Raw genomic sequence first — 109,863 nt, 5'->3', positions numbered from 1 at the left:
ACACGCTTCCTATCCTCCTGACGTCCAAAGCATGGATGAAAGGAATACCGTCATGCGAAGCAGACTTCTTGCGCTCGGCCTGTTTTCCGCCGCCGCCATCCACCCCGCGCTGGCGGCGCAGCCCGACCCGGGCGCGGCGCCAGGCGGGCCGCCGCCTGCCATGGCAATGCAGGATGGAACGGACCATGGCTCGATGCCGCATCCTTCGCAAGGATGGGGTCCGCAAGGTTTTGGCCCGCACAGTTTCGGCCCGCAAGGCTTCGGCCCCCGCCGCGTGGGGCCGCCGCCGGAATTCATGCTGGCCGCCCGGCTCGCCGCGCTCGAAACACGCGTCGGCATCCGCAGCGAACAGCTCGACGCCTGGCGCGACTACACCAGCGCGCTGCAGGCGGTGCTTTCGCCACCGCGGCCGGACCGTGGTCCGGGTGGCACTGGCGGGCCTGGAGGGCCGGATGGCGGGCCGCAGGCGAATGGCCCCGATGCAGGGCCGGCCGGCAAGCCCGATCCATTCGCCTTCCAGGAAAGGCTGGCAGACGACGTCACGGCGCGTGCGGCTTCGGCCGCCAAGCTGAAGGACGCGATCGCCGAGCTGCGCGCCAAGCTCACGCCTGAACAGCTCGAAATCCTCGTTTCGGCGGAACGCCCCCATGGACCACCCCCCGGTCCATGGGGCGGCCCGCCGAATGACGCAGTCGGTCCGGCAGGCCCGCCCAATGATGGCCCGATGCCGCCGCCCCAGCCCGGGAACGGCTGACAACCGACCGGCTGCGCCGGCCGGCCCCGGTACCCAACCCGTTCCCGGGCCGGCCGGGTTTCCTTCTCCGGGATGGCGGATCGCGCCTTCCCGGATTCACCCCATGCAACAAGGCACGACAATGTGGGAAGCCCTGATGCTGCTGCGGCTGATCGCATCGGCCAGCCCGAAATATTCGTTCGGCCGGCGCATCGATCATGCCGCAACGCCGCCAGCCTTGCCGGTCGACACGCTGCAAGGCGCGATCCGGCTGGAATTCGCCGCCTGGCGCCTGTCGCTGCCGATCTCGCGGCACGCCGATGGCCACGGAAATCATGACCGCAAGATCGCGTGAGACCTGGCAAGGCGCTTGGCATGTCGGTGCTGATCGGCATAATGGCGCGGAGGGCATCGCGGCCAGCCATCCGATCCTCGGGTGCGCTCCGGCCACGAAGAAGGAGCGCGACATGAGCCGCTTCGAAGCACTGCTCGACGCCGCCCGCAAGTGGGCGCGACCCCTCGTCACGACATCGTCCTCCTCAAGCCTCACCTGCGACCGCCGGCGTTCGGCCTCGCTTTGCATTGGCCAAAGCCCAGGCGGTCACCGCCTGGCCAAAGCCCAGGCGGTCACCGCACCCCCAGCGAAAGATCATTCAGCCATGTCCATGCAGTCTAGCCAGTCCTCCCCGCCAGTTCGCCGGCTCGCGTCCTGGACGGCGCTTGCCGCGGCTCTTCTCCTGGCGGCCTGCTCACAGGAGGGCGGCAAGGCTCCCGCAGGCATGGGCGGCGTCGGCAAACCGGAAGTCGGCGTCGTCACGCTGCATCCGCAATCGGTGGCGATCACAGCCGAACTGTCGGGGCGCACGGCGGCCTCGCTGATCGCCGAGGTGCGTCCACAAGTGAACGGCATCATCCAGCAACGACTGTTCAAGGAAGGCAGCGAGGTGGCGGCGGGACAGCCGCTCTACCTCATCGACCCGGCGAGCTACAAGGCGGCTTATGACAGCGCGGTCGCGGCGCAGCAGAAGGCGGCGGCGGCGGTGCCTACCGCGCAGGCCAAGTTCGACAGATACGCCGGCCTGTTGAAGCAGAACGTTGTTTCCAAACAGGATTATGATGACGCCGCCGCCACGCTTGCGCAGGCGCAGGCGGATGTGGCTTCCGCCAAGGCGAGCGCCGAAACCGCGCGCATCAGCCTCGACCGCACCTCGATCACCGCGCCGATCGCGGGCCGCATCGACAAGTCCACGCTGACACCGGGCGCGCTGGTCACCGCCAACCAGGAGACGGTGCTGACCACGATCCGTTCGCTCGACCCGATCAATGTCGACGTCACGCAGTCGAGCACCAATTTGCTCAACCTGCGCCAGGCGATCTCGGAAGGGCGGCTGAAGTTCAGCGGCCCCAATGTCAGCGTCAAGCTGAAGCTCGAGAACGGCACCATCTACGCGCAGACCGGCAAGCTGGAATTCGCCGGCGCCAATGTCGACCAGACCACCGGCACGTTCGCGCTCAGGGCCGAGTTCCCCAACCCCGACCGCCTGCTTCTGCCGGGCATGTATGTGCGGGCGCTGGTCGAGGAGGGCGTTGCCCAGAACAGTTTTCTCGTGCCGCAGCGCGCCGTCACCCGCAACACGAAGGGTGAGGCGACGGCCATGGTCATCAATGCGCAGGGCAAGGTCGAGACGCGCGTGCTCGCCGTGCGCAACACCGTCGGCAACAGCTGGCTGGTCGACAGCGGCGTGGGCGATGGTGACCGTGTCATCGTCGAGGGCCTGCAGCTCGTGCGCCCCGGCGGCGATGCGACCGGCGTCGAAGTGACGATCGACGAGGCGACCGGTGAGATCAAGGATCGCGGCCAGACCTCCGCCTTGCCGGCCCCATCCAAGGTGGCCAGCACCGGCCAGCAACCCGCCGCGTCGACCGGGAACTGAGACGATGTCAGCATTTTTCATCAACCGGCCGATCTTCGCCTGGGTGATCGCCATCGTGATCATGCTGGGCGGTTTGCTCGCACTCACCACGCTGCCGATCTCGCAATATCCGCAGATCGCGCCGACCACGGTCAATATCAGCGCCACCTATCCGGGCGCGGACGCCCAGACGGTCGAGAACTCGGTGACCAAGGTCATCGAGCAAGGCATGACCGGCATCGACAATCTCGACTACATGACGGCGACCTCGACCGCGACCGGTTCGGCCTCGATCACGCTGACCTTCACCAGTTCGGCCGACCCCGACACCGCCCAGGTGCAGACGCAGAACAAGCTGCAGCTGGTGCAGTCGCAACTGCCGCAGGTAGTGCAGAGCAACGGCATCACCGTCTCCAAATCCTCGACCGGCTTCCTGATGGTCATCGGCTTCGTCTCCAGCGACGGCAAGATGAACTCGACCGACCTCGCCGACTATGTCGACGCCACCGTCAACGACACGCTGAAGCGCGTCGAAGGCGTGGGCTCGACGCAGCTCTTCGGCTCGGGCTATGCGATGCGGATCTGGCTCGACCCCGACAAGCTGGCCAAATACGCGCTGATGCCAAGCGACGTGGCGAGTGCCATCGAGGCGCAGAACACGCAGGTTTCGGCCGGCCAGCTCGGTGGTCTGCCGGCGCGCAAGGGCCAGCAGCTCAACGCCACGGTGACCGCCAAGAGCCGGCTGCAAACCGCCGAACAGTTCCGCAATATCATCCTGAAGAGCCAGACGGACGGCTCGCTGGTCCGCCTCAACGACGTCGCCACCGTCGAACTCGGCGCCGAAAGCTATACAACGCAAGCCAACTACAACGGCAAGCCGGCGGCGGGCGTCGCCGTCAACCTGGCGACCGGTGCCAACGCGATCAGCACCGCCGAAGCGGTGCGCTCGACGATAAACCGGCTGAGCTCGACCTTCCCGCAAGGCGTCGAGGTCGTCTATCCCTACGACACCTCGCCCTTCGTGCGGCTGTCGATCGAGGAGGTGGTCAAGACGCTGGCCGAGGCGATCGTGCTGGTGTTCCTGGTGATGTTCATCTTCCTGCAGAACTTGCGGGCGACGATCATCCCGACAATCGCGGTGCCGGTGGTGCTGCTGGGCACGTTCGGCGTGCTGTCGCTGTTCGGCTATTCGGTCAACACGCTGACCATGTTCGCCATGGTGCTGGCCATCGGCCTGCTCGTCGACGACGCCATCGTCGTGGTCGAGAATGTCGAACGCGTCATGCAGGAGGAAGATCTGTCGCCGAAAGAAGCGACGCGAAAATCGATGAACGAGATCACCGGCGCGCTGGTCGGCATCGCCACCGTGCTGTCGGCGGTGTTCGTGCCGATGGCCTTCTTCGGCGGCTCGACCGGCATCATCTACCGGCAGTTCTCGGTGACCATCGTCTCGGCCATGGTGCTGTCCGTGCTGGTGGCTCTGGTGCTGACGCCGGCATTGTGCGCCACGATCCTGCGGCGGCCGAAGGACCATGCCACGCAGACCGGTCCGTTCGGCTGGTTCAACAGGATGTTCGATCGCGGCACGACGGCCTATCGCGACGGCTCGCACGGCATCATCAACCGGTCGTGGCGATTTCTTGCCATCTTCCTCGCCATTGTCGTCGCCATGGGCTGGATGTTTGCGCGGTTGCCGAGCTCGTTCCTGCCGGAAGAAGACCAGGGCATCCTGATCACCAGCGTGCAATTGCCGGTCGGCGCCACACAGGACCGCACGGAGCGCGTGCTGAAGCAAGTCACCGACCACTATCTCAACGACGAAAAGGACGCCGTCGACGGGGTCTTCACCGCGTCGGGCTTCGGCTTCGGCGGAGCCGGGCAGAATGTCGGCATCGGCTTCGTGCGGCTGAAGGATTTCGCCCAGCGCAAGTCGTCCGCAATGGCCGCGCAGGCGATCGCCGGCCGCGCCATGGGCGCGTTCTCCAAGATCAGGGATGCGCAGGTCTTCGCGCTGGCGCCCCCGGCCATCCAGGGCTTCGGCAACACCAACGGCTTCGATTTCTACCTGCAGGACGTCAACGGCGCCGGCCATGACGCGCTGATCCAGACGCGCAACCAGCTTCTGGCCTTGGCTGGGCAGAGCAAGGTGCTCGCAAACACGCGTCCCAACGGCCAGGAGGACCAGCCGCAATTCTCGGTCGACATCGACCAGGAGAAGGCGAGCGCGCTGGGCGTCAGCCTTGCCGACATCAACAACACGTTGTCCAGCGCCTGGGGCAGCGATTACGTCAACGACTTCATCGATCGCGGACGGGTGAAGCCGGTCTACATGCAATCGGACGCGAATTTCCGCATGCAGCCGGAGGATCTCGACAAATGGCAGGTCCGCAATTCAAGCGGCGCCATGGTGCCGTTCTCGGCCTTTGCCTCCAGCCACTGGACATTCGGTTCGCCCCGGCTCGAACGCTATAATGGTTCGGCCGCGGTCGAGATTCAGGGCGCGGCGGCAGCGGGCGTGAGCTCGGGTGCGGCGATGGACGAGATCGACAAACTCGTCGCGCAACTGCCGGCCGGCTATTCGCATGAATGGACCGGGCTGTCGCATCAGGAGCGGCTTTCGGGCAACCAGGCGATGTCGCTCTATGCGATCTCGGCCTTGGTCGTGTTCCTGTGCCTGGCCGCGCTCTATGAGAGTTGGTCGATCCCGTTCGCGGTGATGCTGTCGGTACCGATCGGCATCTTCGGCGCGCTGCTGGCGGCAAGCCTGTTCGGCCAGACCAACGACGTCTATTTCAAGGTCGGCCTGCTGACCACGATCGGCCTCGCCGCCAAGAACGCCATCCTGATCGTCGAGTTCGCCATTGAACGGCAGGCGGCCGGCATGGGGCTGGTGGAGGCAACGCTCGAGGCGGCGCGACAGCGGTTGCGGCCGATCCTGATGACGTCGCTGGCCTTCATCCTCGGCGTCACGCCGCTTGCGATCGCCAGCGGCGCCGGCTCGGGCGCGCAGAACTCCGTCGGCATCGGCGTGATGGGCGGCATGATCGCCGCGACCGTGATCGGTGTGTTCCTGGTGCCGCTGCTGTTCGTCACGGTGCGGCGCATCTTCAAGGGCAGGGTGGCCAAACCAGATGCCGGGCAGGATAAGGGCGAAACGCCGGTGACGGCCAACCAGCAGTAAGGGTTCTTCACATGAGAGGTTTTGAACGTGGCTCGGTGGCCGCGAGGCCCAGCGCTCGCTCTACTCGGCCGAGGATTCGCTGTTGCAGAGCCGCGTCCTTCTGGCGACCGACTACATCGCCCTCAACAAGGCGCTCGGCGGCGGCTGGGACGGCGCGGTCGACAGCGCCAGGCCCGAGATCGTCGACGGCAAGACCGGTCCGCGGCTGGCGAAGGTGGCCGGCCAGAGTTGACCGGTTCGGGTTCTTGCAGGGTTCCAGGCTGGGGAACGCTTGCAATGCGATGCCGTCATCAAGCTGAATTATCTTGGCGACGGCCTGGATTTCACCATGGCGCTGCCGTTGCGCGGGACCAGGCCGGCGCGGGCCTAGTCCTGATGCCGGTGAAAGTGGCACTTTTGGCGATAGCTCGCGCATCGCTTCGCTGATATTGGTGGCGTCCAGAAAATTCCTGGATGCAAGAGATGACATCGAATTCAGATAAGGCGGAAACGGTCGAGCAGTTGCTGGAAACGCCCGACCTTGCCAGCGCGCTGGAAAGCGAACAGTTCAAGAAGTTCCTCGACCAGGTGCCGATTGCCATCGCCGTTTCGGACCTCGGCGGGCAGGAACGTGTCGTCTATGCCAATCCGGAGTTCGAGAAACTGTCGGGCCTGAAGGCGGCCAGCCTCGCCCAGAAGCATTGGGCGGCACTTTCCGGCATTGGCCTGCACCAGCAGAAGGACAGCGCGCTCTCCCATGCGGTGGTCGACGGGACCGATTTCGTCGGCACGTTCCGGCTCGAGCGGGCCGAGGACAAGCCGGCGATCGTCGACGTCTATTCCAACGTCATCGAGGATGACAACGGCAAGGCCTGCTTCCGGCTGGTGGCACTGGTCGACGTCTCGGCCCATGGCGAGACCGAAGATGCGCGCTCGATCGAGGAGCGCGTCCGCGAGAAAGACACGCTGCTGCGGGAATTGCAGCACCGGGTGAAGAACAATCTGCAGATGATCACCGCCCTGATCCGCCTCGAGACGCGCAATGCGACCGAGCCGGACCGGAAACGCTTCGAAAGACTGGCCGGCCGCGTCGACGCCTTGGCCATCCTCTATCAAACGCTGTCGGGCGAGGAGCACAAGGAGGAGGTCGATCTCGGCGTCTATCTGAGCCAGATCGCGTCAGCCGTGATGAGTTCGCATGCTGTCGAGGGCATTCGCCTCGACATGAAGGTGGACACCTACCCGGTTTCGATCAACGTTGCCATGCCCACCGGGCTGGTGGTCAACGAACTGCTGACCAACGCGCTCAAGCATGCATTTCGCGGGCGTGACAGCGGGACGATCACGCTGCACAGCGTCGTGAACGGGGATGGCTGCCGCGTCGTCGTCGCCGACGACGGGATCGGGTTGCCGGAAGGCGAGAGCTGGCCCAAGCAAGGCAAGCTCGGCGCGCTCATCGCACAATCGCTGACAGAGAACGCCAAGGCCGAGTTCGACGTGACTTCCAGCGCCGACGAAGGCACGCGGGTCACGATCGTGTTCAAGCGCTCCGCCGCCGCGGCCTAGGCAATTCCAGGAAACCAACTGGTTAGGGCGGGTTCGGCGTTCTGCCAAATCCAGTCTGGAGCGGCGATCCTGCGCATGCTGCGCGACGACGGTCCGCAGTCGTGCCGAACTGGCGCGGCGCACGGCGCTTTCGCCCACCACGCTGACCGACTACGGCGCATCTGCTCAGGGCAGGGACCGTCGTCGAACTCAACCAGGCCGCCGCCAGCGACGCGTCCGTGGGCCGGCGGCCATCGGTGTCGCGCCGGTGCCCGATGCCCTGTCGGTGGCGGAATCGCCTTACGGCATCGACCGTTTCTGGCCGTGCCCCCATCGAGGCATCCGCGCTGTCTCACGACAGCCAGGCCGGTTCATCCTATTGCATTGCTGCCGGGCAGGTTTTCGCCTCGGGGCATGGAGGGATGAAGCACAAGTGACATCAATGCCGCTTGCCAGCCGCGAAGCCGCACCCTTGCCGGTCGCGGCGCTGATGGGGGCCATGGTGTCCATCCAGATCGGCGCCACCTTCGCCAAGACGCTGTTTCCGGTGATCGGCGCGCAAGGCACGACGACGCTCAGGCTGGTCATCGGCGCGCTGATGCTGATCGCGGTGCTGCGGCCCTGGCAGGTACGGCCCTCGCGCGCCACCATGCCGTGGCTCATCGCCTATGGGGTGACGCTGTGCGCGCTCAACCTTCTGTTCTACGCGGCACTTGCCAGGATCCCGCTTGGCGTCGCGGTGGCGCTGGAGTTTTCCGGTCCGCTGCTGGTGGCGACATTGACCTCTCGGCGGGCCAGCGACTTTGCCTGGATCGCACTTGCGGTCGCCGGCATCGTGCTGTTGTCGCCCTTCATCCACTCGCTAAAGCCGCTCGACCCCATCGGCGTGATGCTGGCGCTGGCGGCCGGCGGGTTCTGGGCGCTCTATATCGTTCTGGCGCAGAAGGCGGGCGCGGAACTCGGCACCCGCACCACCGCCTATGGCATGGCGATCGCCGCTGTGCTGGTGCTGCCCTTTGGCATTGCCGAGGCGGGAAGCGGCCTGCTCGCGCCGTCGATCCTGGTCAGCGCGCTGCTCGTCGGCCTGTTCTCGAGCGCGCTGCCGTTCTTCCTGGAGATGGTGGCGCTGACCCGCATGCCGGCGCGCATCTATGGCACGCTGACCTGCCTCGAGCCGGGGCTTGGCGCGCTGGCCGGGTTCCTGTTCCTGCGGGAAAGCCTGACCACGCCGCAATTGGCCGGCATCGCCGCCGTGATCGTGGCCGCCGCCGGCACCGCGCTGACCTCGAAGCCGCCGGTGCCGTCGCCGGAGTAGGGGGCGGACGCCAGGACCGCCCGGCGACGTCAATTTGGCGCAAGCCGGCGGCCTGTTGTCGTCAGAACTTGACGCTGAGGTTTGCCTTGGCGCCGTTGTCGACGGCGCCACCACCGAACTGCCCGGAATAGGACAGGCCGAGCGTGGCATTGGGCGACATTTTCATGTCGACGCCGGCTTCGATTACCGCCGCGTCCCTGGCGATCGGTATGCCGGCGATGGTGAAGGCGTCGCCGCCGGCGAAGGCGAAACTTGAAGTCGGCGTGACGTCGCCGAAAGCGTGGCGCCAGCCGAGCATGCCGCGCGCGGTGGCATTGACGCCGCCAAGCCCAAAATCGGTCGAGCCGCGCAAGCCGAGCGTGGCGAAGGTGACGTTGCTGCTCGCGCCAGCGCTGGTCAAGGCCGCCGCACCGCCGGTTTCGCTGAAGCCTTCAGTGTGCAGGCTGACATAAGCGAGGTTGGCGAAGGGCTCGAACTTGAAGCTCCCGCCGGTCTCGGCCTTGTAGGCGAGTTCGCCGAACATCTGCGCGGTGCCCGCATCGTAGTCGGCCGAGAGCTGATCGGCAAAACCGGTGAAGGCGACGGAGCGCTTGGTCGAGAGGCTGCTCCAGCTGTAGGCCGCACCGGTGCGGAAGGCGATGGCGCCCCAATTGGTGCCGCCATAGAGACCGAGATGGTAGCTGTCGCTCTTGCCCGAGGCGTTGCGGTCGTCGGCATCGAAGGAGGAATGGCTGTAGCCGCCGAGCAGGCCGAGACGCCAGCCGCCCACCAGCGTGTCGGCGCCGGCCAGCAGGCCGCCGGTGGAGCGGTCGAAGGCGGCGGCGTTGCCGTCGCTTTCGGTACTCCCCCAGGAACCGAACGCCTGGCCCCAGACGGCGAAGCGGTCGGTGTCGGCGGCGACCATTTCCGGGCCGCCCTCGCCATAGGCCATGACCGGAAGTGCGGCCGACGCGCCGGCATCGCCGAAGGCGGCAGCGATGCGGCTGTTGGCGGCGTCGCGAACGAAGCGGGAGTCCTCGATCAGCAGGCCCTTGGCCGAGGCATGGATTTCGCCGGAAAGCTGGTCGAAAGCGTCCTGGGCGGCTGCCTCGCTCGGCAAGGCAAAGATGGCATCGAAGAGCGGATTGCCGGCGCCAAGGCTTTCGGCGCCGCCGCCGGTGGCGATCTGGTTCGGCGTCAGGCCTACACTGGCAAAGCTTGCCTTGGCCAGGTTGAGATAGACATTGTTCGCGTCATAGGTGAGCGTCGGCGCAATGAAGATCGAGCCGCCTTCGAGACTGGCCTTGTCGAAGGTGCCGGTGACACCGCCCACCGCCGTTATGATCGTATAGGTCGTGCCGGTCGCATAATCCGGATAGGGTATGACGTCGACCGTGCCGCCGCCGATCGTCACCGTACCGGTGGCGCTGATCCGATCGGATGTGCCGCCGCTTTCGACTTCAACCGCATAAGTCGAACCGGCCGAGAAGGCTGTGTTGCTAACATTGATCGTGCCGATCGAATTGCCCGGTGCAAAGGTGCCGCCAGAAGCAATGGTCACAATGCCTACCGTGCCCGACCCGCCAAGCAGGCCGCCGGTGACATTTATCGCGCCGCCGAGCGAGCCGTTCACATAGAGGCCGCCGCCGAGAACGTTCGTCGTCCCGGTGAAGCCGGAGGAATTACTGGTCAACTTGGTGTTGCCGGCGATCTGGTTGATCGTCCCCAGTCCGCTGATCGCCGAAGCGAAGCCATTGTTCGCGCTGGTATGGTTGAAATTGAGCGTGCCGGTGCCGGAGCCGAACTGCAACGTTGCCGAATCGAGGACGCCGGCGCCCGCCGCCGCGGAGCCCGCCGCGCCGCCGATGTTAAGCGCGCCGACAGAGCCGGCCTGGCTGGCGATCACGGTAGAGCCGTCCACCAGAGCGGTGCCGCCGTTGGAGAGCGTCACCGAAGCAGTGCCGCCGAACCCGATATCCAGGTCGCCGTGCATCTCCCACAGTGAGGCCGGGCCATCAACGGTTGCCTGGCCGGTGGCACCGGCGGCGAACGCCATGTAGGTGCCGCCGCCGGATGCGACGCCGCCATTGGTGACGGCAAGAGTGCCGATTCCCAGACCGCCAAGGTACATGCCGTTCTTGTTGGTCCATTTCGAGCCCACGCCGTCGACGGTAACCGCACCGTTGGCTGTCGCCGCCTGGCCGACAAAGACGGAATCTGCATCCGCTGAACCGCCGCTGGAGATGGAAAGTGCCGCGTGACCGGCGCTTCCCAGGATAAGATTGTCATCGGTGCTCCAGGAGGATCCCGCCCCGTCCACCGTCACGGTGGCGGTTGCGGTTTCAAACACTGCGAGGAGCGCGGCCTGGTTGAGGACATGGCCGCCATCTGCCACCTGGAGCGTGCCGGCGCCCTTGAAACCGAGGAACAGGTCGCCGGAATTCGTCCAGCTCGAACCCGGTCCATCGACCGTGACGGTGCCCATGGACCCGACGTCGTAGCCCGCAGAGCCAGTCTGGTTGCTAACGGCGCCGCCATTGGTGATGTCGAGCGTGCCGGTTCCTGATTGGCCGACAATGAGTTCGCCCGTATTCGCCCAGGTTGAGCCGGTGCCGTCCACCGTCGCCGTCCCGGTCGAGCCCGCGGCATATCCGAGATAGCCAGCAAGGTTGCTCACGCCGCCACCGTTCGTGACAACTAGCGTGCCCGTGCCCGCAACCCCAACCTTGAGGTTTCCGCTGTTGGTCCAGGTCGAGCCTGCACCGTCGACCATTGCCGTGCCCGTCGAGGCCGCCTCGAAGCCAACGTAGCCCATGGCATTGCTGACTGCGCCACCGTTCAGGATTTTCAGCGTGCCAGTGCCTCCATCGCCGACATAGAAGTCGGAACTGCTTGTCCAGGTCGAGCCCGCACCGGTGATAGTGGCAAAGCCCGTCGAGCCCGCCATGGTGCCCACAGCGCCTACAGTGTCGCTGACCGCGCCGCCGTTCGAGATCGTCAGCGTGCCCGTGCTGAGACCCCCGAGGTAGAGATTCCCGCTATTTGTCCACTTTGATCCCGCGCCGTCGACGAACACTTCGCCAGCCGAGCCCGCCGAGTTGCCGACAAAGCCCCAGGCGTTGGTGACGGCGCCGCCATTGCTTATCGCCAAAGTGCCGGCGCCGAAATCGCCAATACTCAGGTTTCCGCTGTTGGTCCAGGTCGAGCCGGTGCCGTCGACGAACGCCATGCCGATGGAGCCCGTCTTCGCGCCGACAGCGGCCCAGGTGTTGCTGACCACGCCGCCGTGAGTGATCCCCAGTGCGCCGTTACCCAAATTGCCCACAATCAGGTTGGAGCTGTTTGTCCAGATCGAGCCGGCGCCATCGACGAACGCGATGCCGGTCGAGCCCGTCTGCGCGCCGATCATACCGATGGTGTTGCTGACCGCGCCGCTATTCGAGACCGTCAGCGTACCCTGGCCCTGGAAGCCGATGAAGAGGTCCGAAGTGTTGGTCCAGGCCGAGCCGACGCCGTCGACCGCCACCAGGCCCTTGGAGCCCGCGGCATAGCCGGCATAGCCCACCGAACTGGTGACCGCGCCGCCATTCGTGACCGTCAGCGCGCCGAAGCCCGCGTTCCCAACCGCAAGGGCCGCGTTCGCCCAGGTCGAGCCAGCACCGTCGACAGTTGCCGTGCCACTGGAGCCCGCCAGGTTGCCCAGGATACCGCTCAGATTGCTGACCTTGCCGCCGTTCGAGATTTTCAGCGCACCGGTGCCCTGATCGCCGACGTATAGGTGGGAGGAGTTTGTCCAGGTCGAACCCGCTCCGTCGACCGTCACCGTGCCGGTGGAGCCTACATGCCAACCGATGGTGCCCATGGCATTGCTGACCACGCCGCCATTGGTGATGTCCAGCGTGCCTGTGCCAAATTCGGCAATATAAAGATCTCCGCTGTTGGTCCATGTCGAGCCCGGGCCGTCCACCGTTACGGTGCCGGTGCCCGGGCCGTAGCCGACATGACCCACTTTGTCGCTCACAGCGCCGCCGCTGGAGATCGTCAAGGTGCCGTTGCTGTTCGTACCCAAGGCAAGGAAAAGGTCCGAACTGTTGCTCCAGACGGAGCCTGCTCCAGTGACGCTCACGGTGCCGCTCGCGTCCGAAGCGTAGCCGAGATAGCCGGCAGTGTCGGAGAGGGTGCCGCCATTGGTGATCGTCAGCGAGCCCGAGTAACTCGAAATGGTGCCGACAAACAGATAATGAGCGGCCGCATTCGCCGCATTGACCACGGTCGGGTGCGGGAACACCGGATCGAGCATGACATCGTCGCTCGATGTCGGAACAGCGGCGGGGTTCCAGTTTCCGGCGGTAAACCAATCCGTGGTGGCGGCGCCGGTCCAGATCTCGGCTGCCGATGCGGGGATCGGCAGGCCAAGGCAGACCAGTGCCGTCGACGCCAGCGCCAGGTTTTTCAATGCGTTGGCCTTACGGCCTCCAAATGCATTCCGCGGCATTCGATCCCCTGACATGACAGTCGTTTCACCCTGAGGCTGACATGTCATTGGAGCCCGGCCTTGTCTTGGGCAGGGCCGCACCGGAATTGGACTAAAGTGAAAAGCAGCGTGTTTTGCGCGCATTGTGGCAGTTCGGCGTCATCGGTGGCGCAAGCCGCTGCGGAACGGCCTCGCACGGGCGGTACCGGACTGCTGGCGAAGGCTGCAAAACTTATCTGGCGCTTGTCGGCGTATAGCCGAAACGGCGACGAAAGCAGCGGTTGAAGTACGATACGTCGCTGAATCCGCTTGTCAGGGCGATGTCACTGACCCGCATGTCGCTGTGTTTGTGCGAGAGCATCCTGTGGGCGCTCTGCAGACGCAGTTCGAGAACGCGTTCGGAGAAGCTCATTCCCGTCTCCTGAAGGAGGTCGTGGACGTAGCGCACCGACAGGCCGAGTTGTAGAGCGACACTTTGGGCGGAGATGCCGGGGTCGATAAAATCCTCGGCGATCCTTGCGAGGACGGCCTCCAGCCTGGCAGCGCGCAGGCCCCGAAGCCCGGCCAGTTCGGCAGCCCGACCTTTTGCGCCGGTCGCCAGGCCGATCAGATCCACGATCGTGTCCGTCGCGTGCGTGATCAGATCCGCGGAGGCAAGCGGGCTGCCGCTTTCAAGAAGCAGGCAATAGCGTTTGAGAAGCTCGAGGGCTTCGCTGTCGGCGCCGATCTTCAGCCCCAGCCTGTCATCGATCTGCGGGAAGGCGCGCAGGAGGATCGCGCGTGGGACCACCACATTCGTCCAGACATTGCTGTCGGCACCGTTCATTTTCAGAGCTTCCGATGCGGTGACAAGCACGGCCTCTCCCCGGCCGACGGCATATTCGCGGCCGGCATGTACCCCTGACAGCATGGTGTCGGCCTTGTTGATCATCAGCAGATAGCCGTCCTTGTCGTCATTGGCGATGTTGCTCGCTTTGCGTGTGGCATGCTTGACGGGTCCGGACATCTGGCCGAGAACCGCTGAACCGACGGCCGTGGCTTCGATGGCTTCGAAGTGCAGGTTTTCCGGACTGTCGTATTCGGCCGACCGTATTTCCGCGACAGGGATGTCTTGCCACGGGGAAAATCGTTCTCGTTCATCAAGATGCGGTGGCAACCGAGCCGATGAAAGCACCGTCTTTCGCGACAATGGGGAACCTCGACAACTGTCCACGGCTTAAAAAAATATCGAACGCGATGCTTTCCATTGCGACAATAACCGGCAACAGTGGCGGCCCGGCGTTCAAGCGACCAAGTTCAACCCATAGTCGAGAGCGGCCGCGACTTGCGTCATCCAAAAGTATGATGTCACAAATTCCTCCGAGGCGAGATCGGGGCGTGCCTGGAGGTGTGATGGAAAGGCTGAGCAGCGAAGTCCTGAGTTCGATTATCGGCGATATCTACGATTGCGTTTTGAACCCGGAAGGCTGGGCCGGAGTCATGACCCGCGTCACGAAAGCTGTCGACGCGGCCTATACCACCATCGCGCTTGCCGGCACCGCCCATAATAGCGGCCGTTTCGCGGCTCAGTCGCCCTGGGATCCCGTACGGATGCGGGCCCTCGAGGAAGACTATGACTTTGATGGAATTCCCGGGCTGAAGGCAGCGGTCGTCGGCGATGTCGACCGGCCCGTTGCGACGCTGTCGCTCATGAGCGAAAGCGAACTCCAACTGACGCCGTTTTTTCAGAACTGGGCCAAACCGCAGGGACTGCGCGAGGCTTGCATCACCAAATTCGTTCATACGCCGGACCGAATCGGGCTTCTGGGCTGCACCACGCGAGCCAGCAGGGGAGGCATCTCGATCGAAGAGCAGCATTTCCTGGCATTGCTCTCGCCGCATCTGCGCCGTGCTTCGCTGATCGGCGATCTGCTCGACCAGGGCCGCATCACCATCGATCTTTATCGTCAGGCGCTCGATCATTTGGCTGTGCCTGTCGTGCTTACCCACGCCAATGGAGCAATCCTCCATGCGAATGCGGCCGCCGAACAGATGTTTTCGGTGCAGGGGCCCATTCTCTCCAGGAACGGCCTGCTCCAGGCACAGAATCGGGTCGTGGCCCGCGCCCTGCTCGACGCGATCGCCAGCACGGCGAGCGCGGATGCCTCGCTTGGCGCGCGCGGCATAGGGCTGCCGGTTTCGGCCCAAGGCCAGCCGCCCGCCGTTGCCTATGTGTTGCCGTTGACTGAAGGAACGGCGCGCGCGGTTTTCCGGCCGGCATGCGCGGCTGTGTTCATATCGACGACGACATCGGCTTCTCCCCTCCCGGAGGCCGTTCTGACCACGCTGTTCGATCTTACGCCCTCGGAGGCGCGGGTGCTGCTGCGGATCGGCAGCGGATTGTCAGCGTCCAAGAGCGCGTTGGCGCTCGGCATTGGCGAAAACACCTTGAAGACCCACCTCAACCGAATCTTTGCCAAAACCGGCACGAGACGCCAAGCCGACCTCGTCAAACTCGTGTCGGACATCGGCATGCCGCTGGCGGCTCATGGGCCCTGAAGCGCGCAGTCTCTACCGCGAGCGGGTCAGCGGCTTTACCGCCAGGGCGGTTCCGGCGCGAAGCGCTTGCCGATCCAGTCGGTGAAGGCGCGGGTCTTGGCGGCTTTTCCCTTGGCCGAGGGCGTGACGACATAGACGGCGCCTTCATCCGCCAAGGTCCACTCCTCCAGCACAGGCACCAGCCGTCCATCGGCAAGCTCGCGCCCGACCAGCCAGTCGGTGCTCATCATCAGGCCGAGCCCCTGCACGGCGGCCTCGACCAGCACCTCGGCATCGTCGCTGACCAACGGCCCGGAAACCTCGACGCGCGCGCGCCGGCCCTCGCGGTCGGTCATCTCCCAGGCCGGAAAGGTCTGGAAGCCCGAGAAGCCCAGGCAGGAATGATCGAGCAGCGCCTGCGGCGTCTCCGGCGTGCCCCTGCGGGCGAGATAGGAGGGAGCCGCGCAGAGCAGCCTGCGTCGCGTCGCCGCCTTGCGTGCCACCAGGCGCGAATCCTCCAGGCTGCCCAGCCGCACGGCGACGTCGAAATTCTCGGCGACCAGATCGGTGAAGCGGTTGGAGAATTCGGCCTCGATGCGGACATCGGGAAATTCGGCAAGGAATTGAGGCAGCAGCGGCCCGATCCACATGCGCCCGAACGTGCCGGGCAGCGCCAGCCTGAGCACGCCGCGCGGGCGGCCTCCGGCATGCGCGGACGCGACGGCCTCGGCCTCGTCGACGGATGCAAGGATGGCGCGCACGCGCATCAGGAATTCGGCGCCCGCTTCGGTCAGCGAGACGCTGCGCGTCGTGCGCGAGAGCAATCTCACCCCCAGCCGCGTTTCCAGCGATTGCAGGCGCCGCGACAGAATGGTCGCGTCGCGCCCGACCCGCGCCGCCGCTTTGGTGAAGGAGCGCGCCTCGGCGATGGCCGCGAACGCAGCCATCTCGGCAAGGGCAGCGGGTTCGTGAGATTGCTGCATCATTCACAGTTCTCAATTTCGCGAAACGAGGATTATCCAGAGATAACGCAGCAAATAGGTTCACTCAACCACCAATCGTCCACCGGAGTGAAACCATGAAAGCCATCGAACTCAGCCAGCCCAGGCTGGACGCCTTCCGCGCCGCCACCGTTGCAACCCCCGAACCGCAGCGCGGAGAGGTGCTGATCCGCCAGCGTGCGGCGAGCCTCAATTTCGTCGATGTGGCGGTGGCAAGCGGCAATTATCCCGGACCGAGCTTTCCGCTCATCCCCGTAGCCGACGGCGCCGGCGAGATCGTCGCGCTGGGCGAGGACGTTGCGAAATTCGCCATCGGCGATCGCGTCATCGCCCATGCCAAGCCGCGCTGGATCGGTGGGCCGCCGCGGCCTTACGAAATGACGCAGATGCGCGGCATTTCGCTGCCGGGGTCACTGGCCGAATATGTCGCGTTGCCGGCCAATTCGCTGGTGCCGGTGCCGGCTCATCTTTCCTTCGAGGCGGCGTCGACGCTGCCCATCGCCGGCACCACCGCCTGGAACGCCATCCGCGCCGCCGATGTCGGGCCGGGCTCGGTCGTCGTGCTGCTTGGCACTGGCGGCGTCTCCATCTTCACCCTGCAGCTCGCCAAAGCCGCCGGCGCGACCGTCATCATCACCTCGTCGTCGGACGAAAAGCTGGAGCGGGCGAAGGCGCTCGGCGCCGATCATCTCATCAACTACCGCGCGACGCCCGAGTGGGATGGCAAGGTGCTGGAGCTGACCGGCGGCCTCGGCGCCGACCTTGTCGTCGAGACCGGGGGCAGCGCCACCTTCGCCCGCGCCGTCAACGCCACCGCGCCCGGCGGTACGCTGTTCACCATCGGCTTCGTCACCGGTGCCGAAGCCACGATCAATCTGCTGCCGATCATCATCAAGGCGCTGAAAGTGGTCGGCAACAACACCGGATCGGTGTCCGATCTCAGCGACGCCGCCCGCGCCGTCGGCGCGGCCCGGATCGAGCCGGTGGTCGACAAGGTGTTTTCGCCCGACGAAGCGGCCGAAGCCTACGCCCACATGGCCGCCGGCGGCCTGCACTTCGGCAAGCTGGTGTTCGGGCTGGAGTGGTGATCGGCGCAGGCGCTTTTTTTTCAATGTTGAAAATTGGCGGAACCGCCGCGACATCCAATCTCCCCCACGAGGGGGAAGATTGGCAGCCTCTCCGTCAGATCAGCTTCTCCAGCGTGATCGGCAGATCCCGCACGCGCTTGCCTGTGGCATGGAACACCGCGTTGGCAATGGCCGGCGCCATGCCGACGATCGCCAGCTCGCCGACGCCCTTGCCGCCGAGCACCGAGGAGTGCGGGTCGGGAATCCCCACCGAGATCACCTCGATGTCGGGGATGTCGGCATTGGTGGGGATGAGATAGTCGGCGAGGTTGTTGTTGACGATGCGGCCGTGGCGGCGATCGACGATGCCTTCTTCGAGCAGCGCCTGGCCGATGCCCATGATGATGCCGCCCTTCCACTGGCTCTCGGCGAGTTTCGGATTGTAGAGGCGGCCCGAATCCAGCGCCGACACGACGCGCGACACACGCACCGTGCCGAAATCCTCGTCGACGCGCACCTCGACGAAATGCGCGCACCAGGAATGGCGCGAATAGTCACCCTCCGTGTGTGGCAGCGCCATGGCGATGGTGGTGTAGTTCTTGTAGCGATCCTCGACGCTCGAATTGGCCGGCATGGTGTCGCCCGTCGCCTCGATGCGGTCGCGGCCGACGCTTTTGAGCAGTTCGGCGATCGAGACGTCGGGGCCGTCGCCCCGCGGTGCGGTGATGCGGCCATTGACGACGACCAGCGTGTTGGCCTGCAGCGCATGGAAGGGCGAGCGCGGATCGCTGATCGCCAGGCCGACCAGTTGGTCGAGTGCCGAGGTCGCGGCCTTGTGGACGGCGCCCGTCATCACGCCGGCCAGCCGCGAGCCGCCGGCGACGCCGGCGCGGGGGAAGCGCGAATCGCCGAGCTTCACCACCACGTCGTCGGCCGCAACGCCGACCGTTTCGGCGGCCGTCTGCGCCAGGATGGTGTAGGTGCCCTGGCCCATGTCGATGGAGGAGCTTTCGACCTCGACCGAGCCGTCGGCCAGGATGCGCACGATCGCCTCGCCATAGGCGCGCCGCACCGGATAGGTGCCGGCGGCCACGCCCCAGCCGACCAGATGGTTGCCGTCGCGCATCGAGCGTGGCTCAGGCGTGCGCCTGGCCCAGCCGAAGCGTTCGGCACCCGCTGCGAAAGCCTCGCGCAACTGCCTGGTCGACCAGGCTTTTTTCGCGTGCGGATCCTGTTCGGCGTAGTTGCGCAGCCGGATTTCCAGCGGATCGATGCCGACCTCGTAGGCGAGCTCGTCGATGGCGCTTTCGATGCCGAAGGCCGACGGGTTTTCACCCGGTGCGCGCATAGCGCCCGGCACAACCGAATTCACCCGCACGACATTCAGTTTCGAGGAGAAGTTCGGCGTCGCGTACATGATCGAGGTGACCGAGCCCAGCGGCTCGACCCACATGCCGTCGATGGAGGTTTCGTTGACGCCGCGATGCACGATCGACTGGATTCTTCCGTCATGGTCGGCGCCGATCGTCACCGTCTGCCGCGTCGCGGCGCGGCCGCCATAGCCGGTGAAGGTCTGCGGCCGCGTCATGACCAGCCGCACCGGCCGGCCGAGCATTTTCGCGGCACTTGCGGCGATCGCGCCATGGCTGAGCGCCAGCGCCTTGGAGCCGAAGCCGCCGCCGACATAGGGCGACACCAGCCGCACATTCTCGAACGGCACGCCGAACCATTCGGCATAGGTGCGCGCCATGCCGTCCAGCCATTGGCTCGGCTCCCACACGGTGAGATGGTCACCCTCCCAGCGAGCGATCAGGCCATGCGGTTCCATCGGCGCCTGGTATTCGCGCGGTGTGTTGTAAGCGGCGCAGATGCGCACCGGGGCGGAGGCGAAGGCGGCGGCCGCGTCGCCCCATTCCTTGGTCATGGCGTCGACCGGGATGCCGTCGCCGGCCTTGCCGTCGCTGAGGTCGAGGATGGCCGAAGCCTCATCATAGCTGACCTTGACCATCGTCGCGGCGGCCACGGCCTGCTCGAAGGTCTCGGCGATGACGGCGGCGACGTGCTGGCCCGAGAAGGTGACGTCGTGCGCCAGCGGACAATAGGGTTTGTCCGGCGGTGGCGTGCCGAACCAGTCCGAGGCGGTTTTCAGGCTGATGATCGTGTCTGGTGTCAACACCTTGAGGACGCCCGGCGCAGTCTCGGCCTCCGCCGTCTGGATGGCGCGCACCTTGCCGGATGCGATGGTGCTTTCGACCAGCACGGCATAGGCGAGCCCTTCGAGCTGCTGCTCGACGGCGTATTTCGCCGCACCCGTGATCTTGGCCGGGCCGTCGACGCGCGACAGCCGGCCGCCGACGGCCTCCACCTGCGCGCCGTCGGACGCGTCGCCATGTCTTCCGACGTAAACAGTGCTTGCGATGTGAACAGTCATGCCGCTTCTCCCAATTTGAGGATGGCGCGTGCGACGACGCGCGGCGCGAGTTCGATCTTGTAGCGGTTGGCGCCGTGGTCGACGGCGCCTTCGACGGCGAGCAGGCTGGCCGTGCGAACAGCGTCCGGCTCCAGCACCTTGCCTTTCAGCGCGGCTTCCACGGCTCGCGCCCGCCAGGGTTTGGTCGCGACGCCACCGAGCGCCACGCGCAGGTCGCGGATGGTGCGCCCGTCGGCCTCCAGTTCGAGCCCGACAGCGGCACTGGCCGCGGCGAACTCATAGGACTGCCGGTCGCGGATCTTCAGATAGGTCGAACGGCTGGCGACGGCGGAAGAAGGGATTTCGATGGCGGTGATCATCTCGCCCGGTCCGATCGCGTGTTCCCTGTCGGGCGTCGTGCCTGGCAGCAGGAAAAAGTCCTCCACCGGCACGCGCCGTTCGCCGAGATGGACCGTTGCGTCGAAGGCGACGAGCGCGGTGGCGAGGTCGCCGGGATACATGGCGATGCAAGCCTCGCTGGTGCCAAGCACGGCATGGCCCCTGGTAACGCCGCCGATCGCCGAACAGCCGCTGCCTGGTTCGCGCTTGTTGCAGGCGGCAAAGTTCGAGGGATCGCGGAAATAGGGGCAGCGCGTGCGCTGCATCAGATTGCCGCCGATCGTCGCCATGTTGCGGATCTGCGCCAAGGCTGCCTGCCAGAGCGCTTCGGAGATGGCGGGGAAGCGGCTCTTGATGTCGTCATGGTCGGCGACATGGCCCATCCTGGCGAGCGCGCCGATGACGGCGCCGCGCTCGTCGATCTCGATCTGGTCGAACCCCTCGAGATGGGTGATATCGACCAGCGTGTCGGGCTCGGCGACACCGCATTTGGCGAGGTCGATCAGCGTGGTGCCGCCTGCCAGAAGCATGGCGCCGGGGAGCGTGGCCGCCTGGCGGGCGGCGTCAGCCGAGGTGGCGCGAAAATAGGAAAAGTCCCTCATGACGCGGCCTCCAGCGCTGCCTGGCGCACGGCGGCGACAATGTGCGGATAGGCGCCGCAGCGGCAGAGATTGCCGGCCATGTATTCGCGGATTTCCTCGTCCGATCCGGCGTGGCCCTCGCGGATGCAGGCCACCGCCGACATGATCTGGCCTGGCGTGCAATAGCCGCACTGGAAGGCGTCCTGTTCGAGGAAGGCAGCCTGCACGGGATGCAGTTCGCCCTCCCGTGCAAGTCCCTCTATGGTGGTGATGGCGCGGCCCTCGGCTTGCACGGCCAGCGTCAGGCAGGCCAGCACGCGCTCGCCGTCGACATGCACGGTGCAGGCGCCGCACTGGCCGTGGTCGCAGCCCTTCTTGGTGCCGGTCAGGCCGAGCCTGTCACGTAAGGCGTCGAGCAGCGTGACACGCGGCTCGAGTTCCAGCGTGTGATGCTGGCCGTTGATATCGAGATGGACGGGAATTGTGGTCTTGCTCGTCATGGGCGTCTGGCTCCAGTTGCTTGACGCTGGGGGAATGAATTGGAATGGGGCAGGGCGGTCCAACCGACTGCTTGCCTGCCCTAGAGCCGGATGATTTCAGGTCGAATCGACCTGAAATCTGAATCCGCCTCTAAATCAAAATAGATAGAGCATGATGTCGTCCGAAAACCGGTTCCCACTTTTCGGCATCATGCTCTGGCGCAGGCCTGTCGTTTCAGGCGGACCGCTCGTCATCCCATCAGGTCCTCGATCCGGATCGGAAAGCGCCGCGGGCGCACGCCGGTCGCGTGCCAGACCGCATTGGCGACGGCGCCGGCAGTCCCGGTGATGCCGATTTCGCCAACGCCCTTGATACCGAGGGCGTTCACGTAAGGGTCGTCCTCGTGAACCAGCAGCGCCTCGACCGAGGGCACGTCGGCATTCACCGGGACATGATAGTCCGCCAGGTTGGCATTCTGGATGCGGCCGGAACGCCGGTCGGTGACGGCTTCCTCATGCAGCGCGAAGGAAACGCCCCAGATCATCCCGCCATAATACTGGCTGCGCACCAGCCGCGGATTGATGACCCGTCCGGCGGCGAATGCGCCGACCAGCCGGGTGACGCGGATCTGGCCGAGATCCGGGTCGACCTTCACCTCGGCGAAGACGGCCCCATGCGCGTGCTTGGCGTAAGTCTCCTGGGAGGCCGGGTCCGGAGCGCCTTTGCCCCGGCCCTCGATTTCGGTCAGGCCCGCGCGGACGAGGATCTCGACATAGCTTTCGCCGCGGCTTTCGTCATCGCGCCGGTAAAGGCGTCCGCCGCGTGCAACAACGCCTTCATTGCCGGCGCCGAACAGCGGCGAGGCTTCGTCGCCGGTGGCGAGATCGGCAAGGTTGGCGATGACGGCCGCACCCGCATTGTGGATGGCCATGCCGGCCGTCGCCGTGTGACCCGAACCGCCGGCGATACCCGCATTGGGCAGGTCGGAACTGCCGGCCCTGAAATCGACCTGGTCGATGTCGAGCCCCAGCCCGTCTGCTGCAATCTGGGCAAAAGCCGTCCAGGCGCCTTGGCCCATGTCCTGGGCGCCGGTCTCCATCAAGCCGGTGCCGTCGGCCCTCAGCACCGCGCGTGCCTCCGCCTGGAACATGAGTGCCGGGAACGTCGCCGTGCCCATGCCCCAGCCGGTGAGGAAACCGTCGGCGTCGCGCATCCGCCGCGGCTGCAGCGGGCGACTCGCCCAGCCGAACGCCTCGGCGGCCTGTTCGTAACATTCGCGCAGCGCCTTGGAGGAGAACGGCTTGCCGGTCATCGGTTCGACCTCGGCGTAATTCCTGAGCCGGAATTCCAGCGGGTCCATGCCGCAGGCATGGGCCGCCTCGTCGATGGCGCTCTCAAGCGCGATCGATCCGGTGGCCTCGCCTGGCGCCCGCATGAACAGCGGCGTGCCGGTGTCGAGCCGCACGGCATCGTGCGAGGTGGCGATGGCCGGACTGGCATAGAGCGTGTGCGAGGCGTCCGCCGCCGGTTCGAAGAAATCGTCGAACGTGCTCGACGTGGTCCTGGCGTGATGGGAGATCGCGGTCAGCAGCCCTTCGCCATCCATGCCCATGCGCAATGTCTGGCGGGTCGGGGCGCGGTGACCGACCGGGCCGTACATCTGCTCGCGCCGGAGCACCAGCTTGACCGGGCGGCCGACGAGACGCGCCGCCAGGATGCCGAGCACTTGCGGTCCGGAAATCATGCCCTTGGAGCCGAAGCCGCCGCCCAGGAAAGGGCTGCGGATATGGACGTTTTGCGGCGCGATGCCGAACAGGCCGGCGATGCGGCCCTGCGCCATGGCCAGGCCCTGGCTCGGCGTGTCGATCGACAGCCGGTCGCCATCCCAGGCAGCGACGATCGCGTGGGGCTCCATGGCGTTGTGGTACTGGGCCGGCGTCTCGTAGGTCGCCTCGATCCGCGTCCTTGCCGATTTGAGGCCGGCCTCGACATCGCCCTTCTCCTGCACAGCCGGATTGCCGACGCCAACGCCGCGCGGCACGAAGCTTTTGGCGCCGTCCAGACCAACGCGCGCCGGCAACTCCTCATAGCGAGGCGACAACAGTGCCGCCCCTTCGGTCGCCGCTTCCAGCGTCTGCGCGATCACCACGGCAATGCTCTGGTTGGGGTAGCGAACCCCATCGTTCTGCAGCAGGTCGAGCCGGAACATGAAGGGATGGTCCTTGGCATCCGGATCGACGGCGAGCGCCGGCCGGTTCAGTGGCGTCATCACCTCGACCACGCCCGCATGCGCCTTGGCCGCCTCGACATCCAGCGAGACAACCCGGCCGCGTGCGATGCTGGAGACGGCAAGCACGGCATAGAGCATGCCGGGCGGATTGTTATCGGCGGCAAAGCGCGCGGCCCCGGTGACTTTCAAAAATCCGTCGCGACGCGTCAGCGGCTGGCCGATGCTGGAGCCCTGGCGCGTATGGGCAGGCTGTTGGTTGAGGCCGAGTTCAAGCGTCATGACGCACTCCGGGAAGGGAGGAAAAAGGGGAAGCAGGCAAAGCGGGCATCAGAGCGGGCGTTCCCGCCTGTGCGGACATCAGCGCCCTGACGACAATGCGGCGGGCAAGCTCGATCTTGAACGCATTGTCGCCGGAGGGGCTGGCGTCGACCAGAGCCGCATCCGCGGCCCGAACGAAGCTCGCTTCATTGGCATCGGCGCCGAGCAGCACCGCTTCCGCCGAGCGCGCCCGCCATGGCTTGGCCGCGACACCGCCGAGCGCCAGCCGCGCGGCGCGGATCTTGCCGTCGGCAACGGTCAGGGCCGCGGCAGCCGAAACGACGGCGAAGGCATAGGAGGTGCGTTCGCGTAGCTTCAGGTAGCGGGCGTGGGCGGCGAAGGACGCTGCTTCCGCCGGCAGGCGCACCGCAACGATCAGGTCGCCTGGCTGCAGCACGGTTTCGCGCTGCGGCGTGTCGCCTGGAAGCCGGTGGAATTCCTCCAAGGTCACGTGGCGCCGGCCTCCCTTGCCCTCGATCTCGACGACGGCGTCCAGCGCCACCAGCGGCACACAGAAATCGGAGGGATGGGTGGCGATGCAGGCATCGCTCCAGCCAAGCACCGCATGCAGGCGGTTCTCGCCGCCAAGCGCCGAGCAGCCGGAACCGGGTTCGCGCCTGTTGCAGGCGCTGGCGGTGTCGTAGAAGTAACTGCACCGCGTGCGCTGCAACAGATTGCCGCCGACAGTGGCGGCGTTGCGAAGCTGCGCAGAGGCGCCCGAAAGCAGCGCTTCGGCCACCGCCGGATAGGCTCTGGCGAAGGCCGGATCATGTGCGAGATCGGCATTGCGGACCAGCGCGCCGATGCGCAGGCCGCCATCATCGAGCGTTTCGATGCGATTGAGTTCCGGCAGGCGGGTAATGTCGACGATCCGTTCGGGGCTGGTGATGCCGCCCTTCATCAGATCGAGCAGATTGGTGCCGCCGGCGAGATAGGCCGAACCCGGTTCGGCCGCCGCCGCTATGGCGTCGGAGACGGTGGCCGGCCTGATGAAATCGAAGTCTCTCACGCCGCGGTCCTCCTGCGTGCCTCGGTGGTGGCGGTGTCGGCCATGTTTTTCTGGGCTTCCATGTTTTTTTGGGCTTCCAGGACGGCCTCGACGATGCCGCCATAGGCCGCGCAGCGGCAGATGTTGCCGCTCAGCCCCTCGCGGATGCGCTCGGGATCGTCGCCAGCCTGTCCTTCGGCGATCAGGCCGAGCGTGCTCATGATCTGGCCGGGCGTGCAGAAACCGCACTGGAAACCGTCATGGGCGATGAAGGCGGCCTGCACAGGGTGCAGTTCTTCACCGTGAGCGATACCTTCGATGGTCAGCACTTCGGCGCCGTCATGGCTGACCGCCAGCGCCAGGCAGGAGTTTATGCGCTTGCCGTCGACCAGCACCGTGCAGGCGCCACACTGGCCGCGGTCGCAGCCCTTCTTCGTGCCGGTGAGCTCAAGCCGCTCGCGCAGCAGGTCAAGCAAGGTGACGCGTGGGTCGACCTTCAGTTCGTGTCGATGTCCGTTGACGGTAAGCGAGATGGGAAGGCTGGTCATGGGCGTCTGGCTCCAGTTGCTTGACGCTGAGGGGAATGAATTGGGGTAGGGGCGGGGAAGGGCAAGGTCAGGCAACGGCCAATCTCCCGCGGGTTGGGAAAGTGGCGGGTTGCGGCTTGGAAAGACGTGACATACCGGTTCCCCTGATTATATGATGAGGGTTCTCCACTAAAAGCGGAGGTGCCTCCGTTTATTTACGTGGGGGCTGGCCAGGCGTGGTTCAAGCCCCCATATCCCTGGTGGAGAAAAAAATTGGCTTTTGCGCCCGTCACAACCGCTGACCAAAAAACCGCCGCCGCCGACAAGCCGTTGCGTGCCGATGCACGGCGCAATCGCGACCGGCTGGTCGAGGTGGCGGCTGCGGTCTTTGCCGAGCGCGGCATCGACGGCTCGCTGGAGGAGATCGCTCGGCGCGCCGGCGTCGGCATCGGCACGCTCTACCGGCATTTTCCGACACGCGAGCACTTGGTCGAGGTGGTCTACCGCCGCGAAGCGGAGGGGTTGTGCGCGGCGGCCGGCGAGCTCGCTGCAAGATATCCCTCCGATGTGGCGCTGGAAGAATGGATGCGCCGCTTCGTCGACTACATCGCCACCAAGCGCGGCCTGGCGACCAGCCTGCGCATCCTGTTCACCACCAATTCGACGCTGTTTTCCGACACGTCGGGACGGGTGTCGCAGGCGCTGCGGCAACTGGTCGAGGCGGCGGTGGCCGACGGCACCATCCGCGGCGATGTCGATGCCTCCGACGTGCTGCATGCGCTCGGCGGCATCTACTCGGCGCCCGACACGCCCGAATGGCGCGACCGCTCGCGCCGCCTGGTCAAGCTCCTGATGGACGGGTTGCGGTTCGGGGCGAGGAAGGCTGGATGAGAGGGCGAACGCCGCTTGCCCCGGCATGAGGGCGAGCGATGACAAACGCTGATCGTGCGATCGTGTTTGGGGGCGGCTGAATTTGGCTCCGGCATGGCAGCTCGGCGACTGCTCCGGTCCGGAAACAGGATCAGTCGGTCCGCCGTCGATCCGCCACCAGACTCCCTGCCGTCGCCGGCTGCTCGAGCCGGCGAACCGCGCCCGGAAACTCCTTGAAGATCAACGATCGCAGCCAGCGATGCACGGGATCGGCATCCATGCGGGGGTGCCATGCCTGGGTGATGGTGAAGCCTGGGCTTGCCACCGGCAGATCAAACATCTGGGTACGGCCTGTCGCACCCAGATGGTACGAGCGCGGCACCAGTCCAACGAGATCGGATGCGGCCGCGACCGCGACGACCGCCGGATAGCTCGGCACCACCAGATCGACCTTTCGCGAAAGGTTAAGTTCGGCGAGTGCTTCATCGATCGGTTCGATGAAATGGCCTCGCCGGGATGAGACCACGTGCCGGCACGCGGCGTAACGCTCAGCAGTTATTTCGGTCTCCAGAAGCGGATGCCCGGTTCTCGCCACGCCGACAAAACGGTCCTCGAACAACGCCTGACCGCGCAATTCGGCACCATCACCCGAAAGCACGCCAATATCGAGGTCGATCGTGGCTTCTCTCAGCAGTTCGATGCGCTTGTCCGGTCGGGGCGCGAAGCGCAGCCTTATGCCGGGCGCGGCACTGGTGACAAGGGCATGGAGACGCGCGGCGTAGAGCAGCACGAAGGCTTCATTGGCCCGGATGGTGAAATCGCGCCGCACCTGGCTGATGTCGATCTCCGGCGAGGGGCTGAGCACGGACCGGACCGCCGACGTCAGCGTGTGCACCTGTTCGGCAATCGCTTCGGCATGAGGCGTCGCCACCATGGCGCGTCCCGCCGAAACCAGGATGGGATCGCTCAGCGCCAACCGCAATCTCGACAGTGTGCGGCTCATCGCGGACGTGCTGAGGCCAAGTTTCTTGGCGGCGCCCGAGACGCTGCGCTCCCGCAGCAAGGCGTCAAGCGCCACCAGAAGGTTCAGGTCGAGATCGAGCATGAGAGAGCCTAACGAGATGAGGCGTTTGACGCAACGGTCAATTTACTCCGTTGCGCCTGGTGCAATCATGGGGTGAGCGGTATCGATGCGGCGACACCAACGAAGCGGAGCCTCCGATGTCCATAGCCGCAACGATCAATCCCGCCCATGACGGCCTGCCGTCGCCACGCCGCTACCTGGCCATCGCCGTCCTGCTGATGACGCTGGTGCTCGTCGTGCTGGACGGCGCCATCGCCAATGTCGCGCTGCCATCCATCGCGGCCTCGCTCAATGCCAGTGCCAGCAGCACCGTGTGGGTGGTGTCGAGCTACCAGCTTGCGGTCCTTGTGGCTCTTTTGCCTTGCGGCGCGCTGGGCGAGATCCACGGCCCCCGGCGTGTCTTTCTTCTAGGTGTCGCGCTGTTCACGGTGGCTTCGGCGGCCTGTGCCTTCGCCGGCAGCCTGCCTGTTCTTGTGGCTGCCCGGTCCATCCAGGGGCTGGGGGCGGGCGCCATCATGGCGACCGGGCCGATGAACCTGCGCGTTTCGGTGCCGCAGCGGCTGCTCGGAACAGTGATCGGCTTCAACGCGATGACGATTGCGATTTCCGCGGCCGCCGGCCCTGGTGTCGCCGGCGCGATCCTCTCCGTTTCCAGCTGGCCGTGGCTGTTCGCCGTCAACATCCCGATCGGCATCATCGTCCTGTTGTCTGGCGGGTTGCTTGCGCATCTGGATGGCGTGAAGCGTCACCTCAACCTCGTGGCATTGCTGGCCAACACACTGATGTTCATCCTGTTCTTCACGGGCGCCGACCGCATCGCCGGTGCGCCGGTCAGCGGGTCGATCCTGATCGGTTGTTCCGTCCTGTGCCTCGTCATCTTGTTGTCTCTCGAACGCAGGAGTGCCGCCCCGATCGTGCCGACCGACCTCTTGGCCGATCCAGCCTTCCGGGTAGCCGTCATCGCTTCGATCTCGTGCTTCACCGGGCAAATGCTCAGCTACGTCGCGCTGCCATTCTACCTGCAGCACACCTTGCACATGAGCCCGGTCCAGGCGGGCCTCTACATGATGCCATGGCCCATCGCGACGATCATCATCGCTCCGATTTCGGGGCGGCTGGCCGATCGTTTCAAGACAGCGTGGCTGTGCGCCGCCGGCGGCGGGTTGCTGGCGATCGGCCTTTTGATCGCGGGCCTGACACCGCCCGGTCCAAGGGCGATTGCCTTCCTGGTCGGAACCGTCGTCGCGGGCACGGGTTTTGGTCTTTTCCAGACGCCGAACAATCGCATCCTGCTTCTCTCCGCACCCAAGGCGCGCAGCGGTGCGGCGGGAGCCATGCAGGGCACGGCACGGCTGTTGGGACAAACGCTTGGCGCCATTTCGATGTCGATCATTTTCGCGACCGTGCCGCTGACAGGCGCACCCAGCCTCGCGCTGGTCCTGGCCGGCATCTGCGCGGCCATCGCCTGCCTGGTCAGCATGAGCCGCGCCCGCTACGAGACGATGGGATGAGACCAGCTGGCGCTCGACACGCTGTCCTCGATGCGCGCGCAAGGCATCGACATTCCGATCACCACGGTCGATCTCGGCCTGCGCTCGGCAATCGAGATCGCCAAAGGCTACCGGCTCGTGGCGTCCCGATGACAAGGGCGTCGCCGAGGCGCTTGCCATGATGAAGGCGCTTATTGGTGAACCCACGCCGGCGTCGATCGGAGTCCAGGCCTTGCCGACGGTGCAGTCCGGTGCTGCTGGAATCCTTCAAGACGGTCTTCCACAACCACTCGCCGGGCGGAACTGGCGGACGCCTGCAACTCGCCAAGCCGAAGTGCAATTGAGATAGGGGGAACGATCACGGGCGCGGGCGAGATCCCGTGCCCATGGCGGCGTCCTGCGCACATCGCGGTCGACGGCTCTTCGCCCTGTGCAAACGATATGATAGGCGTCAGGCTACCGGTGGTCCGATTGCCGCCCGTTCGTGATTGAGGGGCATTTCAATGTATGTAGGCCGTTCCTACAAGGTGATCGATTTCGCACTGTGGTCACGGCGCAGCGTCCTCTACATGGTGGTGGTGAGTGGGCTGGCCGTGGCTGCCTACCGCTTTCCGGGCATTGCCGGGTTCTCCGTGCCATGGTCGGTGGTGCTGGTGCTCGGCACCACGGTGTCGCTGGTCGCCGGCTTCAAGAACTCGCAGGTGTTCACCCGCAGCAGTGAGGCGCTGCAGGCCTTCACGCAGATCACGGCCAGCAGCCGCGTATGGTCGAATTTCTGTCGGGATTTCCTCGATGCGCCGACGGCCAGGCAGCTCATCTACCGCCATATCGCCTGGATGACGGCGCTGCGATACGCGCTGCGGCGGCCGATGCCGTGGGAATCCATGGGGAAGGCCGCCAATATCGAATACCGACGGCGTTACCACATTCAGGAGGACAAGGGTTCGATCGCCGACGAATTACGCCCGCTGCTGGGCGACCAGACCGCGGATGTCCTGAAATCGCCTCGTCCGGCGATAGCCCTGCTCGAATTGCAGTCCGTCCAGGTCAATGCACTGTTCAAGGACGCCAAGGTCCCGCCGCAGATCCATGGCGAACTGACGAAGCTGATCCGCGACTTCCACGACCAGCAGGCGCGCTGCGACCGCATCAAGAACAATCCCTATCCCCGGCAATACGCCATCGTCAGTTCCATGTTCGTCATGATCTTCTGCACGCTGCTGCCGTTCGGCGTGGTTCCGGTGTTCGCCGACATGGGCAAGCTGGGGGGCATGCTCGGCTCGATCGGCATCTGGCTGACGATCCCGTTCAGCACGCTGCTGGGCTGGGCCTACATGTCCCTCGACCAGGTCGGCGAGAGCAGCGCCAACCCTTTCGAGGGCAACGCCAACGACGTGCCGATCTCGCAAATCTGCCGCGACATCGAGATCGAGATGCGCGCCGGGCTCGGCGAGAGCGATCTTCCCAAGCCATTGCTGCCGGTCAATGACATCGCGACGTGAGGTCGGGCGCCGGAGTCGGGCAGAGCCATGCCTTCTCAGCGCCTAGCGGCGGGACATCACCCTCAGCCACGGCGCCAGATGGAAAGCGCTCATCAGCAGATACATGGCCGGCATGCCGGTCAGGATCGAGCCGGCCAGCGGCGAGGCGCCCATGCACAGCATGGTCCCGCCGCCGCCGTGAAGACGGGAAAGCAGCGCCATCACCGCAAAGGTCGGCGCCGCGGCGAGGCATAGCCAGTCGGCTATGCCATGGGGGACGACATTTTCGGGGGTCACGCTGCCGATGCCGGAAGGGATATCGCTCATGATCTTATTCCCTTGATGGTTGCGGCCCGTCATGACCTGGGGTCCTCGGCCCTGCCGGAGGCGGGAAGAGGAACCCAGGCTGGACGGACTTGCGCCAGCTTACTGGTTGCCCTTGTCGCGGAACGCGGCCTCGCCGGCAGCTGACACTTCGGCCCATTTCTTGTCGGCTCCGGCATCGTAATTGTCGTGCCAGTTCCACCAGCTGTAGAGTGGCGTCTGCGGGTAGCCTTCGGGCGAGTCTTCCCACACCTCCTGGCGGCCGAGCGGCGTGATGTCGAGATAGCTCCAGACGGTGCCCAAAGCCTCGTCGCCGCGGTTGTTGATGAAATAGGTGCGGAAGATGCGGTTCCCGTCATGGATGAACACGTTGTGGCCGTGCCATTCGTCGACGCCGAAGTCCTTGTCGAAGCTATCGGTGATCGTATACCAGGGCATCTCCCAACCCATCCGTGTCTTCAGCCGCTCGATGTCTTCCTGCGGGGCGCGAGAGGCGTAGGCGAGGGTGGTGTCGCGGGCGTTGAGATGGGCGAGGTGGCCGACCTGGTCGGCGCCGAGCGAGCAGCCGCGGCAGGCATGATCGGGCCAGCCATAGACGCCGGGCTCGAAGAAGGCGCGGTAGACGATGAGCTGGCGGCGGCCTTCGAACAGGTCGAGCAGGCTCACCTTGCCGTCAGGGCCCTCGAAGACATAGGCCTTGTCCACTTCCGTCCACGGCATGCGCCGGCGTTCGGCCGACAGCGCGTCCCTGGCGCGCATCGTCGCCTTCTCCTTCACCAGCATCTTTTCGTGCGCGGCGTTCCAATCCTGCTGTGAGACGATCGGTGGGGTGTTCATGGTCATGGTCATTGGTCTTCTCCTTTGCCAGTCGTGGCGTCGTTGCGATGTGGTGTTGCCTGGGCGTGTGGGGGAGCCGCAGGCGCGGCGAAATCCGAAAGATCCGGCCCGGCGCAGCAGGGGTGGCGTGCGGCGTGCTTGGCCGTATCATTGGCCGCGTCGAGGTCGAGGTCGGTGGAGGCAGGCATTTCTGGTTCTCCCTTGCTGCCGTCATTGCCGGCACGTCTTGCTGGTTGACGGTACTGACGTAAGTTAGGCGGCGCTGCGCCGAGGTGGGAGTTACAAGTGTGACGGGATTTGAATGGACTCGCTGATCACCGCGGCAGCGCTGGCGCTGGCGGCCGGCGATCCGCTCGGCGCGCTCGACCGCGTTGCCCTGCGCGAGGATGCGCCGGCGCTGGCGCTTCGCGGCATTGCCATGGCGCAGCTCGGCGACTTCGATCGCGCCAAGCTCTTGTTGCGGCGGGCCGCGCGTGCCTTCAGTCCGAAAGAGGCGGTGGCGCGCGCCAGATGCGTCGTCGCCGAGGCCGAGATCGCGCTGGTTTCGCGCGATTTGGGCTGGCCGGCCAAGGCGCTCGACGCGGCCCGCACGGCGCTGGAAAAGCATGGCGACCGGTTGAACGCAGCGCATGCCGGTCACCTCAAGGTACGGCGCCTGCTCTTGATCGGCCGCCTCGACGAGGCCGAGCAGGTGCTCGCCGGGCTCGACCCGGCGCCGCTGCCGCCGGCGGCAAGAGCCGCGCACGAACTCGCCGTCGCCGGCATCGCCATGCGGCGCCTGCGGACCAGGCCGGCGCGTGCGGCGCTGGAGTGGGCGCGCCATGCCGCTCGCAAGGCCGGCATTCCCGGCCTCATCGCGGAGGTCGACAGCGCGTGGCTGGCACTGGAGACACCCGCGGCGCGGCTGATCGCGCAGGGCAGGGAGCAGCCGCTGCTGCTCGAAGAGGTCGAGGCATTGCAGGGAACGCCGGCGCTGGTCGTCGATGCTTTCCGCTACGCCGTGCGCATTGGGCGGACCACGGTTTCGCTGGCGAGCCGGCCTGTGCTGTTCGCCTTGGCGCGGACGCTCGCCGAAGCATGGCCCGGTGATGTTTCGCGGGGGGAACTCGTGGCGCGGGCCTTCGGCGGCAAGCATGCCGATGAATCGCATCGCGCGCGCCTGCGCGTCGAGATCGGGCGGCTGCGTGCCGAGCTTCGCGCATTGGCCGGCATCAGCGCCACCAGGCATGGCTTCACGCTGGTGCCGCGCCAGGCCCATGCAGTGGTGGTGCTGGCGCGGCCGATCGAGGAACGGCACGCGGCCGTGCTTGCCTTGCTGGCCGACGGCGAGGCCTGGTCGAGCTCGGCCCTGGCGCTGGCACTTGGAACCGGCCAGCGCAGCGTGCAGCGGGCGCTTGAGCCGCTTGCCGAGGCCGGCAAGGTACAATCCTTCGGCCATGGCCGGGCGCGCCGCTGGATGACGCCGCCAGTGGCGGGTTTCACGACCACCTTGTTACTCCCCGCGCCGCTTCCCAATGGCTAGAAAGTGACGACGACCACCATCGAGGGACAAGGACATGAAACATTCGGCAGCCGAAATCTTGAGGGAATACGGGCCCTTTCCCGGGGCCAATACAGTGGCCGGGGTAAGCTTTGACGGCAAGAATGTCTGGTTCGCCTCGGGCGACAGGCTGAACGCCTTCGATCCGGAGAGCGGGCAGGCCTTGCGCTCGATTGATGTCGCGGCACATGCCGGCACCGCCTATGACGGCCGGCATTTCTTCCAGCTTGCCAAGGACCGCATCCAGAAGATCGATCCCGACACGGGCGAGGTGCTTTCCACCATTCCAGCCCCCGGCAATGGCGGCGATTCCGGGCTGACCTGGGCCGAAGGCACGCTATGGGTCGGCCAGCACCGGGAGCGCAAGATCCACCAGATCGACCCCGAGACCGGCGCGATCCTGCGCACCATCGAATCCAACCGGTTCGTCACCGGGGTGACCTGGGTCGACGGCGAATTGTGGCACGCCACCTGGGAGGGCGACGAAAGCGATCTGCGCCGCGTCGACCCGCGGACGGGCAAGGTTCTGGAGAAGCTCGACATGCCTGCCGGCATGGGCATCTCGGGGCTGGAATCCGATGGCGCCGACCGACTGTTCTGCGGCAGCGGAAACGCCGGCGTGGTGAGGGCGGTGCGCCGGCCGAAATAAGGGTCCGCGAATTTTCCCCAATCGACTGGCCGTTGTGCGATGCCAAACCTAGATAGGCTGGACCATCCCCCACAAAAGGATTCTCCCATGCCCGAACAGATCACGTTGAACGACGGCACCGCCATTCCCCAGCTTGGCCTTGGCGTCTGGCAGGTCGATCACGACATCACGGCGCAGGTGGTGGGCTGGGCGATCCAGGCCGGTTACCGGCTGATCGACACCGCCGAGGGCTACCGGAACGAGGAAGGGGTCGGCGAGGCGATCCGCGCCGCCGGCGTGCCGGCGGCAGAGCTGTTCATCACCTCGAAGCTGCGCAACGGCGCGCACCAGCGCGATGCGGCGCTTCGGGCCTTCGACGACACGATGAAGAAGCTCGGCGTCGAGCAGCTCGACCTGTTCCTGATCCATTGGCCGGTGCCCAGCCAGGACAAATATGTCGAGGCGTGGAAGACGCTCGTCGAGCTGCAGCAGGCCGGCCGCATCAAGTCGATCGGCGTTTCGAATTTCAACAGGGATCATCTGGAGCGCATCATCGGCGAGACGGGCGTGACGCCCGTCGTCAACCAGATCGAGCTGCACCCGCGCTTCCAGCAGCGCGATCTGAGGGAATTTCACGCCCGGCACGACATCCATACGGAAAGCTGGAGTCCGCTGGGCAGCGGCCGGTTGCTGAGCGACCCGACCATATCAGGCATTGCCCGCAAACACGGCAAGTCCACCGCGCAGACAATGATCCGCTGGCATCTCCAGCAAGGGCTGATCGTCATCCCGAAGTCGGTGCGCCAGGACCGCATCGCGGCCAATTTCGACGTCTTCGATTTCGAACTGGACGCGCAGGACCTGGAGACGATCGCCGGCATGGATTCGGCTGACGGCCGTAACGGTCCGAATCCGGTGACCGCGGCGTTTCTGTTCTGAGAGGACGAAGCGGTCGGCGCGCTAAATCCCCGAGCCGTCCAGTTGTTGCGCGTCGTCGCCTTCCCACGGCGCCGGCATCGAGGCGCCGCGGCTGAGATTGGCCGAGGGCATCGGCATCCAGCACTTCAGCTCCGGCTCGGCATATTCGACGACGCGGCCGGGCGAGGAATCGGAGGCGCGCCAGCCCTCGTCACCGAACTGATCGGCGCGTGACCAGTAGGCGAGGTCGACTTCGGCCGGCCCCTGCTCGGATGGGCGGACCGTTACGAGGATCCGGCTGCCGTCTTTTGGCGCGCTCGACATGTGGCGCCAGCGGTCGGGCTCGTCCATCGTATTTCCTCCTGCCTTGCTGTGGGATGAAGTGTCGCCTCGTCGTCGGAGACGGTCAACCCAAACTTTGCGCAACCCATCCTGTTTCGATAGGCTGCTCGTTCCGCCCGGCGCGCGGGGAGTGGATGATTTGTCGGATTGCACCAGTCGCATCCGTCCTTGATCTGGCGACGGTCGCCGAGACAAGGAGAGGCATTCATGAGTGACGAAGTCGAGCCCATGCCGGCTGGGGTGGAAACAAAACTGTACTTCAGCCGCAACCCCAATCCGCGCCTGGGGGTCGCGGTGGCGCGTCATCTCGGGGCGAGGGTGACCTTCGAATTCGCGTCGCCGTTCGCGCCGGGGCAAGCGGAGCGATTCCGGCCGCTCAATCCCAACCTTTCCCTGCCCATACTGGCCTGGCCCGGCGGAAGCCTGTGGGAGGCCGACGCCATAGCCTGCCGGTTGTCGCGCGACATGGGTTCCGATTTCTGGCGCAGCGGCGACGATGAGCCCGAGATGATCCGCTGGCTGAGTTGGGGCAAGGAGAATTTCATGCGGGCCTGCGACATGGTGCATTTCGAGCGCGGCACCAAGCAGCGCTATCACATCGGGCCGATCGATCACCAACTGGTCGAGGATGGGCTGAAACTGTTCCACACGACGGCGGCGATCCTGGAGACCGCGCTTGCGGGCCGGCGATGGCTGGTGGGGGACGAAGTCTCTTATGCCGACTTCCGCATGGCGACCTTCCTGCCTTTCAACGATGTCGCGGGCCTGCCGCTCGGCGACTATCGACTGGTCGATCGCTGGTATCGGCGGCTTGAAGCGATCGACGCCTGGCGTGATCCCTTCGAGGGTCTGGATGCGCCGCGATTGCCGCCAGTCCCAGGACAGGTCGAGCCGCATGAGGCGGCGCCGAGGCTGTAGTCGAAAGGGGTGGCGACCGGCGTATACGTTTGGAGAGAAACTTGAAAACGCCGGCCGCCATTTGGGGGCGTTGGGGTGCATCGCTTTGGGGGGGCGATGCAGAGGCCAGGCTAAGCGGATGGCCGGCCGCCGCAATCGAAACGCCGGCCCATGGTGAACAGGCGGTTACTATCCACAGGTCAGGGCCGTAAACGGCAGGCGGCCCGCCGGATCGCGGCCGCCCATCGCGGCCAGGTCGTCATTGTCTCGGCTGTGCGCAACGCGAATCGCCGGCCATGCCACGCTCGACGGGCCGCGATCGGATTGCTAAGCCCGTCCGCGAAGGAGCTGATGAGTCTGGCATGACCGTTGCGATCGAGATGGGACACACGACAGCGGGCGCCCCGGCGAAACTCGATCTCGAGGAGTTGCTGGCGACCCGCCTTCTGGTGCAGGGCAATTCGGGCTCTGGCAAGTCGCACCTCTTGCGGCGTCTCTTGGAACAGAGCGCGCCTTGGGTGCAGCAGACCATCATTGATCCGGAAGGCGACTTCGTATCGCTGGGCGAACGCTACGGCCATCTGGTGATCGATGCCGAGGAGCATACCGAGCGCGGCCTGCAGGCGGCCGGCGAGCGGGCGCGCATCCACCGTGTCTCGACCGTGCTCAACCTCGAAGGCCTCGATGCCGAGAACCAGATGCGGCGCGCCGCCGCTTTTCTCGGCGGGCTGTTCGAGGTCGCCCGCGACCACTGGTACCCGATGCTGGTGGTGGTCGACGAAGCTCAGCTTTTCGCGCCGGCGGTGGCCGGCGAGGTGTCGGACGAGGCGCGCAAGCTTTCGCTCGGCGCCATGACCAACCTGATGTGCCGGGGCCGCAAGCGCGGGCTTGCCGGCATCATCGCCACGCAGCGGCTGGCCAAGCTCGCCAAGAACGTCGCGGCGGAAGCCTCCAATTTCCTGATGGGCCGCACCTTCCTCGATATCGACATGGCGCGCGCGGCCGATCTCCTGGGCATGGAACGGCGGCAGGCGGAGGCGTTCCGCGATCTGGAGCGCGGCCAGTTCATGGCGCTGGGGCCGGCACTGTCGCGCCGGCCACTCGGCCTGCGCATTGGCCCGACCGACACCAGCCCGCGCAACGGCACGCCCAGGCTGATGCCGCTGCCGGAGGCGGCGCTCGAGGATGCCCGCGCCATCATCCTGGCCGCCCCGCCGCCCGAGACGATGCGCGCGCCGCGCCGGGTGGCGTCGCCGGACCTGCTCGACCAGTTGATGGCGGCGAAGTCGGCTGCGCTGGAAATCCGCCCCGAACCGGCGGAGCCGCAAGTCAGCGCCGAGGATCTGGCGGAGCGGCGCGAGCGGGTGGACCGCGTGCTGCGCGCCATTCTTGCACAACCTGACGCGGGCTTCCGCGTGATCGGGGTGCTCTACCAGGAGTTTGTCGTGCGCTGCCGCATCGAGGGCCTCGCCTCGGTCGTGCCTGACCTGCCCACCTTCCGGCGCATGTTGACGCGCGCCCGTGCCGGGCTGGGGGCCGAAGCCAGCGAGGACGATGTGTGGCGCGACGTCTCGGTGCGCGCTTCGCTGCTGCCGGAGGACATGCAAGGCGTGTTCATGATGATCGCGCGCGCGGCGAAGGAGGGCTGGCCGTGCCCGAGCGATGGCGCGATTGCCCGCGCCTACGGCTCGCACTCCATGCGCCGCGCCCGGCGGCTGCTCACCTATATCGAGGAGCAGGGCCTCATCGTCTGCCAGCTCGACGGCACGGGGAAGCGCACCGTGACGCTGGTCGAACTCGCCTGGGCAACGGCGCCCGGCGATCCCAATGCCGAGGGGGCGGAACAGGGAAGCCTGGCTTTGTGAGGGCATCCAACGCGGCTGTGGCGGCATTGCGATCTCATCGACAAACGCTGATCCGCTGGTTCTCGATGGCGGACCTGGCGGCGGCCGGCATCGCCTCGCTGGCGCTTGCGCGGTCCCCGGCAAGCGGCGCCGGGTGGCTGGTGCCGGGAACCTGCGGCTCGATCCTTGCCGGGCTCGGCGTGGCGCTGGTCAATCATCGTATCTGAAGCTTGCTTGCAGACGGCGGGTGCGAAGGCGATGCTGAGGTCGCTGGTCGGCTTCTGGTAAGGTCAGCACCGCGCGATGACGCCGCCCTTACTGGACCGTGATGACACCGTCGACCGCCCGCCATTCCGATGGGGTGATGAGCCGGTGGTGGGCGATGTGGACGGAGTGAAGCGGCCCGTCCAATTCGCGCTCCCAATAGGAGAGAAAGCCCTTGAGTTCGGGGAACTCCGGCGCCAGGTCGTAGTCCTGCCAGACATAAAGCTGCAGCAGGCTCCGATGGTCAGGCAGACGGTAATGGATTTGTGCGGTGGTCAGGCCATAGCCTTCCATCTGGAGGCGGAACTCCTTGCTGACGCTTGCGATCATTCGTGTCTCCTTGCGGTGGCCGCAATGGCGAAAAAGTCTCTCGGCCCATCGATGTGCGCCGCCGGGAAACAACTCCTGGAGAGGGTGAGCGGTTCCGGCGCCGGCGATGGTACCGGCTCGAATAATTTTGCCGGATCTAGGCGTAAATTCAAGCGGCGGCTCCCGACGCAGAGCGAATGAGACCGCTATAACAGTGAGTTGGCACTCCGACGGCGTGAGTGCTAAAATTTTCTGACCGGCCTCTTGAAACCGAAAAAAGGGAAAACTAGCTCGATATGCGCGCGCGATGCCTGACAAAGGGTCGCCGCATTTCCGCATCGGCCCGAATTGCCGGTCCGGTGTGGAGGAAGCTGAAAACCTGTTTGTCCCAAGAGGAGAACGACATGGCGTTCCGTCCATTGCATGACCGTATCCTGGTCCGCCGCATCGAGGCCGAGGAAAAGACCTCCGGCGGCATCATCATTCCCGATACCGCCAAGGAAAAACCGCAGGAAGGCGAAGTCATCGCCGTCGGTCCCGGCGCGCGCGACGACAGCGGCAAACTGACCGAGCTGGATGTCAGGGTGGGTGACCGTATCCTTTTCGGCAAATGGTCCGGCACCGAGATCAAGCTCAATGGCGAGGACCTGCTCATCATGAAGGAAAGTGACGTGATGGGCGTGATCGAACAGACCGCGCAAGTGAAGAAGGCCGCCTGACGGCTTCTTAGAAAATCCACCAGTCAACGAATGCTGCCTAGAGATAGAGGAGTGATCCAATGGCTGCCAAAGAGGTAAAATTCCATACCGAAGCGCGCGAGAAGATGCTGCGCGGCGTCGATATCCTGGCCAATGCGGTGAAGGTGACGCTCGGTCCCAAGGGCCGCAACGTCGTCATCGACAAGTCGTTCGGTGCGCCGCGCATTACCAAGGATGGCGTCACCGTCGCCAAGGAAATCGAGCTTGAGGACAAGTTCGAGAACATGGGCGCGCAGATGGTTCGCGAAGTCGCCTCCAAGACCAATGACCTTGCCGGCGACGGCACCACCACCGCGACCGTGCTGGCCCAGGCCATCGTCAAGGAGGGCGCCAAGGCTGTTGCCTCGGGCATGAACCCGATGGACCTGAAGCGCGGCATCGACAAGGCGGTGGACGCCGTGGTCGCCGAGCTGAAGGCCAACGCCCGCAAGGTGACCCGCAACGACGAGATCGCGCAGGTCGGCACCATCTCCGCCAATGGCGACGCCGAGATCGGCCGCTTCCTCGCCGAAGCGATGGAGAAGGTCGGCAATGAAGGCGTCATTACGGTGGAAGAAGCCAAGACCGCCGAGACCGAGTTGGAAGTCGTCGAAGGCATGCAGTTCGACCGCGGCTATCTCTCGCCCTATTTCGTCACCAACCAGGACAAGATGCGCGTCGAACTCGACGAGCCCTACGTGCTGATCCATGAAAAGAAGCTCGCCAACCTGCAGGCGCTGCTTCCGGTGCTGGAAGCGGTGGTCCAGTCGGGCAAGCCGCTGCTGATCATCGCCGAGGATGTCGAGGGCGAGGCGCTGGCGACGCTGGTCGTCAACAAGCTGCGCGGCGGCCTCAAGGTCGCGGCCGTCAAGGCGCCGGGCTTCGGCGACCGCCGCAAGGCCATGCTGGAAGACATCGCGATCCTCACCGGCGGCACCGCGATCTCCGAGGATCTCGGCATCAAGCTCGAGAATGTGACGCTGGAGATGCTGGGCCGCGCCAAGAAGGTGGTGATCGAAAAGGAAAACACCACCATCGTCGACGGCGTCGGGCGCAAGGAAGAAATCCAGGGCCGCGTCGCGCAGATCAAGGCCCAGATCGAGGAGACCACCTCCGACTATGACCGCGAGAAGCTGCAGGAGCGGCTGGCCAAGCTTGCCGGTGGTGTCGCGGTGATCCGCGTCGGCGGCTCGACCGAGGTTGAGGTCAAGGAGCGCAAGGACCGCGTCGACGATGCCTTGCACGCGACCCGCGCGGCTGTCGAGGAAGGCGTGCTGCCCGGCGGCGGCGTCGCGTTGCTTCGGGCCGCCAAGGCGCTCGATGCTGTCCAGACGGACAATGCCGACCAGAAGACCGGTGTAGAGATCGTGCGCCGCGCCATCGAGACGCCGGTCCGCCAGATCGCGGAAAATGCCGGTGCTGAAGGCTCGATCATCGTCGGCAAGCTGCGCGAGAAGAGCGAATTCGGCTGGGGCTGGAACGCTCAGACCAACGAGTTCGGCGATCTCTATGGCCAGGGCGTGATCGACCCGGCCAAGGTGGTGCGCACCGCGCTGCAGGATGCGGCGTCGGTCGCCGGCCTGCTGGTGACCACCGAGGCAATGGTGGCCGAGAAGCCGAAGAAGGAAGCCGCCAGCCCGGCAATGCCGGCCGGCGCCGGCATGGACTTCTGAGGTCCGACCAGTCCGCCCGCTCCCTCGACAGGGAGCGGGCGTCGGTTGAAGGGAGAGAGATATGGATGCGCTTGCTGACCTTGGGCCCGTGCCCGCGCCGACACATCAGGCAAAGGAGTTCCTGGCCTATGAAAGCGAATGCCGCGGTGCGTTGAAGCCGCTGCTGGCGGAACTGCTCGACAGGGCCGAAGCCGCCGGCTGGAAGCGGCGGACCGTTGCCGCGACGCTGATGTTCCTGGCCGCGCAACAGGTGTCGGAGGCGTCCGAGGCCTCGGCCGGCGGCTGAGCGCTGACATTCAGTCCCATAAACTTACGGGCAGTCCCATGAACCTTACGGGCAGTCCCATGAACCTTACGCGGCGGGCCGCGCCTTCCGGTGTTCGGCCCGCCGCGGGTCCGCACAATCGAGAGGAGGCACAAGCCATGAATCGCTGGCAGTTTGAAGAACCGGTGACCATTCTGGTCGGAATGGGCTTTCCGAGGAAGATCGAAAGCGTGATGGAAGCCTACGCGCTGTTGCAGGACTGGCCGGCCGCCAGCCGCAACGGCGCTCATGCCGTCGCCCTCAATGCCTGCAAGGCGGGCATCGCCGGTGAGATCGACCCGGAGACGGTGCGCGCGACGCTGGTCACCTTCGCACGTCGCAACGACATATTGCTGCCGGATATGGTTTCGCCGGCCGCTGCGATGGACAATGCGCTGCAGGCGGGGCGAGGCGGCAGGTCCGTCTGATCTTCAGCGGTCCGCCTCGCGGCGGTGGCGGGCGCGAGCCCGCGGGGAACCAAGCGATGGCCATCGGGTTGAATCAGTGTTGGTTCCCCGAGGCGAGGCGACGTCATGAGCATCCTGCAAAGCATCAAGAAAGTGGCCGAACAGGTGACCGGTGCCGCAAGACCGGACAGCCGTCAGGCGGCCGACCTTGTCAGGCCGCGCAAAGCGAACGAGTTCAGGTTTGGCGATGATGGCCTGGTGCCCAGTCATCCGTCCTGGCCGCTGGTCGTCTATCACGGCGCAGTGAGATTGCCGGAAGACTTCGATCCCGCGGCCGTGTTAGAGGCGCTTTTCTCGGCCAATGGCTGGGAAGACAGCTGGCGCAACGGCATCTACGATTATGTTCACTACCATTCGCGCATCCACGAAGTGCTCGGCGTGGCGCGTGGCACGGCGAAGGTCCGGTTTGGCGGCAAGAAGGGCCGAACGCTGGCGCTGAAGGCCGGCGATGTCGCGGTTCTTCCGGCCGGCACGGGGCACCAGCGCATCTCCGCTTCGGACGACTTTCTCGTCGTTGGCGCCTATCCGCCGTCCGGCACCTATGACGAATGCACGACCACCGCCGATCACGCCAAGGCGGTGGTGACGATCCCCAAGGTCGGCCGTCCGCGCAAGGACCCCGTCTATGGAAGCAAGGGCCCGCTGCTGGCGGCGTGGAAGAAAGATTGAGTTCGCCGAAGGCGAAAGAGAGCAAAGTTTGCCGGCGCAAGCCCTGCCTCGGAACGATCGACGGGCAGATCGAAGCATAGTTCATCACTCCGGTGGAACGCTCTCGGGCATTGGAGGTTGATAGCCGTCGAATGCTTTATCAACGGACTGGAAAACGGAGAGAGCCCGCCTTCGGTTGACGCCGGGGCGGGTTCTTTTTTGTCTGAGATTCTCGGGATTGATGGCGCGCGGGAACATGTCCGGCATGCCAGGCGCAATGTTGGGAGCAAAGCCTGGGGAGAGCAGGTGGTGAAGAGATTGCGCCTGCCTCGGAGCGGACAGACGGCTGACGTACCGTCTACATTCCGTAGGTGAGGGCAACATAGATCGCCGGGATAAGCGTCAGGCAGATCGCCATTCCCACGACAACGGCGATAGCCAAGCGCTCGGTTCGCCTGACAAGATCGACCATGTTGGCGTCCTCACTCAGACAGACGGGCGGGCCCGACGGGATTTCCGGGGCCCGAACATCATTGTCATTTGCGGGGCGATTGTCGTCGTGGATGCTCGGTCTCTGGGCTGATGTCACTGCTTGCCTCGCTCTCAGAATATCCGGCGGTCGAGCTGGATTCCGCGATGATGGAGGATTGGCTGCGTTGCTCCGGCGCGAAACCCAACGTATCGGCAAGAAATGGGTTGCCGCATACGACTTCAGTCTTGCCAATTCTTAGACCTAAGCCTTGCCCGGGAACGCAATGCAGCGGGAGCCGTTGGTGACCGGTGACAACTCAAAGAATAGGAGAGGAGAAAGTCATGGCTGACGGTCCAACTGTTGTTAATTCTGGAGGTGGTGGCGGCACTGCGGTTGCTATTGTTCTTGCGATAATCGCCATCGTTGTCCTGCTGATATTTACCGGTGTCATCAACATCGGTGGCGGCGGCGGGAAGGACATCAACGTGAAGGTTGAGGCGCCAAAGGTGGAAGCTCCGGCCACTTCAGCGCCCGCGAAGCCCGCGGCACCTGCCAATGGTGGCTGATTGGCTGCGGCAGAGGCCAGAATAATTCTGGCCTCTGAAAATGTTTCTTAGTTCACAAAAGGACTTGTCATGAAAAGATATCTTGTCGGCGCTGTCGCGGCTCTCGCGCTTATGGCTGGAATTGGTGCTTCCTTCGCGGGAGACGTCGTAATTCTCAAGCCCGAGCAGCAGACGGTCGTCCGCGAATACATCCACAAGCAAAAACTCGCGTCAGTCAGCCTGCTCGGCGTCGAACTCAACGTCGGCTCCGCTCTCCCTGACACTGTCGAGCTTCATACAATCGACGTCCCCGACGTCAGATACAAATACACTGTTGTCGGCGATCATGCGGTTCTTGTTGACCCCGATACACGCAGGGTCGTGCAGATCATCGAGTGATGCTGGTAGCTCGCCCCTGGCCAACGGGGGCGGCCCGCCGTGCCGCAAATGGCGCGGCGGGCTTTCTAAACGAAGCCACTTAATCCCTGTGAGCGCCGCCGAAACCTTCACCCGTCAGGCCTTGGCGTCGGTTAACCGCTCCAGCGCATCGACGATCAGGCCGCAGAATTTCGGATGGTCAAGTTTCATCGCCACGGTATGGCGGAAGTCGACCTGCTCGCTCGCAGTGCCGCCAAAATGGTGCATCCCGCCCATCTTCTCGAAATTGCACACCGTCATGCCCTTGGTCCACCGCCCGGCGATTTCGACGCGGATATCGGCCTTCTCGGTGGTGAAGACGGTCGGGTCGATCATGGCCGCGACGCAGCACGCGTCGTGGACGGCTGGATACTCGATCTGCAGGAGGCCGCCATGCGTGGTCGCTATGAACTCCCAGATATCGAGGATGAACTTGGCGATCGGGCCGCCGACGGCGCGCACCCTGTTTTGCAGGTCCGGAGTGGCCAGCGCCTGGTGCGTGAGGTCGAGGCCCACCATGGTGACATCCCAATCGGCGCGGAATACGACGTCGGCGGCCTCCGGGTCGCCATAGACATTGAACTCCGCCGCTGGCGTGATGTTGCCGCGCGTGTAGGCTCCGCCCATCGCGACGACGCCCTTCACCCGCCCGATGATGCGTGGGTCCTTGCGAATGGCGAGCGCGATGTTGGTGTAGGGACCGACCGGCACCAGCGTGATGGTTTTCGGCTCGTGTGCCATGACCGTGTCGATGATGAAGTCGACGGCATGCCGCTTGTCGAGTTCGAACGAGGCGGGCGGCAGGACGGGGCCGTCGAGCCCGGTATCGCCATGGATTTCGACGGCCAGCACCTGCTCGCCGATGAGCGGGCCGGGTGAGCCCTTCGCCACCGGCACCTTGATGCCGTAGGCCGTGCATACGGCCAGAGCATTGCGCGTGGTGTTCTCGACATTGTGGTTTCCCGAAACCGTCGTGATGCCGAGAAGGTCGATATTCGGGTTTCCCGCCGCAAGCAGGATGGCGATGGCGTCGTCGTGCCCAGGATCGCAGTCCAGGATGATCTTTTCCATGATTTCGTCTCCCTTGTCGGCGGAGCCTGTGGCTGCCAATAGTCCCGGGCCCGCGCCTACTTGTCCTCGACAATGCGTAGATATGCCGCCGTCACGAACAGGACGATCAACCCGAACAGGATCCGCCTCGCACCCTCCGGCATCTGCAAAATCGTCAGCAGCGTCGTCAGCACCGTGAGGATCAGCGCGCCGATGATGGTGCCGGTGTAGCCGCCGCGGCCGCCGAAGATGGAGGTGCCGCCGATGACGGCGGCGGCGACCGAGGGCAGCACCAGCGGTTCGGCGAGCGACAGCGACGGCGCCTTGATCAGGCCGATATAGAGCAGGCCGGTGACGCCGGCGAGCACGCTGGAGGTGACGTAGAGCGCCGTGATGACCTGCCAGTATTGCACGCCCGACAAGCGCGTCGCGCGCTCATTGTCGCCGACGGCGTAGAGCAGGCGGCCGAAGCCGGTGCGGGCAAGCGTGAAGACGATGAGGGCCGCCAGCGGCACGAACAGCAGCAGGGCGTTGGGGAAGGCAAAGCCGAGTACGGGGGTGACACCGGTACCCAGCCAGGCGAGAAAGTCGGGGATCTTGGCGCCGGACGCGATCACCGTGCGCTGGTAGACCTGCAGGCAGCCGGTGCCGATCAGGCTGGTGCCCAGCGTCATGATCAGCGGATGGACGCGGAAGACACCGACGCCGATGCCGTTGACGAGGCCGATCAGCACCGCCGGCATCATCGCCAGGAGGAAAGCCACAGCCGGGTCTTGGCTGACGATCTGCGTTGCCATGATGAAGGCGCTCATCGTCGCCACCGTGCCGACCGAAAGGTCGATGCCGCCGGTCAGCATGGTCATGGTCTGGCAGCCGGCGAGGATCGCCAGCGGAATGGCGAATTTGATGGTGTTGGCGATCCAGCGCTCGTTGACGATGCCGGGGCGCAGGATCTGCAGGATCACCACCAGGATGACCAGCAGGATGATCAGCGGGATGAGAGGCCGGTCGGCCATGAAGCGTTTTATGCGGCGGCCGAGGGGGACCGGCGCGGGCGTGATCGCGGTGGTGCTCATGGGGTGGCTCCTGCTCGCGAGGAGGTGGGCTTGGTGGTGGTGTTCTGGAAGGATGGTGCTCTACGGCGCCGTACAGCGCTGCGGGTGAATTTCATGATTGCCGCCCTCGCATCGTGATGAAGGCGCCGAACATCACCACGGCGACCATGATCAGGCCTTCGATGATGGCGGTGACGTTGGGGTCGATGGCGAGCAAGGTGAGATCCGTGCGCACCAGCCGCAGCACGAAGACGGCGACGATGGGGCCGAGCAGGCCGCCCTTGCCGCCGCCGAGCGCCACGCCGCCCAGCACGACCGCGGCGACGCTGGCCAGGAGATAGGGGCCGGGGATCGGCGCGCCGATGCCTGTGCTCATGGTCAGCGCCAACCCGCCCATGGCCGCGAACAGGCCTGACAGCGCGTAGGCGATGACCCTGGTGCGGGCGACAGGCACGCCGCTGCGGAACGCCGCCAGTTCGCTGGAGCCGATGGCGTAGATGGAAAGGCCGAGGCGCGACCGCCGAAGCGGTATCCAGATGATGCAGAGGCAGACGATCAGCACCAGCAGCGCCTTGGGCAGCCACGCGTCGACGGCGTCGGGCAGGCCCGGTATCGGCACAGTGCCCGAGATCAGCGCCTTCAGCCATTCGGCCGCCGCGCCGCCCGGGGCGCCGAGCACCAGAAGGGCCGCGCCTTGCAGCACGAACAGCATGGCGAGCGTGACGACGATGTCCGGCACGCGGGTAACGACGATGAGCAGGCCGTTGAGCGCGCCGAGCACGAACCCCATGGCGAGCACGAAAGGCACCACGAACAGCGCGTATTCCTCGCTCGCGCCCGCCATCATCGAGGCGGCGGTGACGCTGGTCAACGCCATCATGGCGGCGACCGAGAGATCGATGCCGCCGGCGATGACGACGACCGTCTGCGCGGCGACGGCAAAGGCGTAGGGCAGTACGGCCCGCGCCAGCGAGCCGAAATCGCCGCTGCCATAGCCGGGCTGGATGATCTTGGTGGCGATGAACAGGATGACGAGGAGGGCGAACAGGCCTGTTACCCAGCCTTGCCGGCGCAGGAAATGGCTCATGGCGTTGCCTCCGGCGCATCGGAGGCATTCGCGGTGGGTGCGGCCAAAATACCGACATCCGCCTTGACGCCGCGCGGCAGGCCGTAGGCGGCGCGCATCAGCGTCGGCTCGTCGGCCTCCTCGACAGGGAAAATATCGACCAGGCGGCCGCCGAAGATGACGATGACGCGGTCGCAGACGCGCTGCACTTCTTCCAGTTCGGAGGTGTAGAACAGAACCGACTTGCCGTTGCCGGCGAGCTCGCGCAGCAGACGATAGATCTCCTGCTTGGTGCCAACATCGATGCCGCGCGTCGGGTCGAAACACAGGATGGTGCGCGCGTCGGCCGCGATCCAGCGGGCGATGGTGACCTTTTGCTGGTTGCCGCCGGACAGGCGCTGCACCTCGCCTTGAGCGCGGGTGTCGATCTGCAGGCGCTGGATGGCGCTCGCCACGGTGGCGCGCTCCTTGCGCATACGAATAGGCCCCCAGTTGCGCAAGGCGGCACTGAAGGGGAGCGCAATGTTCTCGCGCACCGAGCGCTGCATGGCGAGCGCCTCGGAACGGTCGCCCGGCACATAGGCGATCCCCGATCGGATGGCGTCGATCGGGTGGGCGAATTTCACCGGGCTGCCGTCGACCTCGATCGTGCCGCCCGATGGTTTGATCGAGCCGGCAAGGGCGGCGAACAGTTCGTCCTGGCCCTGGCCTTCCAGCGCCACGACGCCGGCCACCTCGCCATCGCGGAGATCGAAGGAGACATCGCTGAGCTTGGTCCCGACGCGCAGGTTTCGCACGGCGATGCGCGGGCGAGCAGGGGGGCGGGCCTCTTCGCTGGCGCCGCGGGCGGCGACATGGGTCTTGACAATGCGAGTGCCGAGCATCAGCTCGACGATCTTTTCCTCGACGCCCGGCACGATGTCGACGACGCCGACGGTCGCGCCGTCGCGCAGCACCGTGGCGCGGTCGCAAAGGGCCGAGATTTCGACGAAGCGGTGGGAGATGAAGATCACGGCGCGGCCGGCGTCGCCCTGCCGGCGCACCACTTCCAGCACCTTTTCGGCAAGGTTGGCGGGGAGTGCGGCCGTCATCTCGTCGAGCAGCAGCACGTCGGGCTCGACGGCCAGCGCGCGGGCCAGGTCGAGCACGCGCAGGATGGCGAGCGGGATGTCGCGCGCGGTGTCGCGCAGGTCGAGGTCAGGTATGCCGAGTTCGCGTACCCAGGCGCGGAACGGCTCGACTGGCGTGCCGGTCAGCCGCAGATTGGACAGCACATCGAGATCGGGGATCAGCGACGGCTCCTGGTAGACAGGCAGCAGCCCGGCCCGGCGCGCGGCGGCCGGCGAGCGTATGTCGCGCGCCTCGCCACGGATCAGGATGCGTCCGGCATTGGCTGATATCGCGCCGGTCAGGATCTTCACCAGCGTCGACTTGCCGGCGCCATTGGCACCCATCAGCGCATGCACCTCGCCCGGCAGCACGGAGAGCGACGCATCGCGGAGAGCCGCGACCGCGCCGTAGTTCTTGGCGACGCCTGACGCGTCGAGGAGGGGACTGGTGGTCAAATGATTTGGGTCTCGATTTATGTGCCTAATAACCGCGAATGTCAGCGCCGCCCCTCACCTGCCTGCCGGCATCCTCTCCCCGTATAGAGACGGGGAGAGGGGCTTGCCTCCGGCGTTGCGGCCAGCTTCTCTCGCCCCGTTTTACCGGGAGAGATGTCCGGCAGGACAGTGAGGGGCGGCGCCGACCATGGTCAGCAAAGCCGCTGCTTACTCGCCCGGGCCCTTGCAGGCCACGATCTGGTCCTTGGTATACGTCGTCCAGTCGGGGATCATGATCGAGACCGGCCATTCAGGGCTCAGCGACGGGTCGGCGGCGGCTTTCAGCTTGGCCTTGCCTTCCTCGGTGGCATTCTCCCACAGCTGCGGGTCGACCAGCACGGTCTGCTGGGCCGGCTTCTTGCCGTCGAGGATCTGCAGCGCCAGCGTCACGCCGGCACCACCGATCGAGCCGGGGTTGGTGACGGCGGCACCCACGAGGCCCTTGACCGAGCTCAGCTGGCCGACGAAGCCGGCATTGTCGGCGCCGACCACGGGCACCAGCGGCGCCTGCGATTCGACCAGCGCGTCGACGATGACGTTATCGATGCCCGACGTCCACACGCCGTTGAACGGCGTGCCGGTGGCCAGGAAAGACAGCATCTGCTGCTTGGCCTGGTCCTGCTGCCAGCCGGTGAAGACCTCCTGCGCCACCTTCACGTCGGGGAATTCGGCCAGTGCCTTCTTGAAGCCTTTGTCGCGATCGCTATCGGCCGAAGCGCCCGCCGCGCCGCGCATGTAAAACACCTCGCCCTTGCCGCCCATCTGCTGGAACAGCCATTTGGCGCCGAGATACGCATACTGCTCCTGATTGTTGGAAATGATGTAGGCCGACGGCTCGGTGACCGCCTGGTCGACGGCGACGACGACGATGCCGGCCTTGGTGGCTTCTTCCAGGCCGGCCTTGATGCCGGCCGGGTCGGCGGGGTTGACGACGATGGCGTCGACCTTGGCACTGATCAGGTTGCGGATGTCTTCCAGCTGGCCGGCGGCATCGGTGTTGCGGTGGGCGATGTTGAGCTTGGTCACTTCGCCGGAGGCGAGCGCCTGCGCCTTCATGGCGCAAACCATTTCCTCGCGCCAGCCATTGCCCTGCACGGTGTTGGAAATGCCGATCGTGTATTTGCCGGCAGCGGACGACACGCCCACCGAGGCCAGCAGCGCCGCGCTGGCAAGCAGCGGGACCATGGTCAGATAGTTCTTCATTTCAGTCTTCCTCCACATTGTTTTTCAGTTCAGTTTTAACCTGTTGGGCCGCGCCACTCACAATCAGAGTCAAGTGGCTCGCTTTGCCGTTACTTGACGAAGGGACGCAGCACGTCGCGGGCGAGCAGAAAACCCCGCTTCACCTGCTCGTCGCTGCCTTCAAATCGCCTGTCCTCGTGCTCGATGATGACCGATCCGTCATAACCGGCGCGGTAGAGGCCCGAGAAGAAGCCGCTCCAGTCGACATCGCCCAGCCCCGGCATGCGCGGCACCTGCCAGCCTATGCCCGCCGACAGAATTCCGCGCTCGTACAAACCATCACGATCAATCATCAGGTCCTTGGCGTGGACATGCAGCATATATGGGCCGAATTCCCGGATGAAGCGGGCCTGGTCGATCATCTGCCAGACCAGATGCGAGGGGTCGAAATTCATGCCGACGTCGCCGCCCCAGGCTTCGAGAATGCGACGCCAGACCTGCGGCGAATAGGCGATGTTGTGCCCGCCCGGCCATTCGTCATGGCTGAAGATCATTGGGCAGTTTTCGAAGGCGAGTTTTACCCCGTGGCCGCTCGCATGGGCAACGATTTCCGGCCAGACTTTCAGCGCGTCCTGCCAGTTGACGTCGACTGTCTTGGAGGCATCGCCGCCGCAGAAGGTGTTGACCAGGGGAACGCCCATGTTGGCGGCCAGGACGATGACCTTCTTCAGGTGGCCGATGACCGCCTCGCGATGGGCGGCATCCGGGTGCAGCGGGTTGGGGTAATAACCGAGACCGGAGACCGTGAGGTTCTTTTCCGCCAGGGATGCAACGATTTCTTTCGCCCGCGAGGCCGAAGTGCCGTCAGCATCGATATGGCTGGTGCCGGCATAGCGGCGGGTCTCGCCGGAGGTTTTCGGCCAGCAGGCGATTTCCAGTGCCTCGAAGCCGACAGAGCTTGCCCAGCCGGCGACCTCGCCAAGCGGCGTGTCCGCGAACGGTGCGGTGAGCAGTCCAAGTTTCATCATGCCTCCCCTGACCGCGAACCCGCGATCGATGCCTATAATGCCGATTGTTTGGATCGCTTCAACCTCGCGACCTCATCTTGTTCGAGACTGTGACGGACTGCCGCCATCGGATCGCCCGAAAGCAGTTCGCCAAGCGCTGACGTGACGGCCTGCCGGAACGTCTCGTCCGCGGCAAGGCCCGGGTCGAATATCGTGTCGATGGCCAGGATGGCGGAAGCCAGCGCCCGCGCATCGTGGCCGGTTTCGTCCGCAATCGCGGCGACCTTGCCGGCATAGGGATCCGACACCGGCCAGCGCTTGCCGAAGCGCGCCGAGGCCAGGATCAGATAAGCCATCCAGCCGGCGACCGGCACCGACAGCAGGCCGATGCTGGCCCCCAGGTTCAGGCGGTCGCGGATCGGGTTGAGCAGGCGCTGCACGATTTTTTGCGAGCCGTCGGTGGCGATCTGGTGGTTGCGATGGCGGATCGCGGTGTTCTTCAACCGGCCAAGGCTCTGCTCGACATAAGCAGATGGATTCATGCCAGCCACCGGCATCAGTGTCGGCAGGGTTTGCTCGACCAGCATGCGCCTGACGAAGACCGAAAGCAGCGGGTCGGCGATGGCATCCGACGTGTGTTCGAGGCCGGCCAGTACGCCGAGCGTGGCGAGTGTCGTCTGGGCGCCGTTGAGCACCCGCATCTTGAGATGCTCGAACGGGGTGACGTCGTCGACAAAAGTGGCGCCGGCCAGGTCCCAGCGCGGCATGCGGCCGGCGAACTTTTTCTCGATCACCCATTGCCGGAAGGGTTCGCCGACGGCGACGGCGGCGTCGCGATAGCCGAACCGTCGCTCGACGCTGTCGAGATCGTCCTGTGTCACCGCCGGAGCGATGCGGTCGACCATGGCCGACGGGAAGGCGGCATTGGCCGCGATCCAGTCGGCCAGGCCATTGCCGCGCCGTTCGGCAAAGCTCCGCACGACATTTTCCAGGATGACGCCGTTGGTCGGAATGTTGTCGCAGGAGAGCAGCGTCAGCTTCGGGCCATGCGTGGCCCTACGTTGCTCCAGCGCCCGCGTGAGGATGCCGGGCACGCTGCGGGGCGCTTCTGGGTTGGCGAGGTCGTGGACGATGTCGGGATGATCGAGGTCGAGCGCGCCAGTCGAGGGGACATGGCAATAGCCTTTTTCGGTCACCGTCATCGTCACCAGCTCGATGTCGGCGGAGACGAGCACCTCGAGCGCCGGTGCGGCGCTGTCCTGGCTGTCGACCACCTTCACGATGCTGCCGATGACGCGTGCCTCGACATGATCGTTCTCGCGGATCAGCCTCGTGTAGAGGCCGTCTTGCCGGCCAAGCGTCTTGGTCAGGGCGGGCGGGCGAATGTTGATGCCGACGATGCCCCAGCGGTCGAACCGGCGCGAAAGCAGGTCGTCGGTGTATTCGGCCTGGTGACAGCGATGGAAGGCGCCGACGCCCAGATGCGCCATGCCTGGTGAGAGCGCCGCGCGGTCGTATGACGGCTTTTGCACGGCTGCGGGCAGCCGCTCCAGCAGTCTGGGCCCGAGCCTTTCGATGGAGTTCACCGGTTCGCCCCGATCACCGCCTGCTCCTGGTCGATCACCGCGCCGGTCATCGGCCCGGCTGCGTCGGAAAGCAGGAACACGGCGAGATTGGCGATATCGTCCGGCTTGAGCAGCCGACCGAAGGGCTGCGCGGCATTGGCGGCGTCGAGCCATCCCGGGCCATTGCCCAGCGTCTGCGCCTGCATGATGCGTTCGGCCGGCGTGTCGGTCCAGCCGACATTGATGCCGTTGACGCGGATGCGGTCGAAGCGGTGGGCGTTGGCGGCATTCTTGGTCAGCGTCGCCAGCGCGCCCTTGGTGGCGGAATAGACGGCGAGTTCCGGCGAGCCGCAATGGGCGTTTATCGAGAGGATGTTGACGATGGCGCCGCCGTGGCCACGCTTCTTCATGTCGGCGATCGCGGCCTGCATCAGGAAGAAGGGCGCACGCGCGTTGACGGCAAACAGCGCCGACCAGTCGTCCGGTGTCGCGTCGAGGAAGGAGGCGCGGTCGGTCAGGCCGGCGGCGTTGACCAGGCCGTCGATGCGGCCGAAGCGCTCGATGCAGGCCTGCGCCAAAAGGGCGGGAGTTTCCGTGTCTCCAAGGTCGGCGGCGACGAAGAGCGTCGGCGTACCCAGGGCCGACAGTTCCGCTGCCACGGCCTCGCCGCGCTTGCTGTCGCGCCCGGTGATCAGCAGGCCGGCAGCGCCGGAGCGCGCCAGCGTCTCGGCAATGGCACGGCCGATGCCTTGCGTCGACCCGGTGACCAGCGCCACCTTGCCTTCGAGCCTGATCTCCATTCCTCCTCCCGGAACAAAGTTTCTATTTATTGAAATATGGAATGTTGATTCCCGATAGTCAATTGTACCAGCGGCGCCTCATGTGCCGCGGCGCGCCGCGACGCCTTGGACCAGCGCCATGCCCACCGCCAGCGACGCCGCCAGCGAGCGGAAGCCGGCGAAGTCGGATTCCACCACTTCCAGCCAGCTGTCCGACAGCCGGATGAGCGGCGAGAAGGTGCTGTCGGTAATAGTGACGATGCGGGCCTTGCGTTCATGCGCCACGGCCACCAGGTCCGGCGTGATCGAATTGTAGGGGCTGAAGGACACCGCCAGCACGGCGTCGCGTGCGCCAATGCAGCCGACCTGATCGAGCGCGGTCGAGCCGACATTGTCGACCAGCACATTGCGCACGCCTTGCTGCGAAAGCGTCAGCGACAGATAGGTGGTGACGGGGAAGGCGCGCTTGGAGCCGATGACGTAGATCAGGTCCGCCTTGGCCAGCGTCGCCACCATCTTCTCGAAGCTTTCGATATCGAAGCCGCTTTCGATGCGGCCGAGCGAGGCTTGCGAGGCGCCGACCATGCCGCGCAGGAAATGCGTGGCGGCACTGGGCTCGGCCTCGGCGCGCTGCTCGACGCGGCCTTCCGGCCACGATCCCTTGACGTGGTCCTTGAACAGGCCCTGGAAATCGGAAAAGCCGGAATAGCCGAAGATCTGGGCGAAGCGCACCAGCGTCGAGGGCTGCACGCCGGCCTGTGCCGCCACCTGGGCAATGGTGCCGAGCGCCACCTCGCTCGGGTGCTGCCACAGGAAGATCGCCACCTGGCGCAGGCGCTTGGGAAAATGCACGGTGCCGGAAGACAGCACCGCGCGCAGCTCCTCATAGGTTCGCGGCTGTATATAGCCAAGTGCCGCCAGCGAACGGCCGCGTTTGCGCGTCGCTGCCTCGTCGGCACTGGATCGTCCGGATGGTTTTCTCGCCCCGCTCATGAATTCAGGCTAGCGCGATACGATCGTTTTACAATATGGATTTTGGAAATGGTGTTCGATGGGGATAGGGCGAGGCTCGGCGATTTCGTCATCCCAGGGCGAAGCAGCCGCGCAGATCCTGGTGTCTGCGCCGCGTCGCTTCGCTCCTTGCTATGCCCTGGGATGACGACCCCGCTAGTGATCAGCCCCGAGGAGAAAACATGGTCTATGCAACATCGGATGGATCGACGCGCCAGCGTCTGCTCGTCGGCATGGTCGGCGGCGGCCGCAATGCCTTCATCGGCGCCGTGCATCGGCTGGCCATGCGCCTCGACGACCAGATCGCGCTGGTTGCCGGCGCGCTGTCGTCTGACCCGGACAATGCCGCCGCCTCGGCCGCCGAGATCGGCATCGCGCCGGAGCGCAGCTATGCCGATTACCGCGCCATGGCCAAAGCGGAGGCCGCGCGGCCGGATGGCATAGAGGCGGTCGTCATCGTCACGCCCAACCATCTGCACGCGCCGATCGCCACCGCCTTCCTAGAGGGCGGCATCGACGTGATCTGCGACAAGCCGCTGTCGACGACGCTGGCGGACGCCGAGGCACTGGTTGCACTCGCGAAGGCGAAAAACCGCCGCTTCGTCGTCACGCTCAACAACACCGGCTACGCGATGGTGCGCCAGGCGCGCGAGATGGTGATGGCGGGCGAGCTTGGCCGGGTCGTGTCTGTGCATGGCGCCTACATCCAGGACTGGCTGACCAAGCCGATCGATGCCGACGGCCAGAAGCAGGCGGAATGGCGCACCGATCCGGCGAGGGCGGGGCAGTCGGCGGTGCTGGCCGATATCGGCGTGCATGCCTTCAACCTGGCAGGCTTCATTTCGGGCCGCGAGGCCGAGACGGTGTCGGCCGACCTGTTCACCGCGGTGCCCGGACGCCGGCTCGACGACAATGCCCATGTGCTGGTGCGCTGGACCGATGGCGCACGCGGCACGATCCTGGCCAGCCAGACGTCGCCCGGCCACTACAACGACCTCTCCGTGCGCATTTATGGCGACAGGGCCGGGCTCGAATGGTCGGGCGGCCGGCCGGAGGAACTGCGCTTTTCCAGATATGGCGAGGAAACCCGCACGCTGGTGCGCGGCGGCCATGGCTCGACGGAGGAATCCCGCCGCGTGTCGCGCATGCCGGCGGCGCATCCCGAAGGCTATATCGAGGCCTTCGCCAATTTCTACCGCGACGCCGCCGACATCATCCGAGCCCACCGCTCGGGCGGCGCGGTGGATCCCGCCCGCGCGGCGAGGGTGCCAGACGTGATCGACGGCGCGCGCGGCGTGAAGTTCGTCGCCGCCGCGGTGGAGTCGAACGCGGCTGGCGGGGCTTGGACCGCGGCCAGGTTTGCGGGATGAACAGCCGACCTCCGAGGGGAGATCGGCGGCTTTTGCCGTCGGCAACTATTCGATACCCAACTGTTCTGCCAAATCCGACAGCATAGGGCGCTGACCCTGCAGAATCTTCACCCCGGCCTCGGCCAAGGTGAACCAGCCGGCCCTGTCGACCTCCGGGAATTCCTTCATCGATCCCGACCGCGGCGGCCATTCCATGGTGAAGGTGTTGCTCTTGATGGCGGTCACATCGATGTCGGCCTCGACGGACCAAGCCATGACGATCTTGCCGCCCGGTTGCCGATAGTCGCCAAGGCGAGCGAAGGGGCCTTCGACCTTCATGCCGAGCTCTTCCTCGGTCTCGCGTCGTGCCGCCGCCAATTCGTCCTCGTCCTCGTCGATGAGGCCCTTCGGGATCGACCAGGCGCCATCGTCCTTCTTTGCCCAGAAGGGGCCGCCGGGATGAACCAGCAGCACCCCGATACCGTCATCGCTCCGGCGATAGATCAGCAGACCCGCGCTGCGTTTTGCCATGTTTGCATGTCCGTTTGCGGCACCGGTGCGAAGCCGGCCGATTCTGAGATCATGGCTGCCGATCTTGCACCTGGAAATTGCGACGCTATGTCAGATGCATCCGCATTGCACCTCATACGCGAGTCCGGCAAACTGATAGCATCGTTTCTGGGGCGGCGTCGAAAATCAGGTGAGGCGTCCGAATGCAGCTGGGTCTGATCGGCTACTACAGCGACTTCGTGGTCTATCCCCTGGTGATCGCGATATTGGGGGTGGCCGGACTGATCGAGGCCGGAGAAGAAAGCGCGCCGGACTGGGTCGGCACGATGCTGATCTGCCTTGGCCTGTGGACGCTGATCGAATATGTGCTGCACCGTTTCGTGCTGCACCACGTCCCCTGGATCCGAGACCTGCACGACCGTCACCACGTCGAGGAGCGCAGTCCGGTGGGCACGCCGACCTGGCTCAGCCTGGGCGTGCATGCGCTGGTGGCGTTCCTGCCCGTCTGGATGGTCTCCGACTTCGCGACCGCCAGCGCGGTGAGTTGCGGGTTGATGCTGGGCTATCTCTGGTACATCAGCGTCCACCACATGATCCACCACTGGCATCCGGCCCATCCGAGCTATCTCTACACGCTCAAGCGCCGCCACGCGGTGCACCACCATATCGACGACAACGCCAATTTCGGCGTGACGTCGATATTCTGGGACCGGATTTTCGGCACCGCTAGGCTTTGACGTGGGGAACCTTTCGACCAGGCGACCAACTTCATTCGTGGTCTGCCGGGCGACGGGAAACGCCCAGCCTGAAATCCATATCAGGCCGAGCGATCTGGCCAGAATAACCAGATGAGCGCGGCGGCCATCAGAACCCAAATTCCGACGATGAATGCGAGGCCGCCGCGGCTGGTCGGCCTCGATCGGCGAATGGCCTCCGCGCGAAACTCCGCCATCAGATCGGCGGGGATCAACTTCACCGCGAGCAGGATGCCAAGCGGTACGATGATCAGATCGTCCAGATATCCGAGTACGGGAATGAAATCGGGTATCAGATCGATAGGACTGAGCGCGTAGGCGGCGACCATGCCGGCGGCAAGTTTGGCGTACCAGGGAACGCGAGGATCGCGGGCGGCCAGCCACAGGGCCATCACATCGCGCTTGATGGCTTTCGCCCATTGCTTTGCCTTGTCGAGGACAGTCACCCGGCAACTCTCTTTAGAAGGCCCCGAACATCGGCGTCTCCGCTCCTTCCCTCGATCATTGCAGCGATGTCGACGATCTGCAAACTGACCCCGCCGCGCAACGGGCGTGCCGTGAAGAAGGCCTATTGAAAGCCGGCGCTGGTGACGACCACCGCGCCGCCTGGTTCGGGACGTCGATCCGCAAAGCGTGAGCGACGGGGAGGGCTCCTCCGCTCACAATTCCTTCTCCGCTAGTTCCTGAATGCGTCGGGCAGCGAGCGGGCCGCTTCCAGGGCCACCGTACCTTAGCCGACCGCCTGTTTGCCGAAACGCTGACGGATCTTGTCGATAAGGCGGCCGAGGAGGCCTGGCCGGCGATTCATCGCCTCCCGGTTGGCCGCCTGTTTCTCCAGGTACCCCGCCAGCGCCAGGTCGTGGCGCTGCGGCGCGACCCGGTCCGGAGACCGCGACGTAAGCCAGGGATCGCCGTAGAACAGGAGCGGCCAGTCTGTTGGGTGCGGGAGCAACATGGTATTCTCCATGACAGTTGTCAGCAGCACCGTGCGTCACACCCGTCGGACTCGCGTTCGCGCCAGCGTGACGAAATCGTGAAAAGCGTCGCGCGACGCAGAAAGCCGGTTGAATTGGTATCGGCACCGGTAAAGGATTGCCGCTGAAGCTGTGGTGGATCCGATGGCGCGCCTCTCACTGTTGGGTGGGTTCGATTTCGCTGGCGGTGCCGTGGCCCCGTCCTTCACCCGCAAGGCGCGCGCCATGGTCGCCTATCTTGCGATCCATTCGGGGCATTCGCTCTCGCGCGAAAAGCTTGCCGCCCTGCTGTGGGGCGACACCGGCGAGCCGCAGGCACGCATGAACCTTCGGCAGGCTCTTTCTGTCGTGAGGAAGGCTATGCCCTCGGCCCATGGCATTCGCTTCCTGACCGATGGCGACAGCATCATGCTGGCGCTGGATGATCTCGATTTCGACGTCGCCCGGTTCGAGGTGCTGGCCGCCGAGGCGGCACCCGAGCAGCTTGAGCAGGCCATCAGCCTCTATCGAGGCGATCTCCTCGATGGCTTCAGCCTGAAGGAGGAACCCTTCGAGGACTGGCTGCGGATCGAACGCGCACGGCTGCGGGCCACGGCCGTCTTGGTGCTGGAAAAGCTCGTCGCGCATTACTTCGCGCAGAACGATCTGGCGTCCTGCGTGCAGGCGGCGACACGCTTGCTAGCCTGGGAGCCGCTGCGTGAAGACATCCACCGGGCCTTGATGCGGGCCTGTGCGGCCCAGGGCCGCGTCAATTTGGCGCTGAAACAATATGAGCTCTGCCGCGACGCCTTGCAGCGCCAGCTACGTGTTCAGCCGGAACCGGAAACGAGGCAGCTCTATGAACAGCTTCGCGCCCGACGCACGGCGTCGGCGGCCCCAGCAGCAGCCGGGCCGGTTGCGCCCGGTGCTCAGGCTGCATCGCCGCCGACCCACTATGTCAAATCGGCTGGCAGCAACATCGCGTATCAGGTAACGGGCAACGGCCCCGTAGACCTCATTTATGTGCCAGGCTGGGTTTCCAATCTCGACCTTGCCTGGGCATCGCCCAGGCTGGCGCATGTCCTGCACCGTCTCGGCTCTTTTTGCCGGCTGATCCGGATGGACAAGCGCGGCACCGGACTGTCGGATCGCAATGTCGGCCTGCCGACGCTCGAAGAGCGTATGGAAGACGTGCGCGCGGTCCTGGACGCGGTCGGTTCGAAGCGTACCGTCCTGTTCGGCAGCTCCGAGGGCGGCAGCATGTGCATGCTGTTTGCCGCGACCTATCCCGAACGCACGGCCGCCCTCATCTTGAACGGGACCTATGCCCGAGGCGTATGGGCGCCGGACTACCCCTGGGCCAAAACCAAGGCGCAGGTGGAAAGAGAACTCGTCGCCATCGAGCGCGAATGGGGAGAGCCGGCCGACCTCAGCAATGCCGCGCCCAGCCTGATGAACGATGCATTCGAGCGCGAATGGTTCGCGGCCTTCCTGCGCAATTCAGCTTCGCCCGCCGATGCGATCTCGCTGTGGTACTGGAGCACCGAAATCGACGTTCGGGAGATCCTGGGAGCCATCCACGTTCCAACGCTGATCCTTCAGAGAACGGGCGATCGCTGGGTCAAGGCCGAGGAGGGGCGCTACCTGGCGAGACACATACCGGGAGCGAGCTACATCGAGCTCGCGGGCAACGACCATGTCATCTGGGGGGAAGGCTCCGATCGCCTGATTGATGAGATCCAGTCCTTTGTCAGCGGCACCTTGCCGGCGGCACCCGACGAGCGTGTGCTGGTTACCATTCTCTGCGTGGACATCACCTCGCCATCTGCGTTCCCCGATGGCCGGGATTTGAGGCGGGGATATGTGGACGCGGTCTGCGATCAAGTGCAACTGGCCCAGGGCAGGGAGATCCGGCGCGACGCGAATGGCCTCCTCGCTGCCTTCCAGCGTCCGACGCGGGCGATCCAATGCGCCATGGCGATCCGCGACGGTTTGAAGCCATCCGGCCTCGGCGTCCGTGCCGCGGTGCATATTGGCGAGTGCGAAAAGCAAGACGGTGATTTAACCGGTACCGCCATCGACCAAGCAGTGCTGATGCTCGGCCAAGCCTTGCCGGGCGAGATCATTACGTCGCGCACAATCCGCGACCTCGTGCCGGGCTCCGGCCTTGTGTTTACAGAGCGCGGCGGGACGGAAACAGGCGCCGTGCCGGGAGGCGGGCAACTCTATGGGGTCGGTGCAGCGTCGGCCCGACAGTAGCGAAGCGCGGCATGGTGTCGATTGGCGCGCCGTCGGGGACAGTCCCTTTTCCGCTCAAAGCTCCTTTTCCGCCAGTTCCCTGAACTCGTCGGGCACCGAGCGGGCCGCTTCCAGTGCCACCGTACCGTAGCCGACCGCCTGTTTGCCGAAACGCTGGCGGATTTTGTCGATGGCGCGGTCGGCGCCGAAGCGCGCGAGGCCTTTTTGGCTGCCCGGGCGGCGCTTCTCGTCGGCGAGGCCGAGCGGCAGGTCGAGCTGCAGTTCGGCGCTCTCCTCCAGGTGCGAGACCGAGATCGCCAGCAGCGAGATCGTTTTCTCCTGGGGATGCCCGGCGAGCACGCCGCGCACCAAATCCCCTGCGATCTCGGCCAGCATGGCGGTCGCCGAGATCGGCTGTTCCAGCGTGATCGAGCGCGTGACGGCGCTGAGATCGGCAAAGCGCACGCGCACGGTCACCGTGCGGCCGGGGCGGTTCTTGGCGCGCAGCCGGCTGGCGACGCGGTCGGCCAGATGCAGCAGTGTGGGCACGATCACTCGCGCCACGGCCGGCTTTTGCCCGAGCGCCGATTGCGCGCCGGCCGAGTGCGCCCGGCGCTTCGTCTCCAGCTTGCGCGGATCGCGGTTCCACGACAGCGCCGCGAGCTTTTCGCCGGCCGCGGGGCCTAGCAGCCGGGTCAGGGCGCCGCTGTGGGTCCGGGCCAGCTCGCCGATGGTCTCGACGCCGATCTCGGCCAAGCGCGCCCTGGTTGCCGGGCCGACGCCCCACATCAGCGAGACCGGCAAATCGTGCAGAAAGGCAAGCTCGGTGCCGGGCTCGACCACCACCAGCCCGTCTGGCTTGGCGACTTGCGAGGCGATCTTGGCCAGATGCTTGGTGCGCGCCACGCCGATCGAGATCGGCAGGCCGAGTTCGGCCCGCACACGGCCGCGGATCGCCGTCGCGATTTCCCGCGGGGAGCCGAACAGATGCGTGCAGCCGGCGACATCGGCGAAGGCCTCGTCGATGGAGATGCGTTCGACCACCGGCGTGAAATCGTCGAGCACCTTGATCGCCGCGTCGCCCAGCCGCTGGTAGTGGCTGAAATTGCCGCCGACGAAGATCAATTGCGGGCAAAGCTCGCGCGCCTTGCGTCCCGGCATGCCGCCGCGCACGCCAAAGGCGCGCGCTTCGTAAGAGGCGGCGAGCACCACGCCGCCGCCAACCGCGATCGGCTTGCCGCGCAGCGACGGGTCGAGCAGTTGCTCGACCGAGGCATAGAAGGCGTCGAGATCGGCATGCAGGATGGTGGCCGTCGTTTCCATCCTGTTCCGCTCATCCGCGATTGCTGATAGACAGAAACATATAGTGAACAAACAGAGATCGTTGTCAATCGGGTCTTTGCTGCATCGGTGTCCTTTGGGCGTAACCGAGGCGCGTAAAGTGCCTCCTTTTCCACAGGGCGGAAGGAGGCAGCGCCACTTCCTAGACAACATGCTCCGCCCGCAGTGCCGCCTTCATCCGTTCCAGCGCCGGCTCGCCGCCGGCCGCCAGTTCGTCGGCGATACGGGCGAGCTTGTCGTCGGACTTGCGGTGCTTGCTGCCCCAGGCGCCGAGCGTGGCCAGCACCGGCAGGAGATCGATGCCGGCTTCGGTCAGCCGGTAGATCGCCTTCAGCCCGTGGCTAGGGTCGTCGCTGCGGGTGAGAATGCCTTCGTCCTGCAGCGTCTGCAGCCGCTCGGCCAATGTGCGCGAGGAGATGCCTTCATCGGATTGCAGGAACTCGCGAAAATGCTTTTTGCCGGCGAAGACCAGGTCGCGGATGATGAGCAGCGTCCAGCGGTCGCCGAGCAATTCCAGCGACAGGCTGATCGGGCAGCCGGATCTTTCACGCGTCGACATCTCTACGGTTCCATTTTTAAATCACTTTACTATTGACATCGTTCTTTCCATCAGTCAAATGCTTCCAAAAGTAAATCGTTGGGCCGCAACTTGGCCAGCAGGAGGACGCGGCGCTGATCGCGGCCGGGTTGGTCGACGAGTTCCAGCTGTTCGTCAATCCGGCCGTGCTGGGCGCCGGCCACCGCATTTTCGACCAAGGCGGGTTCCGAAACCTGCTTCTGCTTGGTTCGAAGGCTTATGCCTGCGGCATGGTGGTCAGCCGCTACGCGCCGGCAGGCTGATCGCCGGCGTGTAGGCCGCACGCCGGTAAAAAGACGTTTGGCCGGAATCCTTTGCCCGCTTCTCTTCGTCTTCAAGGTGGGTCGCCGGAAGGGCGGTCGCATCAACGCTGAATGGAGAGACAGATGATCCTGGTGACAGGCGCCACCGGCCTGAGCGGCAAGGCAATCGTGCGCGAGTCCGCGCGGCAGAAGCATCAAGTGAGGGCGCTGGTTCGCGGTCTTAACCGGGCATCCGCGGCAGGGCTCGGCGGACTTGCCGGCGTCGAGCTGGTCGACGGCGACATGCGCCGGGCGGAGACGCTTGGCGCGGCCCTCGATGGTGTCGATCGCGTGCTGATGATTTCGACCGCCGCGCAAGACATGGTCGAGACGCAGTGCCGTTTTATCGACGCCTGCAAGCAGGCCGGCGTCGCGCATGTGGTGAAGTTTTCCGGTGCCGAATCCAACATCGGCTATGACGCGACGAAGTTCCGCTTCACACGCATGCATGAGGAGGTCGAGCGCTATCTCGAAGGAGCCGGCATGGCGTGGACGCATCTGCGCCCCAGCCAGTTCATGCAGGCCTATCTGCGCGACGCGCCGACCATCGCCGCCGAGGGCGCCTTCTATCTGGCGCTTGGCGGCACCGAACTGTCGCCGGTCGATGTCGAGGACATCGCCAAGGTCGCCGTCCGGCTGCTGCGCGATGGCGGCCATGAAGGCGAGAGCCTCGACATGACCGGACCCGAGGCGCTGACGATGAGCGACATCGCGGCGCGGATTTCGCAGGCGATCGGCAAGCCGGTCCGCTACGTCGACATCAGCCCGCAGGACCGCCGGCGCAACCTGCTGGCCGCCGGCGTCCCCGCCGACTTCGCCGATGCGCTGGACGAGCAGTTGACCGAGCGCCTGCGGCGGCCGAAATCGCGGGTGCATCTGGCCACCCACGATATGTTCGGCGTGCGCGCGACGCCGTTCGTCGAATTCGCCCAACGCCACGCGGCGATGTTGCGGGGCGAGGCGTAGGCCGCCGAAAAAAAACGCAGGTCGGCACGTATCCTTTTTGCCTGCCCGTCCGTCTCTTGCCTGAAGGTCGCGCCGGACCGCGATCGGCAACCACGGAGAAACGGTCATGGCGAGCATGCAAAGTCAGGCAAACAGGAACCACTACGCCGCGCTCGCGGCCAATGCGGGCAAGTTGACCACCCCTCAGGCGGTCATCGACTACAACGACGTCAATTGGACGGCACTGACCGGCGAACCGGGCGGCGTCGATTATATCGAGGTCGATGCCGGCGGCGTGCCGGCGATGTGGGTGGTGCCGAAGGGCGCCGACGAGCAGCGGGTGCTGTTTTACGCGCATGGCGGCGGCTTCATCGGCGGCTCGATCTACACGCACCGCAAGCTGGTCGGTCATCTCGCCAAGGCCGTCGGCTGCCGGGCGCTGCTCTACGACTATCCGCTGGCGCACCAAGCCAAGCATCCGGCCCAGCTCGAGGCCGCGACATCGGCCTGGGACTGGCTCGTCGACCAAGGCTTCGACCCCAAGCGGATCGTGATCGCAGGCGACTCCTGCGGCGCGGTGCCGACCTATGGCGTCCTGCAGCGGCTGCGCGCGCAAAGGCGGCCACTGCCGGTCGCCACGCTGATCATCTCCGGCTGGTTCGACATGGCGTTGACCGGCGCCAGCTACGAGACCAACCGCGACAAGGACCCGGCCTTCGCTAGGGAAGCCGTCGACTGGCTGGCGGCCAATTTCATCGGCGATGCCGATCGGCGCGATCCCGAAGTCAGCGCGCTCTACGCCGACCTCTCCGGCTTTCCACCCGTCTTCCTGCAGGCCGGCGCCGACGAGACGCTGGTCGACGAAAGCCGCATGTTCGCCGAGCGGGCGAGGCAGGCGGGCGTCGAGACGCGGCTCGACGTCTTTGACGGCATGCTCCACTCCTTCCAGATGATGGCAGGGCGGGCGCCGGAGGCCGATGACGCCATTGCCCGCTTCGCCGCCTGGGTGCGGCCGAGACTGGGGCTGCCGGCTCCCGGTGAGAAGACCAGCGAAAAGGCGGCGTGAGCATGCGGCGGCTGATCGTGTCGAGTTTCGTCTCGCTGGATGGCGTCATCGAGGCGCCGATGACGTGGGCGTCGCCATTCTTCGTCGGAGAGAATGTGGACCATGCCTTGCGGGCGCTTTCGAACGTCGAGTTCTTCCTGCTTGGCCGCGCCACCTACGAGATGTTCTTCGCGCGCTGGCCCTGGGCCAAGGGTCCGTACATGGACCGCATCAACGGCCTGAAGAAGCTGGTCGCCTCGACGACGCTGAAGACGGTGTCGTGGAATGCCGCGCTGATCGAGGGCGACATCGCCGAGGCGCTCGCGGCGCTGAAACGCCAGCCGGGGGGCGACATCCTGAAATATGGCGTGTCGCAGCTCGACCGCACCTTGCTTTCCACTGGGCTGGTGGACGAGTATCATCTGTCGATCGTGCCGACATGGGTCGGGCAGGGCAAGCGCGCCTTCGACGACGTCGGGCCGATCGATCTCGAACTGGTCGACATCAACCGTTTTGCCAATGGCGTGGTGACCCTGACCTATGTGCCGCGATGAACCAGCAGATCCGCAAATCCCCCGACACGGCACGAGGCATGCGGGTCTGGCCTGAGCCCGACCGCGTGTTCGACCTGCGCTATGCCGCGTTCCTGGAGACGGTTTCGCATCTGCGCGCCAGGCTGCATCGCTATTGCGCCCGCATGACCGGCTCGGCGCTGGATGGCGAGGACATCATGCAGGAGGCGCTGTTCGAGGCCTATCGCAAGATCGAGCTGCTCGACGATGCGCAGGCGCTGCGGCCGTGGCTTTTCCGCATCGCGCATAACAGGTGCATCGATTTCATCCGCAATCGCCGCACGCGGCACGCGGCAGAGGCCTTCTATGCCGACGACGACGTGGTGCAGCCGGTCGAGCCGGCCGGTCCGGGCGCCGGCCGCGCCATCGAGCGGTTGGTGGTGCATCTGCCACCGAAGGAGCGCGCCTGCGTGCTGCTCAAGGATGTCTTCGACCATTCGCTGGAGGAGATCGCCGAGATGGTCGGCTCGACACCGGGCGGCGTCAAATCGGCGCTCAATCGCGGCCGCGCCAAGCTCGCCGCTCTACCCGCGCAACCGGCCGCGGCGCCGCCACACGATCCCGAACTGGAGCGGCTGCTTGATCGCTATGTCGCGCTCTTCAACGCCAGGGACTGGGACGGCGTGCGGGCACTGACCAGCGCCGATGCACGCCTCCAGGTGTCGGACTGCTACAGCGGCTTGCTGTCGGGTTCGCCCTACTTCGTCGAATATGAGCGCAGCGAACTGCCCTGGCGCGTGCGGCCAGGCGCGTTCGAAGGGGAGATGGTGCTGGTCGTCGACAGGCAATATGGCGAGGTCTGGCGGCAGGCATATCTGGTCCGGATCGGCGCCACGGGCGGGGTGATCGACAGCATCAGCGACTATTATGCCTGCCCGTGGATCCTGGAGATGGCAAACGTGGAGGGGATCTATCCTGGCCTCCTCGCCGGTATCGTTTCCCTGCCTACTTCACCGAGTCCACCGCCGCCAGGATAACATCGGCGACTTCGCGGGGCTTGGCGAGCATGGCGACGTGGCTGGTCGGCAACTCGGTGACCTTGGCGCCGATCGCCTTCGCCATCGCGGCCTCGGCCGCCGGCGGGATCATTCCGTCGTGCCTGGCGACGATGTACCAGCTCGGCTTTGTCTCATACGCGGCCGCGGTGAGCTTTTCGTCGAAGATACCGGAGAAGGCTGGTCCCTGGGTGGCGGCGATCACCCCGATTTCCGCCGGCGGCAGGTCTTGCGCGAAATATTTGGCGACACCCTCGGCGCTCAACCTGAGATAGCCGCCGCTGTCGGGTTGCAGCGCGCTTGCCCAGGGCGGCGGCGGCTGACCCTTGCCAAGCTCGTTGATCGACACGCCCTTTGGCGGCGCGAATGCGGCGACGTAGACCAGCGCCTTGACCTTGTCGTTCACGCCGGCCTGGCTGATGACGACGCCGGCCCAGGAGTGACCGACGAGAATGACCGGACCCGGCTGGGCATCAATGACGCGCATGGTTGCGTCGACATCGGCGGCAAGCGAGCTCAAAGGATTTTGCACGGCCACCACATTGAGCCCCTTGGCCTCCAGCAAGGGAATGACCTTGCTCCAGCTCGATCCGTCGGCGAACGCGCCGTGCACCAGGACGACCGTTTTCTTCGGGACATCGGCGGCTGACGCCGGTGCTGTCGCCGTCAGGAGAACGGCGGTTCCCAGAGTCAGGAAATGCGTTAACGGCATAGAATGTCTCCCATTGTCGCGACGGGCCGCACCATTGCTGGGCGCGATCCCGTTCGGCTTCATCGTTACAAAGGTCGGCCCTGGCAGAGCCCACGGTGGTCGCTGAAGCCGTGCTGTTACTTGGCGAGGAAATCTGTAATCAGCGTGACGGTGACGTCCGGGTTTTCCTCCATGATCCAATGGCCCGATGCAGGCACGATGGCTCCGGTCACGTCACTGGCGACCAACCGCAAGATGTCGGCCTGCGTCGTGCCGGCCGATTTTTCCGCACCCGCCGCGAGCACTGGCATGGTCAGCTTGCCGCCCGTGGTGAGCATCGCCTGATTGTCGATCGCATCCTGGTCGAATGCCTTGAACTGCTCGAAGGCGTCGTGCATGGCATGTGGCCGGGCGTAAAGCTTGGCGTAGTGGACGCGCGTCGCCTCGTCGATCTTCTTGGGGTCGGCCGACAATTCGTTGTAGAAGCGATCGAGGTAGATGCGCTCGCGGCCCGCCACCAGCCGTTCCATGTCGGGGCCGCGGAAGTTGAAATGCCACAGCAGCGGGCTCTGCTTGATCTTGTCCCAGTCGCCTATGCCCGGCAGCGGCGCGTCGATGACAACCCATTTGGTGATGCGCTTCGGATACTGCGCGGCCAGCGCATAGCCGACCATGTTGCCGATGTCATGGGTGACCAGGTCGGCCTTGTCGATCTTCAGCGCGTCCATCACGCCGGCGATGTCGACGGCTTGGTTCTTCTTCGTGTAGCCGCCGTCGGGATGCGCCGAAAGGCCCATGCCGCGCAGGTCCGGCACGATCACGGTGTGGTCCTTCATCAACGCTATCGCAGCCGGCGCCCACATGTCGCCGGTGTCGGCGAAACCATGCAGCAGCACGACCGCCGGCCCTTGTCCGCCGACACGGACGTTCAGGCTGGTGCCGTTGGTCTCGATCGTCTGCGTCTTGAAGCCGGCCGGAAACGCGACAACGCGCGCGGAGGCCGGAACACTCATGGCCAGCAGACCAAGGACGACAACCAACGGACGAAACATGCTGCACTCTCCGAGCTTTTGTTCTGTGATCGCGGTATCGCGACCTGCACAATTATGGCACCATGTCCTTGATTTCGTTAGGTGGCTGTCGCCTGATGGTGAATTTGGGAAAGCCGAACAATGCTGAAGCTCGAATCGGCCGCCGCGTTTGTCGCCGTAGCGGAATCCGGTTCGATCAGCGAAGCGGCCAGGCGCATGAGCCTGTCGAAATCCGTCATCAGCGAGCGACTGTCGGAACTGGAGCGCGGCCTCGGCACAAAGCTGCTGGACCGCACCACCCGCAAACTCTCCATCACCGAGGCGGGACGAGGTTTTTACGAGCGCGCCAAGCGCATCATGCAGGAGGTGGCCGATGCCCGCGCCGAAATCGCCGAGCGCCGCGGCGAACTCGCCGGGCCGCTCAGGATATCGGCGCCGACCAGTTTCGGCATCCTCCATCTCGGCCCGGCGCTATATGGCTTCCTGGCCAAGCACCCGGGAATCGAACTGACGCTCGATCTCGAGGATCGTTTCGTCAGCATGGTGGCCGATGGCTACGATGCCATTGTGCGTCATGGGCCGGTCGTCGAAGATGGACCTGTCATCGTCAAGAAGCTGGCTTCCAGCCGTCGCTTCCTGGTGGCCTCGCCGGATTATACCGAGCAATTCGGGTTGCCCGTGACCATCGATGACTTGAAGCGCCACAAGGGTATCATCTATTCCATCCGAGGTGCCGCCGACTGGCGGTTCAAGATTTCGCGGCGGCTGGTGACGATCCGCCCGGAAACCGCGCTGCGCGTCAACAATGGGATTTTGATGCGCGACGCCGCGCTTGCCGGCCTGGGCCTGGCGCTGCTCCCCGCCTACTTCATCCGCACCGAGATCGCCGACAAGCGATTGACGGTCGTCGATGTGGGTGCGGAGCCTGAAGGAGCCACCATCTATATCGCCTGTCCCGAGGATCGGCGCGGATCCGCCAAACTGCGCGCACTTACCGCATGGCTGCGCAACGCTTTCGGCGATCCGCCCTATTGGGAGCATGAGCCGGCGCTCACTTCCCATCGTGAAAAATGATGCCGACCGTGTGGCGCATGCCGGAGCGCAGGCGGCTGACGCCGTGGCGCAGGTTGACGCGGTAATTGCCTTTCGTGCCCTGCACCGGCCGGTTGTGGACCGCGAAAGCCACCGCATCGCCCTGGCGCAGGGGCACCACTTCGACCCGGCTCTGCATGCGCGGCCGCTGTTCGGTCAGGGCGAATTCGCCGCCGGTGAAATCCTCGCCCGGTTCGGAAAGCAGGATTGCCACCTGCAGCGGGAAGGCAAGGTCGCCATAGAGGTCCTGGTGCAGGCAGTTGAAGTCGCCGGGCACATATTGCAGCAAAAGCGGTGTCGGCCTGACCTGGCCCGCGGCATGGCACTGGTCGAGAAACGCGCCATGCGTGGCGGGGTAGCGCATGGCGATCCCCATGCGCTCGTTCCACCGGTTGGCGACGTCGGCCAGCCTGGGGTAGAGCGCGCCGCACAGGCCGCCGACCAGATCGGGCAAGGGATAGCGGAAATAACGGTATTCGCCCTTGCCGAAACCGTGCCTGGCCATGTGGATGTGGCTGCGGAAATGTTGCTCCTGGGGATAGAGGCCGGCGAGTTGCCGGCACTCATCGGCCGAGAGCAGCTTTTCCATCACCGCGCAGCCGAAGCTGTCGAGCTCGGTGGCGAGCGCCGGCCAGTCATAGGCGGCGATGCGTGTCTCGGCGGCTGCGACCAGCGATGGCGCGACCCTGGCGTCGGCGTTCATATCGCGGCCTCCCTTTCCAGCAAGGCGCGCTTGCGCTCGATGCCCCAGCGGTAGCCGGACAGCGAGCCGTCGGCGCGCAACACCCGGTGGCAAGGAATGCCGAGCGCGATGACGTTGGCGGCACAGGCCGTCGCCACGGCGCGGGCGCCATCCGGCATGCCGAGGCGCCGGGCAAGGGCGGTGTAAGTGACGGTGGCACCGCATGGGATGGCGCGCAGCGCCTCCCACACGCGCTGCTGGAAGGGCGTGCCGTGGCGCATGTCGAGCGGCAGGTCGAGACCGGCGCCGGGCGTTTCGATGAAGCGCGCTATCGCCGCGAGATCATCGCGCAGGCCGGCCGCGTCTTCGAGCAGCACCCTGCCGGGGAAGCGGTAGGCGAGGTCCTGCCGCAACGTGCCGGCGTCGGAGCCGATGAGGATGGCGCAGACGCCGATGGGGCTGCGCGCCGCCAGGTTGTTTCCAAGCGCGGACTGGCCGATGGCATAGGTGATGGTGTCAAGGACGCTGGCGGTTGTCGCCTGCATATCGGTTCGCATGTGGTTCATTGCCTTCACTCCTGTCTATGCCTTGACCCTAACGAACTGGCCGGTGCCGCTCACTCCGATGCTTGCTTTCAAATTCAATCCAGGAGGCTGAACGGCGAAAGCAAGTGCGGTTTGGACCGCCTCAAGCGACACGGGTGACGCCGACCTCGTCCAGCAAAAAAACTTCGCCTGATATCAGCCGCAGCTCGAACTCGCCGGTCGTCGTGCGGCTCCACTCGGCCTTGCCATCCTCGACAAGCGTGCCGATGACGGCCAACACCAGCGCCTTCGCGTCCTCCAGGCTGACGGCAGCGCCGTTGGCGACCTGACCGTTCGCACCGGTGGTGGAAGAACTGGCCATCGCGCGCATTGCCGTCAGGCCCGCGAGGACCGCGAGGCATTGTCCGCAGCATCGCCGGCCTCGCGGTCGAGCAGCGCGCGTTTGCGCTCGGCGCCCCAGGCATAGCCCGACAGGGCGCCATCTTTCCTGATCACACGGTGGCAAGGGATGGCGACCGCAAGGGCGTTGGCGGCACAGGCGGCGGCGACGGCGCGGGTTGCGTTCGGCGCGCCGATACGCCCCGCGATATCGGCGTAGGAGACGGTGCGGCCGGCCGGGATGTCCCGCAAGGCCTGCCAGACGCGCTGCTGAAACGCGGTGCCGCGCACGTCGAGCGGCAGGTCGAGACCGAGCGCCGGCGCCTCGACGAGGCCAACGACGCGGGCCACCAGCGCCTCGTAGTCGCTGTCGCCACCGACCAGCCGCGCCTTGGGGAAACGGTCCTGCAGGTCGCGCACCAGCGCGTCGGGGTCCTGGCCGAGCAGGATCGAGGCGACGCCTTTCCGGCTCGATGCGACCAGGATGGTGCCGAGCGAGGTTTCGCCGACGGCGAAGCGGATCTCTTCGTTGGCGCCGCCGGCGCGATAGCGCGTCGGCGTCATGCCGAGCATGCCGGTCGATTTCTCGTAGAAGCGCCCGCTCGAATTGAAGCCCGCATCGTAGATCGCCGATGTCACGCTGACGCCGTTTTCCAGGCCCTGGCGGACCCGGGCGGCACGCCGGGCCGCTGCATAATCCTTCGGCGTCAGCCCGGTGACCGCCTTGAAAATGCGGTGGAAATAGCCGGGGCTGCGGCCGGCGGCATCGGCCAGTTCGATCAGCGACGGTTCAACCTCGCTCTGCCCGATCCTGCGGCAGGCATCGACGATCATCGCGGCGTTGGCGACCTCGAGCGAAGGGCCGTCCGGATTGCAGCGCCGGCATGGGCGAAAGCCTGTCGCCCTCGCCGCCTGTAAAGTGTCGTGCAACTGGACATTGGCTGGATTGGCGCGCCGCGACGGACAGGACGGCCGGCAATAGACGCCAGTCGTCGCCACCGAATACCAGAATGCGCCGTCGGCCGACTTGTCACGCGCGACAATGCGCCCCCAGCGTGGATCGTCGGCCACCGGCAGCGGCGCGGGTTGCGGATGTTTGGCCAGGGTGATGAACATGGCCGGCATTGAAGCCGCCAAAAGCCGGCCTCGCCACCCGTTTCCTGACAACTGTCAGGAGGCGCACGCGTGATTGGAACCGGGATGTTGCATGTGAGCGCAGCCGAGAATGCCTGCACAGACAGGACCGGCTCCTACGCCGCGCGTTTGGGCTCCACCGCGAACGGGCTCAGCCCCAGCCAGGCCTGCATCTTCCTGCCGATGGCCTGGTCGCCGGTCAGGACGACCATCGCGCCGGCCTTTTCGACAGTGAGCACTCCCATCCAGATCGCCGTCATCGTGTGCAGGTCGGTCGAGACATAGAGGTCGACGTCGAAGCCCGGATCATACCAGCACAGATCGACTTCGCCGTGCTTTTCGACGATCAGCCACCAGGAGCGTTTGGAGGCGGGGAGTTCCTGATACAGAAATTGTATCACCGTTCGTCCTTCCGGCAGCGGCGAGGGGTTCAAATTGCGCCGCATGTCCCACATCAGCAGCGACGGATCGAGGTTCTTGAGGGACAGGCGGGACTCGACCCATTTCTGCCCCCAGAAGCCCATCGCCTCGACGACCGGGCGCAAATCGCGGCCGGCTTCCGTCAGCCGATAGTCAAAAATTCCTCTTTCTCCCGGGACCTCCTTGCGCTCGACGATCCCCGCCAGCTCGAGCTCCTTAAGCCGTTGCGACAGAAGGGTCGGCGACATTTTGGGCACGCCGCGGCGCAAGTCGTTGAAACGGGTCGAACCGGCCACAAGCTCACGCATCAGCACCATCGTCCAGCGGGTGCACAGCACCTCGGCGGCCATCGATAGCGGGCAGAACTGTTTGTATCCGTGCTGGGTCATGACCGTGCCTCTCCCTAGAACCTGCGGGCAACATTAGTCCTTCGTGATTGAAGCGGCGAGTACAGAAACTGTACCGGCCTAGTACAGATCGCGGACTGGTCGGCTCGGGTCCCGCCATGCGAGCCCTCTGGACGGTTGCACGGATATCCCTGTGCGCCGCAACCAGGAGACGACAATGACTGCTTACGTTATCGCCGACATCAAGATGAAGGACCCGAAATGGGTGCCGGCCTATGCCGCCTCGGTGCACGACCTCGTCCACAAGCATGGCGGCAAATATCTGTCGCGCAGCGGCAATGTGAAGACGCTCGAAGGCAAGCCGCTCGACACCACGCTGATCGCCCTGATGGCGTTCCCGTCGGAAGCAGCGGCGCGCGCCTTCACCACCGATCCGGCCTACGCGCCTTTCGTTTCGACCCGCCAGGGCGGCAGCGACAGCCGTTTCCAGCTGATCGACGACACCGATCTGGCCGGAACGATCCCGTATCTGCCGAAGGGATGATCCCTCCCGGCATTCCTTGCACCGTATCCGGGATCACCAAGCAACAACAGCCACGGCGCTTGCCTGCCGGGCCTCCGTATTTTCGGCGGCCGGCCCGCTGTGCTTTTTCAAGAAGAATGGAACAAACATGATACGCGATTTTCGCAACGGGCTTTTCGTGGCAGGGGCCATTCTGGCCGCCTGCACCACCTTTGCCCAGGCGCATCAGGAGGCGGCTGAAACCACGTCCGGTGCCAATCCGCTGGCCGAAAAGGTGCGGGCCGCCAACAGCCGGTTTCTCGATGTCAACGCCGCGACGGCGGAAGGCTATGCGCCCATTCCCTGCGCCAGCGGCATCACCGGCGGCGCCATGGGCATCCACTATGTCAATGGCGGGTACCTGAAGGACGACAAGATCGACATCGCCCGTCCCGAAGCGGTGATGTACGAGCCGATGGCCGACGGCACGCTGAAGCTGGTGGCGGTCGAATACATCACCTCGAAGGGGCCGGCGTCGCTCGAGGGACAGCTGTTCAACTTCAACAGCGCGCCCAACCGCTATGGCCTGGGTGAGTTCTACGAACTGCATGTCTGGGCCTGGAAAGGCAACCCGACCGGCACGTTCGCCGACATGAACCCGAAAGTGTCGTGCGAACACGCGATGGCGCCGAGCCAGTAAGCGGCATAGCCAGGCGGCGGCAATGCCGCCTGGCCCCCACCTCGGTTCTGCGTGAGATTTCTCAGGCGGGCTTGATGAGGCCGAGCTGGGTAAGGGCGGTGACGCCGTCGTCGAGACCGATTTCCTCGACGATCCTGCCGTCGATCACCTTGAGCACCGTGGTGCCGGTGAAGCGCATCATGCGGCCGGTGGCGGCGGGCAGCGAACCGATGAGAAAATCGCCGAAGGCCGGGCCGGTATGCGTGCCGCCGCCCTCCCATTGGCCGACGACATAGTCGCCCTCGGCGATGAGATCGGCGGTGGCCCAGAAGTTGAGATCCGGGAAGGCTGCGCGAAAATCGGTCATGAAGGCCTTGATGTCGTCGCGCCCGCGGCGCGGCTCGTGCAGCGAGTATTTGAGCAGCATATCGGGGGCCGCGACGGCGTCGACGACGGAGAGGTCGCAGGTTTCACCCCAGAAGTCGGTGAACCATCTGATGACGACGGCCTTGTTGTCTTCCTGCTTGGTCATTGGGAGGTCCTTTTCCTGTCTTGCTTCGTGATCACCGGACTGGCTGGTGAACACGGCCATTCCTATGACCAATCGAGCCGGGCCAAACTCCGGTTCTTGCCGGCTAATCGAAAGGCTGATGCCAAGATTGTCGCTAGGAGCGTGGACATCCCCCCTCCGCGGCCCGGTAACGGTTTCTTTTCTGGTTTTGCCGCAGATTGCCGCGGGTGGAGCGGGCAAAACGGACGAATGGCGGGTCAGGATAAGAAAAGTCGCAGCGGAGCGTTCTGGGCCAAGGCCTTGGAGCGCGCCCATCTTGGCGTCTGGGACTGGGATCTCAGCACGGGGGACTGCTTCTATTCGGCGACCTGGGCCCGGATGCTGGGTTACGAGGACGGCGAACTCGCCAATACCAGTGACCTGTGGCTGCAGCTTACCCATCCCGACGACCGGGAACGGGCGCAGGCCAGCGGCGACCGCCACATTGCCGGGCTGACCGACGCCATCGAGACCGAACTCAGGCTCAAGCACAAGCAGGGCCACTGGGTTTGGGTGCTCGACCGAGGCGGCATCGTCGAGAGCGACGCCGACGGGAAGCCGCTCAGGCTGATGGGCGTGCAGACCGACATCTCCAAGCAGAAGGCGGCCGAAGCCGCGCTCGAACAGGTCAATATCCGCTTTCGCCTGGCGCTTGCCGCCAGCGGCACCGGCATCTGGCACTACGACATCGCTACCAACAAGAGCTATTGGGACGCGCGCACAAGAGAGATATTCGGCCTCGTCGCAGTGACCGACGAGGTGACGGCCGATCTCTGGCACAGCTACCTGCATCCCGACGATAAGGACGCCGCCGAACGCGCCCACAGGGTGCCATTGGGAACCGACGGCGTCATCGCCGCGCAGTACCGCATTATCAAGCGCGACGGCCAGATCCGCCATGTCGAATCGCTGCTGCGCTTCATCGCCGCCGCCGGTGCCACCGGCCAGGTGCTGGGCACCGTGCGCGACATCACCGAGGACAAGCTGCGCGAACAGGAGCTTGCCTTCGCCGCCCGCCACGACGCGCTGACCGGCCTTTGGAACCGCGCCGCCTTCGACCGTCTGCTCGCCCACCATATCGCCACGGCCGTGCCGCTGGCGGTGTTCTATGTCGACCTCGACTACTTCAAGGCCCTCAACGATTTCGCCGGCCATGCCGCGGGCGATCTGGCGCTGAAGAGCGTCGCGGCGGGTATCGGCCGCTGCCTGCCGCCATCGGCGCATGCCGCGCGGCTCGGCGGCGACGAGTTCGCCCTGATGGTGCCCGATTGCGACGCCGTGCAAGCCGAAGGTCTGGCCGGCGCCATCCTGGCGGCCGTGCGCGACGCCGATCTCGGCCTTGCCGCGACGTCGCGCCGGCTGGCGGCCAGCATCGGCATCACCGTCGTCCGCGACCGTGCCACCACGGTTGCCGACGCGCTGGCCTGCGCAGACGATGCCTGCTACGCGGCCAAGGCCGCCGGGCGCGATCGCTTCGCGCTGTTTTCGACCGATGCCGTCTCCGGTTCGGCCGGCCTCAATGCGGCGCGGCTCGCCGCCGACACGGTCGACGCCATGGATGACGGCAGGCTGAAATTGTTCGGCCAGCAGATCCACCGGCTGGGCAGGCCCTGGGAAGAGAGCCGCCATGTCGAGGTGCTGGCGCGGCTTGCCGGACAGGGCGGCCGGCTGATCCCGCCCGGCGAGTTCATTCCGGCGGCGGAGCGCTTCGGCGTTGCCGCGCGGCTCGACCGCTGGATCATCCGCACCGCCCTGTCTCGGCACGGCGCGGCGATGAAATCCGGCGCGATCACGCTCGGCTTCAACCTGTCGGCGCAGACGCTGAGCGACCCAGGACTGTGGGACTTTGTCGACCGGGTCATCGAGGAGACCGGGGCGCCGCATTCCGGCATCGGCTTCGAGATCACCGAAACCGCCGCCGTCACCAATTTCGACGCCGCCGAGGCATTCGTGCGCAAGGCGCGCGAGCGGCGCTGCCGGGTCAGCCTCGACGATTTCGGCGCCGGCATGAGTTCGTTCGAATATCTCAGGCGCTTTCCGGTCGACGCCATCAAGATCGACGGCTCCTTCATCGAGCACGTCACCGAAAGCCGCTTCGACCGCGAGATCGTGCTGGCCATCACCAGCATTGCCCGCAGCCTCGGCTGCGCCGTGGTGGGCGAGAAGATCGAGCGGCAGGACACGGTAGCCATGCTGGCCGATATGGGCGTCGAGTTCGGTCAGGGTTTTCTGCTGCACCGGCCCGAACCGCTGGAGCGGGTTGTGGCGCAATCGGCGCGAATGGCCGGTGCCGCGTCGAGACGCAAGGCGTCCTGAGAGATCAAATGCATGTCGCTCCAAAAGCGGCCCGGAGCGACATGCGTGAAGACGAAGATTTGATCCGCGCGGGCTGAACAACGCCACGCGTGCTGTTCAGCCGAGTCGGCGCACCGATGCTCGCGGAAATTCCAGCACCCCGGGTTCCGGCTTCCTGTGTTGTGCTTCCGCTACCATCTCGATCAACAGGTCGAGGGCCTCGCATGTGGCGCGGCTCGTCTCGTCATTGCCGCGCAGATAGTGGTAGGCGCGTTCGAGATGGAGACGGGCGGCTGAAAAATCGCTGGTCAATGGTTCCCTCCATGATCCCGCCCTGATGGATATTGGCCTGCCTGGCGCAAGGTGGGGTAAATATCCACAGGCGCCTTTTATTCAAATGCCGGCGAACGTCGTGCTGCTGGCGGCGCCATCGTGTCAGGAGTGACGGCCCTGCCGGCTTTGCGCGGTTTGGCGGCTTGTCTAGACTGCGCTCTTTTGCCCGAGGTGAAATCGATGATCGTCCAAGCCTGCATCAACGGCGCGCGTTCGCGCGATTTCCATCCCAGGCTGCCGCTGACGGCAAAGGCAATGGCCGGCGATGCGGCTTCCTGCGTCGCCGCCGGTGCCGCCGAACTACACATCCATCCGCGCGGCGCCGACGGGCGCGAAAGCCTGGCGGCGGTGGATGCGACGGTCCTTGCCGTGCGCCAGGCCTGTCCGGGCACATTGATCGGCGTGTCGACCGGCGCCTGGATCGAAAACGATGTGGCGCGCACCCGCGCGGCGATCGCCGCCTGGCGGGAACTGCCCGACTATGCCTCGGTCAATCTTTCAGAAACCGACGCGCCCGCCGTGATGGAGTTGTTGCGCAAGCAGGGCGTCGGCATCGAGGCGGGCCTGGCCACGACGGAAGATGCCGAGCGCTTCGTGGCGCTCGCCGATCACGGCCGCGTACTGCGCATCCTGATCGAGATCGACATACCGGACCTGCCTGCAGCCCTCGACGAGGCGCACGGCATCGCCGCCATTCTCGAACGCGCAGGCGTGCGGCGGCAGATCCTGCTGCACGGCGTGGACGGCACGGTCTGGCCGCTCGTGGACCTTGCGCGGCAAAAGCGCTGGTCGACACGGGTCGGGCTGGAGGACGGCAAGACACTCGCCGATGGAACGGTGGCGAGGGACAATGCCGATATCGTGGCCGCGGCCGCCGCGAATTTCCGCTCCACGAGTATGAGCTGAACCTTGTCGGGCCGCGCGCCGGCGAACTCGGCGATGCCATTCGCTCGGGCAAGGCGATTGAGGAACAGCTGAAATAAGGCCACATTCGCGGGCGAGGGGAGATATCCAACCGTTTCGGAGCTCCCGCATGTCGCTGTCCGGCACGACAACCCGCTATGGGCGTCTCGCCCAGGCATTTCATTGGCTGACGGCACTGCTGGTGCTCATTGCCTTCCTGGTCTCGGCGGGCGGTCCGCCGGAGCGGGTCTATTCAGCGGCCAGGGCGTCGACGCTGCTGCTGCACGAGTCGCTCGGCTTCACTGTTTTCTGCTTGCTGGTCGTTCGCCTGATCTGGCGCCGGTTCGATCGCATTCCCGATGCCCCGGCCATGCCGTCCTGGATGGAGGTCGCCTCGAAGGCAACGTATTGGGCGCTCTACGCGCTGCTGTTCGCGGTTCCGGCGACAGCCATGGTCGGCGCCTTGTTCGGCGGCCACCCGGTCACTGTCTATGGGCTGGGAGCTATCGGTCCGTTTTCGGGCAGCTGGGGCGCGCCGCTGGCGGAGATCCACGGCACGCTCGGCGACGTCATGATGTGGATCGCCGGCCTGCACGCGGCCGCCGCCATCTTCCACCATTTCTTCCTTCGCGACCGGGTGCTGAGCCAGATGCTGCCGGGCCTGCCCGATCCATCGTCGCGGCAGGGCGGCTGAACGCGGTCAGTCGAGAATGATGCGGATCGCCCGATCGACGACCGGGTGCAGGCCGCTGGGCCGTCGAAGCCGCAATACGGAAGTTTCTGAAATAGCCGAATCCTTATTTCAGAAACCTGGTGAGAAATTGAAATAGCTTTTGGAAGTTGGTCGAATCTGACATAACGATTTTCTTATTGTAGAAATCGTGGACGTTTCTGAAATATGGATTTGTCGTCTTACAAGGCGGGGCAGTACGAAAAGCGGTTGGAACATCGCAGCTTCGTGCCGACCTCGATCAATCATCCCTGGATCGTCTCCGACCCGAACATCATAGAGGTGCTTGGCCGCGCCGATCGAGCATTGGGTGAATTGAATGCGTTCGCACAACTCGTTCCCGACATCGATTTTTTCATCAGCATGTACGTTGCGAAGGAAGCAACCCAGTCCAGCCGGATCGAAGGCACCCACACCAATATCGAGGACGCTTTCAAGCAGATCGAAGATTTGTCTCCTGAGGCACGCGACGACTGGGAGGAGGTGCAGAACTATATCCAAGCGATCAATAGCGCCATTACCAGCCTGGAGCGCCTGCCTTTCTCCAACAGGCTACTGAAGGAAACTCACGCCATCCTCATGCAGGGGGTGCGCGGCGACACCAAGCAACCCGGCGAATTTCGAACCAGTCAGAACTGGATTGGCGTGAGTCTAAGAAACGCGGTCTTCGTGCCCCCGCATCACGAGCATGTTCCCGAGCTCATGAGCGATATGGAAAAATTCATCCATGCCGACAGCCTGCGCGTACCGCCACTCATCCGCATTGCGATCGCCCACTATCAATTCGAAACCATCCATCCGTTCCTGGATGGCAACGGGCGGCTGGGCCGCCTGATGATTTCGCTTTACCTCGCCTCGCAGGGGCTTCTTGTCAAACCCGCGCTCTATCTGTCCGACTATTTCGAGCGCAACAAGACAGCGTATATCGATCACCTCATGGCCGTACGCGAGGGCAACCATATGCGCGACTGGCTGATTTTCTTTCTCCACGGAGTTGAAGAGACAGCGCGTGCGTCTGCTGACGTGTTCCGCAAAATTCTGGTGCTTAAAGAGCGGATAGAACGGGAAACGCTGCCGCGCTTCAGCCATCGCCGTCAAGGAAACGCGCAACAACTTGTAAGACATCTCTACAGGCAACCATTGGTCGACGTGAAGGGTGTCACCATTCTGTTGGACACGACGACAAACACGGCTACGTCATTGATTGCCGATCTCATAAGCCACGGCGTTCTAATCGAAGTCACCGGCCAAAGACGCAATCGGTTTTTCGTGTTCGAACGATACCTCCAGCTCTTCGAGAGGCGCAGAGATGGCTGACGTCCGCGCATAGATCGCGTGAGGCCCTCTGACGGCAGCAGTTCGATTTCCTACCCCTCCCTAAGATCACAGCCGCAAGATTGTCGCGATCGCTTGATCCACCACCGGATGCATGCCGCTCGCCTGGAAGGAGAGGCGATTGCCGGAGCCGACATTGCTGGTCATGGCGATGGTGAGGTCCGTCTCGGGATCGTGCAGCATGACGGCGACATAGCCCGGAATGCTGCCCTGGTGCCCGTAGAAGGCGCGGTCCGCATAGGTGCTCTGGAACATGCCCGCGCCCGTCTCGCGCATGCGGGTGCCGGGGAAACTCGCCGGCACGCGGTCTTCGAACATCTCGGCGAAGAACGGCGGCGACAACAGTCCGCCGGAGAACAGGCCGCGCATGAAGCCCACCATGTCTGACGGCGTCGACACCATGTCGCCGCAGCCATAGGCGGCGCCGAAGGGGAAGGAGTCGGAGGAATCCTGCAGTTCATTGGAGTAGGGCAGCACGCCGTCCATGCGCCACATCTCGCCGCCCGAGGCGATGTCGGTGGGCGCGTTCGGCGCCTGCGGCGGCCGGTGGTAATAGCCGCGCACCATCGATTTGTCGGGGAAGGCCTCGGTCGCCGGCGACCAGGTGTTGTTCAGGCCGAGTGGCTCAAGGACCGCGCTTCTGACATAGGCGCCCAGCTTCTGGCCGGTGACGGCCTCGATCACCATGCCGGCCAGGACATAGCCGGTGTTGTTGTAGACGGCCGGTCCGCCCGGTGGCTTCTGTTTGTCGGAGGCGAAGGCGATGTCGACCAGCTGTTGCGGCGTCCATTGCCGGCTCGGGTCCATCGGAATGTAATATTCGAATTCCGGCAGGCCGCTGCGATGGTTGACCAGCTGGCGTACCGAAATGGTTTTGGCGCCAGGTAGGTCCGGGAGCCAGGAGGCGATCGGCGCGCCGAGGTCGAGCTTGCCGGTCTCGGCGAGCTTGACCAGGGCCGCGGCGACGAAGGTCTTGGTGCAGCTGCCGATCTTGAACAGCTGGTCCGACGTGACAGGCGTGCCCAGCGCGCGATCGGCGAGGCCTGATGTGAGGGCGGTTGGTGTGGTGTCACCCCTGGCATAGGCGAGCGACGCACCCACCGCGCCATCGGCGATGTAGGTGGCGAGAAGAGCGTTCAGGTCTTTTGGCATGGTGGTCTCGCTTTTTGTGGATCGCGGGATCTTCGCAAAATCGGCCGCGTAGCGGCCGGATGAGGGGGGTACCCAGCGCGACAAGCCTCACTCCGCGATATCGACGGCGGCGAAATTCTGCCGGCCGAAGGGGTCGAGCACGTAATTCAGCACGCTCTTGCGGATCGGGATCGCCACCATCGAATGGGCGATCGGCGCCACCGGCACCTCGGCCTTCAGGATGGCCTGCGCCTTTCCATAGATCGCGGCGCGCTCTTTCGGGTCGGCGGCAACGCGGCCCTCGTCGAGCAGCTTCTCGAAATCCTTGTCGCACCAGCGCGAGCGGTTGGAGCCACCCTTCACGCCGTCGCAGGAGAGCAGATAGCTCAGCATGTTGTCGGGATCGCCATTGTCGCTGCTGCCGCCGAGCAGGAAGGCGTCCTGTTCGCCCGCCGCGGTGCGCTTGAGGTATTCGCCCCATTCGAAGCTGACGATCTCCGATTGCACGCCGACCTTCGCCCAGTCGGCCTGGATCATCTCGGCCATGCGCTTGGCGTTGGGATTGTAGGGGCGCGACACCGGCATCGCCCACAGGCTGATCTTGAGGCCGCTTTCATGGCCCGCTTCCTTGAGCAGTTTCTTGGCGCCATCGGGATCGTACTCGATGCCGGCATCGGTGACGGCGCCGAGCTGCGCCGGCGGCACGACGCTGCCGGCCACCGTGCCGGCGCCGGCATAGACCGCATCGACGATCGCCTTGCGGTCGACGGCCTTGGCCAGTGCCGTGCGCACGCGCACGTCGCCCAGCGGCTGGTGCTCGACATTGAAGCCGAGAATGCCGATGTTCTGGCCCTTGAGATCGAGAACCGTGATGTCGGGATCGCTGCGCAGGTCGGCGACGGCACTTGGCGGCGGCGGGGCGGCGACCTGGCATTCATTGGCCTTGATGCGCTCGACGCGGGTGGTCGGCTCGGGCGTGACGGCGAAGACCAGCGTGTCGATCTTCGGCGCGCCGCGCCAGTAATCCTTGTTGGCGGCGTAGCGGACCTGGCTGTCGGGCACATAGGCCTCAAGCACGAACGGTCCGGTGCCGACCGGCATGCTGTCGATCAGCTCCGGCGTGCCGGCCGCGACCATCTTTTCGGTCTGCTCCAGCGACAGGATGGAGAGATAGTCGAGTGCCAGCCCGGCCAGGAATGTGACGTTGGGAGCCGTCAGCGTGAAGCGCACGGTGTAGTCGTCGACCTTGTCTATTCTGTCGATCAGCGTGCCCATGCCCAGCGCGTTGAAGTACTCGTAAGAGCCGCCGCCAAGCTTGTGATAGGGATTGTTGGCGTCGCGCTGGCGGTTGAAGGTGTAGAGCACGTCGTCCGCGTCGAAGTCGCGCGTGGGCGAAAAATGCTCGTTCGACTGAAACTTCACGCCGTGCCTGAGATGGAAAGTGTAGGCCTTGCCATCCGACGAGACATCCCAGCTTTCGGCGAGCGCCGGGCCGACCTCGGTGGTGCCCGGCTTGAACTCGACCAGCCGGTTGAAGATCGTCTTGGCGGCGGCGTCCATGGTGGAATCGGCGATGCCGATCGCCGGGTTGAAGGTCTCGGGATTGGCTTCCGAGCAATAGACCAGCGTCTTGGCGTAGGCCTGTCCGCCGAGAAGGACGGATGAGGCCAGAACGGACGTGGCCAGGAGGGACGTGGCCAGAAGGGACGGGGCAAGCACCGCGCGCAGAGATTTCATCGCAAACGCTCCTGATGACACTTCGGGGTTGAGGGAAGGAACTTCATGGCGTCGTCGCCGGGGTAAGGAAGCGATCGGGCGCCAGCGCCCCAGCGGTGACGCCGAGTGCGGTGACGTCGTCGGGCAGGGGCTCGCCGCGCATCAGCGCCGCGCTCAGCCTGGCCAGCGTCAGCGACACCTGAAAACCGTAGCCACCTTGGCCGCCGAGCCAGAAGAAGCCGGGCAGGCGCGGGTCGAAGCCGGCGACCGGCGTGCGGTCGGGAGCGAAGGTACGCAGGCCCGCCCACGGCGTCGACGGGCGGCCGATGCGCATAGACGTCGCCTGTTCGATGCGGTCGACGGCGATGGCGACGTCGATATCCTCGGGATACGCATCGCAAGGCTCGGAATCCGTCTCGTCGGCGAGCGAACCGATCAATCTGCCGGCATCGGGCTTGAAGTAGAACTGCTCGTGCAGGTCGACCACCAGCGGCCAGCCGGCGATGTCCAACCCGGCGGGCGGATCGAACAGGAAGGCGGTGCGCCGTTTCGGCTGGAAGCCGAGGCCCGGGAGTCCCACCATGCCGGCGACGACATCGACCCAGGCGCCGGCGGCGTTGACGATGATGTCAGCCGAGTAGACGCCGGCGCTTGTTTCAACCCGAAAAGCGCCGCCGTCGCGTGAGATGGAGCGGACCTCCTCGCCGGTGCGGATGGTGCCGCCGCTGGCTTTGAGCTTGGACGCGCAGGTCGCCAGCATCTTGTCCGTGTCGACATCCACCGCATCCGGCTCATAGACGCCGCCGCAGGTGGCTTGCTGGGCAATGACTGGAACCAGCGCGTGGAGCTCGGCCGCCGAGAGGCGGCGCACTGATGGCACCAGCGCCTGCAAATCACGAGCCAGCTTGTCGATGGCGGCATCGTCACCGGTCCATCCGACATGCAGCGCGCCACGCCGGTGGGCGACGAAACCGCCCTCGACGATTGCCTGCCGGCTGGCCAGCGTCAGCCCGCGCACGAGGCGGTTGCCATAGGTCTCGGTGAACAGAGCGGCGGAGCGTCCGCTGGCGTGGTAGCCGAGATGCGGTTCGCGCTCGATGACGGTGACTTCGGCCGAGGCCGCCACCTCGGCGGCAAGTGAGAGGCCGGCAATGCCGCCGCCGATGACGACAATCTTTTGGAAGGACTTTGACTGCATTCATCAGTCGTAAAAATATTTTCGTATCCAGTCAACATTTAGCGTATAAGAAAATTTCGGTGTTGTTGATGGCTGCGGGGAGTTCGACTACCTAGGGTGGAGCGGCGCGATCCCGCGCCTTGGAGCTGGCAATGTCGGAGCAACCCAATCTCGGTGATTGTCTGCGGGCTTTGAGAAAAACCCATGGCTGGACCTTGCAGGAGGTCAGCGCGCTGACCGGCGTCGCGGTGTCGACGCTGTCCAAGGTCGAAAACGACCAGATGTCGCTGACCTACGACAAGCTGCTGCAGATCTGCGAGGGGCTCGGCATCCATGTGACGGAACTGCTCAGCGGCGACCGCAAGCAGCCGGCAGCGCGCACCCGCCGCTCGGTCACCTCGCAGTCCAACACGCTGCGCCAGCTGACCCGAAATTATGACTACCGGTATCTCGCCACCGACCTGGTGCGCAAGCGCATGGTGCCGATTCACGCCTATGCGCGCGCCCGCACGCCGCAAGAATTCGGCCCGCTGACCAGGCATGCCGGCGAGGAATTCCTGATCGTGCTCAAGGGCGAGATCGAACTGCATACCGACCAGTACGCGCCGGTGCGGCTGAAAGCGGGCGAGAGCGTCTACATCGATTCCACCATGGGCCACGCCTATCTATCGGTGGGCGAGGGCGACGCCGAGATGCTGTGCGTCTGCTCCGGCGACGAGCCCGACATGGAAGGCACGCTGCTGAGCGAGCTGGAGACGGTTGAAGGATAGGGCGCAGCTCACCGCGCAAGTTTTCTGCAGCTCGATTCAGGCTTTCTCGTTCGAACTGCGCGGCGAAACCGGCTATAGGACCGCTGAAACCGTAGCTCCCGCCAATCTGAAAAGGAAATCCGATGAGTGTAGAAAAGACAGCCGTCATCGTGGCCGGCGGCAGCGGCATGGGGGCGGCGGCGGCCAAGCGGCTGGCGGCGGATGGTTTCAAGGTCGCCATCCTGTCCTCGTCCGGCAAGGGCGAGGCGCTGGCCAAGGAGCTTGGCGGGCTCGGCGTCACCGGCTCCAACCAGTCGAATGACGATCTGCAGCGGCTCGCCGACCTGACCCTGGAGCGCTATGGCCGCATCGACGTGCTTGTCAACAGCGGCGGCCATGGACCGCGCGCGCCGATCCTGGAGATCACGGACGAGCAGTGGCACACCGGCATGGACGTCTACCTGATGAACGTCATCCGGCCGGTGCGCATCGTGGCGCCGCAGATGGTCAAGCAGAAGGGCGGGGCCATCATCAACATCTCGACGGCCTGGGTGGCGGAACCGAACGCGATGTTCCCGACCTCGGCCGTGTTCCGCGCCGGCCTTGCCGCCTACGCCAAGATTTTCGCCAACACCTACGCGGCCGACAATGTGCGCATGAACAACGTGCTGCCCGGCTGGATCGACAGCCTGCCCGCCACCGAAGAGCGCCGCGACAACGTGCCGATGCAGCGCTATGGCACATCAGAGGAGATCGCCGCGACGATCGCGTTTTTGGCGTCGGACGGGGCAGGGTATATTACCGGGCAGAATATCCGCGTGGATGGGGGTGTGATCCGGGCGCTGTGAGAGGCGGCTGGCGGCGATCTCATACCTCTCAGATTAGCCGAAGCCCTCCCTCCCTTCGTCATCCTAGGCGTAGCAAGGAGCGAAGCGACGCCGCGCAGACCCTAGGATCCATGCCGCGACGTGGGCCGAAAAAATACGGCGAACGAGGATAGTCCCCGGACGGGTTGGCGGTTACCGTCAACGCATGACCGGCTATGTTTACATGACCGCGAGCCAGAAGGGCGGCACCATCTACATCGGTGTCACCAACGATCTCGGTCGCCGCATGCCGGAGCACAAATCCGGCGAAGGTTCGCGCTTCACCAGGCGCTACGGTGTGCAGCGGTTGGTCTGGTACGAGGAACATTTCGACATTCGTGACGCCATTCAACGCGAGAAATCGCTGAAGCGCTGGTCGCGACAATGGAAGATCGAACTGATCGAGAAGACCAATCCGGAATGGTTCGAGCTGTTTCGCGGAACAGGTTGGTCGCGGTTTGATGGCGTTTCGTCGGAGGTTGGAGCCAGGTTCGGCACCGTTTTGTCCGTCGCAAGCGTCGCGGCATGGATCCTAGGGTCTGCGCCGCGTCGCTTCGCTCCTTGCTCCGCCCTAGGATGACGAAGCGAGGGAGGGCTTCGGCTAATCCCCACGTCAACTAGCGACCCTTACGACGTGGCTTCCCAGTTCACTGCGACCGCTTCGCCGCCTGATCGGCATCCGTCAGCGTCTGCAGAAACGCCACGATGTCGTCGATCTCGGCATCGTTGAGCGCCGGCTTGTCGCCGGGTTTCTTGCCGTCGAAGGGCGGGTCTTGATTCAGGTTCGACCAGTAAGCCTTTGGTAAATCGTCATATTTGTCGACGGTACCGTAAGCGTTTTTCGGGTACCAGCGGCCGGGGTCGGTGTCGCGGCTGGCGTAGAAGGCCACCGCTTCGCGCAGCGTGTGGAAATATCCGTTGTGGAAGAAGCTCTTGCGCAGCGCCACGTTGCGCAGGCTCGGTGTCTTGAACAGGCCGCAATAGTCGGTGCGGCCACGGAAATCGGTGCGCAGGGGACCGCACAGGCCGAGATCGACATAGGCCGGGTCGGCGTTGGCCGGGATGGCCGGATTGCGCGGCACGGCGATGGCGATGAGGCCGAAATCGGTGAATTGCGGCGGCTCACCGTCATTGGCCGGTTCGCTGAGGTGGCAGGAGGCGCAATTGCCTTTCGCCTCGTCCTCGAACAGGGCGCGGCCATGCAGTTCCCGCGCCGATAGCGTCGCCTTGCCGGCGAGGAAGGCGTCGTAGCGGCTGGAATAGGGGTAGAAGTCGACCGCGCTCTGCTCGAACGTGCCAAGCGCCTCGGCGGCGGCGTCGAAGGCATCGTCCGGGCGGTCGAAGACATCGTTGCCGAAGGTTGCCTTGAAGTCATCGGCATAGGCTGACTTGCGCAAGGCGGCGGTGACCGCCACGGCATCCTTGTTTGCCATCTCGAACGGCGAGAGCAGGGGGATTTTCGCCTGGTCCACACCGTGATCGGCGCGGCCGTCCCAGGTCAGACCGCCGGTCGGGCCATTGTCGACGCTCTCGTCGCCCTCGTCCTCGGAATCGTGGAAATGCTCGGTGAAGGCGGGCGCGGCCTGGATGTAGCGCAGCGACGGCACCGCGCGCACGCCGGACTGGTCGAGGTTCGGGCCGCCCATTTCGACCGGTGTGGCCGAGGCCGGACCGAAGGCATGGCGTGGATCGTGGCAGGAGGAACAGGCCTGTTTTCCCGACGCCGAGAGCGCCGGGTCGAAGAACATCTTTCGCCCCAAGGCAGTCAGCGCCTCGGCGCGTGCGAAGGCTTGCCCACGCGACAGCGGACCGGGATGGACGCCGTCCGGCCCCGCCGTATTCGGGGGTGCGGCAAAGCCAAAGGTCGAGATCGCTGCACTCGCGATCACCAGGCTTTTCCATCGTCTCATCATCATGGGGCACGGTCCGCTTTGGCCCGGAAATAAGAACGCAGTGCAACGGATTGATGACCGCTCCCAGTGCTCACGAAACCGTGTTCGCCGCGGCGGCGGATGTCACAAAGGTGACAAGGCATCCACGTTAGCTGCCCATGGTTCCCGCGCCATAGCCGCATAAGCCCCATAGCCACAGTCAAGCCACGAGGTCTTTCCATGACGAGGCCCAAGTTCCTCACTTCCTTCTGTCTGGCCGGTTCGGCCTTGTTTCCCCTTGCGGCCGCCAATGCCGCACCTCCCGGCTTCGACAAGATCGACACCGTCGTCGTCATTTATGCAGAGAACCGCAGCTTCGATAATCTTTATGGTGGCTTCCCCGGCGCCAATGGACTGGCCAATGTCTCGGCCGACCAGGCGCGCCAGCTCGACCGCGACGGCAAGCCGCTGACCGAACTGCCGCCGGCCTGGGGCGGGCTGACCGGAAAGGGCGTCACGCCCGTGGTGACGGAGGCGCAGACCGCGCATCTTGCCAACGCGGCCTTCGCCATCGACGATCCCAAGGGCTTCAACGAAGGCACCAATGTCATCACCCACGATTTGTGGCACCGTTTCTACCAGGAGCAGATGCAGATCGACGGCGGCAAGAACGATAAATTCGTCGCCTGGGCCGATTCCGGCGGGCTGGTCATGGGCCATTATGACGGCTCGAGCCTGCCGATGTGGCAGGTGGCGAAGAAATATGTGCTGGCCGACAATTTCTTCCAGGGCGCCTTTGGCGGCTCCTTCCTCAACCATTTCCAGCTCGCCTGCGCCTGCGCGCCGTTCTATCCGCATGCCGACACCAGTCCGATCAAGGGCCAGATCGCGGTGGTCGAGGCCGACGGCACGACCTTGAAGGTGGCCGACAATTCGCCGCCGTCGGCGCTGGGCGGTGTGCCGAAATTCGTCAATGACGGCGCCATCACGCCCGATTTTTACGCCGTCAACACCATGCAGCCGCCTTACGAGCCGAGCGCCAACAAGCCTGCAGAGGGCGGTGACAAGGCGCTGGCCGATCCGGCCGCGCCCACCACGCTGCCGCCGCAGCACGACATCACCATCGGCGATCTCCTGTCGCTGAAGGGGGTCGACTGGGCCTGGTACGCCGGCGCCTGGCAGGCGACCCTCGACGGCAAGAACGCCACGCCGGTGCCGAACTTCCAGTTCCACCACCAGCCGTTCAACTATTTCGCCGCCTACGCGCCCGGCACCGCCGCGCGCACCGAGCATCTCAGGGATGGCGGCCTGGATGGCGCCGAGTTCATCAAGGCGATCGACGACGGCAAGCTGCCGCAGGTCGCCTTCTACAAGCCGCAGGGCAATCTCAACGAGCACTCAGGCTATGCCGACGTGACATCGGGCGACCGGCATCTGGCCGACCTCGTCGCGCATCTGGAGAAGAGCCCGCAATGGAGCCACATGCTGGTCGTCATCACCTATGACGAGAATGGCGGCTTCTGGGATCACGTCGCGCCGCCCAAGGCCGACCGCTGGGGCCCGGGCAACCGCATCCCGGCCTTCATCGTCTCGCCCTATGCCAGGATGGGCACGGTCGACCACACGCAATACGATACGACGTCGATCCTGCGCTTCATCACCGCGCGCTACGATCTGCCGGTGCTGACGGGCATCGTCGCCCGCGACAAGGCGCTGGCCGCCAATGGCGAGCCGCCGATGGGGGATTTGTCAGCCGCGCTTAATCTCAGCCGCTAGGGCGGAGCGAACCGCGAATATGCCACCGCGCCGCGAGGCGCGGTGGCTCAGCCGCCATTGACCAGGGCAAGAATGAGCTTTTGCAGATTGCCGCCCTGGCCGAGTTCGATGCGGTCGAAATCGCGGCTTGCCTGCCGCTGCGCCTGCGAAAGGGCGGACAGGCGTTTGGTCATCTCGACCCGGATCTTGCTGCATTTGGGATCGTCGGGAACGGTGAGGCCGACCGTCGCCGCCTCGATCTTGCGCGCCATGTCGACAATGGTCGCGCCATGCACCTTTTCGTGGGCGCTGACGCCTGCGAGGAAAACCTCCCAGTTCTTCTGGATGGCGGACGGCAGCGGCGAGGAGGGGCTGGGCAAGGTGTAGGTGATGATGAGCTTTGGCTTGGCCGAGACCAGCACGCAGGCTCCGGCACGCGGCTGATAATCCCTGGTCCAGGTCAGCTTGAAATTGGTGTGAGCAATGGCGCGGGTAATGCCGACATTCGGCCCGTTCTCGCCAATCGACCGGTAGAGCTCGAGCCCGGACTGGCCTGAAATGGCGTAGGTCTCGACCTTCTCGACAGGCTTCCACTCGGCATGCGCCGCAAGCGGCAAGGCCACCAGGGCGGCGGTCGGAAGATACAGGCGAACACAGGCTCTCAACACTGCTCTCTCCGAGGCGCGCGGCCCTGCCATTCAGGCAACGCTATTCAACGGCTTTTCCTATATGCTGCCGGCGGGCGCTGCAAATGGCCCGGAGGGGGAAGTCATGAGAAGAAATCTCGTTGCCGCCGGTGCCTTGGCGGCGGTGCTTGGCTCGCAATCGGCCTTCGCGGCATCCTGCGGCGGCTGGAGCGCCAAGATGGAGGAAGACGAGGGTGGCAGCGTGCTGACCGCTTCGGTCTGCGGCGGGCCGAAGGGCGACGCCTATCTGATGCTCAATTGCTACGACAAACCGGTGCTGAGCTACGATCTGGGCGCCAGCGGCCAACAACTGGAACCGGGCATCAGCGGCGCGTTCGACTTCAAGGCCGACGGCAAGACGGTGACCAAGACCCTGCAGCTGGAGGCGATGTACAATTATTTCGTGGTCGATCTGGAGAAGGGGGACCCGCTGCTCGACCTGTTGCGGTCCAAGGGGGACGTGTCGGTCAGCGCTGCCAAATATGGTTCGATCAGTTTTGCGCTGAAGGGTTCCAGTGGGGCAATCGGCAAGGTGCTGGCGCAGTGCGGCAAGGCGAAGCCCGCGGGCGACGGGGATTGAACCTCGAGAGGTTGCGCCGCCCCTCATTGTCCTGCCGCCCATTGATCCATTCCATCAGCGGCTTGCCGCCAGCGCCGGGCGGCCGTATCTCACGTCCATGACCGACATCCAATTCCGCAAGGCGCAAGCCTCCGACCTGCCAGCCATCGTCGCCATGCTCGCCGACGATCCGCTGGGTGCCGCCCGCGAAGACGCCTCGTTGCCGTTGGCGCAGGGTTATATCGATGCCTTCAACGCCATCGATGCCGATCCCAATCAGCTGCTTGCCGTGGCCGTGGATGGCGCGGAGGTAATCGGCACCTTGCAGATCAGCTTCCTTGCCGGTATTTCGCGCAAGGGCGGCTGGCGCGGGCAGATCGAGGCGGTTCGCGTTGTCAGCGGCAGGCGCTCCGACAGCGTCGGCAAGAAGATGTTCGAATGGGCGATCGACGAGTGCCGGGCGCGGGGCTGCGGCCTTGTGCAGCTCACCACCGACAAGGGGCGAGCGGATGCGCACCGCTTCTATGAAGGGCTCGGCTTCAGTGCCAGCCATATTGGTTACAAGAAGAGCCTTTAGCGGAAACCCGTGCCGGTTCGGGCCTGGCGGTGACTGGCGTATAGCGGAAGCCCTTCAGGCACTATTCAAATCGCCTGGCAAAGCGGATATAGGTCAGTCAGGTTGACCTATTGTAAAAACGTCCGGGGAGGCGTGTCGTGACCCTTTTGAATCTTCTGGCCTCGCGCTCATCGCGCATGAAGGCCTCCGAAATCCGCGAGCTGTTGAAGCTGCTCGACCAGCCCGACATCATCTCTTTCGCCGGCGGCATTCCCGATCCGTCGCTGTTTCCGGCAGACGCCATCCGCGATGCCTATGCCGACGTGCTCGGCGGGCCGGAAGCGGGGGCAGCACTCCAATACCAGGTTTCGGAAGGCTATCTGCCGCTGCGGCGCTGGCTCGCCGGGCAAATGGGCAAGCTCGGCGTGGCCTGCGACGAGGCCAACATCTTCATCACCTCCGGCTCGCAGCAGGCGCTGGATTATCTCGGCAAGCTGTTCCTGTCGCCAGGCGATACCGCGCTGGTGACATGGCCGACCTATCTCGGCGCGCTGCAGGCCTTCAACGCCTACGAGCCCCGCTATGACCGGCTGCGGCCCGAGGGCGGCAACATGACGCCCGAAGCCTACCACACTGCCGCCGCCGCCAATGGCGGCAAGGTGAAATTCGCCTATCTGGTGCCCGATTTCGCCAACCCGACCGGCAACACGCTGGACCGAAAGCAGCGCGAAGCGGTGCTCGACCTTGCCGGCGAGCTCGACATCGCCGTCATCGAGGATGCCGCCTACCGGGCGCTGCGCTATGACGGCGAGGGTGTGCCGCCGATCCTGGCGCTCGACTGCATCAGGTCCGGCGGCATCGACAAGGCGCGCACGCTCTATTGCGGCTCGTTCTCGAAAATTCTGTCGCCGGGCATGCGTGTCGGCTGGGTTTGCGCGCCGCGCCATGTGGTGGAAAAACTGGTGCTGATGAAGCAGGCTTCGGACCTGCACAGCCCGTCAGTCAACCAGATGGTGATGCACCGCGTCGCCGAAGCCGTGTTCGACGGCCAGGTGGAAAAACTCATCGGCGCCTACCGCGAGCGCCGAGACGGCCTGCTTGGCGCGCTTGACGCCAACATGCCGGAGGGGGTGACCTGGAGCCGTCCGGAAGGCGGCATGTTCGTCTGGGTGACGCTGCCGGAGGGCACCGACGCCACGGACCTCCTGGCACGGTCGGTGAAGGAGGCGCGGGTCGCCTTCGTGCCGGGCAACGCCTTTTACGCCGACGGCACCGGGCGCAACACGCTGCGGCTGTCGTTCACGCTGGCCACCCGCAGCGCGGTGAGCGAGGGCATTCCCCGGCTGGCGGCGCTGCTCAAGGGTTAGAGCAAATTCCAGGAAAAGTGTGAAACGGTTTTCCCGGGAAAGCGCGCAGCGCTTTCCCTAGGAATTGCGTAATAGCAACGAGCGGCATGCCCCTAAGCCGGCACGTTCGCCAGCTGCTTGAGCTTCGCAAGCCGGGCGCGGGCGAGCTTGCGGATCGGCTTTTCGAAACCCTCTTCGCCGGCTTCGACGACGAAGACCAATGTCTTGAAGTCCAGCATGAACTCGTCGATGGCCCGCGTCGTCTGTTCGGACCTGTCCTTGAACCGGCGCAGCAATGCGTTCGCTTCCTCGATGGCATCGGCATTGGCGCCGTCGACCAGCGCTTCAAGCTTCTGAAAACAATCCAACCGAAAATTCTCCCGCCGCGCCTCCAAACTTGCCATCGGTGCAAAAGTTCCATCGGACTCGAAAAATTGTCGCTGGCTGTCAGCAGAGGCTCGCGCCCCGCGTTGACGCCCTGCCGACCGCGCCTAAATTCGAGGCCTTGCGAGGAGGCGCTTTCATGGACACCCAGGAATTGCATCGCGGCCGGCTCATCGACCACCTCCAGCTCGTGGTCCGGGATCTCCCCGCCAGCCGGCGTTTCTACGAGGCGGTTTTCCAAGTCCTTGGTGTCCCGATCGGCGGCACCGGCGAGGATTATTTCTGGGCCGACGAATTGTTCATTTCCAGCGCCGACAGCCGGGCCGCGCTGGGAAAGCTGACCGGACGTCATCATCTGGCCTTCCAGGCCAGGGATCACGCCATGGTCGATGCCTTCTACAAGGCCGGGCTCGAAGCCGGCGGCACGGACAATGGCGCGCCTGGCGAGCGGTCCTATCATCCCGGCTATTATGCCGCCTTCCTGCTCGACCCGGACGGCAACAACATCGAGGCCGTCCACCACGGCCCGGCCAACCGCAGCGCCGCGTCGGTGAAGATCACGTTCTAGGAGCAATCGATCGACCGCGTCGAGGCGAGGTGATTCCGATGCCGCATTTCCGGGGTATTTCGGAGACTCGGACGCCACACCGGCCAATCCGATCGGATTCTTGACCTGGGCGGCACTGAAATTGTCCTGCGGAGCATGGATGGCGCCGTCTCTGGACAAGAGGCAAATCGGTCCCATACGGTGCGGCTTCAGGGAAGACGCGTGCGCGGGAAAGGCCGGTTGCTCGTTGAAAAAGAACGTCTTCTCTTCGCTCGATCTGCCGTCGCATCTCGACGACCGCGCGCGCTTCGCGCTCTGGCAGGACATTCATGTCGCCGAGATCTGGTCGGTCGAATATGCCATCTCCGGCAATGTGCCGTTCCAGGCGGATATCGAAGCCACCGCCATCGGGCCGCTGGTGCTCGGGCGGATGGCCGGGACGATCAAGCATGCGAGCCGCAAGACGCGCAACATCGCCGACGACGGCCGCGACGGCTATCTGCTGCTGGTCAACGATGGCGACACCAGGCTGAGCGGTGTGCAGACCGGCCGCGACTACAGCATCGGCAGGGGCGAAGGCGCGCTGGTCTCGGCTTCGGAAGCGCTGGAAATGACCGGCGGCGACCGCAATGTCTGGACCAATGTCGTGGTGCCCCGCGAAATCATGGAAAATGCCTTCGCCCATGTCGAGGACCGCCTGGCGCTGACCATCGGCGTCGACAATGAAGCGCTCGACATGCTCAAGCGCTATTGCGGCTTCCTGGAAGCGGGGCCGGCATTGCTCTTGCCCGATCTTGTCGCCCATGCCACCGAAACGATCGTCGACCTGATCGGATTGGCGACGGGCGCCAAGGGCGAGATCGCCGAGCTGGCGGGCGTGCGAGGCCTGCGCGCGGCAAGGCTGCAAGCCATCCTGCAGACGATGCGGGACAATTTCGCCGATCCCGGCATCTCGGCCCAGCATATCGCCCAGCGTTTGCGGCTTTCCGCGCGCTACGTCCATGATCTCCTGCAGGAAACGGGCTCGAGTTTCGCCGAGCATATTCTCGAACTGCGTCTGCAGAGAGCCCACCGCATGCTGCGCGACCGGCGCAACGACCGCATGCGGGTCAGCGAGATCGCGCTGTTGAGCGGCTTTTCCGACGTCTCCTATTTCAATCGCTGTTTCCGCCGCCGCTTCGGCTCAGCGCCGAACGCCGCCCGTTAGAACGAATCGTCGCTTCACGGAATCGATGGCCGCTCTAACTCCTTGTTTTCCGCAATTCCGGGCGGAAGCGCGATATCAAAGACAAGGACTCGAAGCGAGTCGGATCAGTCGTCTTCGAACCGATCGACTGATGCCGAACGGCCACACTGATCGGCCCGAGTGCCGCAGCGCTCTCCACGACAATTCCAATGCGGCTCAGCCCAAGACGCCGCCCGCGAACAATGCAAAACCTCGACGATACCCGGGTCGCCGCGGAGTATTTTCCACGGCCGGGGAAAGCAACATCATTGGGGTAGCAAACAGTGAAAACGATTCTTCTCGCCACCATCCTCGTGCTTGCGCCAGCCGGCATGGCGTCCGCGGCGGACGTCAACGAAACCTTGCCGGTTGCTGCCGGCTATGACTGGTCCGGCCTCTATGCCGGCGTTCACTTCGGTTACGTAGCCGGGAAATCCAATCTCTTCATCGGCGGCGCCGGCATTGGGGGCACCGACGTCAATGCTGCCTTCGATCCGGACGGTTTTATTGGTGGCATCCATATCGGCGTCAATCAGGAATTGGCGAACCGTTTCGTGCTCGGCGCCGAAGCTGACCTTGCCTACAGCAATGTCGATGCGGTGGGGACCTTCGCCGGTGCCGGCGCGTTGTTGTCGAGCGAACTCAAGTGGTCGGGTTCGGCCCGGCTGCGGGCCGGCTATGCGTTCGATCGGACGTTGCCTTATATCAGTGCCGGCGTGGCAGCGGCCAAGTATGAAATGAGTGTGGTCAGCAGTGGTCCCCTCGGTACAGTAACAATCCACGACGAAACCCATCTTGGCTGGACGGTTGGGGCCGGCGTCGAGCACGCTTTCACCGACAAATGGATCGCCCGCGTCGAATATCGCTATTCCGACTTTGGCAAAGAGGATCTCTCGGTGCCGATTTTTGGTCTTGGCACGGTTTCGAACATCGATCTCAAGACGCACGATTTACGCGTCGGCCTCAGCTATAAGTTCTGACAGGCCGGTTCGAACAAAACCCTGGCGTCCGCGCCGGGGTTTTGCCTGCGCCGCGGCTGATGCTGAACGGCCACACCGGCCGGCCGGGGTGCGGCGGCGCGCTCCAAGACAATTCCGATGCTGTCCAGCCCAAGACGCCGCCGGCGATCAATGCAACACCGTAGCTTCGACTGACCGCCACTGACAAAGTCGGTCGTGGTGCAGCATCCCGGGGACAGCAGACAAGCAATGAAAACGATTCTTCTCGCCACTGCCTTTCTTTTCGTTCCCGCCGGCATGGCGTTGGCCGCCGACCCCACCGAGACCTTGCCGGTCGCGGCCAGCTACAACTGGTCCGGCGGCTATCTCGGAGCACAGGCCGGATATGCCCGGAGCGACGCCAGGGTCGGACAGACTTTCGCGCCGGGCAGCTTCGACAATTACGGCTGGGGTTACAGCCCGTCCGGCGGTTTCGGCGGTGTGTTTGCCGGCTACAACAAGCAGTTCGACAGCGGATTGGTTGTTGGCGTCGAGGGAGACTACAGCTTTGCAAGCGTGAACGACACGACGCTCTACCGGGCGCTCGGCGTCGACGATCCCGCCTTTGGTGGCGAGCTCGAGCTTGAGGCGGTAGGCACCGTGCGCCTCAGAGCCGGTTATGCGATCGATCGCTGGCTTCCTTTCGTCACCGGCGGCCTGGCGGTGGCAAGCTACAAACACACGACCACCAACATTCCGGGCGGTCCCTATGCCGACGTCCGAGATACCGTCGCGGGTTATACGCTGGGTGCGGGCGGCGAATACGCCGTCACCGACAATTGGGTGGTTCGGGGCGAATACAGGTTCGCCGATTTCGGCCGCCACACCTCCGTGCGCCACGCCTTCTCCAATGGCGCTCCCCTCAATCGGGATGCCATCGAACTGACGACACAGGATCTGCGGATCGGCGTGGCCTACAAATTCTGATCTCCACGGCCGGACGCTGGTCCGGAAATTCGCATTCGAGGGCTCTAATGCATCGCTTTTCAATCTTCGCCGCGTCGTCGCTGGTCGCCGCGACCTCCGCTTACGCCGCCGATACGCAGCAGCCGCTGGCAGCGGAGACGGTGGTGACGCCGCATGTTTCGGGCTACGGCGAACTCTATCTCGGCGGGCTTCGCTTCGTCGGCGACGACTACACGACCCGGGCCGGCGGCGGCGCCGTGCGCGTCAACATTCCGTTTGCCGAGCGCTGGAATTTGCAGGGCGACCTGACCTACGACCGCATCTGGGGCCATTACGATCCCCTGGATGACACGCGCGGTGCGGTCCATGGCTTCTACCGCGATTCCGACCGTTTCGCCGCCGGCATTTTCGCCGCCTACACATCTGTCGGCGAAAGCGGGGTGACCGTAAACAACTATGCGGTCGGCCCGGAAGCACAACTCTATTTCGGCAATCTGACCCTCTATGGCCAGGCCAGTGTCGGCCAGCTCACCATCAGCGACTTTCATGGCGACCAATGGGGCGTACGCGCGGTGGCGCGCTACTTCGTCCGGAAGAATCTTCGCCTCGATGCGGAGCTCGACTTCAACCGAACCGACTACAACGGCACCAACGAAGACGTGGTCGGTGCCGCCGTGCAGGCCATGTACCGGTTCGACGAAACGCCATGGGCGGTGTTCGGACGCTATGATTTCGAGCGGAGGAAGTTCGAAACGTCCACGCAGGACACCAGAGCCAACAAGGTCGTCATCGGCCTGCGCGCCAGCTTCGGCAGCGATACGCTGTTCGACGAGGACCGCAACGGCGCGACCATGGACACCTATCGGGCCGCTTCGGTGATCAATACGAAGTGAGCCGGCGGCACGACTGGAAAGGCGGACTGGCTTTCGCTTTCGACCTGCATGCCGAGCGGGTTATCGGACTGGTGCGCACGGCCGATGCCGCCTTCGCGGCGCGTCCTGGAAAAACACGTTTTTTCGCTTCGAAGGCGAGGTGACGCCGCACGGTGCGCCGACCGACCTCTTCGCTCTCGAAAGAAGGCGGGAAACAACCGGCACATCCGGTCAATGACAGGGCTGCCATCCGCAAGCGGGCTTTCTCGCGCCGGCACCTTCGCAAGCGGCACGAGACGGTGGAGACTGGCGCCGATCAGCCTTGTTGAGCCGTGCCTTGCGTTGCCAGATTGGTGGCCGCGGTGCTAACCGGGAAATGGCGGACGGGAATCGACCTCAAAGCAATTCGCGAGGTCTTTCCCAATAACATCCCGAACAGACCATCTCTTGCCCACCGTGGAGAAACAATTTTTATGCAAAAATCAGCCAGGGCGATCCGTGTCGCCGCGCCGTTGCTTACGATTTTGGGCATGGCCACACCATTCATATTAACAATTTCTCATATATGTTCGGCGCAGGCTCAGGAGGAATATCTTCCGACCCAGAAGGACTTTGTCGGCAAATGGCAACTCAGCGGCGCGACCACCCGGCCGCCGCGCGACATGAAGGATGCGGCAACGCCGGAACAAGAAGCGGCCGCCAATGACTTCCAGCAGACGGTGACCGCGTTCTACGGCGCGTTCGACTATCTGGAGATCACGGCGGACGGCCGCTACAATTTCCATCAGCCCGGTGACCCGGCATCGGGTTCCTGCGCCTGGTGCGGAACCTGGTCCTTCAACAAGAGTTCGCTATGGCTGGAGCTGGACACGGCACCCCGGCTTGATATCTACGCCAAGGGCGGCGACATCCAGATGACTTATACCGCCGAACCCGACGAAAAATCGAAATACGCCTGGCTGGTTTTTGGCTGGACGAAGGTCGAGTAGACGCCGCGCGCCTCGACAGGTCCGAGCGGCTTTTCTCCAATCTTGTATGCTCGTATACGAGTTGAAGACCCGGGGAGTTCGCATGAGTCCATTGCCTGAAACCGTGCCGTTTTTCAGTCAGTGGGAGACGCCTGACATGACGCTGGCGGTGCTCGCCGACGGCGCCGAAGCCGCGTTGCGGCGGGATCCGCTATGGCAGGGATCAGGCGCTGCCACGCTCGATGAATACACGGCCTGGGCCGCCAATGTCTGCGGCATGGCGTGTCTCAAGATGATCCTGGCGACGCGCGGCGAGATCGTGCCGACGATCGAACTGGCCAGGCGATGCACTCCGTATGGCGGCTATGTCGTCAATGAAGGCTCGATCAAGGGGCTGATCTATGCGCCCTTCGTCACCTTCGTGAAGGCGGAATTCGGCCTCGATGCCGAGGTGATGACCGGTGTCGCGACGGCGGACATTCCGTCGATCCTCGGCCGGTCGCGGTTCTTCATCGCTTCGGTCAGCAGTTCGATCCGCTGGCCCGAGCGCGAGCCGCCATCGAAGGGCGGACATTTGGTTCTGGTCACCGCCGCCTCGGATGAAGGGTTCCGCTTTCACAACCCATCCGGCCATACCAGTGCCACACAGGTCAACGCAGTGTTGGCGCCAGCCGCTTTCGACCGCTTCTTTGCCAATCGCGGCATTGCCGTCGCCATTTGATTTTGACAGTTGAGGGATTTCGATGACCGGAAAGATCAGGGTTGCGATCCTCTATGGGGGGCGCTCGGCCGAGCATGACGTGTCGCGGCTTTCGGCCGCCAATGTGCTGAAGGCGATCGACCGGACGCGCTACGAGGTGGTGCCGATCGCCATTTCCAGGGAGGGCAGATGGCTGCTGCAGCCGGCGTCCGAGGCCATCGGCGAAGGGGCGGGAGCTCCAGTGTCGCAGGATGGCGTGGAGATAGCCCTGCTGCCCGGCGGCAAGGGCCGGCTGATCTCAGCGTCGCCTATGGGACCGCGGGCTGACCTGGCGCCGGTCGATGTCGTCTTCCCCGTGCTGCACGGTCCTTTCGGGGAGGACGGCTCGGTGCAGGGCTATGCAGAGGTTGCCGACGTCGCCTATGTCGGCTGCGGCATTCTCGCCTCGGCCGCGGCGATGGACAAGGATGTCGCCAAGCGGCTCATGCACGGGGCCGGGCTTGCCGTCGCCCGCTCGGTCACTGTCCATCGTAACGACGTCGGTTCCTTCCAGGAGATCGCCGGGGCGCTGGGGCTGCCATTCTTCGCCAAGCCGGCGCGCCAGGGCTCGTCGTTCGGAGTGAGCAAGGTGAACGACAGGGATGGTTTCGATCAAGCCCTCGAAACGGCTTTCCGCTATGACGGCAAGGCGTTGATCGAGGAGTTCGTCGAAGGCCGCGAGATCGAGTGCTCGGTGCTGCAACGGGCCGACGGCTCGCTCACGGTGTCGCTGCCCGGCGAGATCATCCCGGCCGGCAAGCACGGCTTCTACACCTATGAGGCCAAATATCTTGACGCCGACGGCGCGGTGGTCAAAGTGCCCGCCGATGTGCCGGCAGCGGTGATCGACCGGGCGAGGGAAATGGCTGGGCAAGCCTTCAAGGCACTCGGCTGCGAGGCGATGGCGCGCGTCGACTTCTTCCTGCGCGCCGACGGCTCCCTGCTGGTCAACGAGGTCAACACGCTGCCCGGTTTCACCGACATATCGATGTACGCCAAGGCGCTGGCCGCGATCGGCATCGGCTACAGCGAGGTCATCGATATCTTGATCGAGCATGCGCTGGCGCGGCACGGCGCGCGCTGATCCGAGTCAGCGGCCGCCGTATCGGATAAACCGCCCTTTGGACGGCGTGTCTTTCCACCTCTGGCTAATGTTGCTGGCCGGCTCTATATGCCCGATCATGGGACTGGCAGGGGAGGCATGGAATGGCGGCCAATCGTCGAAACGGGATGGCGTCGCCCGCGCATGGCTTGGAGGATATTCTTTCGCCCGCCGCCCCGCACCCCCGGACGTCGTTGCCCAATGTAGCCACCATCGTCACCACGGTGGCGGCGCTGTATTTCGGGCGTGAGGTTTTCCTGCCGATAGCGATCGCGCTGTTGCTGACTTTCGCGCTCGCCCCTCTTGTGTCCGCGCTCAAACGGGCCGGTATTCCCCGGATTGCCGCCGTCATCGTCAGCGTATTGGGGGCTTTCGCCGCACTTGCCCTGTTCAGCTTCATCGTCGCCACGCAGGTCAGCGAACTGGCGCAAAACATCCCGGTCTACCAGGCCAACATCCTGACCAAGGTCCGCTCGCTCAAGGAGACTGGCGTTGGGGGAGGGATCATTGCCAGGTTGAGCAAGGTGGTCGAACGTGTCGGCCAGGAGATCGACAGGCAGGAGACGCCGCCGCCGGCCGCCGCCCCGGAAAAGCCGCGTGAACCGGTGCCGGTCGAGATCGTCTCGCGCGAAAGACCCCTGGAGGTTCTGCAGAACATAGTCGGGCCGCTGATCAGCCCGCTCGGATCGGCCGGGCTGATCATCGTCGTCGTCATCTTCATGCTGCTGGAGCGGGAGGATTTGCGCGACCGCTTCATCCGCCTTGTCGGGTATGGCGACCTTCACCGTACCACCGAGGCGCTTCAGGATGCCGGCAAGCGTGTTGGCCGGTACCTGCTGATGCAATTGGTCGTCAACATCGTGTACGCCGTACCAATCGCGGCCGGCCTGTGGATCCTGGGCATTCCGAATGCCTTGCTGTGGGGGCTGCTGGCCCTTGGCCTGCGTTTCGTTCCCTATATCGGCCCGGCGATCGGCATGCTGCTGCCGCTGTTCCTGGCGCTGGCCGTGGCGCCGGGCTGGTCGCTGGTGCTGTGGACAGCCGCCCTGTTCGTGGTGATGGAACTGATCACCGGCAATGTCGTGGAACCTTGGCTTTATGGCTCGCGAACCGGGCTGTCATCGCTGGCCATCATCGTTGCGGCTATCTTCTGGACGTGGCTCTGGGGCCCGCTCGGGCTGGTTTTGTCAACACCGCTCACCGTGTGTCTGGTGGTGCTGGGCAGGCACGTGCCGCAGTTTGAGTTCCTCGATGTCCTGTTTGGCAACGAGCCCGTGCTCGAACCTCATGCACGCCTCTACCAGCGTCTGCTGGCCGGTGACCCTGACGAAGCCACGGATCACGCCGAGGAGATGCTGGAAGAGAAATATCTGGTCGAGTTCTACGACAAGGTGGCCATTCCCGCCCTGCTGCTGGGCGAGCAGGACCGTGCGCGCGGTGTCATGGGCGACCAGCAAAGGCGTCAGGTGGCCGAGAGCGCCCTGGTGATGGTGGCAAACCTCGACGACAGCGCGCATGAGGAAGCAGAGGAAGAGGATGCCCCGCCGGCGGCCGAAGAGGAGCCGGATGACAAGGATCCTTCCCGCGAAGACGAGACCGAACTGCCCGACGGCACGGATCTGTCGGTGCTTTGCACAGGTGGGCGCGGTGAACTGGACGATGCCGCCGCCGCGATGCTGGCACAGGTGCTGGAAGTCCAGGGGACGACGGTGTCGAAGGCCGGCTTTGCCGATATGGAACCCGCCAACATCCGCCGTCTCGAGCTCGAAACCATCGATACCGTGGTGGTCGGCTTCCTGAACCGGGATTCCATCAAGCACGCCCGGTTTCTGGTTCGCCGGCTGAAGCGGGCAAAAGCGGCGTTGAGGGTGGGAATCGTATTCTGGTCGCAAGCCGCCAATGAGGACAAGGAAGCGGCCGAAAAGCTCGCCCGTGACATCAACGCGGATTTCGTGGCGCATGGCATGGTGGACGCAGTGGTCGGCGCGCTGTCGAACGAGCCGCCAATTGCCCTCAAGCTCGTCGCCAAACGCCGGATGCGGCGACAGCGCACCACCTCCCGAAAGGCCTCGGCGGCCTCGACCTAGCCGTGGGTGCCGGTTGATCTCCGAGACTGGGTCGATCTCGGTCGTTCACATATTGGAAGCGACATCGCGGGAGGAGGGCGGCCTTGACTTGTGCGCCGGCCGGATCCTCGCGGCCTGGCGGGGGACGCGGGAAACGGGTTTGACTGGATTTCCAGCGAGTGATTTCTGCACCTTGCGGCGCTGGAGCCAGCTGGACGACAGTTCGGCAAGCAGACTGCGCAGGACCTTCACGACGTCCTCCTCTGCTGGACGATGCGGTAATCTCCGAAGGCCGGACTGGTTCCATGCCACATGGAGCCGTCGCACCTTGGCGCTTTTGGCTATTGCATCGAGCCTGATCGATGCAGAGCGAGAGGGATCATCGAGCTCTCATCACGGTTCTCGACGAGTCCGGTTCCAAGCGGGGCCAATCCGTTGCCCAAAGCGTCGAATTCGATCGCAGCACCAACCAGTTGGGCAGCCTGCAGGACCAGATGTTCAATGTCCTCGAGGGCGACGTTCTCGGCCAGGTTCCTGATCCTGATCCTTTCCGCCACCACCGACACGTTGATGATGCCCGCGGTCTTGAACGCTGCGCGGACGCTCGCATAGACGTCTTCACGCAGTCGCGTGGAATAATCGTATCGCATTGAAACCTCCCAAAGCGAGTTGGTTTCCTCAAGCTGGCAGGATGCGCCCCATGGCGGCGCATGGCAAGTTAAAAGTGAAAAAAGCGTGAACAAAATCAGTTAGTTAGCATAGTTACACGAATGGGCAACCTGCGTTGGATGATCATCATTGGTACGACGCTGCATTCACCCACTGACCGCGCTTGACGCAGGATGCCGAAATTCCTAACTGTAAGTAGAATGAGACGGTTACTAACTCGCCTGATCTTTGCGCTTGGAGGCGCACATGGCTGACCTGGAACGCCCGGAACGACTGCAGATCATGTTGACCCAGGATGAACTGGCCGCGCTGGAAAACTGGCGTTTCGACAAACGCATGCCCAGCCGCTCGGCGGCGGTACGCGAATTGCTGCGCCGTGGCCTTGCCTCCGATGGCTTCCTGACGGCCGAAGTGGGCGCCAAGTCGCAGGAATTCGGCGTGCTCCTGCCCAATGACGACGGCAAGGCCCCGCCGGAACAGGCGGAGTAAAATTTTCGCGGTAAGCCTTCCATTCTCGCGCCGGCGATTGCCTTGATCCGTTTGCGCCTTATCTGATCGGGAAAGATGCAATTGCGGGTGGCGATGAACGACATCGATGGCAGCGACAGACAGGGGGCGACTGCCGACGCCCGGCTCGCGGCAATTGTCGATTCCTCCTTCGATGCCATCATCAGCAAGGACCTGAACAGCGTCATCCAAAGCTGGAACCAGGCGGCGGAGCGCATGTTCGGCTACACCGCCGAGGAGGCGATCGGCCAATCCGTCCTCATGCTCATTCCCGATCACCTCAAGAGCGAGGAGACCGAGATCATCAGCAAGATTCGCAGCGGCGACCGCGTGGCGAGCTATGAGACGACGCGCAAGCGCAAGGACGGAGCGCTGATTTCGGTCTCACTGACGATTTCGCCGATCAAGAACGGCGATGGCGAAATCATCGGCGCCTCGAAAATCGCCCGCGATATTTCCGCCGCCAAGGAGAGCGAGCGCCGGATCAGGCTGCTGATGCGGGAGGTCAACCATCGGGTCAAGAACCAGTTCGCGGTCATCCTGTCGATGGTCAGGGAGACCAGCAAGCGTTCGAATGGTCCAGGCGAGTTCGAGGAATTGATCCGCGCCCGCATCATGGCACTGTCGCGGTCGCACGATCTGCTCGTCACCTCCGAGTGGGCGGGGGCGAGCCTGTTCGATCTTATCCAGGAACACCTCAAGCCCTTCGGCCTCGAGGAGCAGATCCTGCTCTCCGGCCCGGTCCTGACGCTGCAGTCGAACGCGGTGCAGAATCTCGGCATGGCCTTTCACGAACTGGGCACCAACTCATCAAAGTATGGCGCGCTGGGCAGCGAAGGCGGCCGGGTCGAGATTACCTGGACCATCGGCTCGGGAGCGCATGCTCCCGGCTCCGCTGGCGAACGGGAATTCCAGCTGACATGGGAGGAAAACTGCGAACCGCATCCCGGCGACCGGCGCGATCAGACCACGCGCAAGGGGTTCGGCACTGTCGTGCTGCAGCGTGTGGCGCCGCAGTCGCTCGGTGGCTCCGCCATTCTGGAGCGGTCGCCCGGCCATCTCAAATGGCAGCTGAACGCGCCCCTGGCCTCCATCATAGTGGCGCAGGCCGGCAGCGAGGCCGACGGTGTTTCGCCGGGTTTCGGCATCTAGGGGCGATCCGCCGGTGTGGACGCCGCCCCTATTCCCTGTCGGGCTGCATCTACTCGACCAGGATATGCGCCTCGCGCGCGGCCTCGACAAAGGCCTCCCTGGCGGTTTCGGGGGGCAAGTCGCCGCTCATTGCCCTGCGGCAGGCGCGCAGCGCGGACTGATGTTTCAGGCTCCCGGCATCGCGCCAATGTGTCGTCAGGAGCTCGATCGCCTGTTGTGTGTTGGACAGGTTGCGGATGGCTCCGGCAACGCCTACGGAAACGACGACGGGCTTGGAGAACCATGCAGTTTGCATTGGAACCTAGACCATGTTTAGCCCGTGGAACGCGTTGGGCGGCATGAGGTTTCATCGCCGCCGATCACTGTAGCGTGAAGCTTTCGGGCATCTCCACGCGAACCAATCCCTAGAGGATGCTGGTCGTCACTTCGACGATGATCGCGGCGCCTTCCAGTCCACCGTTGGGAACGTGCACGACGCGCGAGACCCGCAGATCCTGTGGGTTTCCGTCGACCGACAGGGACACGCTCTCGCCAATGCGCGGCACCGCCTGGAAAGTAACATTGGTGGCGTCAGGCCTGTTGTCGATGGATATGCGGCAATTGACGGTCATGGACTCTCTCCAGTGTCTGGCGGTGCCCCGGGTCGTCAACGCGGGGTCCATGAAATGGTTTCAGGAGGTCCGGCTCAAACACCTGCCGATGTCCGCGGGCGAAGTCATCAACCGCCCGGTAGCCCCGGCGTCCGGCCTCTGATTCAGTCGTCGGCTCTCGGAACGAAATAGTTGGTGGTGACCGCATCGCCGCCGATTCCACGCGTGACTTGAACCGAGGCATAGCCTTCCGGGGCAATCGAGCCGGTCGCCATCCGGTCGACCTGCTTGCACCGGCCGACCATTTCGCCTTTCGGCCACGGTGCCAATCTGATTTCAAGCGCCGCTTGGCACTCCGCCATCGATGAATAGACGACCGGGCGCGACTCCATGGGCCGACAGAGCGATGCGTTGCACGACAGCATGATCATCACCGCCGCGGTTGCCGGATCCATGAAACTCTCCTGTTGGCCGACAATGAACGTCCAACAGGCCGCAAGGTTTCATGCTGACGGAAGCGACCCCAATCGGTTGGTCCGATTGTCGAGAAGCTCAGGACGTGCGGGAACAGGCCAGGAGCGAGATCTGACGGCGCACTCACGCCTTATCAAAAGCCCGGCGGCTTCGGTCTCCGCGCCTCTGGGCAGCCAGAATTCCGGGAACATCAAAGGCCAAACGAGGACATGGTCCAGGGGTTTTGGTACCCAAGGCGCGGCTTGGCATTCGCTGCGTCGGTCGGGGTCGATGTTGCTGTTCCGGTTGCTGTGCAGTCCAATTTTGCTGCCACCGCCGCCTTGATCGACAGACCGGCGCATGCCTTCGAGGCGGTGACGGTCGCCTTCTTTTCGTGTGCCGCAGCGACATTTGAGCCGGCGAGGACAAGCGCCAGGCAAATGAAAACCATCTTCATTAGATCCCCCTAGTTTAGCTTAAGCTAAATTAAAGTTAACGTAACGTTACCTGGCCGTCAATCGCGACGGAGGTCCAGGGAGGAAGCCACCTTCCTCCTGCCCGGATACCGGCCGGTTCCTGTCCCGGATCACGGCATCATTGATCGGAGAGGATCGGGAGCTACCCGACCTGGTTCCGGCTACTCGTTGGCTTGCAGCTGCCTGGTTCCCGCTCATGGGCTCGAACCACGATTCACGCCTTCAAAGGGCGCTGTCCTACCATTAGACGAAGCGGGAAAGCCGGCACGTTATGGCGCCCAGGCAGCTTGCGGTCAATTCGGGAAATTGTTGACCGGCTCTTCGCAGCGATAGACCGGGCAGTCCCCGTCGCGGGACGGGACATAGGCCGACATCGGCACTTCAGGCCAGTCGCACTCGTTGCCGAACTGCCTGACATAGCGATCGTAGGTGTTGGGGCCAGTGGTCAGCACCACGGCGCGGTGGTTCTGGATCATGGCCCGGATCTGAGCGCAGCCCATGGAGCGGCTGTCGGGCCGGGCATCGGCCAGACCGGTCGCCGCGAGCACGACGGCCATGGCCATCAACAGGGTCGGAACGCGAGCGGACATGATGGTTTCTCTTCGGTTTGACGGAATTGCGAACGCGGCTGGCCCGGATTCGCCGGGAATGGCCGCATGCATTGTCGCACATAACCCCCTATCGTGTCCGTTGGTTCCGCGCCGGGCCTTGCCGGGCGCGCGTTGGCGCGCCGCGCAACCAAATCAGGCGTCGCGCATTGCTGGGCATGGACGGCAGGAAACCTTACGAAACACCGCAATGGCGGCCCGGAAACGAGGGCCGCGAGGCGATGTGCTGCTCCTTCTGCGGCGGCCGCGACCATCGGTTCGAGGAATGCCCGCGAATGCCCGATCCTTTCCGGCCCGGCGAGCCCGAGGGCGAGGATATAGCGGAGGAACCAGCCGGCTGATCCGAGGTGCCCGGTGGCGGGTGGCTAACCGGCATCCGACTTGAGCCCGCCGAAGAAATCGATCAGCGCACCTGCCGTTTGCGCGGGCGCCTCCTCCGGGAAGAAATGTCCGCCCGAGATCGCGCGGCCGCGCACGTCGTCGGCCCAGTTCCGCCAGAGCGCCAACGGCCCACCTTCGCCGGCATACCATTGGGCAAGCGCGCCTTGCCCGCTCCACAAGGCCAGCACCGGGCAGGCGATGCGCCGGCCGGCGGCTTTGTCCGCCCGGTCGTGGTCGCGGTCCAGCGTTGCCGCGGCCCGGTATTCCTCGCAGATCGCGTGGAGGTGGGCGGGGTCGCGCAAGGCTTCGACATAGGCCTGGCGGGTGCCGGCCGGAAAGACATCGGGCGACGACCCCCAGCCACCCAACGCATTGTCGACGATGGCGTCGGCGGCGCCCGCCAGGATCTTTTCCGGCAAGGGTTCGGGCTGTGCCAGCAAGGACCACGGCCAGAAGCCGAGGGCCAGCCGCGCGTCGGCCCGGTCCCAGGCGTCGGCCGTGGGGACGATGTCGAGCACGGCGAGTTTTTTGATACGGCCGGGATGGTCGAGCGCCATGCGGTAGGCGACGCGCCCGCCGCGATCATGGCCGGCGACCATGAAGCTGGTAAAGCCGAGCCTGGCCATCATCGCCACCATCTCCGATGCCATGGCCCGCTTGGCATAGGGAGCATGATCGGCGCTCGAGGCCGGGCAGGCGCTGCGCCCATAGCCACGCAGGTCGGCGCAGATGACGGTGAAACGATCGGCAAGCAGCGGCGCAATATCGCGCCACATCAGATGGGTTTGCGGAAAGCCGTGCAGCAAAAGCACCGCCGGTCCGGCACCGGCGCGGCGCACGAAGATGCCGGCGTCCTCGATGTCGACGTCGATAGGCTGGAAATGCTCGAACATGGCTGGCCTCCGGCACAGGCAACGGCTGGAGAACGGGATTGGTTGCGGCGCCTTCGCAAGCGCCGGCCGCAACGGGCCGATCCCGCGCAAGCTCTCCCCCAATCCCTTGGGCCAACCTTTTGGGCCGGCGGACGTTGTCCCCGTGAACGGAAGGCCGCCGTGGGGCGGCTTCAACGAAGGAGGCCGAGATGAAATCCCTCGTCATTGCGTCATGCGCCGCGATGCTGGCCCTGGCATTGCCGGCAGCGGCACAGACGGCCCAGCAGTCGCCGAACCAGCAGGCCGACAAATGCCGGGCACAAACGGATCAGGGCGGCAAGCAGCAGTCCGGCAGCGGCGACCTGAGCGAAAAGCTCAACGATTGCGGCGGCGTGCTGAAACCGCCCCCCACAGGCGACCAGGGCATGGCCGCGCCGGCACCCGACGAAGGCAAGACGCCGGTCATCAAGCCGGGCGAAGTGCCGCCCCAGCCGCCAAAGCAGTAGAGATCGTTCGGCAGCATTGTCATGGCGGCGGAGGAACTTCGCAGACCAGGAAACGTTTCTCTGACAAACCGGATCTGGAAAGGATGGACCGTGAGAGATGTTGCCAGTACAGCCGCGTTGCTTGCCTCTATTGCCATCGTTATCGTCCTGATGCTGACGGCGCCGAAGAGCTTCGGCTTCGAGGCCTCCCACCCGATCGTGGACGGCGATCTGCCAGTGGAATGACCCGAAAGCGGTTCCGCACAAGAAAGCAGGCGAGTTCGCCTGCTTTTCGCTTGCATGGTGCCTTGGCTTACCTGACCAGAAGGCCGGCGTGATCGCAGAGTGCGGTGAAGGCTTCCTGCGCCTGTGCCGCGCCCTCATTGTTGGCCAGGGCCGACTCGATCTTTTCGCGCGCGGTCTGGTAGAAGGGGCCGCGCCTGGCCTGTGGCCAGTCGATCAGGATTTCACTGGCGTCCTGAAGCGTGGCCACCTCGCGGATCGTCTCCGAGCCATGGGGCTTGACCCGCAGCGGTGTCGACAGCATCAAACCGGCCATTGGTTTCTCCTGCTACTGGGTCCTCATTGCAGGATGCGCGCCTCGCGCGCGGCGTCGATCATCGCCCGCATCGCCTTTTCCGCCGGCGTCCAGCCGTCCAGCGCATCGCGGCAGCTGCGCAGTGCCGCGCGGTATCGACGGCCTTGTCCGGCCGGCCAGTCGCCAAGGCATTCCAGCCCCTCCCAGGCGCTGCGCACCACGCGCTCCCGCTCGGGAGCGAATTTCAGGCGGATCGGTCGGGGAAACATCTTGTCGTTCAACGGTCGTCTCCATGGATCATGCACATCGGCCGACATGCACCGAGGAAGCGCCGGATAACGTCGACGACAGGGGAGGGTTCCGAGCCCGGACAATCAATTTTTAACCATGCTTTCAGTCGCGCGCGACGGCGTCCGACAAGGGCCTGGGCGCCGGCGGATCGACATCCTGTGCTTGCGGCCGATCATGTTCGAACTGCTCGGCGTCGGGCAAGGCATGCAGCCAGGTTTCGCGCCGGCCGGTCCACAATTCATATTGCGGTGCCAGATCCGTCGGTGCGACGTCGAGGCTGCCGAGCATCACCTCGGCCTCGTTGTCGTCGACCCAGGCGACGCGGCTGCCGCAGGTCGGGCAAAAGCTGCGTGTGCCGTAGCTGGCGACTTCGCCCGATGTCTCGAACGCATCGCGCGGCCAGATGGCAAAGGCCGAATAGACCGAACCACCCGCCTTGCGGCAATCCTTGCAATGGCAAAGGCCAACCCGCGACGGCTGGCCGTTGACGACGAAATGCACGCCACCGCACAGGCAACTGCCGGTCCTGCGTGTTGTGTCGGACATGGTTGCGCCCTCCGTTTCGCCAGCCTGGCTTTGCCTGCCATAGGGCTGCTCCATCCGTGGCAGGCTCCGTCAGTTTGGCATGCCGCGGGCCGGGCGGGACAGATGCTCGTCTGCCATTTCGTTGGCCAGGATGAGAAACCGGGAAAAAGACATCCTGTTCACCGTACCGCCGAGCCCGGTTGACGCGGCCCGCAGCATTCCTCAACGCCATGCCGGCGAATTGGTTGCCGCCTTGCGGCCAGTCCTTCTATCCGCGGGCGGCCATGTGGTTGTCGAGCTTCTTGCGCGAGGGTCCGTAGCGCTTGATGATGGTCTGGGCCTCGCTCTGCGGAATGCCATATTTGCGCGCGAAGGCCGCGACCTCGTAAGTTTCCTCGCTCGAGACCAGCTTGCGGTCCTGTTTGGTCTTGGATTTGTCGTCAGGCATGTCGGGCCTCACTTTCTGTAAGCCGCATGGTCGCGCGGACGCCTATATGTCGCGGTCACACATAACACGGATCGGCGATGCTGGTTCCATCGCGGAGCAATGCCAGTTCAGCCTAGGCCGATCAAGAGGTCGGGTCGGCGCTGTCGGTGTCGCTGCATTGGGCGCAGCGCGCGCTGGCGCCGGGACAGCCGCGGCGATGCGTGCCGGCGGGGCAGCAAAGGCCGCTGGAACTCGTCCAGCGCGGGCATTGGAAAACCTGTCCGGTGCCGCCGCAGCCTTCGCACTCCAGAACCGGTGTCCGGACCAGATAGGACTTCGTCCCCAGCCTGACGCTTGCGCCCAAAACCCACCCACCCAAATACTGCACCAGACA

113 protein-coding genes, 1 tRNA gene and 2 pseudogenes are annotated in these 109,863 nt (G+C 64.8%); 60 read left to right on the top strand and 56 right to left on the bottom strand.

The features are described from left to right. Positions 1-52 precede the first annotated feature (52 nt). The 7 genes and pseudogenes from FJW04_RS20705 (at position 53) to FJW04_RS20670 (ending at position 8,666) form a co-directional block, all read left to right on the top strand. Positions 53-754 (top strand): hypothetical protein, encoded by a 702-nt coding sequence (locus FJW04_RS20705; protein WP_140716349.1) that lies wholly within the window; start codon positions 53-55, stop codon positions 752-754. Positions 755-857: 103 nt separating this feature from the next. Continuing rightward, positions 858-1,088 (top strand): hypothetical protein, encoded by a 231-nt coding sequence (locus tag FJW04_RS20700; RefSeq protein WP_224527071.1) that lies wholly within the window; start codon positions 858-860, stop codon positions 1,086-1,088. Positions 1,089-1,392: 304 nt separating this feature from the next. Then, positions 1,393-2,667 carry an efflux RND transporter periplasmic adaptor subunit gene (locus FJW04_RS20695; RefSeq protein ID WP_015316931.1) on the top strand — a complete coding sequence of 425 codons (1,275 nt, stop codon included), beginning with the start codon at positions 1,393-1,395 and terminating at the stop codon, positions 2,665-2,667. Between the two features lie 4 nt (positions 2,668-2,671). Beyond that, positions 2,672-5,827 carry an efflux RND transporter permease subunit gene (locus FJW04_RS20690; RefSeq protein ID WP_140716347.1) on the top strand — a complete coding sequence of 1,052 codons (3,156 nt, stop codon included), beginning with the start codon at positions 2,672-2,674 and terminating at the stop codon, positions 5,825-5,827. A gap of 43 nt (positions 5,828-5,870) precedes the next feature. After that, positions 5,871-6,059 (top strand): annotated as a pseudogene (locus tag FJW04_RS20685) (RND transporter); the annotation flags it as partial. Positions 6,060-6,289: 230 nt separating this feature from the next. Next, complete coding sequence (locus tag FJW04_RS20680) at positions 6,290-7,372, top strand: histidine kinase dimerization/phosphoacceptor domain -containing protein (protein WP_140716345.1); 1,083 nt, start codon at positions 6,290-6,292, stop codon at positions 7,370-7,372. A gap of 412 nt (positions 7,373-7,784) precedes the next feature. Continuing rightward, a complete protein-coding gene (locus FJW04_RS20670) occupies positions 7,785-8,666 on the top strand; it encodes a DMT family transporter (protein WP_015316934.1) in 882 nt (293 codons plus the stop codon). A gap of 61 nt (positions 8,667-8,727) precedes the next feature. On the opposite strand, the gene FJW04_RS20665 is transcribed toward FJW04_RS20670, so the two are convergent. Together FJW04_RS20665 and FJW04_RS20660 are read right to left on the bottom strand one after the other, a co-directional pair. Beyond that, complete coding sequence (locus FJW04_RS20665) at positions 8,728-13,140, bottom strand: autotransporter domain-containing protein (RefSeq protein ID WP_210241313.1); 4,413 nt, start codon at positions 13,138-13,140, stop codon at positions 8,728-8,730. A 211-nt stretch (positions 13,141-13,351) separates the two neighbouring features. Next, the gene (locus FJW04_RS20660) at positions 13,352-14,308 is read right to left on the bottom strand and encodes an AraC family transcriptional regulator (protein WP_140716341.1); all 957 of its coding nucleotides are present in this window, start codon (positions 14,306-14,308) and stop codon (positions 13,352-13,354) included. Between FJW04_RS20660 and FJW04_RS20655 the strand changes: the two genes are divergently transcribed. Then, the gene (locus tag FJW04_RS20655) at positions 14,284-15,657 is read left to right on the top strand and encodes a PAS domain-containing protein (RefSeq protein WP_224596809.1); all 1,374 of its coding nucleotides are present in this window, start codon (positions 14,284-14,286) and stop codon (positions 15,655-15,657) included. The genes FJW04_RS20660 and FJW04_RS20655 overlap by 25 nt on opposite strands. A 35-nt stretch (positions 15,658-15,692) precedes the next feature. On the opposite strand, the gene FJW04_RS20650 is transcribed toward FJW04_RS20655, so the two are convergent. Further along, positions 15,693-16,619, bottom strand: coding sequence for a LysR family transcriptional regulator (locus FJW04_RS20650; RefSeq protein WP_140716586.1), 927 nt, complete (start codon positions 16,617-16,619; stop codon positions 15,693-15,695). 95 nt (positions 16,620-16,714) lie between these two features. Here FJW04_RS20650 and FJW04_RS20645 point away from each other — a divergent pair, with 95 nt between their 5' ends. Beyond that, positions 16,715-17,725, top strand: coding sequence for an NAD(P)-dependent alcohol dehydrogenase (locus FJW04_RS20645; protein ID WP_140663371.1), 1,011 nt, complete (start codon positions 16,715-16,717; stop codon positions 17,723-17,725). 94 nt (positions 17,726-17,819) lie between these two features. On the opposite strand, the gene FJW04_RS20640 is transcribed toward FJW04_RS20645, so the two are convergent. The 6 genes from FJW04_RS20640 to FJW04_RS20615 all read right to left on the bottom strand — a co-directional run bounded on the left by FJW04_RS20640 (position 17,820) and on the right by FJW04_RS20615 (position 25,658). Next, complete coding sequence (locus FJW04_RS20640) at positions 17,820-20,135, bottom strand: xanthine dehydrogenase family protein molybdopterin-binding subunit (protein WP_140716339.1); 2,316 nt, start codon at positions 20,133-20,135, stop codon at positions 17,820-17,822. Then, complete coding sequence (locus FJW04_RS20635) at positions 20,132-21,115, bottom strand: xanthine dehydrogenase family protein subunit M (protein ID WP_140716337.1); 984 nt, start codon at positions 21,113-21,115, stop codon at positions 20,132-20,134. Before FJW04_RS20635 ends, FJW04_RS20640 begins: the two co-directional genes overlap by 4 nt. Then, positions 21,112-21,594, bottom strand: coding sequence for a (2Fe-2S)-binding protein (locus FJW04_RS20630; RefSeq protein WP_140716335.1), 483 nt, complete (start codon positions 21,592-21,594; stop codon positions 21,112-21,114). The genes FJW04_RS20635 and FJW04_RS20630 overlap by 4 nt, the downstream gene beginning before the upstream one ends. Positions 21,595-21,824: 230 nt before the next feature. After that, positions 21,825-24,083, bottom strand: coding sequence for a xanthine dehydrogenase family protein molybdopterin-binding subunit (locus FJW04_RS20625; RefSeq protein WP_140716333.1), 2,259 nt, complete (start codon positions 24,081-24,083; stop codon positions 21,825-21,827). After that, positions 24,073-25,131, bottom strand: coding sequence for a xanthine dehydrogenase family protein subunit M (locus FJW04_RS20620; protein WP_015316946.1), 1,059 nt, complete (start codon positions 25,129-25,131; stop codon positions 24,073-24,075). The genes FJW04_RS20625 and FJW04_RS20620 overlap by 11 nt, the downstream gene beginning before the upstream one ends. Continuing rightward, positions 25,128-25,658, bottom strand: a complete 531-nt coding sequence (locus FJW04_RS20615; RefSeq protein ID WP_140716331.1) for a (2Fe-2S)-binding protein — start codon at positions 25,656-25,658, stop codon at positions 25,128-25,130. The genes FJW04_RS20620 and FJW04_RS20615 overlap by 4 nt, the downstream gene beginning before the upstream one ends. Positions 25,659-25,910: 252 nt before the next feature. On the opposite strand from FJW04_RS20615, the gene FJW04_RS20610 reads away from it, so the two are divergent. Beyond that, positions 25,911-26,528, top strand: a complete 618-nt coding sequence (locus tag FJW04_RS20610) for a TetR/AcrR family transcriptional regulator (protein WP_140716329.1) — start codon at positions 25,911-25,913, stop codon at positions 26,526-26,528. 130 nt (positions 26,529-26,658) lie between these two features. Here the strand turns inward: FJW04_RS20610 and FJW04_RS20605 are convergent, their stop codons facing one another. Beyond that, positions 26,659-27,612 carry a LysR substrate-binding domain-containing protein gene (locus FJW04_RS20605; protein WP_015316949.1) on the bottom strand — a complete coding sequence of 318 codons (954 nt, stop codon included), beginning with the start codon at positions 27,610-27,612 and terminating at the stop codon, positions 26,659-26,661. A gap of 116 nt (positions 27,613-27,728) precedes the next feature. Here FJW04_RS20605 and FJW04_RS20600 point away from each other — a divergent pair, with 116 nt between their 5' ends. After that, positions 27,729-29,102, top strand: coding sequence for an MFS transporter (locus FJW04_RS20600; RefSeq protein WP_181173009.1), 1,374 nt, complete (start codon positions 27,729-27,731; stop codon positions 29,100-29,102). A gap of 482 nt (positions 29,103-29,584) precedes the next feature. Further along, complete coding sequence (locus FJW04_RS20590; RefSeq protein ID WP_140716327.1) at positions 29,585-30,583, top strand: bestrophin family ion channel; 999 nt, start codon at positions 29,585-29,587, stop codon at positions 30,581-30,583. Positions 30,584-30,625: 42 nt separating this feature from the next. Here the strand turns inward: FJW04_RS20590 and FJW04_RS20585 are convergent, their stop codons facing one another. Beyond that, entirely contained in the window at positions 30,626-30,889 is a 264-nt protein-coding gene (locus FJW04_RS20585) for a hypothetical protein (RefSeq protein ID WP_140716325.1), read from the bottom strand. 99 nt (positions 30,890-30,988) lie between these two features. Then, the gene (locus FJW04_RS20580) at positions 30,989-31,735 is read right to left on the bottom strand and encodes a thioredoxin family protein (RefSeq protein ID WP_140663351.1); all 747 of its coding nucleotides are present in this window, start codon (positions 31,733-31,735) and stop codon (positions 30,989-30,991) included. Between the two features lie 289 nt (positions 31,736-32,024). On the opposite strand from FJW04_RS20580, the gene FJW04_RS20575 reads away from it, so the two are divergent. The 3 genes from FJW04_RS20575 (at position 32,025) to FJW04_RS20565 (ending at position 34,830) form a co-directional block, all read left to right on the top strand. Next, positions 32,025-33,245, top strand: coding sequence for a helix-turn-helix domain-containing protein (locus tag FJW04_RS20575; protein WP_140716323.1), 1,221 nt, complete (start codon positions 32,025-32,027; stop codon positions 33,243-33,245). Between the two features lie 34 nt (positions 33,246-33,279). After that, positions 33,280-33,912: a PQQ-binding-like beta-propeller repeat protein gene (locus FJW04_RS20570; protein WP_140663347.1), complete on the top strand. Its 633-nt coding sequence runs from the start codon at positions 33,280-33,282 to the stop codon at positions 33,910-33,912. Positions 33,913-33,999: 87 nt separating this feature from the next. Beyond that, positions 34,000-34,830 carry an aldo/keto reductase gene (locus FJW04_RS20565; RefSeq protein WP_015316957.1) on the top strand — a complete coding sequence of 277 codons (831 nt, stop codon included), beginning with the start codon at positions 34,000-34,002 and terminating at the stop codon, positions 34,828-34,830. 21 nt (positions 34,831-34,851) lie between these two features. On the opposite strand, the gene FJW04_RS20560 is transcribed toward FJW04_RS20565, so the two are convergent. Then, positions 34,852-35,160 (bottom strand): hypothetical protein, encoded by a 309-nt coding sequence (locus tag FJW04_RS20560; RefSeq protein WP_015316958.1) that lies wholly within the window; start codon positions 35,158-35,160, stop codon positions 34,852-34,854. A 198-nt stretch (positions 35,161-35,358) separates the two neighbouring features. On the opposite strand from FJW04_RS20560, the gene FJW04_RS20555 reads away from it, so the two are divergent. The 3 genes from FJW04_RS20555 (at position 35,359) to FJW04_RS20545 (ending at position 38,119) form a co-directional block, all read left to right on the top strand. Further along, positions 35,359-36,069, top strand: coding sequence for a glutathione S-transferase family protein (locus FJW04_RS20555; RefSeq protein WP_181173008.1), 711 nt, complete (start codon positions 35,359-35,361; stop codon positions 36,067-36,069). A gap of 341 nt (positions 36,070-36,410) precedes the next feature. After that, positions 36,411-37,913 carry an ATP-binding protein gene (locus tag FJW04_RS20550; protein ID WP_140716321.1) on the top strand — a complete coding sequence of 501 codons (1,503 nt, stop codon included), beginning with the start codon at positions 36,411-36,413 and terminating at the stop codon, positions 37,911-37,913. Next, positions 37,910-38,119 carry a hypothetical protein gene (locus FJW04_RS20545; protein ID WP_181173007.1) on the top strand — a complete coding sequence of 70 codons (210 nt, stop codon included), beginning with the start codon at positions 37,910-37,912 and terminating at the stop codon, positions 38,117-38,119. The genes FJW04_RS20550 and FJW04_RS20545 overlap by 4 nt, the downstream gene beginning before the upstream one ends. Before the next feature lie 88 nt (positions 38,120-38,207). On the opposite strand, the gene FJW04_RS20540 is transcribed toward FJW04_RS20545, so the two are convergent. Next, the gene (locus tag FJW04_RS20540; RefSeq protein ID WP_015316961.1) at positions 38,208-38,486 is read right to left on the bottom strand and encodes an usg protein; all 279 of its coding nucleotides are present in this window, start codon (positions 38,484-38,486) and stop codon (positions 38,208-38,210) included. A 383-nt stretch (positions 38,487-38,869) separates the two neighbouring features. Between FJW04_RS20540 and FJW04_RS20535 the strand changes: the two genes are divergently transcribed. The 7 genes from FJW04_RS20535 to FJW04_RS20500 all read left to right on the top strand — a co-directional run bounded on the left by FJW04_RS20535 (position 38,870) and on the right by FJW04_RS20500 (position 43,710). After that, a complete protein-coding gene (locus FJW04_RS20535) occupies positions 38,870-39,184 on the top strand; it encodes a co-chaperone GroES (RefSeq protein WP_015316962.1) in 315 nt (104 codons plus the stop codon). A 59-nt stretch (positions 39,185-39,243) separates the two neighbouring features. After that, positions 39,244-40,875 carry a chaperonin GroEL gene (gene groL, locus FJW04_RS20530; protein ID WP_140716319.1) on the top strand — a complete coding sequence of 544 codons (1,632 nt, stop codon included), beginning with the start codon at positions 39,244-39,246 and terminating at the stop codon, positions 40,873-40,875. 61 nt (positions 40,876-40,936) lie between these two features. Next, positions 40,937-41,161, top strand: a complete 225-nt coding sequence (locus FJW04_RS20525; RefSeq protein WP_015316964.1) for a hypothetical protein — start codon at positions 40,937-40,939, stop codon at positions 41,159-41,161. A gap of 137 nt (positions 41,162-41,298) precedes the next feature. Beyond that, positions 41,299-41,607 carry a DUF982 domain-containing protein gene (locus FJW04_RS20520; RefSeq protein WP_140663343.1) on the top strand — a complete coding sequence of 103 codons (309 nt, stop codon included), beginning with the start codon at positions 41,299-41,301 and terminating at the stop codon, positions 41,605-41,607. Positions 41,608-41,712: 105 nt separating this feature from the next. Then, positions 41,713-42,315, top strand: coding sequence for a cupin domain-containing protein (locus FJW04_RS20515; protein ID WP_140716317.1), 603 nt, complete (start codon positions 41,713-41,715; stop codon positions 42,313-42,315). 792 nt (positions 42,316-43,107) lie between these two features. Further along, entirely contained in the window at positions 43,108-43,332 is a 225-nt protein-coding gene (locus FJW04_RS20505; protein WP_023782864.1) for a hypothetical protein, read from the top strand. A 69-nt stretch (positions 43,333-43,401) separates the two neighbouring features. After that, the gene (locus FJW04_RS20500) at positions 43,402-43,710 is read left to right on the top strand and encodes a DUF1236 domain-containing protein (RefSeq protein ID WP_015316968.1); all 309 of its coding nucleotides are present in this window, start codon (positions 43,402-43,404) and stop codon (positions 43,708-43,710) included. A gap of 114 nt (positions 43,711-43,824) precedes the next feature. Here the strand turns inward: FJW04_RS20500 and FJW04_RS20495 are convergent, their stop codons facing one another. From FJW04_RS20495 to FJW04_RS20455, 9 genes are all read right to left on the bottom strand, one after another. Then, entirely contained in the window at positions 43,825-44,799 is a 975-nt protein-coding gene (locus FJW04_RS20495) for a nucleoside hydrolase (RefSeq protein WP_140716313.1), read from the bottom strand. Between the two features lie 56 nt (positions 44,800-44,855). Beyond that, complete coding sequence (locus FJW04_RS20490) at positions 44,856-45,854, bottom strand: ABC transporter permease (protein WP_140716311.1); 999 nt, start codon at positions 45,852-45,854, stop codon at positions 44,856-44,858. Between the two features lie 91 nt (positions 45,855-45,945). Then, positions 45,946-46,920, bottom strand: coding sequence for an ABC transporter permease (locus FJW04_RS20485; RefSeq protein WP_140716309.1), 975 nt, complete (start codon positions 46,918-46,920; stop codon positions 45,946-45,948). Next, a complete protein-coding gene (locus FJW04_RS20480) occupies positions 46,917-48,464 on the bottom strand; it encodes a sugar ABC transporter ATP-binding protein (RefSeq protein ID WP_140716307.1) in 1,548 nt (515 codons plus the stop codon). Before FJW04_RS20480 ends, FJW04_RS20485 begins: the two co-directional genes overlap by 4 nt. Positions 48,465-48,671: 207 nt before the next feature. Further along, positions 48,672-49,706 (bottom strand): ABC transporter substrate-binding protein, encoded by a 1,035-nt coding sequence (locus FJW04_RS20475; protein WP_015316972.1) that lies wholly within the window; start codon positions 49,704-49,706, stop codon positions 48,672-48,674. Between the two features lie 89 nt (positions 49,707-49,795). Beyond that, positions 49,796-50,710 carry a sugar phosphate isomerase/epimerase gene (locus FJW04_RS20470; protein ID WP_140716305.1) on the bottom strand — a complete coding sequence of 305 codons (915 nt, stop codon included), beginning with the start codon at positions 50,708-50,710 and terminating at the stop codon, positions 49,796-49,798. Positions 50,711-50,745: 35 nt separating this feature from the next. Beyond that, positions 50,746-52,278 carry a mannitol dehydrogenase family protein gene (locus FJW04_RS20465; protein ID WP_140716303.1) on the bottom strand — a complete coding sequence of 511 codons (1,533 nt, stop codon included), beginning with the start codon at positions 52,276-52,278 and terminating at the stop codon, positions 50,746-50,748. After that, positions 52,275-53,057, bottom strand: coding sequence for an SDR family oxidoreductase (locus FJW04_RS20460; RefSeq protein WP_140716301.1), 783 nt, complete (start codon positions 53,055-53,057; stop codon positions 52,275-52,277). The genes FJW04_RS20465 and FJW04_RS20460 overlap by 4 nt, the downstream gene beginning before the upstream one ends. A 78-nt stretch (positions 53,058-53,135) precedes the next feature. Next, positions 53,136-54,029, bottom strand: a complete 894-nt coding sequence (locus tag FJW04_RS20455) for a MurR/RpiR family transcriptional regulator (RefSeq protein WP_140716299.1) — start codon at positions 54,027-54,029, stop codon at positions 53,136-53,138. Positions 54,030-54,229: 200 nt separating this feature from the next. Here FJW04_RS20455 and FJW04_RS20450 point away from each other — a divergent pair, with 200 nt between their 5' ends. Continuing rightward, positions 54,230-55,417 (top strand): Gfo/Idh/MocA family oxidoreductase, encoded by a 1,188-nt coding sequence (locus tag FJW04_RS20450; protein ID WP_140716297.1) that lies wholly within the window; start codon positions 54,230-54,232, stop codon positions 55,415-55,417. Positions 55,418-55,462: 45 nt separating this feature from the next. Here FJW04_RS20450 and FJW04_RS20445 read toward each other — a convergent pair whose 3' ends face one another. Beyond that, positions 55,463-55,927 (bottom strand): NUDIX domain-containing protein, encoded by a 465-nt coding sequence (locus FJW04_RS20445; protein WP_015316978.1) that lies wholly within the window; start codon positions 55,925-55,927, stop codon positions 55,463-55,465. Positions 55,928-56,109: 182 nt separating this feature from the next. Between FJW04_RS20445 and FJW04_RS20440 the strand changes: the two genes are divergently transcribed. Continuing rightward, a complete protein-coding gene (locus FJW04_RS20440) occupies positions 56,110-56,643 on the top strand; it encodes a sterol desaturase family protein (protein ID WP_140716295.1) in 534 nt (177 codons plus the stop codon). A gap of 80 nt (positions 56,644-56,723) precedes the next feature. Here the strand turns inward: FJW04_RS20440 and FJW04_RS20435 are convergent, their stop codons facing one another. Together FJW04_RS20435 and FJW04_RS20430 are read right to left on the bottom strand one after the other, a co-directional pair. Beyond that, the gene (locus FJW04_RS20435) at positions 56,724-57,107 is read right to left on the bottom strand and encodes a YkvA family protein (protein ID WP_140716293.1); all 384 of its coding nucleotides are present in this window, start codon (positions 57,105-57,107) and stop codon (positions 56,724-56,726) included. Positions 57,108-57,391: 284 nt separating this feature from the next. After that, on the bottom strand, positions 57,392-57,616 hold the full coding sequence (locus FJW04_RS20430) for a hypothetical protein (protein ID WP_140716291.1): 225 nt from the start codon (positions 57,614-57,616) through the stop codon (positions 57,392-57,394). A gap of 244 nt (positions 57,617-57,860) precedes the next feature. Between FJW04_RS20430 and FJW04_RS20425 the strand changes: the two genes are divergently transcribed. Next, positions 57,861-59,873 carry an alpha/beta fold hydrolase gene (locus FJW04_RS20425; protein WP_246673936.1) on the top strand — a complete coding sequence of 671 codons (2,013 nt, stop codon included), beginning with the start codon at positions 57,861-57,863 and terminating at the stop codon, positions 59,871-59,873. A gap of 54 nt (positions 59,874-59,927) precedes the next feature. On the opposite strand, the gene dinB is transcribed toward FJW04_RS20425, so the two are convergent. From dinB to FJW04_RS30435, 3 genes are all read right to left on the bottom strand, one after another. Next, complete coding sequence (dinB, locus tag FJW04_RS20420) at positions 59,928-61,175, bottom strand: DNA polymerase IV (RefSeq protein ID WP_140716287.1); 1,248 nt, start codon at positions 61,173-61,175, stop codon at positions 59,928-59,930. A 160-nt stretch (positions 61,176-61,335) separates the two neighbouring features. Further along, on the bottom strand, positions 61,336-61,752 hold the full coding sequence (locus tag FJW04_RS20415; protein ID WP_015316982.1) for a helix-turn-helix domain-containing protein: 417 nt from the start codon (positions 61,750-61,752) through the stop codon (positions 61,336-61,338). A 50-nt stretch (positions 61,753-61,802) separates the two neighbouring features. Further along, positions 61,803-61,949: a hypothetical protein gene (locus FJW04_RS30435; protein ID WP_246673954.1), complete on the bottom strand. Its 147-nt coding sequence runs from the start codon at positions 61,947-61,949 to the stop codon at positions 61,803-61,805. Between FJW04_RS30435 and FJW04_RS20410 the strand changes: the two genes are divergently transcribed. From FJW04_RS20410 to FJW04_RS20390, 5 genes are all read left to right on the top strand, one after another. Further along, positions 61,917-62,033 carry a hypothetical protein gene (locus FJW04_RS20410; protein ID WP_246673951.1) on the top strand — a complete coding sequence of 39 codons (117 nt, stop codon included), beginning with the start codon at positions 61,917-61,919 and terminating at the stop codon, positions 62,031-62,033. The genes FJW04_RS30435 and FJW04_RS20410 overlap by 33 nt on opposite strands. A gap of 123 nt (positions 62,034-62,156) precedes the next feature. Beyond that, positions 62,157-63,038: an SDR family oxidoreductase gene (locus tag FJW04_RS20405; RefSeq protein ID WP_140716285.1), complete on the top strand. Its 882-nt coding sequence runs from the start codon at positions 62,157-62,159 to the stop codon at positions 63,036-63,038. A gap of 106 nt (positions 63,039-63,144) precedes the next feature. Further along, positions 63,145-64,083 (top strand): alpha/beta hydrolase, encoded by a 939-nt coding sequence (locus FJW04_RS20400; protein ID WP_140716283.1) that lies wholly within the window; start codon positions 63,145-63,147, stop codon positions 64,081-64,083. Between the two features lie 2 nt (positions 64,084-64,085). Next, positions 64,086-64,616, top strand: coding sequence for a dihydrofolate reductase family protein (locus tag FJW04_RS20395; protein ID WP_140716281.1), 531 nt, complete (start codon positions 64,086-64,088; stop codon positions 64,614-64,616). Next, on the top strand, positions 64,613-65,611 hold the full coding sequence (locus tag FJW04_RS20390) for a sigma-70 family RNA polymerase sigma factor (protein WP_140716279.1): 999 nt from the start codon (positions 64,613-64,615) through the stop codon (positions 65,609-65,611). Before FJW04_RS20395 ends, FJW04_RS20390 begins: the two co-directional genes overlap by 4 nt. Here the strand turns inward: FJW04_RS20390 and FJW04_RS20385 are convergent. Together FJW04_RS20385 and FJW04_RS20380 are read right to left on the bottom strand one after the other, a co-directional pair. Then, positions 65,580-66,341, bottom strand: coding sequence for an alpha/beta hydrolase (locus FJW04_RS20385; protein ID WP_140716277.1), 762 nt, complete (start codon positions 66,339-66,341; stop codon positions 65,580-65,582). The two genes, FJW04_RS20390 and FJW04_RS20385, sit on opposite strands and share 32 nt — an antisense overlap. A gap of 116 nt (positions 66,342-66,457) precedes the next feature. Beyond that, positions 66,458-67,372: an alpha/beta hydrolase gene (locus FJW04_RS20380; protein WP_140716275.1), complete on the bottom strand. Its 915-nt coding sequence runs from the start codon at positions 67,370-67,372 to the stop codon at positions 66,458-66,460. 120 nt (positions 67,373-67,492) lie between these two features. Between FJW04_RS20380 and FJW04_RS20375 the strand changes: the two genes are divergently transcribed. After that, positions 67,493-68,425, top strand: coding sequence for a LysR family transcriptional regulator (locus FJW04_RS20375; protein ID WP_140716273.1), 933 nt, complete (start codon positions 67,493-67,495; stop codon positions 68,423-68,425). Here FJW04_RS20375 and FJW04_RS20370 read toward each other — a convergent pair. The 5 genes from FJW04_RS20370 to FJW04_RS20350 form a co-directional block, all read right to left on the bottom strand. Beyond that, the gene (locus tag FJW04_RS20370; protein WP_140716271.1) at positions 68,403-69,146 is read right to left on the bottom strand and encodes a 2OG-Fe(II) oxygenase; all 744 of its coding nucleotides are present in this window, start codon (positions 69,144-69,146) and stop codon (positions 68,403-68,405) included. The genes FJW04_RS20375 and FJW04_RS20370 overlap by 23 nt on opposite strands. Beyond that, positions 69,143-69,691, bottom strand: a complete 549-nt coding sequence (locus tag FJW04_RS20365) for a methylated-DNA--[protein]-cysteine S-methyltransferase (RefSeq protein WP_140716269.1) — start codon at positions 69,689-69,691, stop codon at positions 69,143-69,145. The genes FJW04_RS20370 and FJW04_RS20365 overlap by 4 nt, the downstream gene beginning before the upstream one ends. A 121-nt stretch (positions 69,692-69,812) precedes the next feature. Further along, entirely contained in the window at positions 69,813-70,031 is a 219-nt protein-coding gene (locus tag FJW04_RS20360; protein ID WP_224526894.1) for a hypothetical protein, read from the bottom strand. A 14-nt stretch (positions 70,032-70,045) separates the two neighbouring features. After that, on the bottom strand, positions 70,046-71,164 hold the full coding sequence (ada, locus tag FJW04_RS20355) for a bifunctional DNA-binding transcriptional regulator/O6-methylguanine-DNA methyltransferase Ada (RefSeq protein WP_140716580.1): 1,119 nt from the start codon (positions 71,162-71,164) through the stop codon (positions 70,046-70,048). Positions 71,165-71,298: 134 nt separating this feature from the next. Next, positions 71,299-71,991 carry a helix-turn-helix domain-containing protein gene (locus tag FJW04_RS20350; RefSeq protein WP_140716267.1) on the bottom strand — a complete coding sequence of 231 codons (693 nt, stop codon included), beginning with the start codon at positions 71,989-71,991 and terminating at the stop codon, positions 71,299-71,301. A gap of 175 nt (positions 71,992-72,166) precedes the next feature. Between FJW04_RS20350 and FJW04_RS20345 the strand changes: the two genes are divergently transcribed. Continuing rightward, positions 72,167-72,493, top strand: coding sequence for a DUF1330 domain-containing protein (locus tag FJW04_RS20345; RefSeq protein ID WP_140716265.1), 327 nt, complete (start codon positions 72,167-72,169; stop codon positions 72,491-72,493). 127 nt (positions 72,494-72,620) lie between these two features. Continuing rightward, positions 72,621-73,151, top strand: coding sequence for a hypothetical protein (locus tag FJW04_RS20340; protein WP_181171340.1), 531 nt, complete (start codon positions 72,621-72,623; stop codon positions 73,149-73,151). Between the two features lie 61 nt (positions 73,152-73,212). Here FJW04_RS20340 and FJW04_RS20335 read toward each other — a convergent pair whose 3' ends face one another. Further along, complete coding sequence (locus FJW04_RS20335; RefSeq protein WP_140663299.1) at positions 73,213-73,662, bottom strand: ester cyclase; 450 nt, start codon at positions 73,660-73,662, stop codon at positions 73,213-73,215. A gap of 228 nt (positions 73,663-73,890) precedes the next feature. Here FJW04_RS20335 and FJW04_RS20330 point away from each other — a divergent pair, with 228 nt between their 5' ends. Next, the gene (locus tag FJW04_RS20330; RefSeq protein WP_140618034.1) at positions 73,891-75,996 is read left to right on the top strand and encodes an EAL domain-containing protein; all 2,106 of its coding nucleotides are present in this window, start codon (positions 73,891-73,893) and stop codon (positions 75,994-75,996) included. 96 nt (positions 75,997-76,092) lie between these two features. Here FJW04_RS20330 and FJW04_RS20325 read toward each other — a convergent pair whose 3' ends face one another. Then, on the bottom strand, positions 76,093-76,287 hold the full coding sequence (locus FJW04_RS20325; protein WP_181173006.1) for a hypothetical protein: 195 nt from the start codon (positions 76,285-76,287) through the stop codon (positions 76,093-76,095). Between the two features lie 201 nt (positions 76,288-76,488). On the opposite strand from FJW04_RS20325, the gene FJW04_RS20320 reads away from it, so the two are divergent. The 3 genes from FJW04_RS20320 (at position 76,489) to FJW04_RS20310 (ending at position 79,258) form a co-directional block, all read left to right on the top strand. Beyond that, positions 76,489-77,214: a 3-keto-5-aminohexanoate cleavage protein gene (locus tag FJW04_RS20320; RefSeq protein ID WP_140716261.1), complete on the top strand. Its 726-nt coding sequence runs from the start codon at positions 76,489-76,491 to the stop codon at positions 77,212-77,214. Positions 77,215-77,341: 127 nt separating this feature from the next. Beyond that, complete coding sequence (locus FJW04_RS20315; RefSeq protein ID WP_140716259.1) at positions 77,342-77,905, top strand: cytochrome b; 564 nt, start codon at positions 77,342-77,344, stop codon at positions 77,903-77,905. Positions 77,906-78,109: 204 nt separating this feature from the next. Continuing rightward, complete coding sequence (locus tag FJW04_RS20310) at positions 78,110-79,258, top strand: Fic family protein (RefSeq protein WP_015317003.1); 1,149 nt, start codon at positions 78,110-78,112, stop codon at positions 79,256-79,258. Positions 79,259-79,324: 66 nt separating this feature from the next. Here the strand turns inward: FJW04_RS20310 and FJW04_RS20305 are convergent, their stop codons facing one another. From FJW04_RS20305 to FJW04_RS20295, 3 genes are all read right to left on the bottom strand, one after another. Further along, entirely contained in the window at positions 79,325-80,428 is a 1,104-nt protein-coding gene (locus FJW04_RS20305) for a serine hydrolase domain-containing protein (protein WP_140716257.1), read from the bottom strand. Positions 80,429-80,515: 87 nt separating this feature from the next. Then, the gene (locus FJW04_RS20300) at positions 80,516-82,144 is read right to left on the bottom strand and encodes an ABC transporter substrate-binding protein (protein WP_140716255.1); all 1,629 of its coding nucleotides are present in this window, start codon (positions 82,142-82,144) and stop codon (positions 80,516-80,518) included. A gap of 43 nt (positions 82,145-82,187) precedes the next feature. Continuing rightward, positions 82,188-83,321, bottom strand: a complete 1,134-nt coding sequence (locus tag FJW04_RS20295; RefSeq protein WP_140663289.1) for an FAD-binding oxidoreductase — start codon at positions 83,319-83,321, stop codon at positions 82,188-82,190. 131 nt (positions 83,322-83,452) lie between these two features. Here FJW04_RS20295 and FJW04_RS20290 point away from each other — a divergent pair, with 131 nt between their 5' ends. From FJW04_RS20290 to FJW04_RS20280, 3 genes and pseudogenes are all read left to right on the top strand, one after another. After that, positions 83,453-84,070 carry an XRE family transcriptional regulator gene (locus FJW04_RS20290; protein ID WP_015317007.1) on the top strand — a complete coding sequence of 206 codons (618 nt, stop codon included), beginning with the start codon at positions 83,453-83,455 and terminating at the stop codon, positions 84,068-84,070. A gap of 122 nt (positions 84,071-84,192) precedes the next feature. Then, a complete protein-coding gene (locus FJW04_RS20285; protein ID WP_140618041.1) occupies positions 84,193-84,897 on the top strand; it encodes an SDR family oxidoreductase in 705 nt (234 codons plus the stop codon). A gap of 184 nt (positions 84,898-85,081) precedes the next feature. After that, positions 85,082-85,366: pseudogene (locus FJW04_RS20280) on the top strand (GIY-YIG nuclease family protein); the annotation flags it as partial. Between the two features lie 196 nt (positions 85,367-85,562). Here FJW04_RS20280 and FJW04_RS20275 read toward each other — a convergent pair. Beyond that, positions 85,563-86,831, bottom strand: a complete 1,269-nt coding sequence (locus FJW04_RS20275) for a cytochrome-c peroxidase (protein WP_140716251.1) — start codon at positions 86,829-86,831, stop codon at positions 85,563-85,565. Positions 86,832-87,026: 195 nt separating this feature from the next. Here FJW04_RS20275 and FJW04_RS20270 point away from each other — a divergent pair, with 195 nt between their 5' ends. Next, on the top strand, positions 87,027-88,562 hold the full coding sequence (locus tag FJW04_RS20270; RefSeq protein ID WP_140716249.1) for an acid phosphatase: 1,536 nt from the start codon (positions 87,027-87,029) through the stop codon (positions 88,560-88,562). Positions 88,563-88,609: 47 nt separating this feature from the next. Here the strand turns inward: FJW04_RS20270 and FJW04_RS20265 are convergent, their stop codons facing one another. Next, positions 88,610-89,206, bottom strand: a complete 597-nt coding sequence (locus tag FJW04_RS20265) for a DUF922 domain-containing protein (protein ID WP_224622495.1) — start codon at positions 89,204-89,206, stop codon at positions 88,610-88,612. A 106-nt stretch (positions 89,207-89,312) separates the two neighbouring features. Here FJW04_RS20265 and FJW04_RS20260 point away from each other — a divergent pair, with 106 nt between their 5' ends. The 3 genes from FJW04_RS20260 (at position 89,313) to FJW04_RS20250 (ending at position 91,709) form a co-directional block, all read left to right on the top strand. Beyond that, on the top strand, positions 89,313-89,807 hold the full coding sequence (locus tag FJW04_RS20260) for a hypothetical protein (protein ID WP_224719810.1): 495 nt from the start codon (positions 89,313-89,315) through the stop codon (positions 89,805-89,807). A 97-nt stretch (positions 89,808-89,904) separates the two neighbouring features. Continuing rightward, positions 89,905-90,363 carry a GNAT family N-acetyltransferase gene (locus FJW04_RS20255; protein ID WP_140716245.1) on the top strand — a complete coding sequence of 153 codons (459 nt, stop codon included), beginning with the start codon at positions 89,905-89,907 and terminating at the stop codon, positions 90,361-90,363. A 176-nt stretch (positions 90,364-90,539) separates the two neighbouring features. Further along, positions 90,540-91,709, top strand: coding sequence for a PLP-dependent aminotransferase family protein (locus FJW04_RS20250; protein ID WP_181173019.1), 1,170 nt, complete (start codon positions 90,540-90,542; stop codon positions 91,707-91,709). Between the two features lie 92 nt (positions 91,710-91,801). On the opposite strand, the gene FJW04_RS20245 is transcribed toward FJW04_RS20250, so the two are convergent. Then, on the bottom strand, positions 91,802-92,056 hold the full coding sequence (locus FJW04_RS20245; protein WP_246673935.1) for a hypothetical protein: 255 nt from the start codon (positions 92,054-92,056) through the stop codon (positions 91,802-91,804). 155 nt (positions 92,057-92,211) lie between these two features. On the opposite strand from FJW04_RS20245, the gene FJW04_RS20240 reads away from it, so the two are divergent. From FJW04_RS20240 to FJW04_RS20200, 9 genes are all read left to right on the top strand, one after another. Then, positions 92,212-92,640: a VOC family protein gene (locus tag FJW04_RS20240; RefSeq protein ID WP_140716239.1), complete on the top strand. Its 429-nt coding sequence runs from the start codon at positions 92,212-92,214 to the stop codon at positions 92,638-92,640. A gap of 226 nt (positions 92,641-92,866) precedes the next feature. Further along, positions 92,867-93,826, top strand: coding sequence for an AraC family transcriptional regulator (locus tag FJW04_RS20235; protein ID WP_140716237.1), 960 nt, complete (start codon positions 92,867-92,869; stop codon positions 93,824-93,826). A 350-nt stretch (positions 93,827-94,176) separates the two neighbouring features. Beyond that, positions 94,177-94,824, top strand: a complete 648-nt coding sequence (locus FJW04_RS20230; RefSeq protein WP_224583711.1) for an outer membrane protein — start codon at positions 94,177-94,179, stop codon at positions 94,822-94,824. A 228-nt stretch (positions 94,825-95,052) separates the two neighbouring features. Next, complete coding sequence (locus tag FJW04_RS20225; RefSeq protein WP_140716235.1) at positions 95,053-95,769, top strand: outer membrane protein; 717 nt, start codon at positions 95,053-95,055, stop codon at positions 95,767-95,769. Positions 95,770-95,816: 47 nt separating this feature from the next. Continuing rightward, positions 95,817-96,641 carry an outer membrane beta-barrel protein gene (locus FJW04_RS20220; protein WP_140716234.1) on the top strand — a complete coding sequence of 275 codons (825 nt, stop codon included), beginning with the start codon at positions 95,817-95,819 and terminating at the stop codon, positions 96,639-96,641. 509 nt (positions 96,642-97,150) lie between these two features. Beyond that, a complete protein-coding gene (locus FJW04_RS20215) occupies positions 97,151-97,609 on the top strand; it encodes a hypothetical protein (RefSeq protein ID WP_246673949.1) in 459 nt (152 codons plus the stop codon). An 82-nt stretch (positions 97,610-97,691) separates the two neighbouring features. Beyond that, positions 97,692-98,309: a C39 family peptidase gene (locus FJW04_RS20210; RefSeq protein WP_140716232.1), complete on the top strand. Its 618-nt coding sequence runs from the start codon at positions 97,692-97,694 to the stop codon at positions 98,307-98,309. Positions 98,310-98,331: 22 nt separating this feature from the next. Further along, positions 98,332-99,411, top strand: coding sequence for a D-alanine--D-alanine ligase family protein (locus tag FJW04_RS20205; protein WP_140716230.1), 1,080 nt, complete (start codon positions 98,332-98,334; stop codon positions 99,409-99,411). Between the two features lie 122 nt (positions 99,412-99,533). Then, complete coding sequence (locus FJW04_RS20200) at positions 99,534-101,516, top strand: AI-2E family transporter (RefSeq protein ID WP_140716228.1); 1,983 nt, start codon at positions 99,534-99,536, stop codon at positions 101,514-101,516. 320 nt (positions 101,517-101,836) lie between these two features. On the opposite strand, the gene FJW04_RS20195 is transcribed toward FJW04_RS20200, so the two are convergent. Further along, positions 101,837-102,145: a hypothetical protein gene (locus FJW04_RS20195; protein ID WP_140716226.1), complete on the bottom strand. Its 309-nt coding sequence runs from the start codon at positions 102,143-102,145 to the stop codon at positions 101,837-101,839. A 265-nt stretch (positions 102,146-102,410) separates the two neighbouring features. Between FJW04_RS20195 and FJW04_RS20190 the strand changes: the two genes are divergently transcribed. Together FJW04_RS20190 and FJW04_RS20185 are read left to right on the top strand one after the other, a co-directional pair. Then, complete coding sequence (locus FJW04_RS20190) at positions 102,411-102,653, top strand: hypothetical protein (RefSeq protein ID WP_140716224.1); 243 nt, start codon at positions 102,411-102,413, stop codon at positions 102,651-102,653. A 93-nt stretch (positions 102,654-102,746) separates the two neighbouring features. Beyond that, a complete protein-coding gene (locus FJW04_RS20185; protein WP_140716222.1) occupies positions 102,747-103,823 on the top strand; it encodes a PAS domain S-box protein in 1,077 nt (358 codons plus the stop codon). A 49-nt stretch (positions 103,824-103,872) separates the two neighbouring features. On the opposite strand, the gene FJW04_RS20180 is transcribed toward FJW04_RS20185, so the two are convergent. From FJW04_RS20180 to FJW04_RS20150, 7 genes are all read right to left on the bottom strand, one after another. Next, positions 103,873-104,118, bottom strand: a complete 246-nt coding sequence (locus FJW04_RS20180; protein WP_140716220.1) for a DUF982 domain-containing protein — start codon at positions 104,116-104,118, stop codon at positions 103,873-103,875. 109 nt (positions 104,119-104,227) lie between these two features. Next, a complete protein-coding gene (locus FJW04_RS20175; protein ID WP_015317029.1) occupies positions 104,228-104,434 on the bottom strand; it encodes a hypothetical protein in 207 nt (68 codons plus the stop codon). Between the two features lie 143 nt (positions 104,435-104,577). Further along, the gene (locus FJW04_RS20170; protein ID WP_140716218.1) at positions 104,578-104,868 is read right to left on the bottom strand and encodes a hypothetical protein; all 291 of its coding nucleotides are present in this window, start codon (positions 104,866-104,868) and stop codon (positions 104,578-104,580) included. A gap of 209 nt (positions 104,869-105,077) precedes the next feature. Beyond that, on the bottom strand, positions 105,078-105,323 hold the full coding sequence (locus FJW04_RS20165) for a hypothetical protein (protein ID WP_140716216.1): 246 nt from the start codon (positions 105,321-105,323) through the stop codon (positions 105,078-105,080). Positions 105,324-105,526: 203 nt separating this feature from the next. Continuing rightward, positions 105,527-105,600, bottom strand: a tRNA-Gln gene (locus tag FJW04_RS20160). 35 nt (positions 105,601-105,635) lie between these two features. Next, positions 105,636-105,932 carry a hypothetical protein gene (locus FJW04_RS20155; protein ID WP_140618060.1) on the bottom strand — a complete coding sequence of 99 codons (297 nt, stop codon included), beginning with the start codon at positions 105,930-105,932 and terminating at the stop codon, positions 105,636-105,638. Positions 105,933-106,315: 383 nt separating this feature from the next. Then, positions 106,316-107,224, bottom strand: coding sequence for an alpha/beta hydrolase (locus tag FJW04_RS20150; protein WP_140716214.1), 909 nt, complete (start codon positions 107,222-107,224; stop codon positions 106,316-106,318). A gap of 188 nt (positions 107,225-107,412) precedes the next feature. On the opposite strand from FJW04_RS20150, the gene FJW04_RS20145 reads away from it, so the two are divergent. After that, the gene (locus FJW04_RS20145; protein WP_140716212.1) at positions 107,413-107,709 is read left to right on the top strand and encodes a hypothetical protein; all 297 of its coding nucleotides are present in this window, start codon (positions 107,413-107,415) and stop codon (positions 107,707-107,709) included. 90 nt (positions 107,710-107,799) lie between these two features. Next, positions 107,800-107,934: a hypothetical protein gene (locus FJW04_RS30605; protein WP_015317035.1), complete on the top strand. Its 135-nt coding sequence runs from the start codon at positions 107,800-107,802 to the stop codon at positions 107,932-107,934. Between the two features lie 67 nt (positions 107,935-108,001). On the opposite strand, the gene FJW04_RS20140 is transcribed toward FJW04_RS30605, so the two are convergent. The 4 genes from FJW04_RS20140 to FJW04_RS20125 form a co-directional block, all read right to left on the bottom strand. Then, a complete protein-coding gene (locus FJW04_RS20140; protein ID WP_140716210.1) occupies positions 108,002-108,247 on the bottom strand; it encodes a DUF982 domain-containing protein in 246 nt (81 codons plus the stop codon). A 23-nt stretch (positions 108,248-108,270) separates the two neighbouring features. Then, positions 108,271-108,507, bottom strand: coding sequence for a DUF982 domain-containing protein (locus FJW04_RS20135; RefSeq protein ID WP_023782817.1), 237 nt, complete (start codon positions 108,505-108,507; stop codon positions 108,271-108,273). Between the two features lie 112 nt (positions 108,508-108,619). Beyond that, positions 108,620-109,063 (bottom strand): GFA family protein, encoded by a 444-nt coding sequence (locus FJW04_RS20130; protein ID WP_015317038.1) that lies wholly within the window; start codon positions 109,061-109,063, stop codon positions 108,620-108,622. 247 nt (positions 109,064-109,310) lie between these two features. Next, positions 109,311-109,490, bottom strand: coding sequence for a DUF3606 domain-containing protein (locus FJW04_RS20125; protein ID WP_015317039.1), 180 nt, complete (start codon positions 109,488-109,490; stop codon positions 109,311-109,313). Between the last annotated feature and the right edge of the window lie 373 nt (positions 109,491-109,863).

Source organism: Mesorhizobium sp. B2-7-3, from assembly GCF_006440715.1.
Taxonomy (GTDB): Bacteria; Pseudomonadota; Alphaproteobacteria; order Rhizobiales; family Rhizobiaceae; genus Mesorhizobium; species Mesorhizobium australicum.
Note: the sequence above shows the minus strand (reverse complement) of the source record. Positions and strands in the feature narration are given on the sequence as shown.

What these genes read in the sequence shown, in the direction of transcription:
- FJW04_RS20705 (WP_140716349.1), top strand. Translation starts at nt 53, where the DNA reads ATGCGAAGCAGACTTCTTGCGCTCGGCCTGTTTTCCGCCGCCGCCATC.
- FJW04_RS20700 (WP_224527071.1), top strand. Translation starts at nt 858, where the DNA reads ATGCAACAAGGCACGACAATGTGGGAAGCCCTGATGCTGCTGCGGCTG.
- FJW04_RS20695 (WP_015316931.1), top strand. Translation starts at nt 1,393, where the DNA reads ATGTCCATGCAGTCTAGCCAGTCCTCCCCGCCAGTTCGCCGGCTCGCG.
- FJW04_RS20690 (WP_140716347.1), top strand. Translation starts at nt 2,672, where the DNA reads ATGTCAGCATTTTTCATCAACCGGCCGATCTTCGCCTGGGTGATCGCC.
- FJW04_RS20680 (WP_140716345.1), top strand. Translation starts at nt 6,290, where the DNA reads ATGACATCGAATTCAGATAAGGCGGAAACGGTCGAGCAGTTGCTGGAA.
- FJW04_RS20665 (WP_210241313.1), bottom strand. Translation starts at nt 13,140, where the DNA reads ATGCCGCGGAATGCATTTGGAGGCCGTAAGGCCAACGCATTGAAAAAC.
- FJW04_RS20655 (WP_224596809.1), top strand. Translation starts at nt 14,284, where the DNA reads ATGAAAGCACCGTCTTTCGCGACAATGGGGAACCTCGACAACTGTCCA.
- FJW04_RS20650 (WP_140716586.1), bottom strand. Translation starts at nt 16,619, where the DNA reads ATGCAGCAATCTCACGAACCCGCTGCCCTTGCCGAGATGGCTGCGTTC.
- FJW04_RS20645 (WP_140663371.1), top strand. Translation starts at nt 16,715, where the DNA reads ATGAAAGCCATCGAACTCAGCCAGCCCAGGCTGGACGCCTTCCGCGCC.
- FJW04_RS20640 (WP_140716339.1), bottom strand. Translation starts at nt 20,135, where the DNA reads ATGACTGTTCACATCGCAAGCACTGTTTACGTCGGAAGACATGGCGAC.
- FJW04_RS20635 (WP_140716337.1), bottom strand. Translation starts at nt 21,115, where the DNA reads ATGAGGGACTTTTCCTATTTTCGCGCCACCTCGGCTGACGCCGCCCGC.
- FJW04_RS20630 (WP_140716335.1), bottom strand. Translation starts at nt 21,594, where the DNA reads ATGACGAGCAAGACCACAATTCCCGTCCATCTCGATATCAACGGCCAG.
- FJW04_RS20625 (WP_140716333.1), bottom strand. Translation starts at nt 24,083, where the DNA reads ATGACGCTTGAACTCGGCCTCAACCAACAGCCTGCCCATACGCGCCAG.
- FJW04_RS20615 (WP_140716331.1), bottom strand. Translation starts at nt 25,658, where the DNA reads ATGACCAGCCTTCCCATCTCGCTTACCGTCAACGGACATCGACACGAA.
- FJW04_RS20605 (WP_015316949.1), bottom strand. Translation starts at nt 27,612, where the DNA reads ATGCTCGATCTCGACCTGAACCTTCTGGTGGCGCTTGACGCCTTGCTG.
- FJW04_RS20600 (WP_181173009.1), top strand. Translation starts at nt 27,729, where the DNA reads ATGTCCATAGCCGCAACGATCAATCCCGCCCATGACGGCCTGCCGTCG.
- FJW04_RS20590 (WP_140716327.1), top strand. Translation starts at nt 29,585, where the DNA reads ATGTATGTAGGCCGTTCCTACAAGGTGATCGATTTCGCACTGTGGTCA.
- FJW04_RS20585 (WP_140716325.1), bottom strand. Translation starts at nt 30,889, where the DNA reads ATGAGCGATATCCCTTCCGGCATCGGCAGCGTGACCCCCGAAAATGTC.
- FJW04_RS20580 (WP_140663351.1), bottom strand. Translation starts at nt 31,735, where the DNA reads ATGACCATGACCATGAACACCCCACCGATCGTCTCACAGCAGGATTGG.
- FJW04_RS20575 (WP_140716323.1), top strand. Translation starts at nt 32,025, where the DNA reads ATGGACTCGCTGATCACCGCGGCAGCGCTGGCGCTGGCGGCCGGCGAT.
- FJW04_RS20570 (WP_140663347.1), top strand. Translation starts at nt 33,280, where the DNA reads ATGAAACATTCGGCAGCCGAAATCTTGAGGGAATACGGGCCCTTTCCC.
- FJW04_RS20565 (WP_015316957.1), top strand. Translation starts at nt 34,000, where the DNA reads ATGCCCGAACAGATCACGTTGAACGACGGCACCGCCATTCCCCAGCTT.
- FJW04_RS20560 (WP_015316958.1), bottom strand. Translation starts at nt 35,160, where the DNA reads ATGGACGAGCCCGACCGCTGGCGCCACATGTCGAGCGCGCCAAAAGAC.
- FJW04_RS20555 (WP_181173008.1), top strand. Translation starts at nt 35,359, where the DNA reads ATGAGTGACGAAGTCGAGCCCATGCCGGCTGGGGTGGAAACAAAACTG.
- FJW04_RS20550 (WP_140716321.1), top strand. Translation starts at nt 36,411, where the DNA reads ATGACCGTTGCGATCGAGATGGGACACACGACAGCGGGCGCCCCGGCG.
- FJW04_RS20540 (WP_015316961.1), bottom strand. Translation starts at nt 38,486, where the DNA reads ATGATCGCAAGCGTCAGCAAGGAGTTCCGCCTCCAGATGGAAGGCTAT.
- FJW04_RS20535 (WP_015316962.1), top strand. Translation starts at nt 38,870, where the DNA reads ATGGCGTTCCGTCCATTGCATGACCGTATCCTGGTCCGCCGCATCGAG.
- groL (WP_140716319.1), top strand. Translation starts at nt 39,244, where the DNA reads ATGGCTGCCAAAGAGGTAAAATTCCATACCGAAGCGCGCGAGAAGATG.
- FJW04_RS20525 (WP_015316964.1), top strand. Translation starts at nt 40,937, where the DNA reads ATGGATGCGCTTGCTGACCTTGGGCCCGTGCCCGCGCCGACACATCAG.
- FJW04_RS20520 (WP_140663343.1), top strand. Translation starts at nt 41,299, where the DNA reads ATGAATCGCTGGCAGTTTGAAGAACCGGTGACCATTCTGGTCGGAATG.
- FJW04_RS20515 (WP_140716317.1), top strand. Translation starts at nt 41,713, where the DNA reads ATGAGCATCCTGCAAAGCATCAAGAAAGTGGCCGAACAGGTGACCGGT.
- FJW04_RS20505 (WP_023782864.1), top strand. Translation starts at nt 43,108, where the DNA reads ATGGCTGACGGTCCAACTGTTGTTAATTCTGGAGGTGGTGGCGGCACT.
- FJW04_RS20500 (WP_015316968.1), top strand. Translation starts at nt 43,402, where the DNA reads ATGAAAAGATATCTTGTCGGCGCTGTCGCGGCTCTCGCGCTTATGGCT.
- FJW04_RS20495 (WP_140716313.1), bottom strand. Translation starts at nt 44,799, where the DNA reads ATGGAAAAGATCATCCTGGACTGCGATCCTGGGCACGACGACGCCATC.
- FJW04_RS20490 (WP_140716311.1), bottom strand. Translation starts at nt 45,854, where the DNA reads ATGAGCACCACCGCGATCACGCCCGCGCCGGTCCCCCTCGGCCGCCGC.
- FJW04_RS20485 (WP_140716309.1), bottom strand. Translation starts at nt 46,920, where the DNA reads ATGAGCCATTTCCTGCGCCGGCAAGGCTGGGTAACAGGCCTGTTCGCC.
- FJW04_RS20475 (WP_015316972.1), bottom strand. Translation starts at nt 49,706, where the DNA reads ATGAAGAACTATCTGACCATGGTCCCGCTGCTTGCCAGCGCGGCGCTG.
- FJW04_RS20470 (WP_140716305.1), bottom strand. Translation starts at nt 50,710, where the DNA reads ATGAAACTTGGACTGCTCACCGCACCGTTCGCGGACACGCCGCTTGGC.
- FJW04_RS20460 (WP_140716301.1), bottom strand. Translation starts at nt 53,057, where the DNA reads ATGGAGATCAGGCTCGAAGGCAAGGTGGCGCTGGTCACCGGGTCGACG.
- FJW04_RS20455 (WP_140716299.1), bottom strand. Translation starts at nt 54,029, where the DNA reads ATGAGCGGGGCGAGAAAACCATCCGGACGATCCAGTGCCGACGAGGCA.
- FJW04_RS20450 (WP_140716297.1), top strand. Translation starts at nt 54,230, where the DNA reads ATGGTCTATGCAACATCGGATGGATCGACGCGCCAGCGTCTGCTCGTC.
- FJW04_RS20445 (WP_015316978.1), bottom strand. Translation starts at nt 55,927, where the DNA reads ATGGCAAAACGCAGCGCGGGTCTGCTGATCTATCGCCGGAGCGATGAC.
- FJW04_RS20440 (WP_140716295.1), top strand. Translation starts at nt 56,110, where the DNA reads ATGCAGCTGGGTCTGATCGGCTACTACAGCGACTTCGTGGTCTATCCC.
- FJW04_RS20430 (WP_140716291.1), bottom strand. Translation starts at nt 57,616, where the DNA reads ATGTTGCTCCCGCACCCAACAGACTGGCCGCTCCTGTTCTACGGCGAT.
- FJW04_RS20425 (WP_246673936.1), top strand. Translation starts at nt 57,861, where the DNA reads ATGGTCGCCTATCTTGCGATCCATTCGGGGCATTCGCTCTCGCGCGAA.
- dinB (WP_140716287.1), bottom strand. Translation starts at nt 61,175, where the DNA reads ATGGAAACGACGGCCACCATCCTGCATGCCGATCTCGACGCCTTCTAT.
- FJW04_RS20415 (WP_015316982.1), bottom strand. Translation starts at nt 61,752, where the DNA reads ATGTCGACGCGTGAAAGATCCGGCTGCCCGATCAGCCTGTCGCTGGAA.
- FJW04_RS20405 (WP_140716285.1), top strand. Translation starts at nt 62,157, where the DNA reads ATGATCCTGGTGACAGGCGCCACCGGCCTGAGCGGCAAGGCAATCGTG.
- FJW04_RS20400 (WP_140716283.1), top strand. Translation starts at nt 63,145, where the DNA reads ATGGCGAGCATGCAAAGTCAGGCAAACAGGAACCACTACGCCGCGCTC.
- FJW04_RS20395 (WP_140716281.1), top strand. Translation starts at nt 64,086, where the DNA reads ATGCGGCGGCTGATCGTGTCGAGTTTCGTCTCGCTGGATGGCGTCATC.
- FJW04_RS20390 (WP_140716279.1), top strand. Translation starts at nt 64,613, where the DNA reads ATGAACCAGCAGATCCGCAAATCCCCCGACACGGCACGAGGCATGCGG.
- FJW04_RS20385 (WP_140716277.1), bottom strand. Translation starts at nt 66,341, where the DNA reads ATGCCGTTAACGCATTTCCTGACTCTGGGAACCGCCGTTCTCCTGACG.
- FJW04_RS20380 (WP_140716275.1), bottom strand. Translation starts at nt 67,372, where the DNA reads ATGTTTCGTCCGTTGGTTGTCGTCCTTGGTCTGCTGGCCATGAGTGTT.
- FJW04_RS20375 (WP_140716273.1), top strand. Translation starts at nt 67,493, where the DNA reads ATGCTGAAGCTCGAATCGGCCGCCGCGTTTGTCGCCGTAGCGGAATCC.
- FJW04_RS20370 (WP_140716271.1), bottom strand. Translation starts at nt 69,146, where the DNA reads ATGAACGCCGACGCCAGGGTCGCGCCATCGCTGGTCGCAGCCGCCGAG.
- FJW04_RS20365 (WP_140716269.1), bottom strand. Translation starts at nt 69,691, where the DNA reads ATGAACCACATGCGAACCGATATGCAGGCGACAACCGCCAGCGTCCTT.
- FJW04_RS20360 (WP_224526894.1), bottom strand. Translation starts at nt 70,031, where the DNA reads ATGGCCAGTTCTTCCACCACCGGTGCGAACGGTCAGGTCGCCAACGGC.
- ada (WP_140716580.1), bottom strand. Translation starts at nt 71,164, where the DNA reads ATGTTCATCACCCTGGCCAAACATCCGCAACCCGCGCCGCTGCCGGTG.
- FJW04_RS20350 (WP_140716267.1), bottom strand. Translation starts at nt 71,991, where the DNA reads ATGACCCAGCACGGATACAAACAGTTCTGCCCGCTATCGATGGCCGCC.
- FJW04_RS20345 (WP_140716265.1), top strand. Translation starts at nt 72,167, where the DNA reads ATGACTGCTTACGTTATCGCCGACATCAAGATGAAGGACCCGAAATGG.
- FJW04_RS20340 (WP_181171340.1), top strand. Translation starts at nt 72,621, where the DNA reads ATGATACGCGATTTTCGCAACGGGCTTTTCGTGGCAGGGGCCATTCTG.
- FJW04_RS20335 (WP_140663299.1), bottom strand. Translation starts at nt 73,662, where the DNA reads ATGACCAAGCAGGAAGACAACAAGGCCGTCGTCATCAGATGGTTCACC.
- FJW04_RS20330 (WP_140618034.1), top strand. Translation starts at nt 73,891, where the DNA reads ATGGCGGGTCAGGATAAGAAAAGTCGCAGCGGAGCGTTCTGGGCCAAG.
- FJW04_RS20320 (WP_140716261.1), top strand. Translation starts at nt 76,489, where the DNA reads ATGATCGTCCAAGCCTGCATCAACGGCGCGCGTTCGCGCGATTTCCAT.
- FJW04_RS20315 (WP_140716259.1), top strand. Translation starts at nt 77,342, where the DNA reads ATGTCGCTGTCCGGCACGACAACCCGCTATGGGCGTCTCGCCCAGGCA.
- FJW04_RS20310 (WP_015317003.1), top strand. Translation starts at nt 78,110, where the DNA reads ATGGATTTGTCGTCTTACAAGGCGGGGCAGTACGAAAAGCGGTTGGAA.
- FJW04_RS20305 (WP_140716257.1), bottom strand. Translation starts at nt 80,428, where the DNA reads ATGCCAAAAGACCTGAACGCTCTTCTCGCCACCTACATCGCCGATGGC.
- FJW04_RS20300 (WP_140716255.1), bottom strand. Translation starts at nt 82,144, where the DNA reads ATGAAATCTCTGCGCGCGGTGCTTGCCCCGTCCCTTCTGGCCACGTCC.
- FJW04_RS20295 (WP_140663289.1), bottom strand. Translation starts at nt 83,321, where the DNA reads ATGCAGTCAAAGTCCTTCCAAAAGATTGTCGTCATCGGCGGCGGCATT.
- FJW04_RS20290 (WP_015317007.1), top strand. Translation starts at nt 83,453, where the DNA reads ATGTCGGAGCAACCCAATCTCGGTGATTGTCTGCGGGCTTTGAGAAAA.
- FJW04_RS20285 (WP_140618041.1), top strand. Translation starts at nt 84,193, where the DNA reads ATGAGTGTAGAAAAGACAGCCGTCATCGTGGCCGGCGGCAGCGGCATG.
- FJW04_RS20275 (WP_140716251.1), bottom strand. Translation starts at nt 86,831, where the DNA reads ATGATGATGAGACGATGGAAAAGCCTGGTGATCGCGAGTGCAGCGATC.
- FJW04_RS20270 (WP_140716249.1), top strand. Translation starts at nt 87,027, where the DNA reads ATGACGAGGCCCAAGTTCCTCACTTCCTTCTGTCTGGCCGGTTCGGCC.
- FJW04_RS20260 (WP_224719810.1), top strand. Translation starts at nt 89,313, where the DNA reads ATGAGAAGAAATCTCGTTGCCGCCGGTGCCTTGGCGGCGGTGCTTGGC.
- FJW04_RS20255 (WP_140716245.1), top strand. Translation starts at nt 89,905, where the DNA reads ATGACCGACATCCAATTCCGCAAGGCGCAAGCCTCCGACCTGCCAGCC.
- FJW04_RS20250 (WP_181173019.1), top strand. Translation starts at nt 90,540, where the DNA reads ATGAAGGCCTCCGAAATCCGCGAGCTGTTGAAGCTGCTCGACCAGCCC.
- FJW04_RS20240 (WP_140716239.1), top strand. Translation starts at nt 92,212, where the DNA reads ATGGACACCCAGGAATTGCATCGCGGCCGGCTCATCGACCACCTCCAG.
- FJW04_RS20230 (WP_224583711.1), top strand. Translation starts at nt 94,177, where the DNA reads ATGGCGTCCGCGGCGGACGTCAACGAAACCTTGCCGGTTGCTGCCGGC.
- FJW04_RS20225 (WP_140716235.1), top strand. Translation starts at nt 95,053, where the DNA reads ATGAAAACGATTCTTCTCGCCACTGCCTTTCTTTTCGTTCCCGCCGGC.
- FJW04_RS20220 (WP_140716234.1), top strand. Translation starts at nt 95,817, where the DNA reads ATGCATCGCTTTTCAATCTTCGCCGCGTCGTCGCTGGTCGCCGCGACC.
- FJW04_RS20215 (WP_246673949.1), top strand. Translation starts at nt 97,151, where the DNA reads ATGGCCACACCATTCATATTAACAATTTCTCATATATGTTCGGCGCAG.
- FJW04_RS20210 (WP_140716232.1), top strand. Translation starts at nt 97,692, where the DNA reads ATGAGTCCATTGCCTGAAACCGTGCCGTTTTTCAGTCAGTGGGAGACG.
- FJW04_RS20205 (WP_140716230.1), top strand. Translation starts at nt 98,332, where the DNA reads ATGACCGGAAAGATCAGGGTTGCGATCCTCTATGGGGGGCGCTCGGCC.
- FJW04_RS20200 (WP_140716228.1), top strand. Translation starts at nt 99,534, where the DNA reads ATGGCGGCCAATCGTCGAAACGGGATGGCGTCGCCCGCGCATGGCTTG.
- FJW04_RS20195 (WP_140716226.1), bottom strand. Translation starts at nt 102,145, where the DNA reads ATGCGATACGATTATTCCACGCGACTGCGTGAAGACGTCTATGCGAGC.
- FJW04_RS20190 (WP_140716224.1), top strand. Translation starts at nt 102,411, where the DNA reads ATGGCTGACCTGGAACGCCCGGAACGACTGCAGATCATGTTGACCCAG.
- FJW04_RS20185 (WP_140716222.1), top strand. Translation starts at nt 102,747, where the DNA reads ATGAACGACATCGATGGCAGCGACAGACAGGGGGCGACTGCCGACGCC.
- FJW04_RS20180 (WP_140716220.1), bottom strand. Translation starts at nt 104,118, where the DNA reads ATGCAAACTGCATGGTTCTCCAAGCCCGTCGTCGTTTCCGTAGGCGTT.
- FJW04_RS20175 (WP_015317029.1), bottom strand. Translation starts at nt 104,434, where the DNA reads ATGACCGTCAATTGCCGCATATCCATCGACAACAGGCCTGACGCCACC.
- FJW04_RS20170 (WP_140716218.1), bottom strand. Translation starts at nt 104,868, where the DNA reads ATGGATCCGGCAACCGCGGCGGTGATGATCATGCTGTCGTGCAACGCA.
- FJW04_RS20165 (WP_140716216.1), bottom strand. Translation starts at nt 105,323, where the DNA reads ATGAAGATGGTTTTCATTTGCCTGGCGCTTGTCCTCGCCGGCTCAAAT.
- FJW04_RS20155 (WP_140618060.1), bottom strand. Translation starts at nt 105,932, where the DNA reads ATGTCCGCTCGCGTTCCGACCCTGTTGATGGCCATGGCCGTCGTGCTC.
- FJW04_RS20150 (WP_140716214.1), bottom strand. Translation starts at nt 107,224, where the DNA reads ATGTTCGAGCATTTCCAGCCTATCGACGTCGACATCGAGGACGCCGGC.
- FJW04_RS20145 (WP_140716212.1), top strand. Translation starts at nt 107,413, where the DNA reads ATGAAATCCCTCGTCATTGCGTCATGCGCCGCGATGCTGGCCCTGGCA.
- FJW04_RS20140 (WP_140716210.1), bottom strand. Translation starts at nt 108,247, where the DNA reads ATGGCCGGTTTGATGCTGTCGACACCGCTGCGGGTCAAGCCCCATGGC.
- FJW04_RS20130 (WP_015317038.1), bottom strand. Translation starts at nt 109,063, where the DNA reads ATGTCCGACACAACACGCAGGACCGGCAGTTGCCTGTGCGGTGGCGTG.
- FJW04_RS20125 (WP_015317039.1), bottom strand. Translation starts at nt 109,490, where the DNA reads ATGCCTGACGACAAATCCAAGACCAAACAGGACCGCAAGCTGGTCTCG.